The organism is Natronorubrum halophilum (assembly GCF_003670115.1).
Taxonomy (GTDB): Archaea; Halobacteriota; Halobacteria; order Halobacteriales; family Natrialbaceae; genus Natronorubrum; species Natronorubrum halophilum.
In genome coordinates this window covers 1-115,343 of sequence record NZ_QQTY01000006.1, presented here as the reverse complement: position 1 = coordinate 115,343, position 115,343 = coordinate 1, and the positions used below count along the sequence as shown (strand labels likewise).

Sequence of the window (115,343 nt, the reverse complement as noted above, 5' to 3'; positions counted from 1 at the left end):
CGGGCCAGGCGGCGTACTTTCGGTAGCCGCCGTCGACCGTGAAGCCGATCTCTTTGAGGTCGTCACACTGGTAGTAGCGACCGTCCCGGCACGCCCCGCAGGTGCCACAGTAGACGAACCCGTGGAGGGCGACCCGCTGCCCGACCTCGAGATCGTCGACGCCTTCGCCGAGTTCGACGACCTCGCCCGCGACCTCGTGACCGAGGACGACGGGGAAGTCGGTCCAGGGCGGTCCCTCGCCCTCGACGAGGCCGACGTCGCTCCCGCAGATGCCGATCGCGGTGACCCGGACGAGCGCCTCGCCCGGCCCGGGGTCGGGAATCTCGCGATCCTCGGCCCACGCGGTCCCGGTTCCGTCGGTGACGACCGCCCGCTGGACGCCGCCGTCGGGCACCGCTTCGGTGTGCTCTCGGTCGCTCATACGGTCGCGATAATCTCGATTTCGACGCCGATATCGATCGGTAGATCGGCCACTTCGACCGCGCTCCGTGCGGGGAACGGGTCGCTCATGTACTCGGCGTACACCTCGTTCACGTCGGCGTAGTCGTCCATGTCGGTGACGAACACCGTCGCCTTCACGACGTTGTCGAGCGAACTGCCGCCCGCCTCGAGCACCGCGGCGACGTTCTCGAGGGTTCGTTCGGTCTGTTCTTTGATGTCCTCGCCGACGATGTCGCCGGTTTCGGGGTCGACGGGTCCCTGTCCAGAGACGAAGATCCGGTCGCCGTCTCGCACTCCCTGCGAGTACGGTCCGATCGCCGCCGGCGCGTCGTCTGTGTGAATTGGTTCCATGGTCGCAGGTAGACGGATTCGTCTCGGGTCGGTTAATTCTACCGGTGACTTCGATCACACTCGAGTGGCCGACGGTCGAACCGACGGCGGAAGAACCTATATGTGACCGGAGCGAGCGTATCTGCCATGGATCTGCTCGCAATCGTAGCCCATCCGGACGACGCCGAAATCTTCTGCGGTGGAACGCTCGCAAAACACGCCGACCGCGGCGACGACGTCACGATCGCCTACATGACCCGCGGCGAGTTCGGCGGCTTTGACACGACCCAGGCGGAACTCGCCGACACCCGCGAAGCGGAGGCCCGACGCGCGGCGGACGCCCTCGGCGCGTTGGTCACCTTCCTCGAGTTCGAAGACGGCCGGATCACCTACTCGCTCGAGAACCGACTCGCGATCGTCGACACCCTCCGGGAGCACGACCCCGATATTGTCCTCACCCACTACGCGGACGACATGCACCCCGACCACCGGGCTACGTCGCGACTCGTGACCGACGCCTACTACATGTCCTCGTTGCCCCTGCTCGAGACCGAACACCCGCCCGCCGGTCCGTCGAACGTCTACTACTTTGGCAAGCCGACGTCGTCGTTCGACCCAGACGTCGTCGTCGACATTACCGACGTTCAGGAACGGAAGGAGGAGGCCGCCCTCCACCACGAGTCGCAGATCGAGTGGCTCGAGGAACACGGAGGCATCGACGCTGAGTTCAGCGACTTCGTCGAGGGCATGCGCGCCACGGGCCACGCCCTCGGCCGGCAGGCGGGCGCGACCTACGCCGAAGGGTTCACCCGGTTGCACGACGCGTCGGTCGAGCACCTCAAGTGAGGAGCCGTTTTCGCGATCTCTCGACGCCCCGCTGCGGTGAGTCGCTCGATCGAAGTGCCGGTCGACCCTAGTACTCCGCGGTTCGACACTTACGAAGCGTGAACCCGAGCACGGCGAGGAAGCCGACGACGAGCACCAGGTTGATGACCATGATGTGGGACGTTCCGGGTTCGGGCGTCGCGAGGAACAGCGAGAGGCCGATGAAGACGAGCAACACGACGTTGAGTCCGAATAGGATGCCCCAGAGCGGCGCCCCGGCGCAAACGATCTCCCAGAACCGGTTGGACATAGTAGAGACAGAGTGACGGCGGCGACGTAAACCTATCTCTTGAGTCGATCAGTCGCCCGCCGCCTCCGACGACGAACTCGAACTCGAGTCGGCGCCCGACTCCTCGCGACGGTGGGAGTGGCGGAGGCAGGCGGCGACGTGATCGGGGCCGACTTCCTCCGAGACTGGGCGCCGCTGCTCACAGGGCGTCGTGAACAGGTCGCCGAGCTGGGCGACTGCCTCATCGCGTCGCCCTTCGACGAGCGCCCGAATCGCCTCGTCGAGCACCGTCTCGGCCCGTTGCTGGGTGAGGGGACCCTCGAGGCTGAACTCGTGGCGGAGTTTGATCGCGAGTGCCTCGTCGGACACCTCAGCGGCCGCGGACTCCGCATCCGCAGCCCCGTCGGTCGCCGCGACGGTCCGACGGCGAGCCTCGAGATCGATCTTACCGTTTTCGATGCGCTGGCGGAAGTCGAGCACCCGCCCCCACTCGTCCGACTCGAGGTCGAGCCCGTCGGGCTGGATCACCTCGGGACAGCGGGTGTGGAACCGACAGCCGCTCGGCGGGTTGACGGGGTCGGGGACGTCGATCTTGCGGATCGGCATCTCCTCGGATCGACCCATCGTCTGGAAGTCCGGTGTCGCCCACCGTAGCGACTTGGTGTAGGGATGTTGGGGGTTCTGAGCGACCTCCTCTGCGGGACCGATCTCGACCAGTTCGCCGAGGTACATCACGCCGATTCGGCCGCCGACCTTCTCGGTGATGTACCGCGCGTTCGAGAAGTCGTGGGAGATGAACAGGAACGACGTGTCGAACATCTCCTGCAGTTCGTGCATCAGGTCCATCATCTCGATGCGCAAGGAGACGTCGAGCGCGCTGATCGCCTCGTCGGCCAGGATTACATCCGGATTCATCAGAAGCGCGCGGATCAACGCGACGCGTTGCTTCTCGCCGCCCGAGAGCTGGTGGGGGAACCGGTAGGCGTAGTCCTCGGGCGGCGACATGCCGACGCGCTCGAGCAACCCTAACACGCGCGCGGTTCGATCCGCCTTCGAGAGGTGTTTCTCCCACTTCTTGAGCGGCGACTCGAGACTCGCCATCACCTTGCGGTTCGGGTTTAGAGCGCTGCCGGGGTCCTGGTGGATGATCTGGAGCGCCTGCCGGATCTCCCAGAACGGGATCTCGATCTCGCCGTTGCCGGTCTTCGCGTCCTGGACGTTCTGGCCGCGGTACGTTACGCTGCCGCCGGTCGGTTGCTGCAGGCCGATCGCCGTCTTGCCGAGGGTGGTCTTCCCGCAGCCGCTCTCGCCGATCAGCGCGATCACCTCGTTCTCGTGGATGTCGAGTGAGACGCCGTCGACCGCCCGTACGGTATTCGGCTTCGAGAACGGGTTCAGGACGCTCCCCGAGTTGTCTTCGAAGTAGACTTCGACGTCCTCGAGCGAGAGCACGACGTCGTCGCGATCGGTGGCCATCAGTCGCTCACCTCCCGGAGGTCAGGGATGGACAGCGGAATTTCCGCCTCGGCGTCCCGCCAGTGGAAGCACTTGCTCCGATGTTCCGGCCGGATCTGGTGGTAGTCGGGGTCGTCGGTCCGACACTCCGTCGTCGCGAGCGGACAGCGCGGGTGGTACGAACACCCGGTCGGGACGTCGACTGGGTCGGGACTTGAGCCGTCGATCGGTTTCATCTCCTCGACGGGTGTGCTCATGTTCGGCGTCGTGTTGAGCAGCGACCGCGTGTACGGGTGGGCGGCGTTCGCGAGGAGTTCCTGCGTCGGGCCGACCTCGACGAACTCGAAGGCGTACATCACGGCCACGCGGTCGGCGAGTTCGGCGACCAGCGGCAGGTCGTGGGTGATGAAGATCAGCGTGATGTCGTACTTCTCTTTGATCTCCGTCAGCAGCTTGAGGATCGACCGCTGCATCAGCAGGTCGAGCGCGGCGGTCGGTTCGTCCATGACGAGCACCTTCGGCTGCAAGATCATGCTGAGCACGATGAGGGTCCGCTGGCGCATGCCGCCGCTGAGTTCGTGCGGGTAGGCGTCGAGGACGCGGTCGGGGTCGAGGTACAAATCCGTCAGCAACTCCCTGGCCCGTCGCATGCCTTCGGCGGGGTTCGCGCCGTGAGCGTCGAGGGTCTCCTGGAAATGCGTCCTGATCTTCATCGTCGGGTTGAACGAACTCATCGCCCCTTGGAACACCATCGAAATCTCGGCCCAGCGGTACTGCTTCAACTCTTTCGTGCTGAGTTCTAAGATCTCGACCACCTCGCCGGGCGTCGGATAGTAGGCGACCGAGCCGCCGAGCACGCCGGGGTCGACGACGGCGTCGAGCAGTGCGTCGGCGAACATCGATTTGCCCGAGCCGCTCTCCCCGACGACGCCGAGAATTTCGTTTCGTTCGATATCCATGCTGACGTCGTTCAGCACCTTCGATCGGCCGCGTTCCATGTCGAAGGTGACGCTGGCGTTTCGGATGGAGACAATCGGGTCGTCGATCTCGAATTCGGTGTTGGTCGCGCGTGTTGCTGATTGGGGCATCGGTATCTAATGCTGTGGTTCGGACGTCGGTTCGTCGTCGGTGTTCATGTGTCGAGCGCGGATTCGTGGGTTGAAGATACGGTCGAGCCCCTGGCCGAGCAACAACAGTCCCAGCGACAGGGTGACGATGACGACCATCGGTGCGTAGAACCAGTGGAACAGCGACGAGAGGTAGACGCCGCCCTGTCCGTACGCGGCGTTCATCATCACGCCCCAGTTGAAGCCCGTGTTGGGCAGCAAGCCGAGGAAGTAGAGCCCGACGGACATCATGATGACGTTTCGCGCGGTCGTCACAAAGTTGACGACGACTAGCGGCATGACGTTCGGCAGAATGTCCTTCGTCACGATCGCCGGCAGCGAGATGCCCATCGTCCGCGAGGCCTCGACGTAGGACTCCTGGCGGAGCTTCATCACCTCGGATCGAAGCGCGCGGGCGAAGCCGGCCCACGCGTTGACGACGAGGACAACGCCGATCATCCACGCGCTCGAGGGGTCGATGACGGCCGCGAGCACGACGACGAGCGGCAGTCCCGGAATCGTCATCAGCACGTCTGTGACGGCCATCATCGTCTGGTCGACCGAACCACCCTTGTAGCCGGCGGTGACGCCCCAGAAGACCGCCATCACCGTCGAGAAGATGGCGCCGGCGGCCATCATCTCGAGCATCGCCGGGGTCGCGTGGACAAGTTGGCTGAGGATGTCCCGGCCGAGTCCGTCCGTGCCGAGCGGATGAGCCATCGTCTGGAACGGCGCGACGAGCGTGTCGCCGTGTCCCGCGTAGGTCTCCTCGACGAGGAGGACGCCGACGGTCCCGATCAGCAGGAACGACAGCGTGATCAGGAAGCCGACCCTGGCCCGCCAGTCGTCCCAGAGGATGTGCGCCGGCGTGATCACGTACTCGTTGACGAGCGCTCGATAGCGCTCCGAGCGCGTGATCTCGATTTCGGACACCGTTTCGAACGGTGACTGGGCTGGTTCGCGAGCGATGCTGCCGCCGTCGGTCGCCGTGTTCGACTCAGAACGCTTCACTGTCACCACTCTCCGCTCTCGGATCGATGTAGCCGTAGGTCAGGTCCGCGAGGTAGACGCCAACGATCACGCCGGCGGTGATGAAGAGGAACGTCCCCATCATCAAGGGGTAATCGCGGGCGCTTATCGCTCGAAACATGAAGTAGCCGACGCCGGGGTACTGGAAGATCTGCTCCAAGATGATCGAACTCCCGAACAGGGAGCCGATCGAAATCATCATCGAGGTGTACATGGGCAAGATCGCGTTCCGCGCGACGTACCGCAGCGCGATCCGGCGCTGGGACAGCGCCCGGAGTCGCGCGACGCGAAGGTAGTCCTCACCGAGGACCTGAATCGCGTTGCCGCGCATCTGGAGGGCAACGGCACCGAAGCCCGCGAGCACCAGCGAGAGGATCGGGAGCGCGCCGTGGTGAATGACGCTCGCGATGAACGCGAGGTTAAACCCCTCGTCGATCCCCGAGCCATAGTGGCCGCCCGTCGGAAACAGGTCGAGGTTGTATCCCAGGACTGAAACGAGGACAAGACCGACCACGTAGAACGGGATCGACGTGAGCAGAATCGACGCGCCCGACCAGGAGACGTCGAATCGCGTCCCCTCGACGTACGCCATGAACGCGCCGATGCTGATCCCGATCAGGTAGATGAGGATCATCGAGATGATCGAGACGAAGATCGTCCACGGCATCGCGTTGCCGAGGATCTCGGCGACCGGTTCGTGGTACCAGGTCGATCGTCCCAGATCGCCCCGCAGGACGTTCCCAAGGTACGAGAGGTACTGCTGCCAGAGCGGTTCGTCAGGGTTCATCGCCGCGTAGAGTTCCACCTGCCGGGCGACCTCGTCCGGACTCTGGCCGGCCCCCTCGTTCATCTGTCGGATGTAGTCCATCGGGCCGCCCGGCATGAGCCGAACGAGGCCGAAGGAGAGGGTGATGACGGCGACGAACGTCGCGACGGCCATCCCCGTTCGTTTCACGAAGTACTCAATTGCGACCATGTTCAGGCGTTGGCAACCACACGGACTCGTCGAATCGGTCTCGGAGCAACGTGCTCGCTGGTAGACGTGTGTTCACTTGTCCCATAGCGCGTCATACAACTCGAATTCTCGTTCGATTACTTATATCTTCCCCTTCATAGAGCGAATGTCGAACGCTATTTCACGGGTCCGTGTAGGATCATCCAGCAAAAGCAACCGTCCGTCGACACGAGTCGATCGGCTCGAGTCACACGTCGCTGTCGCGCCGCGATCGGACCGAGCGAAGGAACGTCAACTACTCCTTCCGGGAGAGCGCGCCGATTTGTGGCAGCGAGTAGGTGAAGGGCATGAAGCCCGCCGTGGGGTCGTTGCCGTAGTCGTTCGGGTAGTCCCACCGATCGCCCATCATGAACCAGCCGTACACCCCCGCCGAGCCGGGGAGCTTCGGAACGGACTGATTGAACGTCCAGGCGAGCGTCTCGGAGAGCTCCATCAGTTCAGCCTCGTCGGTCGTGTACGTAAGCTGGCTGACCAACTCGACCGGATCGACTTCGATCCGGTCGTCGCTGTCCGGTTCTCCGACCGGCGGTACCTCGACGCCCGGTTCGCCGTAGGGTTCGCTGAGGTAGTACGAGAACGGTTCCTCGTCCTCGTTCTCGCCGTCGTACCGGGTCCACGAGAGGTCCCACCCCGTCATCACGTTCGAGAAACCGATGAACCCGCGCGTGAGTTCGTAGTCGAGACTCGGCAGCGTCTGCCCGAAGAACGTCGTCCCCTCGACGACCGTGACCTCGGACTCGATGCCGAACTGGTTCAAGTTCGACGCCGCGTACTCTATCCCATCGATCTGCCACTGCACGGTCGAGGGCGCCGCCCACCGCGCCTCGAGGAGTTCGCCATTCGGTTTGTACCACCGGTCGTCCTCTTTGGTCAGGCCGGCGTCCTCGAGCAACTCCTCGGCGCGGTCCCAGTCCTCGTCGTAGGTCGTCAGGCTGTCGAGGAAGTCGTCCGACACGTACTCCTCCATGACTGGCGTCATCCCGCCGAACGTCGTGTCGACGACGCCGTACTCGCCGTGGTACTGCTCGCTGATCCCCTCGAAGTTCAGGATGTGTGCGAACGCCTTCCGAACGCGGGCGTCTCGCCACGCGTCGGCGTGCTCGCCGTTGACCCAGTTGAAGACAAACGCGTCGTTCCATCCAGAGACGATCGGGTTGTAGTCCGCGCCATCGGGGTAGTTCGAGGACAGTTCGTCTTCGGACTCGATCTCGAAGCCGTCGCCGCCGTCGATATCGCCGTTCATCGCCGCCTGGTGCAGCGCGGCCCGCTCGCCGAAGAATCTGAATCGCAGTCCGTCGTAGTTGAGTTCGTCAGGGTACGACGACAGGTCGAGATCCCAGTTGTCCTCGAGGTTCCCCTTGATGTCCGCCCACGGGTAGTCGTCGTACTTGACGAAGTGTGCGCCCTGGTTGTCGATGTTCTCGAGTTCGAACGGACCGCAGGCGTAGGGCTCGGGATCGCGGTGGTTGAGTTCGGCGAGTTCGGCCTGTATATCCTCGCGTTCGGATTCCGAGGCGTCAAGGTACCGGTCGACGAGGTCGCCGTAGACTTCTTCGTGAGCGTGTATCGGGTGCTCGCTGAGGACGTACGTCTGGATCGCCACCGGATTGTAGGTGTCGTTGAGCTCGAAAACCGCGGTGTGATCGTCCTCGGCGTACATGTCCTCGATATCGTCGAAGTAGTCGACGACGTTTTCGCGGCCGATATAGCCGACTTGAACCGATCGAACGACGTCTTCCGCCGTGACCGAGTCCCCGTTGTGCCACGTGAGCGAGTCGTGGACGGTCGCGGTCAGTCGGTCCCCGTCGATGGTGTAGTCGGACAGCCCGACCGGATAGAACTCGCCGTGCGTCCGTGACTCGACCGCGGCGTCAGCGTACAGCGCCGCCATCATGCCCCAGTCGGCCTCGAGCGTAATGTTTCGCGGATTGAACTGGACGTCCTCCACCGTGCCGAGGTACGTCGAGACGAATTCGTTTTCGTCCCGGTCGCTGCCGCCGGTACATCCGGCGAGCAAGCCCGCCGTCCCCGCGCCGGTGAGGGCTAGCAGCTGTCGTCGGTTGAGCAAAGCTCGATGTCGAGAGGGGATCCTCCCAGACCCTGCGTTACTTTTTCGCATGGTATCAGTCTACAGGTGCCAATAAGCGATATTAAAAACTTCGGTTTTTATCAGACATGTGTTCTCCGAATTTGCAGATCGAGTGACGAACTTTCAGTTTATACTGATTCTTCGGGACGCACGTTCGAATTCTGGCTCAGTGCTCAGTGACCATACCGCCCCAGCAGCCAGAGGGTTGCGTAGACGACGACGGCGATCGCACCGATGATGACACCCATCGCACCCGTCACGCCCGCTTCGACGCCTTTACCGAGCAAGTCGAGCGCGAGGGCGAGTGCGATGAGCAGGGCGCCGAAGAGGAGTGGACAGACCAGGATCGCGTACTCGGCGACCACCCCCCTCACGGAGGCGACAGTGGAGTTCCGCTCGGCACGGACTGTGGGATGCATACTCGTATCATATATTCGGACCCCCATAATCGTTTTGCCGGTCGACTCGAGACGTCGCCTTTCGCGGGCAACGGACGAGGACCACCGCGTTCGACGTATATTACACAGCGTAGCGATCAGGATACAAACCACAACGTATAGGAGGTTGGATTGGGGAAGTAGAGGCATGATCGCGAGACTAGTAAGCAATCCGCACGCGTTCGTCGCGCGTCAATCGAAGTATCCGGGGATTCAGACCCAGAGCATCATCGCCATCGTCGTTGGCGTCATCTTCGGCCTCCAGCACATCGGCGTCTCCTCCGTCCTCGGTCCCGAGTTCTCCCGCGTGTCCGGCCCGGTTATGGTGTTGACCGGCGTCTCCCTAGCGGTTCCCTTCCTCATCTGGGGGCTCGCGACCGTCGCCATCTACTTCGGCGCTCGAGTCTACGACGGCTACTTTCAGATCGAACTCCTCTTTCGGCTCGTCGGCTGGGGGCTGGCCCCGCTGATCGCGGCCGGCGCCGTCTCGAGCGGCACGCGCCTTTACGCGTTACAAAGTGTGGACGCCCCGCCGGAGCCACACTTCTCCGCATTCCAGTTCGAGTACGAGGCGTACCAGGCCTACGTCGATGCGGTGGCCGGCCACCCGGTCGTCATCGCCGGAACGATCATCGCGGCGCTGTTCGTACTCTGCAGCGGCTACGTCTGGACCCTGGTCGCCACGCACCTGAGCGACCTCACGACGCGCCAGGCAATGACCGTCAGCGCGCTTCCGGTCGTCGTCTGCCTCGGGTGGCTCGTCCTGCCGCTGGTGTAGTCGTCGCTCGCGATCGCACGCACCTCATCCGGTCCCCGTCCTCCGAACCGGCGGCAACGTTTTATTCCGCCTCTCCGATGGGCCTGTCATGGTACGCATTGGGTTGATCGGCAGCGGCTTCATGTCACAGATGCACGTAGACGCCTACGCCGAAATCGACGACGCGACCGTCGCGGCGGTCGCCTCGCCGAACACGGCCGACGAGTTCGTCGAACGCGCGGGCCTCGAGGCGACGACCTACCGCTCGGCGGAGACGATGATGGACGAGGCGAACGTCGACGCAATCGACGTCTGTTCGCCGACGCCAACGCACCGACCGATGGTCGAAGCGGCCGTCGAACGCGGTCTCGACGTATTCTGCGAGAAACCGATCGCCGGATCGCTCGCCGACGCGCGCGCGATCACGGATGTCGTCGCCGAAGCTGACGTGATGTTCATGGTCGGCCACGTCCTCCGGTTCTTTCCGCAGTACGCCCGGATTCGAGACCTCGTTCGAGACGGCGGGATCGGCGACCCCGGCGTCGCCAGAGCGCGCCGGCTCTCGGAATTTCCCGCGTGGGGACACGAGAACTGGTACGCCGACCGCGACAGCAGCGGCGGCGTCCTGCTCGATCTCGCGATCCACGACTTCGACTATCTCCGGTGGGTCGTCGGCGACATCGATCGCGTCTTCGCGCGCCGGACGACGTGGGACCGCGGCGAGCAGGCCCACGCGACGGTCCGATTCGCCGACGGCGCCGTCGGCTACGTCGAGGCGTCGTGGGGGCTCCCGCCGGACCACGGCCTCGAGCACTCGTTCGAACTGGCCGGCGACGACGGCCTCGTCGAGTTCGACGGGGACGAACCGGCCGTCACGACGCGGACGGCGGCGGGGACGGACGCGGAGAGTCCGCTCGCCGCGGACGGCTACCAGCGCCAGCTCGAGGCGTTCCTCGAGAGCCGACGAACGGGTGACTCGCCGCCCGTGACCGCCGAGGACGCGGTCGAGGCGTTGCGAGTCTCGCTGGCGGCGCTCCGATCTGCGGCCGAGGGGCGACCCGTCGAGGTTGAGGAGGTGCGCGCATGAGCGCCGATCCGGTCCGCGTCGGCATGTTGTCGGCCGCACACCTGCACGCGGGCGCCTACGCGTCGGTCCTCCGTTCGCTCGACGGCGCCGAACTCGTCGGCGTGGTGGACGAGTACGACGACCGCGGTCGGGAGTTCGCCGAGACGCACGGGACCGACTTCCTCGACGCCGAGTCGCTGCTCGAGCGCGCCGACGGTGTCGTCGTCTGCTCGACGAACGTCCGCCACCGCAACTGGATCGAGCGAGCGAGCGCCACCGGGGTCGACGTCCTCTCCGAAAAGCCGCTCTCGCCGGCAGCCGAGGACGCTCGAGCCATCGTCGACACATGCCGGGACGCGGACGTCCACCTGGGGGTCGCCATGCCGCTTCGGTTCAGTCTCCCGGCCAGGCGGGCGAAGGCGGCCCTCGAGGACGGGACGATCGGTTCGCTGCGGGCGATCAGCGGCACGAATCGAGGACAGCTGCCCGGCGGCTGGTTCGTCGATCCCGACGCCACGGGCGGCGGGGCCGTGATGGACCATACGGTCCACATCGTCGACCTCGTCCACTGGCTGACCGGCGACCGCGTCGCCGAGGTGTACGCCGAGACGGGCACGCGGTTCCACGACATTTCGGTCGAGGACGTCAACGTGCTCTCGATGACCCTCGAGGACGGGACGCAGTTCTCGCTCGACGGCTCGTGGAGCCGACCCGACGAGTGGGACTTCTGGGGCGACGCGACCGTGAGCCTCGTCGGCACCGATGCAACGGTCGACGTCGACTGCTTCGCGCAGAAACTCACCCACACGGACGACAGTGACGAGAGTGACGGGATCCAGTCGCTGTACTGGGGCAGCGATCCGAACGCTGGACTCGTGGCAGACTTCGTCGAGGCGATCCGCGCCGACCGCGCGCCCGAGACGACCGGCGCCGAGGGCGTCGCCGCCGTCGCCGTCGTCGAGGCGGCCTACGAGTCCGCCGAGCGCGGCGAACCCGTAGACGTGGCGTACTGAAAAAACGCGTTTTTCGCTACCATTCGAGGACGACGCCCATCGCCTCGGTTCGATCGGCGAGCAGGTCGTCGTACAGCCCCGGAGCCGCCGCGTACGACTCACGGTGGCTGACGAGCGAGGCGACCTCGAGGGTACCCTCGGCGACGAGGTTGAAGAACAGTTCGGCGTGTCGGTGCTGCGTCCACGGGTTCGCCGGCGTCGCAACCGACGGGTGCGACGAGTTGTGCGCCCCGACAAGGGTGTAACTCGGCGAGTTGCAGTGGTCATGGAAGTCGAACGCGGTCTCCCCGCGCGGGCTGCTGAGGACGACGAACCGGCCCTGCTCTCGGAGCGACTCGAGTTCGTCGGTGATCACATCTGGGTTGCCGGTCACCTCGAAGACAACGTCGGCTAGCCGATCGCCGGCGGCCACTCGGACGACCGCTGGAACGTCGTCGTCGATCGGGTTCGCAGCCGTGAGTCCCGGCCGCTCGGGCAGGTAGCCGAGCCTCAAGTCCGCGACGTCGGCCGCAACCACGGGTCGGGCGCCGGCGGCGTGACAAAGTTGGGCTGTGAGCTGTCCCAGCAGGCCGAGTCCGTAGACGACCGCGGTCTCGCCCCACACGAGGTCGCTCCGGCGAATGCCGTTCATCACGATCTCGGCAATGGTGAAGAACGTCGCCTCGTCGTCGCTCACGCCATCCGGGATCGGTCGGCATCCCTCGGCGCTCGCAACGACGTATTTCGCGTGCGAGCCGTACGTGGCGACGCGGTCCCCCTCGGCGAGATCGTCGACCGACTCGCCGACGGCCGTGACCGTTCCCACGTTGTTGTAGCCGGGCGTGAACGGGTACTCGATGTGGTCGTCCCAGGCGGACCCCGGCGGGACGTCGCCCGAGAGGATAGTGAGTTCCGTTCCAGTACTCACTAGCGTGCGGTCGGTCCGAATAACGACTTCGTCGGGGTCCGGCTCGGGAACCGGGTGTTCTTCGATCGTTACCGTTTCGACGTCGGTGAAGACGATGGTTGGATTCGTTGTCATAGTGTCCTAGTTCACTCGCTGTACGGCGTACTCGTGGTCAGCGATCGCCTCGCGGACCGCCTCGGCGTGGCCCCGCCGCTGGTCTCGTCGAGGAACGTCAGGAGCGCCTCGCCGACGTCAAGCCGGTCGTCCGATCGCACGTGTTCGACCGTCTGGATGTTGTCCCCGCGACCCGCGATGATCCCCGAAAGTTCCGCCATCTTTCCGGTCCGTCGTCGATGCGCACCTCGAGTCAGATGTGCTGGCTCCGCGCGGTGAGTTCGTAGGTCAGCAGGGTGTCGAGCATCGTCAGGTCGAGGTTGCCCCCGGAGAGCACCGCCACCGCGGTTTCGCCCTCGATATCGACGTGATCGCCGATCAGTCCGCTGCCGATCTCGAGCGCGATCGTCCCTTGGCCCGCGACGATCCCCGGATCGTCGAAGGCGTGGACGAACTCTGCGTCGTCGCCCTCGGCTGAGCGACCGGCTGTCGTCGAGTCGGTCGGCGGCGGCTCGCACGCCCGCCGCGGTGACGAGCGGCTCCGAATCCGTCGTTTCGCCCGAGTCGTCCGATGTCATATCATCGTGTTCTCACGGTCGTTCGCTCGCAGACGGCGACCTGCTCGTGACGGTCGCGGTACGGACGCGATACCTCGCAGTCCGAACCGGTGCGGAGTCGGTGTGCGAACGGTCCACGTGTGGTGATCACGCACGATCCCTATAGCTGTTTTGTCGTTCGGAGTTCGGCACCGTTCCAGGTCGGTGCGGCTCGAGTCCGCCGACGAGTTCGAGCGCACAGTCGCGGAACTCGACGATCGCGTCGGGCGCGATCTTCATCGTTCGAACCTCGTAACCGCCGTTCTCGAGATCGTCGAGCGTCGGCACGTAGCCGACGTAGCCGTTGGCGTAGCCCACTGGGAGGAGCGACGGGACGCGCGCCCGCTCCCTGAGGCGGAGCCCGTGGCGCGCATGCATCTCGCCGGGCATCCCCAGCAGGCCGATAGGACCGATCTCAACGAAGGTGAGTTTCGCCGGGAGGAATCGCGCGTCCCACCGGGCGATCGCCAGCAGCTCTTCTGCGTACTGGCGGTCCCGCCACACGTTCTCGTGACCGACCTCGTCGCCGGCCCGTTCGAGGGTCGTGAGTTGCGCGTCGAGGTCGTCGATCCGCGCCCGGATCGTCTCGAGAGCCGGCGTCCGCTTGACGGGCAGTCGAAGGTCGGTCTCGTCGACGCAGATCGGCGCCCGGCGCAGCGTCGAGGCGTCGCCCGATTCAGCGTCCTCGAGCGCCCGGCACACCGCGTTGCCGATCCGCGAGCCGACGCGGTCCATGCAGTCGTAGACGGCCGACCCCGAGCGGTGCTCGTCCAGACCGGCCGGATTGATGTCCCCGGCCGCGCCGTTGCAAAAGAGGACCGTCGCACCGTCGCGCTCGGCTTCGATCCGCGCTCGCGCGGCGCTGGGCCAGTCGGCCGACAGCAGCGTCTCCTCGGCCGTCGTACACACCGGATGGCACGCGACGTTGTAGACGACGGTCTCAGCCCCCGACTCGGTCTCGACGAGCAGCGCCGTCACCCGTGGATCGATCGGGCCGGCCGGCATGCGAACGTTCCCGCTCACGCCGCCGCCGGCGCGGCGGTTCACCAGCGTCTCGCGCTCCGACGCGTGACCGACGCGGATTCGTGCCGGCTCTACGCGCTCGTACGCGCGATCAAATATGTTGACGATCCCGCGCTCGAGGGACGCGACGACCTCGGAGACGTCCTCGGTCGCTCGCAGCGGCGGGCTGACGTCGAGCGCTCGCGCCGGAACGTAGGGTCCGGCGTGGGTGTGGGTCGCCGCGAGGACGACCGTCTCGAGGTCGACGCCCTCGGCGGCCAGCGAGTCGGTCACCGCCCGCGTGAGTTCCCGGGAGACGTTCAGGACGTCGACCGAGGCGACGCCGACCGTCGTGTGTCCGTCGTCGAGGACGAGCGCCGACGCGAACAGCGGATCGTTGACGCCCGTCGAGCGGCCGTCGCGGGCGCCGTAGCCGCTCATCACGACGGGGTCGTCCGGCGTGACGTCCGCCGTAGCGGTTCCCGCGCGCAGTCGCGCTTCGTGAGGCAGCATTTACACAACCTCCCGTCCGAAATCGGTGGCCAACTCCATGCGACTCACTCTGGTCTGCCCATCGCTTAACTTTATCGTGAGACCGAGTGTTCGCCGACGGTCATCCGTCCATGAGGGACGTTAGCGAAGAACTTATCAGCGGTGAGAGTGAGTTGCGTCCTAATGTCCAGCGGTTCACCGTTAGCCTCGAGTAGTCGATCGACACGTCGATCGCGAGAACTGATCGAACGAGCAGCGAACGTTGTACCGGGGTGTTCCCAGACGAACAGCAAGCGGCCGTCGCAGTTCGTCCAGGGTGTCTCGCCGACCCACATCGAACGCGCACAGGGAAGCCGGCTATGGGATCCGGACGGCAACGAGTACGTCGACTGCAACGCCGCGCTCGGGCCGGTACTGCTCGGACACAACTATCCTGCCGTGACCGAGGCCGTCTCGAGGCAACTCGAGGACGGCACGATGTACACGATGGAGCACCCGTTGCATGTGGAGGTCGCGGAGCTGTTCACCGAGGTCGTCCCCTGCGCCGAGATGGTGAAGTTCGCGAAGAGTGGCAACGACGTGACGGCGCTCGCCGCGAAGGTCGCCCGGGCGCACACCGGCCGCAACGTGATTGCGACTCAGGGCTACCACGGCTGGCCCGACGTCTGGATGGGGGCGAACGAGGACCTCAACCGCGGCATCCCCGACGTCGTCGGCGACTACACCGAGTCGTTCGCGTACAACGACCTCGAGAGCGTCGAGCGGATCTTCGAGGACCACCCCGACGACGTCGCCGCGATCGTGACGACACCAGTGAACCTAGAGGAGTCCGAAGACGGTTTCCTCGAGGACCTCCGCGACCTCGCCGATCGCGAGGGGGCGGTGCTGGTGTTCGACGAGGTGCTGACCGGGTTCCGGTTCGCGATCGGTGGCGCCCAGGAGTACTTCGGCGTCACGCCCGACCTGGCGTGTTTTGCGAAGGCGATGGCCAACGGGTTCCCGATATCAGCGCTGGCCGGCACGCGGGAGGTGATGGAGACCATCGACGACGACGATTTCTTCTACTCGATGACCTACGCCGGCGACGCGGTCTCGCTCGCGGCCGCCAAGGCGACGATCACCGTCCAGCGCGAGGAGGACGTCCACGGACACATCTTCCGGCAGGGGGAGACGCTCATGAACGGCTACAACGAACTCGCCGCCGAACTCGAGCTGGGGGACGTAACCCGAGCGAACGGTTTCCCGCCGCGGTTCGCGATCGACTTCAGCGACGACGTGCGGATCGGGTCGTCGACGGGGGACGACTCCGCGGGGCAACTCCTGCGGAGCCTGTTCATGCAGGAGGCCCACAGACGGGGTGTGCTCTACACCGGCGCCCACATTCCCACCTACAGCCACACCGACGAGGACGTCGAGATCGTGCTGGACGTCTACCACGAGTGTCTCACCGTCGTCCGGGACGCGCTCGAGGCCGGCAAGGTCGAGCAGCGACTCGAGGGCGACCCCGTCGGCGCGACGCTGCGGGAGCGAACCGGTGACGAGGAGTCGAGCGAGTAGATCGGGATCGACATCGGCCCGGCGCAAAACCTATAGGTAGTACCGCGAGTAGCTACAGAAACACACTCATGGGATCCAATCGAGACTGGCAACACGGCCGCGAGACCGAGGGAGACGTGACCGCCGAGTGGCGGGTAGGCACGGCGAAGGCACCGATCACTCCGGATCCCGACGAGTCCCATCGACTCATCGGATTCGGCGCCCGCGAGGGGACGATGGAGGGCGTCGAGCACGACATCTACGCACGCGCCGTCGCGCTCGAGGACCGCACGGGCCGACAACTCGTCGTCCTCTCGTTCGAACTGCTGTTCGTGTTCGAGACCCAGCGCGCCCACCTCGAAGAGGAGTGTGCGAAGCGGTGGGAGCTCGAACCCGAGGCGCTGTTCATCACGCCGAGTCACACCCACTACGGCCCGGACTACGACGTCCACGCCAAGGGGCTCGACAAGGGGATCGACCGCGACGAAGACCTTGTCGCCGCCTACCGCGAGTACGTCGACGGTGTGCTGCTCGAGGTCATCGGCGACGCGCTCGACGACCTCGAGCCCGCATCGCTGTCGCAGTATTCCGCGTCGTGCGCCATCGCGATGAACCGACGGCGGCCGACCGAGGACGGCATCGGCTTCGATCCGCACCCGGACGGGCCAGTCGACCACGACCTGCCGGTGTTGACCGCCGAGACGGCGGACGGTGCGACGAAGGCCGTCCTGTTCGGCTACGCCTGCCACCCGACGGTCGGGATGGCCCACTGTAACGAAGTCAACGGCGACTGGCCGGGGTACGCGATGGCGGAGTTAGAGGAGACATTCGAGGACGCAACGGCCGTGTTCGTCATCGGCTGCGCCGGCGATCAGAAGGCGTACCCGCAGGGAACCCGCGACCTCGTCCACCGCCATGCGCAGACGGCGGTGACGGCGGTCGAACGCGCGCTCGTTACGGAACCACGGCCGGTTCGCGGCCCCCTGAAACTGGTCGCAGACGAAATCCCTCTCGAGATCGAGACGCCGATGAAGGATGGGACGCCTCGAGAGGGGCGGCAGGTCACCGACCACCGCCCGTATCCAATCCAGGCGATTGGGTTCGGCACCGACCTCACGATCCTCTCGCTGTCGGGCGAAGTCGTCGCGGAGTTCGCCCTGCGACTGAAGGAGACGCTGGCGTCGCCCCTCTGGGTGGCGGCGTACGCGAACAACACCGGCTACCTGCCGACGGTTCGGATCCTCGCGGAAGGCGGCTACGAGTCGTGGCAGTCTTTCGAGGAGGGGACATACGCGCCCTCGACCGAGGAGCGCATCCTCTCGAAATCGGTCGCGGTGGCCGAGCGCGCCGGCGCCCGGCAGAGGGACGTGTGACCCGCCGCGTCGACACCCGACGGAGGTGCGCGTGACCGACCTCCGCGGCGCCACCGGCCCCCGAATTTCGACCGACTTCAAGTATCGGGGACTCGAGGCCGCATTCCTCGAGAACGAGCACCTCCGCGTGATGGTCCTGCCGGGAAAGGGTGGGGACATCCTCGAGTTTCGCGATAAGCGAACGGACGTCGACGTCCTCTGGCGGACGCCCCACAACTGGACGCCGCCACGCGAGCGGTACGTCCCGACCGCCTCGAGGGCGACCTGGAACGAACACTACCCCGGCGGCTGGCAGGTCAACCTCCCCGTCGCGGGCGACGGCATGGAAATCGACGGCAGCGCCTACGGTCTCCACGGCGAGAGCGCCCTGCTTCCGTGGGATGCGGCGGTCGTCCGCGACGACGACGAGGCCGTGACGCTCCGACTGACCGTCGAACTCGTGCGCTACCCGTTCGCCGTCGAGCGCGACCTGACGCTCCCGGCCGACGGCCCCCGTCTCGAGATCAGCGAATCGGTCACGAACGTCGGTGAGGTCCCCCTCGAATACGTCTGGCAGCAACACGTTACCCTGGGCGAACCGCTGCTCTCCCCCGCCGCTCGGCTCGACCTCCCCGAGGCGACGGGGATCACGCCGCCGTACGGCGACGCGTTCCCGAACGCCCGCCTCGAGGAGGAGACGCGGTTCGAGTGGCCGAACGCGCCGGGTCGGGACGGCGACGCCGTCGATCTGCGCGAGATTCCGCCGCGGGACGCGACGGTCCACGACCAGTCGTACGCCGTCGACATGGCCGAGGGCTGGTACGCGCTCACCAACCCCGACCTCGACCTCGGGTTCGCGTTGACCTTCCCGCTCGAGCCGTTCGAGTGCCTCTGGTACTGGCAGCCGTTCGGTGGCTACCACGAGTCGCCGTGGTTTAACCGCAACTACAACATCGGTCTCGAACCGACGACCGCCTACCCCAGCGGCAGCTATCCGGACGCACAACGGGAGAACGGGACCATGAAGGTGATCGGGGCCGGCGAAACCGTCGAGGCAGCGTTCACCGCGAGGACTTACTGCGGCCTCGAGCGCGTCACCGGCGTCGGACCCGGCGGGACGGTCGACGGCGAGTAGACTCCGTTACACCGCTACGACAATTCGGACGGGACGACCTCCCGCCCTCGTTCGGCGCTCTCGTAGATCGCATTGACGAGTTCCTGAACGGTGAGTCCCTCCTCGAGCGTGTTTCGGGTTGATTCGCGTTCGCCGCGGGCGACATCGACGGCGTACGACCACTGCTCGACGAACCGTTCGCGCTCCGGCAGGTACAACTCGATGTCGGTGAGCGCCCGGCCGCTCGCCGAGTACGTCGTCGCCTTCGGCAAGCCGTCGGTCGCGTCAATCGTAACGCCCGTGTCAGCGCCGTAGACGCGGATCCCGTCGGTCGCGGTGCCGTTCGCCGCCCACGCGAAGTGGACGTGGATCGTCGCGCCGTCCGCGATCCGGACGAACGCCCGCGCGTAGTCGTCGACGTCGAACGCGCCGCCGTTGACCGGGCCGCCGCCCCACATCGAGAGGTAGGTATAGTCCTCGTCAATCCCGAAGTGGCCGCCGGTCGACGCCGAGACAGACGCGATCTCGGGGAAGTCCAAAATCCGGAGAACGAGGTGGAGGACATGCACCCCGACGTCGATGAGCGCGCCGCCGCCCGCGGCGTTCTTCTGGGTGAACTAGCTTCCGAGCGAGGGATCCCCCGCCGGCGGACGACCTCGGCGTCGGCGACTCGGTGCGCGGCCTCGAGCGTGTGCGCGAGGGGCTTCTCGACGAAGACGTCAACGTCCGCCTCGAGCGCGGCGACGGCGCAGTCGGCGTGCAGCGCGTTCGGCACCGCAACGACGACAAGGACGAGCGCCGCACTCTCGAGCATCGCTCGGAAGTTCTCGTAGGTGTTGGGGACGTCGAACGTCTCGGCGAACGCGTCTCGCGCGTCCGGATCGATATCCGCGACTGCCGCGATCGGTTCCCCCGATCGACTGTAGCGTCTTTGCGTGAACGCGTCCGAGATTCCCGGCGCCGATGGCGCCGATCCGCGTGGAAGACATATCGGCATCATCGCCGCAATCCGGTATAAGCTATCGGATTAGGAGGTCAGTAGTACGGGCTGTAGCTCTCGAGAAATGCCCGTCCGTCGACGGCGTGATCGGCGAGGACGCGACAGTTCGGCGTGATCGGGCGGTCGTGTTCCAGCGTCGCGTCGATCGCCAGCAGGAGTTCCGCCGCATCGAGGACGTACCCGCTCAGGTCGGCGTCCCCGTCGACGACCTCGAGGAACGTCTCGAGGTACAAGCGGTACATGCTGTCCATTTCCGCGCTCGTGGTGCCGACGTCTCGCATTCGCGTTCGATCACCGATGCTGAAAAAGGAGAACTGCATCTCCTCACCCGGGTTGTCAAGTCGGATCGTCGCGTGCGTTCCGTCGTCGAAGGCGACGTCGACCGTCTGTCCCGGATCGTCGGCGCGCGAAACGTAGACCCACCGGTCGCCGACGAGTCGACACAGCGTGTCGACGAGGTGGACGCCGTAATAGAACGAATCGTTGTAGCCGACGCAGTAGAACATCCGATCGTCGGTGCCGTTCCCGGTATCGAACGAGTGCAGCGACGAGTGGTACGGGACCGCCGACCCGCCGAAGAACGGTGTCTCACCGATCGCCGATCGGATCGCGTTCACGTCCTCGAGCCGTCCGGCGATCGGTTTATCGATCAGCGTGGGAACGTCGCTGGCGAGAAACGGAACGGCGAGTTCCCGGTGCGTGTCCCAGTTAACAGTGAGGATCATCACCGCGTCGACGACGCCGATCAGATCCGCCGGGTTGTCGTACCGTGTCGCCTCGTGCTGTTCGCAAAACTCGCGTGCGTACGATTCGCTGCGGACGTCGCCGCCGTCCCAGACCGCAGCCAGATTCGCGCCGGAGTGGTCGCCGATCGCCGCGGCGAATGACTCGGCATGACTCGTATCTAATCCGACGATACCAATATCGGCCATCTATCACTCAATGACGCGTTCGGTTACTTATAGTTTGCCGCAGACGAGGTGTCGGGCGCACGGGTCGAGGTTACTCGCGGCTTCGTGACTGCTCGGCTGAAACGCCTCTCGAGGGACGGTCACTGCTCCCACTCTCGCTCGAGAGGCAGCCCACTGCAACAGTCGTTTAGACATGGTAAACACGTTGCAGTCGCGTGAGCCGCCGAAAATCGATTCGGTCCGTATCGACGGGAGAAGGCTCCAGTAGAGCGAACCCAAAGGGAAGCGAAATCGTCTCCACGTCCCACACGAAACGTATCATCGGGCGAGCACCGAGATGGGCGCCGTGACGACGGATGAGAGACGGCGCGAGGTCCGCAACGTCGAGCGTTCGGGAATCGCGTTTTCGCAGCGTAAACGGAGACCGAGCATCGGGACTAAAATTGCTGCGATAAGAGCCTGAGACGACGGAACACACGCCGCTCGAAGGGGAAATTTCCGACCCGAACCGGATCCTCACCGATGACGAGACCAGCCGAGAAATGCGAAACAGGTAGAAAACGGACTCGAGCGACGGGAAATCGACGTCGAACGACCGACTAGAAGAGTCCGAGCCGGCGACAACCGACGACGCGTTCGCGGCGAGGGATTCGAAGTGCTCGTCAACGTCGCCGTGAACTGTCTGGCGGACGAGAGTCAGCACGCGGCATGCAGTCCACACGCTCAGTCGGGGACGGGAGTGTAACGGCCAAAAGTCGGTCGGATTTACATCAGTATGGCTGTAAACGCTCCCGGCACTACCGCAGGAATCCAAGCGGAACACAGCCTAGTGGAGCGGTAACAGTACTCGAATGGCGTTTACCGACAGTAAACACTAGATCCGTACTGGGTCCGATCGAGCGGACAGATACGGCATACGACTCGAGTTCCGATACGAGTCAACGGGCGTCGGTCGGGCGATCAGCAGGCCTGGACCGACGAACACCGGCTGTTGATCACGCAGTACGTTGATAAACGCGCCCACGACGCTACCGATGAGAAGGGATTCGGTGCGATCAGAGAGTATCGGGATCGGGCGCTCGTCTACGTGCTCTGTTACTCCGGTGTCCGCGGCGGCGAGATATTCGCGAATCCGAAAGGCGAGCGGCGAAACGGTCTTAGATGGGGGAATATCTCCCTCGAGGACCAGTGGATGGCCGTCCTCGCGAAAAAACAGGACTGGTCCGACAGGTCGCTGACGAAATAGTCCATAAATCCCATGTCGCAATATAAAAGAATCGACGATCCCGTCGGCGACGAGTGGCCGGTGCTTCCGACGTTTCACCTGCCCTCGCTCTACAAGACGCACTGTACGGACTACGGGACGAACACGGCTAGGCCACGGGTGAGATCGAGATGCTCGTCGATGATCTCACCGGTCAACTCGAGGTGTTCGACGCACTGCGCGAGTACGAACTGACACCACCGTCGATCAACACGGACGGCGCCGGCGGATTATGCGACGGCTGTGTGAGGACGCTGGGATCGAACTCGACGACAAACACGGCTACCTCGCACCCCACGGCGGCCGACGCGGCGCCGGCGAAGTGATGGTCCGTCAACGCGGGTTTACCGCTGTAGCCCGTCTGTTAGATAACATCGAGGAAGTCGTTCAACAGTCGTACTCACACATCGAAAGCCAAAGAGATGGCTAAAGACGCTGGTGACGCCTTTACAGAACACGATACGTGAGGCAGTTGGCTCCGTGTGACGACGCAATCTGTGGAACATATTTCGACAGACAGTTGGTCTTTCGTTATTTGGTGAACCGTCGGTTTCGCTGATCTCATGGACTTCGTTCCGCCGTACTCTCCTTTTGCGAATGGTTACTCATCTAACCCAGGATACCAAGTCGGGTGGCTAAGACACCCATCTAAGATTGGAATCTAAGTAACAGAGATCTCGCCAGATGAACGTAGAGAGCATATTCCTACCGTATGGTGCATTCGCCATCCAAGATATGAGTCTGAGATTGGAATCTAAGAGACCCCGGCCGCATTCTAACTGCACAGCATGCGAGAAAGTACCTTCTCTAGGTATACGGAATCAGTTGCCTGCAAACCTAACCTAAGAATTTAATCTAAGATTCTTAGATCGCTCTCTTAGACATCTCACTTACCCATCAATCTTAGATAACTTGTTTTGCAAACTTTCATATCTCAGTAACTCATCAGTGACAGTCATGCTATCGTACACAGTTTACAGTGAAGCTGGCGGCGTTGGGAAGACGTCGCTCACTGCAAACCTCGCCGTCGCGCACGCTCGAGCGGGTCTCAATGTCTTGGTCGTTCCACTCGATCCACAAGATGGCGATCTCAGTCGACTCCTTGGCGTCGACGACGACCGGGCCGACGGCGATGCAGATAACCTGGTCCGGCATATAGTTCAGAGTCCACGGGGGGAGTTCGAAGACCTGATTCGGACAGCAGAGGGGGTCGATATCATTCCAGAACATAACATGCTCTCGGATCTCTCGGATTTCCTCGACCGTGAACAAAAACAGGCCGAAACTCTCGGTGACGCATACAATATTTACGCCCAACTGCAGCGCGTCCTTCAGGATGCCGGCGTTGCCGACCATTATGACGTTCTGATCTGTGATCCGCCAGCCACGGAGTCAGACCACCTCTATAACGCGATATATGCGACGCGGAATTTAGTGATCCCTGTCGAGCCGTCGGCGAAAGGGCAGGCCTCGGTCGAAGGTCTCGAGGAACTCGCGACCAATTTCGCTGGCCAGTTGAATATCGACGTCGGTGTGCTCGGCGCCGTTCCGAACGGCGTCAAGAACACGAGTGATCAGAAAGAGATGATCGACGAGATCGCGTTCCCGACACCCGAGGTGATCGGTGACCGGACGTCACTACTCGAAGGTTCGTGGAAGCAACAGTGTTCGGCATTCCGGTACGTCCAGGAACATCGAGATCGACAGCGCGACTACGAGGTCGAGACGCTGGCTCAACTCGACCGAATCGCACGATACCTCGAGGACCAGGGTGGCCTTGAGGCCCCGAACCCGCCAGAACCAGGTGCGCTCAAGGTGGAAGTATGACCGGGTTTAAGAGCGGTGCATCCTCCTCGCCGTACGATAGTGACGATGACACCACCGACGATGAGGACGACACCACGACCAATATCGGTAGTTCCACAGCTGACCAGACTACGACATCAGCACGCACAAACAATCACGAACAGCGTCGAGTTGAGGACGACGAAGAGACCAGCGAGACAGCATCGACCAGCAGTGGGTTGCCGTGGATATATCGCCGCTCGAGTATCACTGACGGGCGTGCGAAAACCGTCCAGCTCCATCTCCAGGAGTCGACTCGAGAGCGTCAGACGGATGCACTCTCAGACGCCGAAAGCGAACTCGGAGAGTCGGTCAAGAAGGCAGATCTTCGTGAAGCCGCCCTCCTCGTCGGGATGGACCACATCGGCGAAGTTGCCGACGTTCTTCGGGAGTGGGGCTACGACTTCGAATAGCACCGTATTCTAACTAGACAGTGCCCGTATTGACTTTATTAAATTAAACGAACAAGTTCTATTTTCGAGAGCGGATCAATCTCAACTCGAGTATCGTCTGCCGTATAGTAGAGCGAGGCAGTCACGTCTCGACCGTCGAACCAATCGTCGAGTGCATGATAGTACGCGCTGAGTTGCGTTTGATACTCCGATTCTGCGTGGCGCCCTCGGTCCGTCTTGTAGTCGATTATCTCGACGCGATCGGGCGTTATGTGGACAAGGTCGACGATTCCGGAGAGTGTCACTCGTTCACCATCGATCTTGAGTGGGAGATATGCTGGTTCTTCGACTGCAACAGTTCCTTCGAGCGAATCGAGTAACGCCTCGACGTTCCGTTCGTCCTCGTTTCGGGGGGAAATCTTCTCACCAAGAGCGTATCGTTCCGCAAAATCGTGAACTGCCGACCCGAAGTCCATGCCCTTACCGTCGGTCGCGCCCTCGTAGACGTCGTCGCTCATCAATGAATGCGGTGAGTATCCGTCGGGGCCGTCCGGTTGTGGGATCGAGACACTGAGCCTGGACTGGACAGTCGTATCAGTACTGTCCATCTCGACCACTGGGTCAAGGGATTCGATCGAAACTGGTAGCTCCTCGAGGAAAGCGTTCTGGTCCGCCCCTGTAGAAAACAGCAAGTGATCTTTGGCTCGAGTGATCGCGACGTAGAGCAGTCTGCGTTCTTCGTCGTACTCCGTCGGTTGACATCGCCGGAGAACGTCGGATCGCCAGTTGTCGTATATGTGTGGCTCGCCGTGGGCCTCTGCGTAGCACTTGCGTTGACGGAGCCCAGTAACTTCCGAGTACGTGAGTATCCCGCTGCGTCCGCCGGACGGTGGGAACTTCCCACTGTTCATATTTCCGAGGATCACGATCGGATACTCGAGACCCTTGACCGAGTGGATCGTCTGTACGGTGATCGCGTCGGCTCCTGCGGCAGCGTTTACTTCCTCGGTGTGTCCTGCATCGATCCCCTGTTCGAGAAAACGGATCAGGTCTCCGAGCGTCATCGTCGTCGCGCTGTGAACTGACTGGATCGTCGTGAGGACGACGTCCGCCGTCGATCCATCGTATCCGTAGCGATCGAACACGCGTCGTGTGATCGCAGTGATGGTCTCGAGTGTCGACAGTTCCGTCCGGAACGTGATCATGTTCTGGGGGTACGCCTCAACGTCGAGGATGTGATCAATCTCGTCGAGCGTATAGCCAGCCCGCTCGAGGACGACTGCCCAGCCCCTGTCCTCGTTGGACTCGAGGACACGTAACCAGGCGAGCAGGAGTTTTGCCTGGTCGGTTCGAAAGAGTTCGATCCCACCCTCGTAGGCCATCGGGAATTCGTACTCTTCGGCGACCGAAAGCAGGTCACGACCGAAGTCGCGCGTCCGGGTCAACACGGCAATATCGTTGTACGTTGGGGAACGAAGCTCACCATCCTCTTCGATCGCATAGGCGTCGTTGTCGACGATCTCCTGCACCTTCGTCAAGATCGCTTCGTGTTCGTCCTCGTGCTGGAACGCCTCGATCTGAGAGTGTTCGTGCCCCGTGTTCGAAGACAGGGAGACGATCCGCTCGAGGATCGACTCTCGATCGACCGATTCACGACTACTTGCCGGTGTGACGAGGGCATGTTCAGCGAAATCGAGAATGTCCTGAGTCGATCGGTAGTTCTGCTCGAGCTCGATCGTAGAGACGGAGTCAGTCGGGAAGGCGACACGGTCGGCATCGTCGTTCAACTCGGCCGTGAAGCGCTCGAGTCGTGACTCGAATTCGGTGATGTTCTCGACGGCGGCGTACTGGAAGGAGTAGATACTCTGTTTCCAGTCGCCGACGACGCAGATGTTGTCCGTTCCGGCGAGCAACAGTGCGAGTTTGAACTGACTCTCGCTCGAGTCCTGAAACTCGTCGATCATCACGTACTCGAATTCCAGAGAACTACGGAGTTCGTCGTCCTCACACAAGAGGACGAACGCAAACAGCTGGAGGAACGAGAAGTTGAGGTAATTCCGACGGAGCGCGAACTCGAGGTACCCGATGTAGACGTCGTGGACGAAGTCGACGAGCTGCTCGCGATCTTCCTCGAAGACGCGCTCGATGACCTCGTCAGGAACTGTCTTCGATCCTCGCTCCCCTCGGAGTTCCGACCGATCGGGTGCCTCCGGCAGGTAACACTTGTCCGAGCCGTACCGGCCTAGCTTCGAGCGTAGTTCCGACTGTTTGCTTCCGCCATTTCGAGGCTGGTTCAACTCGTCGAAGACCTCCCGAAAGGCGTCGAAGTCGCCCTCAAGGTGGCGCTGACAGTCACGGTACCAGCCGTCGGCGGTCGGAAAGACGCCTTTAGATGCGAGGGTGGTGACGAGTCTGAGTAGCTCACTTGGATCCGAAATACAGCTGAACAAATCGTCGTATTCCTCGTGCTCGTCACTGAACTGGCCGATGAACTCCTGAAAGTACTCCCGTTCAATCGTCTCGTTCTCGAGAATCTGTGTCGAGCCGGTGATCGCATCGTCGATTCCGAGGTGAGAGGGGGCGTGAAAGCCATGTTCCTCGAGAATATCGTGACAGAGGCTATGGAACGTCTGGATCGGCGCGTCCTTCAGCGCACGCATACCGTAGTCGCAGTGGGAAACGATACGGTCTTTCATCTCTGTCGCAGCGTTGCGGGTGAACGTAATCAAGAGGACGTCGTCAGGTTCAACGTCGTCCTGTGCGACGATTTCGGCGTAGCGTCGGGTGACCGTGAACGTCTTTCCGGTGCCAGCACCGGCGTCGACGAGGGACAACCCATCGATATTCTCGATCAGTTCGCGTTGTTTCGCGTTGGGTGACGTCATCGATTCGCCCCCCGGACCGCAGCGTCGACCGGTTCGTCGGTGCGGTCACCATTGATTTCACGTTCATCATCGGCAGTCCACTCGTCTGTATTACCAGTCGTCTGCTCGTTACCGCGAATCGTACGGTCGTCAGTCAGAATCAGGTCACGGTGGTCTACATAGCGATAATTCGGTTCTCCTGCCCGGCCGTTAACGGGAAAGCGGGCGTCGCCCCGACGATAACGATTCAGTTCCTCGAGTTGCTCGTCGACGAACCGTTCGAATTCGTCGATATCCTCAGCGAAGTAGCTCTCCGTACGATACCCACAGAGGAATCTGAACGCCTGCACACAACCTTTAGTGACGTACTTGTAGTCACCAACATCTGCAATCAGCTGTTCAGTGAGCGCCTGGCCGAACGATGAATCCGCCATCTCGTCGGCGTCTCGAGTTCGAGGAATCTGGTGTCTATCGAGAACCGTTCGATACACATCGTAGCTGCTCTTGGAGAACGTCTTGTTGCAGGCGTTCGACGCCTCCTCACACAACGCTTCGAAGACGGCTCGCGATTGCACGAATTCGTCGAATGGGATCGGATGATACATAATCGTCGTGAGGCAATCTGCGAGGTTGCCACCGCCCGTAATGACGTCATCGAGCGTCTCGAGGAAGTGGAAGAAGGTGAACTCAAGCTGTTCGTCCGGTTGCTGATGCCGATAGTAGGTGAGATAGAGCAACGCCTGAAAATTCGGCTGATCACTGGGTGGCTCGAGCGCTGCGTGTTTCGTCACCTGCGAGGCAGACTTCTTTCTGCCACTTTTGAAATCGAGTAAGGAGATTGGCGACTGAATCAGGTCGATCTTTCCCTTGACACCGATATCCTCGTCTTCGAACCACCGTTCAGTGACCGGCGAATCGACCGACCGATCGAAATAGTCCTCGAAGAAATTCTGGCCCCAGCCACTCGCAGGCGTAAGGAAGTCCGTCTCCGATGGGGCGTGCGCTTCGAGATACTCGACGATCGTCTCGAGGCCAATACGGTATTCCGTGCGACGGGTGCCGAGATCGACGTCGCGATGGAACGCCTGCGTCTCCTCTAACATGACGCCGGCGATCTCCTCGATGACGTCCTCGTCGACGAAACCCGGATGATTGACGACGAATTCTGCGAAGTCATGGAAGAGGTTCCCCTCGGCGAAGTAATCCTTGTCTGGCCCATCGACGAGTCGTCCAAAGAAATAGTCCCTCGGAGAGTTCGCGTAGGTGTTGAGACTCGACTGGCTGAGCGTCGACACTGTTTTCGTGGAGACGTCAACTGACTCCTTCTCGAATCCCTCGTGCGTCGGTCGAAACGTCCGTGAGTGTCGAATCGACTCGAGATCGCTAAAGCGGTCGAACTCGTCTGCGAGGAGTTCTTCGAAGTACAGACAGGGCGTCACTGGTGATCCGCCGGCGGTATCCTGAACGAGGTAGTACTGCTCGGCTCCGTTCTGGAGCAGCGACTGGAACTGGTCGATATTACGCTCAAACTCGTAGTCACGGTCGACCCAGGGGCGTCGTGGCGAATCGTGTGTCCAGTTCTCGTCGAGGCCGAGATAGAAGACGACCGGTCGATCGACGAACGACGCCGATTTCGCATCTGCGAGCAGAACGCCGTCGTTCTCTCGGTCGATGGGGACGTCGTAAGTCTGGAGGTAGAACGTGAGTCGATCGATGACCACCTCGGTGAGCTGTTCCTCGGCGAGGCCGAGACGCTCGAGTTCCTCACGGAACGCATCCAGTGTGCATGCTGCTCGGTCCTCGTACGCCTCCAAGGCGTCACCGATCGTGAGCGTCGACGCTCGCGTACAGAACTCACAAAGCCACTCGAGTTCCGGGTCGTCAACTTCGAAAAGGCGCTTTTCGTCGTGCTCGACGTCGACTGTCGACCCGAGACAGGTCAGTAACGGTTTTACGGTCCCAATACGGGTATCGGAGCCCGCGACGGTACACCGGAGCAACTGGATGAAGCCACGGTGATCCTGCGCGTCGACGAAATCCGGCCCGCCATAGAACGGGATCTCCGCAGCTTCGAACGCGGACTCGACGAGCGCCGAATACTCGCTACCCGCATCGAGCACGACAGCGACATCCTCGGCGTTTTCCGCTGTAACCGTATCGAGGATCGCGTCGACGATCGCTGCCGGCGAGTCGAAGATTCGAAGCGGGGGTAACTCGAACGACTCGTCGCAAAACCGATCGATGGCGGTGTACTCCTCGGGAAGGATCGATCGCTCGAGATTCGTCAGCTGGGACTCACCGACGACGGCGATTGACTCGTATTCCTCGTGGTCGATACGGTAGTCCGTGAGTTTTCGCGAGGTCGTCTCGAGTGGTGAGATGCAATCGATGACGGCTCGTGTTGCCGGCGTATCGAACGCCTCGTACTCGAGAATCGCATTGGGATTGCCCTGGTGCTCCCAGCACTGCAACACGTTCCCGATCGCATAGGCGGCCTGTTTCCAGCTGAGGTCGGTTTGTTCGATCACCTCGAGAAAAGCCAGCCGATCTTCGGCTGTCTCTCGACGGCGGGCGGCGAGTCGTCGCGGTGTGATCGCGAACGGCCCGAAATGGGAGCGCTCGAGACGGCGGTTGAGCGCGCTCGCGAGTGGTGCATCGGGAACGACGACGAGGTCGCACCTGGAGATCTCCTCGTACAGCCGATCGATCGGTTTCGACCGTTTGATTGACACGAAATATAGGCTCTGTTATATGATAATAAGTTTGTCTGTAAAGGTACTGTGTATATCTGTGAGGCTATTCACAGCAGACAGAATGTCTAGTTAGACCGATTTGAGGATCGAGTAGGTCGTAGAGTTTGTCTGGGACAATGCTCGCAGACGTGCTCAGCGAGATGGGCTATCAGTATAGCAACTGTCCCCGATAATGAGGTGAATTGTCATAGAGGATGGAATTCACGGATACAGTATCGGGAGTGTATCGACAAAATGAGCAGCAGTCTCTGAAGGATAAGAGCAAAACACCCCTGGTAGAATCTATGCTCTATGACCAGTTATGGCGACAAGTACGTCGTAAATGAGACATACCGGAGTTCGATGGACCCAGCGAAAGATGAATTCCAGACGTGGCTGAACGGACCAATTGATACAGGAATAAGAAATTCAGGCGGCATCCGCTCGATTAATAATCCCAACACCAGTGAACGCGAGTTCCTAGTCTTCTACTCTGATTCCAGCACCTCTCAGACTCAAAACCCATGGGAAGACGTCATCAATATGTCTGATGGCATTGCTCACTACTGGGGCGACGCTAAAGCAAGGCATCGTCCTGATCCAGACGCTCCCACGGGTAATAGATGGGTCAAAACAGACTATACTGAAACCTACGCTCAGGGCAAGCGTGCAGACGCTCCACCAGTGTTATTATTTGAACAGCCAGAATCAGGTAAGGTCACCTTCCGTGGAGTGTGCGTAATTACTGATCTCAGAATTGAACGTCACAAAGATGAGGGCGAAACGGCTGTCAACTACTTGATTGAGCTTTCGATCCTAGATACCGATGCTGCCAGTCTGGAATGGATTCATCGAAAGGCCCGGACTGGTGTCGATATCGGCGGGCCTGACGCTTGGAACCAGTGGGTGTCAGATGGACGGATTCAACGGTACTCGATATACAAAGACAGCATCCGCGCAAAGGAGACCCAATACCCAGACGGACACGAGAAAGAACTGCTCAATGATATCCGGAACCGTCTCGACGGTCCGAATAAGGGGGTCCAACTCGAGTATCTTCTCAAATTTCTTCTCGAACAACTCCCCGCATTCACTAATGTAGAGTTGACTCCCCCAAGCGGTGATAGGGGTGTAGATCTCACAGGGAGTATCGATCTCCTTGTAGATACTCATCTGAGTGGAACTGCAACAACGGTAGATTTCAAGGCACAGGCAAAAAACACGGCCAGTAGTATCTCTGGGAAAGAACTCAGCAGACTGGCTTCTAGGATCGATGATGGTGAAATTGGATTGTTTTTTACTACTTCCCACTTCACACACAGCGCACAAAAAGAAAATTCGACAACCTATCCGGTTCGGTTGTTCGCAGCTACTGACTTAGTTGAGTTACTTCTCCAAACTGATCTGGTCGAAAATCACCGTCTCACTGATGAGATTGTAAGTGAAATTAGGAAATTAACTTAAGGCATCTGATGGCTCCTCACGCTTTTCAGACGCGAAAAAACGTTCTCGAGGCAGTCAATAAGTTACCACTAATCTCTTGAGAGGTCTGGTGAATCGCTATAGGGTGTTGGGTTAGACAGTCTTAGTGGCCCTGTACATGAATCTGACTGCTTCGCCAACATGGATTCGCTGAAAGTTGTAGCCAGAATTGTCCAAGAGTATCGCATCGATTCACCGAATCTAGTGCCAAAAGTCACTGTAGTCTAACGATTCACAGAGCCATTTGAGGTGAAACACGCGGCGTGATCGCGTCAGCGGTCGTCATGCCAATCGCGCCTCGGGCAATGTCGCGGACTGGTAGTTGTGACTCTGTGCAACGCTATCGAACAAATATGTGCCGTTTCGCATCGTTTCAGCGATGGTTTGCGACCGTCTATCAAGATAGTTGCGTGATTTAAACACAAAGGTGTAGGTCGCCAAGCTGTCGGTAGAGGGTCACTGTCGAGCAGATGTAACAGATACGGTCGATTCCGCTACTTTGGAAGACACCCCTCATTTTCAATGAAAAACGTTACACCGACGATTCTGGTTTCCGAAAGTCGATGGCTGTGGACACACCCACCCCATCGTGTCCAGTGTCTTTGTGCACCAGTTTGATCGGAAAGCTGTTGGAGTCACTCCAACCCAAGAAATCCATTCACTCACTACTGCATTAGCTATCGTTCGGACTAGTTTGTGGATAGACCTTTTAAACTTTTCTCATGTTTAGAGTTCTTTGGCAGCGGAGTCTCCCTTGCTATTCCGGGAAGACACTGGACATAGTGGGGTGGGGGAGAGGGGGTGAGAAACGCGACACTAGACACACTGGACACACTCGACACGATGGTTTTATGTCGGTTCCCAAATACGCTAAGGCAAGATCACTATGGGCTTGTTCCAGCCTGACACGGATATCTTTCAGGAGCGAGATGTCCTCCGGGAGGATTACCAACCAAAGGAGATTGTCGGTCGCGATGAAGAGCTACAGCAGTATATTTCGGCCCTGCAGCCCGTCATCAACGGCGATCAGCCTGCGAATATCTTTCTCTATGGCAAAGCTGGCGTCGGGAAAACCGCCTGTACGCGCTATCTTCTTCGGGAACTCAAAGACGACGCGGCTGAATTCGATGTCGATCTCACAACTATCCGTACGAACTGCGAGGATCTGAGTACGAGCTATCAGGTCGCGATTCAACTGATCAACGATCTCCGCGACCCAGAGGATCATTTGAAGCCGACCGGATATCCCCGACGACAAGTCAACGAGTGGCTTTGGGAGGAACTCGACGCTATCGGCGGCACCGTCATCATCGTATTCGATGAGGTCGATCACATCGACGATGATTCGATTCTATACCAGATCCCACGCGCTCGAGCAAACGGCAATCTGGAGAAATCGAAGGTCGGAATCATCGGTATCTCAAACGACTTCAAGTTCCGCGAGTCGCTGAGTTCGAAAGTCCAGTCGAGCCTGTGCGAAAAGGAACTCCAGTTCCCTGCCTATAATGCGAATGAACTCCGTGATATCCTTCGCCAACGCGCTGATATCGCGTTTTTCGACGATGTCGTGCCGCATGAAGTCATCGCGAAGTGTGCGGCGTTCGGTGCTAAAGACGCGGGAGACGCCCGACAGAGTCTGGATCTGCTTATGGAAGCAGGGGACGTGGCTGTCGAACAGGACGCCACGCAGGTAACCGTCGACCACGTCGACCAGGCTCGAGAGTCTCTCGAGCGGAGTCGGATCGTCGACGGTGTTGCTGGTCTCACCCAACAGGGACATCTCGTGTTGTACGCCCTCCTAATGTTACACGAAGAGGGTGATACACCGATTCGGGCGCGTGACGTGCAGGATCGATACGAGATTATCTGTGGCCGAGCTGCAGTTGACCCGCTCGTTCCCCGACGGATGCGTGACCATCTCGGCGAGCTCTCGATGTTAGGGATTGCGAGTCGTACAGAGCGGAACAGAGGTGAATCGGGTGGTCGGTATTACGAGTACGCCCTCGACACGAATCCCGATCTCCTGCTCGACGCTCTCGACGAGACAGTGGACATGGTGGGGGTAACTGACGCCGTTCAGCAGCGTCTCGATCAGGAGCTCTGACACCCGAAAGACACTGGACACGATGGGGTGTATTCTGTCGCCTGCTGGTGATTTGGACACTGGACAAACTGGGGTGGTCGTCCGAGTACCGAAATGGCCGCGAAGACACTGGACAAACTGGGGTGTCCTGCGACTCTCGAGCTACCCAAGACACTGGACGTAGTGGGGTGGGGTGCAGTTCGGTTCGCAGATTGTGAGAAGACACTGGACACGATGGGGTGTGGACATTGGATTAGGACTCGAGAAGACGGAAATAGGGACTGTCTATTATGAGATTACTCCGGACATGGCGGTGTTCAGAATTCCCAAATCGAATGCGTCCAGATTTGGAAAGGAGAAACAGCGGACACGGTGGTGTGGGCCCGTGGACTGGCGTCCCGAATTCATATGATGGATTACATCGGATGTGTGATACTCAGTATATTCGAAACGGACGTGGTCTCAATCTGAACAAGAAATAGCGGACAGGGTGGGGCGGATCAACAGACATCTCATTGGCTATTCATCGGTTTTACTCCGGACATGGTGGTGTGAGTTCGTGGACTGTGACATGCGTGTGGATATTACTCCGGACACAGTGGTGTGATCCATGTGATACTGATTCACGAAAAGTCGGACAATGCAGGTTCCTCTTCGAACTCGTCATCAGCGTTGAAATATTGATTGACGGACTCGTGGATGCCAACATTCTCGAGGATATCATCAAGAGCGTTGAGGATGAGACTGGCATTCATATCGAGATTGTACTCTCGGTAAGTTCCCCCTCGCCGACCTTCATTCCGCTCGGTTACAGAGATCAAGCCGAGCATCGCAAGCTCGGAGAGATGATCACGCATCCGACGCGGGACGAGTGGATCCCGACCGGCTCGTTCCACAAATCGGGTGTATCGTGGGCGGACATCTCGAGATCGAACCGGCGTTTCATTCTCCAGATCGAGCGTTAACAGGGCGTACAGCACGAGATGGCCATGCTGGGTGAGCCCATTGATGCCTTCCTCGATCCGTCCGCGCTCGAGATCCCGACGACCACGTTCGACGTGTTTCTCGACCACGATCTCGGTATCGCCGTCGCGAGCGAGGTCACCGGCTTTCATTAACAGATCGATCGACTGGCGAGCATCTCCTGCATCCTTAGCGCCGTATGCTGCACAGAGAGGAATGACAGCGTCGTCGAGAACGCCGTTATAAAAGGCAACATCTGCTCGCTCGGTGAGAATTTGCTGAAGATCACCTGCATCGTACGCGGGGAAATGGATCTCCTGTTCACAGAGCGAGCTTTTCACCTTCGGTGAGAGATCGTCACGAAAAGAGAAGTCGTTAGAGATCCCGATAATTCCAGTTTTCGCCTTGGTAAGATTTTCGTTTGCCCGGGCACGTGGGAGTTGATAGAGAATGGAATCGTCTTTGACGTGGTCAATCTCGTCGAGGACGATGAGAATCGTCCCGCCTACATCGTCGAGTTCCTCCCACAGCATCTCGTAGACGCTTGACCGGGGATATCCGGTTGTACTGATCTGATTTGAATCATCGCGAAGTTCGTTCACGAGTCGCGTAGCGATTTGATACGAAGAAGTAAGCCCGTCACAGTTGAAAAAGACGAGGTCGAAATCGATGTCCTCGTACTGTTTAACATCTTCCTTGAGGTGGGAGAGTAGGTAATTCGTTGCCGCTGTTTTCCCTACACCCGTCTTTCCGTAGAGAAAAATGTTGTTCGGTTGCTCGCCGTTGACCACTGGTTGCAACGCCGTTTGGTAAGCACGGAGCTCATCGTCGCGACCAACGAGTTCCTCCGGTTGGTAATCTTCGCGAAGCGCATCGCGATCCTTATAGATGTCAGTATCCCGTTCAAACATTCCCATGGATGAGTTCCAATTACCTGACCTATTGGTGTCACGTATAATAAAACCACCCCGTCCGGAGTGTCCGCTGTTCCTTTGTTTATAAAAGAATGTCCGTCCACACCCACCCCACCATGTCCGCTGTTCCAACCATCACACCTAGGGTGGGGGCCTCAACACATCAAATAAACTATTGACACAGGAAAAGTTTATGTGTTAGAGGTCTCTACTAGTCCGCAGTGGGTCAAACAGGCGTGAATGAGTGTGGTGTACACCTCATTCACTAGAAACCGCGTTATTCTCAACTCAGATCACGGAAATCGAGTCTGTTCTCCGTTCGTCACGAGTTCCCGTCTCAGCGCGAGTCACGCTTTTTCTCGAGAACAGCGGACAAACTGGGGGGAGAGTGTTCACACCGTCGTGGCAACCGCCTGAGTTCGGCAATCTTCGTCATATCAGTCCCTCCCAGACTTCTCCGTGGTGTTCTGGACTTGTTTCGTGTTTCCAGCTACCGGTTGAACACCCCACCGTGTCCGCTGTTCTGCTGTTCACTTAGTATCGCTGCTCGAGAGCTCCGGACATAGTGGTGTGTCTAATTGCAATAAAATTGCGTGATAGCATCCGAATACACCACCGTTTCCGTAGCTACGCTAACAGTAATTCACCTACTCACACCACAATGTCCGCTGTTCTTCGCTGGTTTTGTCGAATACTCGTCGAGCACAACTCCGGACATGGTGGTGTTGGGCTCGTTTTCAGCTGGCCATTCCCCAAGTCTCATCCACTCACGCAACGACTACAACAGCAGACATTATGGTATTTATATCACGTAATAACGGCTCTCTGTGTCAATTACTCCGGACATGGTGGTGTAGCGTTCATCTTCACTCACCCGAGCTGACTGGACCTTTGTACTTTGATTTGATTTTGTCCCCTTTACGCCACTGCCAGTAGTAGTAGCGGTTGTCGTTGATTTCCTTGATCGTGATCGTCGCTTTTGCGGGGACGTCGTCTGGAAGATCGTCGGGCCGCTCCTCGATGTTGTCCTCATCTGATTTCCCCTTAAGGCGAGTCTCGCGTTCGTTGTATTCAGCCAGCTCTTCGGCAAGGATCTTGACTAATTCGGTCGGGAAGCCTGCCGGCGGAATTAGTCGCTCGTAGGACATGGGCTGTCGCCTCGCGTTAACCAACACGAACCGGCAAGCGATAGCTTTGTTGGTTAAGACAATCTTGAATTGGCCCGTTGCTCCCGTTAGCTGTAACACTACTCGAAACTCATTCATATGCAAGTTCCGTACTATGTTATATCGTGCTATAGCGTATCGAACTCAAGGTGCAGATCAATTGGCTTGGCGACGACCTGTTCGCCACTTTCGCGAACGAGGCCTTGGTTAAACTCGAGGAGCGATACGGGTGACCACGCTAATTTCATCGCGGATCTCTCCCCGTTCAATACGGTTCGAGATCGACTCGGCGCCTATCTCGTCGACACGATCGTTCCAGAACTGTATATAAATAGAGCGATCGTTCAATGCGGGTTGATCATTCGTCATTCTCCAGGACTGCTGCCTCTTCAGGCTCAGGAGGAGATCAATGTGAAGAGGATTTTAGCATATCTGCCTTGATTGGTGCTACGTCCGGAACTCCACTTTTATTCAGGAATTCACCAGGATATGCATCGTACGCGGTACCGATGAGCAATGGCTCTACTTCCGCGAGCGTCGCTGGTGTTCCATACGGTCCAATGTCGTCTTCAACACTCCATGCATGCACCCAGAGGTACGTCTGTTGGGAGAGTGTCTGTGAGTCAGAATCGAAGAGTGCCTGAACCCAGTGTTGTTTTCGTTCATCTTCCCCAGCGAGGGCCATCGACAGCTCTCCAACATGCCAGTAGTTCCCGCCGCCCCATCGTGCAAAGCTTCGCGTCGAATTTCGATCGTACGCGATCTCCGTGAAGTTTGAACTCAGCTCCCTCTTCTTCCCGTATGTTTCGGCCTTACCGATATACCGTGGTACGACGTCGGATGGGGTCGCCTGCTCTGGAGACGTCTCGAGGTGATACATGACATACAACAGGCCATCACAGCCATCCTCGAGGACGCCAGAATCATCGACGCACTTCTTTCCCTCTTGGCGAATACAGGTATCGATCTCGGCAGACCGTTCGAGGATGCCATCATCGTTCACATGGACCTGTAGATCGTCGGTGACATCGAACAATGGAACTGGATCGGATCGTTCTTCGTTTTGGATGTCAGTCAACATGTAGTCCGAAACCCAGTCTCTCCAGCACCCCGTCTTCGTCGTGAAACGCTGCACTGGTTTTGATTTGCCGTCAGCTGACGGTCTAGCGGACAATGGGGCTTCGCTTGCGACCCATTCGGATCCAGCCTTTCCGATTTCGTGAAGAACTCGATTTGGAACGAACTCGCGGTTCGCGAATATCCGCTCGTAGTGGTCCTGTGCATGTACAAGTCCGACGAGTTTGGCCTCGAGTTCCTGTCTATACGTGTCATATCCGTACGGACCGTACTCGAGTTCATCGACGTCAATGATCCAGACATACAGTGGGCTATCTGCGAGTTCGTAGATTGCAGCGATATGGTCGTATTTCGAAAAACTACCCCACTGACCGTCATCCTCCCACTCCGTGATCGGGAGTGCATTCCGGATCTTTCGGGAGTGCTGCCCGATTCGCGAACTGATATCGGCAGATTCGCCGACGTAGATCGGTGTCACGTCGCAGACGTCCGTATCATCTTCATCTAACAGATACACCAGATATAGGTACTCTCCGTCGTTCTTACCCCACTTGTAACTGCTCAGTGCACTGCTCGTCTCGGGTTCGCCCTCTGTGTGTTCGAAAAACGGGACCGGGTCTGAAGTCTCGTCAGAGCGAAGATCCTGTAGGAGCGTGTCCTCGAGCCAAGATTCCCACAGTGCTGCTTTTATCATCCAATACAGAGGCATCATTGCTGGTTAATAAAACACACGAGCATTCGGTTGTAGTGAAACATCCACTACCGAACGTCAACCATTTGACGAGTTCATCGGCCCACCCTAGATCGTGCTGTACATCTCGTCGTGACGGGTTTCGGAATCGTCGAACGACTAGCTCGTCAGAGCTGTCGAGAATGTGTTGTCAGCGCTCGGAAGGGATCGGACGGAGATTCGACGCAAAATCGCTGAGACTCGAGAAACGAACTTGTCCGCCTTCACCGTGCTCGACAAGAATTAACCAACAGAATCGAGAGTAGCGGAGGTTTGTTGGTTAAGATAGAAGCTGTTTATACTGGGTGGGAGAGATAGACGAAGCACGTGACCCACACCCCTCGTCAAGAGTGAAAAACAGCCGAGAGGCTAGGGGAAGGTCCATAAGAGAGAGCCTTGTGTAGACGTGGAACAGGAGTGACTCTCTTCATTGATGATGAACTGGCTCTAACGAACCCCCTCCCCCCTTTTTCGAGTTGTAAACTGCTGACGGAGGGGAGGGGTGAACAGCAGAAGAGACAACAAAACAGTCGATTGTGGCGGATACACTCAATGGAAGGTCTGAGCACCTAAATCTACAAGTTCCAACTAGAAATGCGAAAGCTTATGCTATATATTCACTAACTACAACCGTACTGGAGAATGAGAAAACAAATCATATAGCTGGGCTAGATGATTGGGATTTCAAAGAGTGTACGATCTCCTAATCTCGTTCGTAGTTTCTTTTCCGTGAATAATGGTATTTCAGAGTCTCCTCATCCTCTCTGATAACCTCGACTCTCACTACTCGCTGTTTTGAGTGACCTACACTCAGCGACTTACAACTCGAAAAAGGGGGGAGAGGGTAGTGCGTTCGGATTAGCAAACCGGACCAAGTAGTTATGGTATTTGTAGATTGGTATTACTGTCATTCGTGAACTGCTCCTACGAGCGTCGTCCTTTCGCGACGATTCTGGTGCTTACAACTCGAAAACGGGGAGTGTGGAACGAACCGTTTCAACTAGGTAATCATTCATAACATCCAAACTATACGGAGGTTACTCCTGTGCTTGATTCGACTTACTTGTACTTACAACTCGAAAATGGGGTGGGTGGTGAATTGTACTAGGTATGTTACCGCTCTTCAACGTCTTACAACTCGAAAACGGGGGGTTTGGGTCACGCAGGGATTTCGATGATGAATATCTTTGAGGATCCGTTACAACTCGACAACGGAGGGTGATAGATTCCGAAGACGGTATCTGGCTCACTTTGATAATATGGGGATATAGTTGTTAGATGGCCTGTTTTCGCCCGGTTACAACTCCACAAGGGTCCATATTTTTATACCCAGAGTTCGAGGGGGTTCATAATGGGACGAGAGGGACGTAGAATAGGATCGGATCATCCGGCAGGTGAGAAGGATAACGAACCCTCTTCTGCTGATCCTGAAAATCCTGAGTCAACGGGTGAGGATGCAGAGTCTCCCGATACGTCACAAATGACGTTCGAAAATGAATCGAATCCTACCGATTCATCTCAAGACGCAACAAACGGCGACGATAGTGGCATCTCAATCCGGGATCGGCTACAAACTGAGTCGTCCGGTGGAGTCTTCGCGAACAAAGATCTCGTTCGGTCAGATACTATCATTGACGAGGATCGTATCGTCGGTCGTGATGACCAGCTAGGTCGTGTCGTCGACAATCTAAAACCGGTGCTCCAGAACGAAGGAATTCCTGATATGCTCCTGAGTGGGCCCTCTGGAACTGGGAAGTCGCTTATCATTCATGCAGTCTGTAAACAGATCGTCGAACTATGTGAGTCACAGGGCAAGACCTTCGGGGTCCTCTCTATCAACTGCGAGGGGCCGAAGACAGCAGATCGTGCTGTCTATCGGTTAGTTAAAGCTGCTGCCGAAGACCTCGGTGTTGATCCTGGTGTTCCCCAAACCGGTGTCTCAACGGATCAAAAGCTCGAGCGGTTGTACGAACTAATGCGTGAGCATTACGACGGTGTCATCTTCATCCTTGATGAGATCGACACGCTCGAGGGACCGTACCAGGAGGCAGAATACAATTCTCTCATCTACCAGCTTTCTCGGGCTCGAAAACTCGCTGATTTTGATGGTCCGATCTCGCTTACGACTATCACGAACTATGCCGATTTCATGAAGGATCTCAACAGCCGCGCACAGAGTTCCTACAATCCTGACGACATCTTCTTCGACGATTACGATGCGACACAGCTCCGTAGTATTCTCAAAAATCGGCAGGACGCATTCAAATCGGGATCACTTTCGGATGACGTCATTCCGCTTGTTGCCGCGTTCGGGTCCCAAACACACGGGGATGCGCGGAAAGCGATTGACCTTCTCAGGTGGGCTGGCGAATTAGCTGAGCGGCGTGGTGCTGACACGGTCATCGAGACTGATGTCCGTGAGGCCCAGGAGAAATATACCGAAAATCGAAAACTCCGCCATATTAGTGGAATCTCGACTCAAAAGAAACTCTCCATCTACGCCGTGGCGGCCACTGCCCATTACGCAAGAGAATATCCTGAGTGGATACCCGCTGGACCTGCGTTCAAGACGTACCAATTCATTGCTGACACGATGGATGCAGATCAGTACAGTCGTGAGACTTTCGTAAATCACGTAACCGAGCAGAGTACATACGGTGTGTTGGACTTTGAGCGCCGAGGCAAGGGTCGAGGCAGAGGAGTACATATGTATTTCTCCCTCTCCGAGGATCCGGAAACGATTATGGGGACGATTCGTGAGGATTCCCGGTTCAAAGATCTGGCTCACGAAGAGGCGACTATTAGCGCAGTTGTCCGCGAACGGCTGAAGCAGTTCCGTAGCAAGAACTAATCTCGCACATAATCTCCCCGTATTTACTACTCGAAAACGGGGGGTGGGTGAGCCAAGAGATTCGACGTTCTACTACAGGTGATATGGTTTCTCCTCGCCCCTTCCCATTTACTACTCGAAAACGGGGGGTGGGTGAGCCAAGAGATTCGACGTTCTACTACAGGTGATATGGTTTCTCCTCGCCCCTTCCCATTTACTACTCGAAAACGGGGGGTGTTCACGGCCAGGGGTGATTCGTTACAGCTCGAAAATAGGGTGTGTCTCGTTACTACTCGAAAACGGGGGGTGGGTGAGCCAAGAGAGTCGACGTTCTACTACGGTGATATGGTTTCTCCTCGCCCTTTCCCATTTACTACTCGAAAACGGGGGGTGTGTCCTACGATTTTCTCGTCGTCGGTGCCACTGATGACGAGGACATCGTGGAGAAACGACGGAAATGGGGGAGTGTAAGTCTCCGATTCGTCTCTGTCTACGGTTATTAGAGCGGGAATTCTCCTGTATCCTGCTTCAATGTGACGACCGCATCAGCAACTGTATCGCCTCAGACCGATTCGTATTTGAGCGAAACGCTCTTGCACGTACTACTCGAACAATGAGGTAATGAGTACGTCCGATCACCCGCCAAGCGACCTGGAGTCCGTTCGAGAGCGGCTCAACGTCGTCACCCAGGAGACGCGGTTTGCGCTCCTCCAGGACATCCTTGGGCATCCGTCGGAATTACCGACGCTGAAAGAACTCGACTACGTCAACCCGAGCAAGAGCCAGACGACGATTCGCCAGCACCTTCAGCAGCTCGTCGACGCTGGTATCGTCGAGGAAGTGCTCCTGCCAGAAGATCGCCGCCAGAATGACCTGCCGTACAAGTTCTACGGGATCAGTGAGAGTGGTCGACAGTTCCTCGAGGAGCATAAGCTCCACCGGGCACAAGACACGCTTCGAGAGATCTACGACCACGTGGAGAAAACCGACGTCATCAAACGCTACGAAACCGCGCCGCGACCCGGGCGCTAACAGCCCTTTTTTCACTTCGCAGACGGGGTGTTACCCTGAACAACTGGCAATTTAACTGGAGCGCTTCTTAGTTATTCATCCGGGTTGACCGGGCCTTTGTACTTCGATTTGATCTTGTCCCCTTCACGCCACTGCCAGTAGTAGTAGCGGTTGTCGTTGATTTCCTTGATCGTGATTGTCGCCTTTGCGGGGACGTTGTCTGGTAGGTCGTCTGGTCGTTTCTCTACCTCATCCTGGTCTGCCTCCTCCTCGAGACGAGCCTCGCGTTCCTTGTGTTCGGCTAGCTCTTCGGCGTACGTGGCAACGTCACGGAGGCGCTCCGGAGTGAACTCGTTGAGCGTGGTGACCATCTCCGTTGGGAGGTCCGCCGGTGGGGTTGGTGGCTCGTAGGACATCGGCTGTTCTCGTGTTAACCAACACGGAACGCCACTCCATAGTTTTGTTGGTTAAGACAATGATATCGGTTCCCATCTGCTTTGGAAAAGGCCTCACAAGTGGTCTTCGAGTCAGAGATGGGCAAATTGATCGACGATATCTGATACCGTTCTGATCGCAGCTCTCACCACCACCACGATTTTTCAACCTCTGTTGAGTCAGGGAGCCGATCTCGATCGACGGTGTCGTAGCATTTTACGCATTGAACAACGTCTGCAGTCCGGCCGGTATCTGCCCAATTGTGATCACCACCTTCGTCGCATGGATCGATTGGAGTTCTATTCTTCCGTTGCGAACTTTGATCCTCAATCTCAGCTGAATCGGGGAGGCGCCCTCTTGTGACGGTCATGTAACACCGGTTGCATTGAACTGTGCCGTACTCGTTGTATTTGACCCAGTTGTGTTCGGGAGTATTGTGTAGGATCGAGTCGCACGGCTGGATCTCGACGGTCGTGGTAGTACTCTGGTTGTTGAGTTTCTGCGTAACCGATCCTGGGAGTCTATCCATGTCGACTGAGACACCACATTTCCGACAGCTGCCTTTGTGCTGATCCGCCCAGTGTTCTTTCCAATCATGTTTCCCGTAGTCGCAGTCAGGGATCCCGTGAGGATCCCACCCTCCGTAGCCATGTTGCGCGCCAGTCGTCTCCACGGTGGTTGACGACTGCGTGTTCGTACGTTCAGGGGATCGAGATCAGGCACCTTCGGAACGTCCGGGCGCTCGAGAGGGCCCAAGAAGCCCATGTTGTCGTATAGAAACCGCGTTCGTTCGTGACTGTACGTGCAGTTTATCCGACAGCGAGCGCAGTACTCGAGCTCGTCGAACTCCTTCCAGACGTGATCGCAATCGGGGATCGGATCCTGCCAGAGGAGATTGGTCTCGTCGACGTCCTCGAGGTGTATCCAAGAAAGCATCTAGAGGGGCTGCGCGAGTTACCAGACCTATACCACGGTCAGCCCCACCAACCCCGAGATTCTGCTTTCTAAACACTGTTACTTCCTTTTACCTGGTTGTGGTGTTTGCAGAGTAGCTGGGGGTTCTCGATATCTGTTTCGCCACCTTTAGAATGAGGAAAGATGTGAGCGGCTTCGTAGTCCTCAGACTTTTGCCTCTTTTCCGGGCTTACCTTCGTCGAGGCATTCCTGGCAAAGACCGTTGTCACGTCGACAAATCTTGATTCACTCGGTCTCGTTGAGGCTTCTACGGTCATCTACAACGGTAAGCTCGACTTCTTGTTCCGAATATACTCGAAGAAGGCTTGTCGAACAATCCAATCACGCACTCCGATTTCGCCACCGCTCTATTGACGGTTGTCGGACAACATGATGTCCTGATCGTCATCACTCCGGTCTTTCCAGCGTTCGTGGAACTGGACTACGAACTCGTGGATGGCTTCTTTAGGATCTTCGTCGAGGACGTAGTACTTGCTAAGATAGCAGATCAGCAGCCAGATGGAGATGGAGAAAGACTCAGTTTTGAACTCCTACATCCCGGAGCCATCACCCGCCATTGGATCATCTTTGAAGATGTCATAAAAGACGTTCGTAGTAGAAGATATTTTCTGTTTCGATTCAGTCCTCTACATCAGTTAACTGAGTATATTTTGGAATAGTTTTATGACAGTCAGGTGGCATAGTGATGGTATATGCCAGATGGCTCGGAATCGTTAGAGGAAAGTATTGTAGACAAGTTCATAGATAGTCTTGAATCGTCTGATATAGTTTCAGAGGAAGTTTCAACTGTTATCTCTGGTCTTTCTGATGAGGATGATTTCGGAGGCCGGGATCAAGTCGCAGAACAGGCCTTGGAGGCGGTGAGTGAAGATGAAGATTGAGGAGCTCCAGATCAACAACTTTCGAGGCATCACTGAACTTGAGAAACAACCTAAAGGCGATAATATCGGGTTGATTGGGCCGAACGGTTCTGGAAAGAGCTCTGTGATGGATGCTATCGACTTCCTCTTAACTGGTACTGTACAGAGAATGACCGGGGAGGGAACAGGCGACATCTCAATTGAGGATCACGGACCACACGTCGATAGTGATCCTGAGGACTCTTGGGTCGAGATCACTTTCTCGAACGACTCCGAGAAAATCACCTTGAAGCGTACAGTCGAGGACAACTCGCTGGAGTATGATGGCGAACTCCCGGACTCACTTGAGTTGCTTATTGATGCTGCAGAGAGAGGACAGCATCTGTTGTCCCGAAGTGAGATACTCAACTTTATCGTAGCACGGAAACAGTCACGGTCGGAGCAACTACGCACACTACTGAAGCTAAGCAATATCAAGCAGAAGCGGTTAGAGCTCCAGGGAGCTGCAGATCAACTAGGTACTGAGGCCGACCGGAAAGAAAGAGAATACAGCAGTAGTCAACAACGTCTGTTCAGCCTTTTTGAGGAAGAAGCACAGTCGTTAGAGGAAGTACAGCAGAAGGTAAACCAGATAAGAGAAGACTTGGATGGCGAACCTCTGGACGAACTTGATCCAGATACCGAGTTTCGGAACGAGCTCGAGTCTCCTACTGATCGGGCGAGTGCCAGCCCTATTCAGTCGAAACAAACCAAGGAACTCCTGACTAAAATCGAGGAATGGTTTGAGAACGATGTTGAAGAGTTTCTTGAACTGGAAGCTGAACTCAGAGAGAAAACCGAGGCAGTACGCTCTGACGAGGAGGCACTGCGCGCCTTAGACGTTTTAGAGTTAATCCAGGACGGGAGACAGTTCCTTGACGAGGATGCAGACTGTTGTCCGCTCTGCTTAACCGACTGGGATGCAGAAGAACTCGAAGAATTGTTGGAAGAAAGGGAAGAGAAGGCGGCCGAAGCCAACAAGAAAATGGAGGAGCTGAATGGTATTCAGCAGGAACTCCTTCCACTACTTACGGAGATTCGCACTGCGGTGGATTCCCTAACCAATATCTTAGGACAGCACGATGACTTCGATACAGAAAATCTCGAAGACTTGTTTACAGATCTGGAAGAGTACGAGGAAAACCTGGAAGACAATATCGTTGATGAACTGCCTTACGAGGAATACGAAAGAGAAGAACGGAAACAGGTATTGAAGCCTGAAAACGCCGTTGAGTACATTTCCGAGCTGAAGAGCCGTGCCGAGGATCTTCCTGATCTCGATGCTCTTCAGAATGCTTGGGACGTACTGAACTCTGCCTACGAAAACTACCAAGACGTGATACGGCTGGAGACGGTGTCGGAAGAGTACCGGGAAGCCGCAGACCAGATGGATGAAGTACAGAAGGAATTCATCAACAGCCGTGACAGCGTCCTGAACGAGACCTACGAGGCTATCTCAGAACAGTTTGAAAAATACTATAAGACGATACACGGAGAAGAGGAAGACTTCTCACCAGATATAAGCCCGACCGAAACCGGGCTTGATATTCAAGTTGGGTTCCATGGAAGAGGTAAACATCCACCTCATGCGCTCCACAGCGAAGGTCACCAGGACAGCATGGGTCTCTGCCTCTACCTAGCCCTATGTGATTACCTGGAAGGCGGCGATCTCCCCCTCATAATGCTGGATGACGTTGTTATGTCGGTAGACGCGGAACACAGGCGGCCTCTCGCAAACCTGCTGGAGAAAGAGATCTCCTCGGACTTCCAGATCTTGATGACTACGCACGATGAGCTCTGGTACCGTCACCTGAAAACCGTCGGCGTGCTTTCCCGGCGTAGCACAATCAAGTTCTCCAGCTGGTCTCTTGATGATGGCCCACAGATAATCGGGAAATCCGGCGATGAATGGGACCGTGTTGAGGAACTCATGGATGAAGGTGACGTCCAGGCCGCAGCCTCCCGCCTCAGGCATACTGCCGAGTGGTTCCTCCGTGAAACCTGCCATCAACTAGGAGCTCGTGTCCAGTTCAAGTCCGATTCGCGTTGGACACTAGGCGACTTCTCCGGTCCCGCTATGTCCCGGTTCAAAGAGCTTCTCAAACAAGCAAAACGGGCAGGCAGCTCATGGGGCAACGATATTTCGGACATCAACGATCTCGACGACAAACGAAGCCAGGTCTACACCCAGTTCAACAACGAGATGGGTGCGGTCAACCCGAACGTCCACTTCAACGAGGACGAGTGGGCGACATTCACCATCGCAGAACTCCAGCCTGCCGTAGATGCCTTTAAAGAACTCTACGACCTGTTCTGGTGTAGCAACTGCAACTCCTGCCTATCCGTAGTCGAGGAGGGTTATGAAGAAGTCGCACTGAAGTGCTCATGTGGAGGTAAAGCTCACTGGACTTTAGAAGAAAACTAATTGGGCGAAAACACGATTTTGTATATGGCATTGTCTAGTTGAGCCAGTTTGAGAAGTGAGCAGGCCGTTGAGTTAATTTGGACTAATGCTCGCAGACCTGCTCAGCAAGAGCTACGATGAGGATTTAGAAGAAGCTTGGGAGAACGAACGGACGGCGAACGCCCTAACGGGCGTCGCCGTCCGTCTCCACGCCACCGGTTGTTCGCTTCGAGAGACAACAACGGTTCTCGCTGAATTAGGCGTTGAACGCTCTTATGGAGCGGTTTGGAATGGGGTACGTCGGCTAGCTGACAGCGTTCCTGACCCGTCGTCGGCTTCGCCGACGCGGGTCGCGGTTGACGAGACCGCTGTCAAGATCAACGGCGAATGGTCTTGGTTGTACGCTGCAATAAACCTCGATACAAAGTTGATTCTTGATGCTCAGTTATTCAGCCGCCACGGCACTGATCCGGCAGCTGCGTTCCTGTATAGACTCCGCGAGAAACACGATCTCTCCGAAGCAGTGTTTCTCGTCGATCAATTTAGCTATCGGACTGCCCTTGCTCGGGTAGGACTGAACGGTCGGGTTGACTATACCGATCGAAACCTGATCGAAAAGTGGTTTCACACCTTCAAAATGCGCGTTAACCGTTTCCATAACTCGTGGGTGGGCAGTCGGCGGAGTGCCCGCAAATGGATTGATCAGTTTGTGCATTACTACAACCATCAAAGACCGCATCAATCGCTCGATGGAAAGACGCCAGCTGACGAGGTGCTAAACTAGACAGTGCCGATCGGACTATCACCCTGACAGACATCAGAGACTATTTCGTTAGACTAACATTCCTTATTAATAACATCTGGTTACCTATTTATCATTTCACACGTTACTCTCTACCATGGGAAATCGGCCAAGCGACTGGAGCAGCAGACGGAGTAAAGTCCTGCGCCGGGATAATTATACTTGTCAAAACTGCGGGCGGAAAAGAGGATCGAATGGCGACGCGGAATTGCATGTACACCATAGCGTCCCAGTAAGTAAGGGTGGGAGTCACCAGTTATCCAATCTTATCACCCATTGCAAGGCCTGCCACGATTCGATCCACGGCAACCGGATGGCCCCCACCGCGAGAGCCCCTAGTGGAACGGGCACAACGCATGAACTTTCCGATGAGGAGAAAAAAGTGGCGTCGAAAGCCCTCGTGTGGGGGTTCGTGTTTCTTATGCTCGGATTAGGGATGGGGTGGCCGGGCCTCCTGCTGTTCATCGTGTTGGTCGTTGCCCTCGAAGGCTACGTCTTCCCGAAACTCGGCGCATGGGCGGAGAACGCCACTTCCACGGACCCGGGAATGGAGACGGATACGAAATCCATATCCGCCTCTGATGACGCCAACAAGGATTCCACACTAGTTGCGGAGCAGATGAACACGCGTCACCTCGGCGCAGATCAGACCCCTCGATCATCGTCCTCGAGTGAACCAACATCGGGGCCATCGGACCACAAACAACTCGACTACCATGTGCTCGAGGATAATACGGGCAAGGGAGCCCCGTTCGAATGGTATGGGGACACGGAAGTTACGGTGGAGGAGGTACTCGCGCATATCGACGCGGACCCCGACCTAGACACGCGGGAGTACATCAAACTCGGCGTGGAGAAACACAGGAACACGGGAGCGGCCGTTGATGCCGCTGATATTCGGTGGGTGGCTGAGGAAGCCGAAGAGATGGATCTCGAAGGTGAGCATCCGTTCCCAGACAAGTAGTTGACCGCAGCGAAAAGAGTTTCTCGGTAGCCAATGATCCTTCTGAAGATACGGTACAAGCGAGGTATGTTCTAATCACGTTATGGATAACCACAGGCCATAATTATAGACATAGACAATTCTGAGAATCACATTTCAAATTGAGAAGGGAGAAAACATCAATAGTCTACATATGGGTGGCATGGAGGGTGACAAATCGTATTATATGCCTGAAGACCAGTCGGTGGATAAAGGCATATTTACACTGGTGATTCAACGAGATGGACAATATTTGTGGAAATTTGAAAAAGCGGTTCCATGGAAGGATTCTGAATGGATGAATACAAAAAAGTTCGAACATGAGGACGTCGCCCACATCCTTCCTTGGTCAGATTATCCAGAGTATCAAGCTGATCTCCAGAATATGCTCCTGCTGAGTAAGATCCATCACGCAGCATTCGATCGGGAGCTGTTCACGATCGACGTTGAGTTCCATTTGCAAGTGAACCCCCAGTTGAGACGGACAGCCAACTGTTGCGTGAGACGATTTGTGACCGTGCTGGTGAGCGAATTTCACTACCCGAGAACACGGTTTTTCCAAAGTATCTCAAAGCTCACAATCTGAACTATTGTGGATCCTGCCACTTTTCGATAGCACTCAGTGCAGTTTTTCTGCGCTCGTATTCTTCAATCTGGCTACGCATCTCCTTAATCTCTTGATCAAGCGTTCCACGTGTATGTTCAATACCAGACTCGTTAATAATATAGTTCAGAATGTGTCCCATATCTGTATTGTTGTCCATAGTGCTATCTTCAATCTCCCAGATTTTCGGAAAAGCATCAAGGAAGATTTCACGTAGAATAATGGTGTCTCTGACGGTAATATTCGCACTGCCGCCAGAGTGGACAAGTTTGTTCCGTGTCTGTTTTAGACGGTGATACAAAGTATCGACGTTCTCAATAGAACAAAAATGTCCTGTGCGTTTGAGAACATCTGCACTTTCATCTTCGCTTGGATCAGTATAAGAAATATCCTCGAGCCCGCGCCAGTAAGCAAAATATGAATCACGCGGATTAGTAGCAGACACTGCTGAAAAGAACCCTTGCAAGCCAGATGCGAGTGACTTTTCAGACAGACGAGCATATGATGGTGGGAATTTACGGAAGCCTAAGTCTGAATACGTAGTTTGAAACCTCCCGCCTAAATTAACTGGATTACCAAAACGGTCCGATCTGGAAACACTAGTTACGAGTTTATCACCCTCGCATACCAATATGAATGGAGGATGCTCAACAATCACTTCTTCATCAAGTAAATTTGAGGAAAACAACTGATCGAGAGTCACCTCACTCAACAGGTTAGAATCATAATAAATGGTGTAATTGATCTTTCCTATCATCATCTCGATAGCTTCGATAACATTAGAGACTGCTTCTTTAGAAGATGGGGCTTCAATGCTACATGACCAATACCAATTATCATTGTAAGAAGTAGGATGTAGTTTAGACTCATTCAAAAAGTTCTCTAGTGGTACGGTTCCAATAGAAATATCTCCTATCTCGTTGGATTCGAAAATCTGGTCTACTGTGGAATTATCTACTCGACAAATTTCGGTTCCACCTACTAAAAAACTCTCTTGTTCTGATTTTCGTATATTCAGAGGGAAATATATATTGTACTCTGCCTCATCAATTTGCTCTGATATTTCTGCTAAGCATCTATCAAACATATCGACTATAACCTCATCAGAAACATCAACAAACGGCTGGTCTAAACTGTTTTGTGAGTCTGTCTCTGTATCATCAACCGCATCAGCAAGTTCGGATAGAACAGGTGGTACATCAATTACCTCGGAGGTTTTTTCTCCTTCATCTGATCTACTTTCATTCGGCTTCTTATGTTGTAAACGCTGTATGACGTTCATCAATGCTCGGTGGACCATCCGCTCCCAACGATCCCCTGAATAGTCATCTTCAATATTAACATACTCCGGACAGTCATTGGGATCAATATATTTCGCGGCTATTGCACCGATAAGGATTGGGTAATTCTCAGTTCCCTTCGCGGAGATCTCTCCAAGTCTATCTTCTCCTTCTGTAATTTCAACTGCTTCGTTATCTTGATCGCGAATAATGTCCTTCAATTCGTCGGAGGCCCGAACTATATATTCTTCACGAGACATCTCGATACTCCCCCTTTTGAAGAACATCCAAAATAAGATCATGATAGTCCGAATCCATCACACGTGGACTGCGTACAAATCCAAAGTCATTGAGAACCTGTTTTATGAGATCTTGGTCCTGGAAACCATAAAGGTCAAAGGCTGCTGCATCAATCTCCGCCCGTAATTTCCGTCTGCGTTCCTCCGATTCGGTAGCTGGCTGAATGTTCAATGCCTCCCGTTGAGCCTCAAAAGGAGTGCCAGTCAGGTTTAGGCGGCTAACACGCCTCAAAATTGGTTCAAATAGCAGATGATCTTCTGTCATAAAGGGGACCCTAGTTTCAAACAGAGTGTACTTTGGAACAGAATTGGTAATCTTCTGTCGGAGCAAGTAGTCATATGGAACGCTGTTTAAGAGACCCAAGAGAACTAAACGTTGTTTAATATTTGTTTGATCCCCTTGGTTAGGGTCTATGCTATTTAGCGTGTTTATGTGAAAGTTGTTTGGAGGAAGAAGAGATGCAATCATACTTCGTTCATTTGCTGAGCTTGTGATTCGACGGTAGACAATGCGTGAAGACTCAACTGAAAGTGATACAGGACCGGATGTTTGTTTTCGCTCTCGTAGATACTCTCGTGTCGATATCCCCTGCTCAGCCTCCCGTGGAATAGTCCACAGGTCTGGTTCATCTACAGTAGCCTCTGGTGCAGTTTGATAGATGTACTGATAGATGTTTGATCCTCTGTATATAGGACTACTGTTCTCGAAACGACTTTCTGAAATATATCTACTGTCATTTGTTTGATTAAATTCTCCGGTTGGAAATATGGTCCAACCATCACTCTTCTCATCATCACTAAGAATCGGAGCATCGAGAATTCGATCCAAGGCTTTGAGTTGAACGTCATGTTCGATTTGCGGGAAGGCAAGCGTTTTTGGAGAAAATCTATTGATAAATCCTTTATCAATTTCATGATATTTTTCCATGTCGGTGTAGTTTTCAGGGGTAACAAATCCAGAACCGATATTGATTTTTCCAGTGTCTTCCCTTGCTTGGGAAACAATAATTGCATACTTGAACCTACGGTCAATTTGACCGAATGTGTTTTGATTAGTGAAAGTAGCAATACGATCAATATCCGTAGTACTAAGATATCGGACACGCGCGTGGTGCGAGGCTGAAGTAGTCAACACGGATTCGTCAACCAGTGCTGCGATCGTCCCCCCGTTAGAAACAATATCATGGGCACGATGAAGAAAGAATGCATCTATGACATCTCCAGTGCGTCTCCAACCTTTTGGAGGTGGAAGTTGATACTGACTACCGGAATAGAGGTAGTCACGTGTTGATTTGTCGAGAGAATCGAGTATATTAGAATTGGACCACGGAGAATGGAATAATACGACATCAAACCCACCTTCGTCCATGACACACGGGAATTCAAGTGGCCAGTGGAAAGCATCCTTTTTTGTGAGTTCCTCTTTCACATTGGTCTCTGACTCACTATTTTCCTCAACTCCTCCATACATCTCAAACCTCAGTCTAGGATTAATCGCCTCAACTTGATCTGATATTGTATCAATTATTGTGTTGAGCAGTGCTTGTCTCTCGGCTGATGGTGCACTCCGATAGCTCGCCAGAACCGGTCTGACCTCATTGGCCAACGCATCTGACGAGTCAATTCCTTGTAACAAAGCAGAATATGGTTCTTCTTCGTCTCGAAATGCTGTGAGGGGTAACTGGCCTGACCAGTACGGTGGGTCTGTACTAAATGGTTTTCCAATAATACTATTGCCCTGCTTAATATTATGGCTGACTCTAGGAGGGAGAAACCCGTCTTGGTTGTTGATTGTGCAAAGATATGCTAATTCTAAACGGAAGCGTGTGTAAGCGACTGCCTCGGGATTGATATCGACACCGAATAGATTTTGTGAGATTGAGGTCCAGGCTGTAAGTCCTTGCTGAGTTTGGTTATCTAGTTGTGTAGGATAGTCATAGGCCTCAAATGAGCGAAATACATCAGGAACTGACTCAATGTACTTTCGTAGTTTCACAATCGTGTCCAAAGCGGATAGTAAGAACGTACCACTTCCGGTGGCTGGATCAGCAATGCGGAGTTTTGGAAGTATGTCTTTATATATGATTTCAAGAGTTTCTTGATTTAAAGTACTACAATCCGTTTCAGCTGATTGTTCACTAGTGATAGAATCGATAGATGTGCCAAGAATCTCGGATAAATCTGTATACTTCTCATCCACAGCGACTTGAAGTTGGTCGATGATAGCATCTTCAATAGCCTCATCGGTAGTCGGACATGTCAGACCTGAAGGTGTGTCGTATCCTTCACTCTGTTTCAGGGTGAGGTGGCGTTCTAAAGCAATTCCAATGGTATGAGCTGTTACTTGATCAAGTTGATCCCAGACGGTATCCGAGAGGAGCCAGTCAAATTTATCTAACTGATTTTCAAACGTCTTTACAAGTGTGTGCAGAAGTTCCCTTTGTGCGGATACATCGGGTGTAACATTTAATGAGCGCTGTTCACTTGAAGTTACTGCCGCATAGAGTGGCTGAAGTGTCTCTGGTGTATTTTGCGTCTCATTTCTTGAGAAGAAACTATTCAATTGATTGAGAAACGACTGTCGAAATGACTCAATGGGTTGTACTGGGTGTTCAGTTAGTACTTTTGCTCGGAGTGCAGTAAGCAATAACGAGCTTGCAAAATATTTAGTCTGCTCATCAGAAAAGCTATATATGGCGTTAATTTCCCGTTCGGTTTCTTCATATAAATCTGACACTATATTCGAGAATCGGTCATTGAGATCAGATTTAGATAGCGCATCGGCTGTTGACCGTGATGATTCTGGATCCAGTGCATTAACTCGGTCAAGTGTCTCCCTCAGCTCTGATTTGGAGTCGGTAAGCTCGGTTGGTTCAAACCGATGATACCGAACTGATGAGGCCCCAATTGGTCGTCGAACAAACCCAACTAACCATGCAGCTTCGAGATTTTCGTGAAGCACCAGCGCACAACGCCGCCCTTCTCTGAACTCGATGTCAATCTCTGAAGCGTCATCTACGGTTACTGTTTTGATATCAAACCAAGAAATCTCATCCGGATCTAACCCAAGCTCAAAAAAGGATTGTCTAACCGATCTTGGGGTATTCCATCGCCTAATGTCGGAAGGTGTGAGTTCCTGATTCACAATCCCTTGAACTCCATACGCAAGCAACAGACAGAGGGAATAAATATCTAACCACCTCTACTGGACTTATTGACTGTGCAAATTCCGAGGAATTTCTGTAGGAATATACTCTCTATCTGCCCAATGGTATTCTTTGTGAAGCGTTCTGTGACACGCTGCACTTGATTGAGGGGGAAGATATGTAAAACAGTATTACCACTCGTTCCGATAGAACGTGTCCTGGGTGTTTTACCGGGGAGGCGACGTAAGACTACTTCTGCGGAGAGAGGCGCTAACGACCGGATAAACGGGAAATCTAAGGACGGCAAGACGATGGCAGAAATCGGCGAGAAATTCGACACCTTAGAAGGGCAAAACCCGCTCGTCACCGATGGCGGGGAGCAACACCCGAACGAGCTGGCGGAGAGTACTGGGCGGAGTATCAGCACGGTGTATCGGACACTCGATCGACTACGGGGTGTTATCCGGAACGACAACGCGTGCGTCTCCTTCGCGAGCAAGAAGTTCGAGCAGGACATCACCGCGATTGTCGAGCAAGTCGAGTTCGGGATCGAGGACGCTGCCGATCGCGTCTCGAAGCTCTACAACCTCGAGACAAAGAGCGCGTCATCGAACGCCTGGCAACAGTTCTGTACTTCGTACAGTGCGAGTCTCGTCGGCGTTGCCGATGAGGAGGATACGACGCTACGGATCGATACGATTCTCTCGAAGCTGAAGAGTTCGTCTAACCCGCGTGTCCAGGACATACTCGCTGAGGGCGTCGACGCGTGGCGCTCGATCGGTCGTGACCCGCTCGAACTTCGAGCGGCCAATGTTCAGTGGCGATCCGATCCCGATTCATGGGAGTACGGAAAAGCGAATCCGACCCTCAGATAGCGCCGGCCCAGTGAGTGGCAATACTATCGTACGGGCCTAATTAGCGGTCTGTTTCACCTGAATATCGTCGAACGTGTGCTTCGACTGGAGAGCCGATCGGCACGATAACTCGAGAATTCGACTTGGGTGGGTTATCCGTTCCCGGCCGATGGGACAACCCCCTTAGCGAGTGTGCCTAAGGGCACGTGCTCAAAAAATTACTTACGCCTCCGCAAGCTCGAGTTGATGCAGATGAAATAGGGGTATGGTTCCGAGACTGTATATTGTTTCCAGACAGGCTATAGTAGCCACTCAATGTTACTAAACACTCGAACGCACAGCCGTCGTGCGATCGGTATGTGAATCGTTACAGTTGTTACTATATTCTGAGGGAGTCTAGAACAGTCCCTATACCGTGCTTTGCTAACCTTGTGAGACGATAAGTACAGGCAGAGTATCTAACAAAAACGATGGGAGAGGAATGGACGCAGATTACTTTTTTGTGCAGCAAGGGGTCTATTCTTTGTCGTCTGCTCTAAGCTTCTCCCGACGTTTTGTCACCCAACTATCAACTTCTCGCCATTCACGTTTATTTTCAGCTAACTCTTGGTCCGCCCTCCACTCTCCATGCTCACCCGAATGGTAATCCATTCCTTCATCTGTTTCTACAGCATCTGCATCAGTGAGATGGCGAATAAGAGCAAACACCACCTCAAATTCATCACCACAAACGGGACAAACGAATACTGGACCATCTCTATCTAACTTGTACACACTATCCTCAACGATGCCTAAATTCTCTAGATCATGATGTGGGCCGAGCAATTCAACGATTCGTGCAGTTTGTTGAAAGTCCCGTGTTGCGGCGAATGCCTCCTTTCGAAGTTCCGCTTTTGTCAATCCATCAGGGTTATCAGCCAAAATAATCTGGAGCGCCGTTGCTCGTGGAACCTCAGTAGCATCAGGGAACATGTCTGAGCCGTATTCTTCAACAAAAACCGGGTCCAGTTTCCGTTTCAATAACAACCGATTATACGATTCTAAGGTACTCGCCTTACTCTTCACCTCATCAATAGGGTCGCCATCATGGACTAAGTCGCTCCGATCACTCTGAAACGATCTAATTTTACCTTCCAACTCATTATTCACAATAGAGTGATTCTCACCGAGCGTTTCTCGTATTTCCCGCGCTATTGCTTCTGGAATGGTCTCATCCCGAATGGCTTCTGCAATAAACTGATTGACGCGACTCTTAACATAGTCTGATTCGATCCCGTTACGCATCGCTTCCATAGCCTGCTCTACCGGGTCCTCAACGTTCGGATCAATTTCGTCTGCTGATTTTTCCTGAGCTTTGACTTGAATTTCTAAAGCTAACCAAAATGCCAGAAACCGGTCAGTAGGATGTTCCGATGCCAACCCTCTAGTAAACCATCGGAGTGCCCGCAGTATTTCTGTGTCGATTTCATCGGACTCTTCTAAAACCTCATACAAATCGACAAAGAAATTTTCCCAATCACTTGGAATAACAGTGGCACCAGAGGTCTCGGTGATCCGAACGCGACTATCTGGTCGGTACGTTTTCAGCGGAGTCTCCGCTACCACGCCATGGCCTGTGAGGAAGCTAATTATATGACTAAGTCTCTGCGCCCGCTCATGCATTTCTTTTGTTTTTTCGTCCCGTTCATCTTGTTCTGCTTGGAAATTGGCAATAAATTCAAATCTCTTATCACTTGCCCTCCGGTCTTCGCTTCTACTTCTCGGGGTTTCCCTTACTTTTAGTCCATTAACATTAAATTCAGGCAGGGAAATACTTTCTGTCCGAATAGGTATTCGAACTTCGTATGAGTCTGGCATACTAAATAATAATCACTAATCAAAAATAAAGGGAGTGGCTGGACTATTCCTTTGGAATTTTAAACAGATCTAGTACTGCATGACGACAGAGCAGTGGGTCGGAACAAGCGAAGCCAAGGAATATGTCAATAAATAAATCAAATTTGCGACAACTAATGAGAAATTACATTCACTTATCCGTATATTCGATGTAGAATATTGTACAATCGATACCATGAGAAGGGGTATATGACATCCTTTATTCTAGTTGGAGTGCTTTGCTTGCTGCCTCTATTGGATCAGTATAGAATACGAGTTCGAGTTCATCAAGAATCTCGTCGGGGATCTTGCTGAAGCTGTCCTTATTTTTCGCCGGAAGAAGTACCGTTCCTGCTCCTGCGTCGACTGCTAGTTGGAGTTTGTCGACGAGCGAACTCGCTTCTACGAGTTCTCCCATGAGACTCATGCTCCCGAGCACTACGAGACGCGGACGTACTGGTCGATCAAGTATACTCGAGATGATTCCAACCAGGAATCCAACACTGGTAGCCTTTCCTTCCGAGGCATCAGATGGGTTTAGCACCTGAATTTTGATATCGTGGTCGTCGAGTGACTCCTCACGCGAAAGCTCGCGCATGTTTGCCTTCAGATAGTCATACGCTGTTTCGAACTCCTCTTTCATCTCAGATCCGGGAGTACCCGAGATACTCTTTTTCCCCTTCCCTGGAAGTGCCTGCGTCTCGATCCGGAAAACGGCATTTTGAGACTCAGTGTTCCCAATCGTATAGATAGAACCCGGCTGCTGCGTTCCCTGCGGAATGAGTGTTTCTTCCGCTTCCTCCGGAACGGTGACGAAGATTTCCTCTCGAGTATCCAGATCAATATACGAGAAGTTGACCGCCCGATACTCCATTCCACCCATCCGCTTCAACTGTTCTTTCACTCGTCGCCGCCCTTCCATGGCGAATTCGAGGTATTCCCGGAGCTCTTCTTTTGTATACTCACCGTGCGGATGGAGCATTTTCAGGAATCCTGAAACGGTCTTTCGGACCGCTCGTTCATCTCGCTGGTTCAGGTGATCGCCGAAGGCGAAGTATTCGTTTATCGCGTCACCGTGGGATTCTTTCCGCAACTCGCGCATAAACTCGGAGAAATAATCCACGATGAATCCGAACTGGTCGTCGAAGAATTCCGAGCGCATCTTTGGAATTTCCCAGCCGGGAAGGTAATAGTGGAAGCGATCGATCAGCGCGAGATCTTGCATATCATCAGGGAACGGCTTGAAGAGGTGTGAGCTCTTGAGAACCCCTTCAACATCGAGATCGATGTTCCCGACGTAGACCATCGATGCCCGGGCTGAGAGCTCTTCAGTACCGCGTGAGAAGCTCCCAGACTCCATGTAATCCTTGAGCATCTGGACTGCCTCCGAATCGGAAAATCGCAGTCCACCAACTTCGTCGAAAGCGACGACATCCCATCGACCGACGAGACCTATTTGTCCTGTGTTGAGGTTCAGGAACAACTTTGCGACCGTCGTCTTGCCACCAGAGATGAGGATCGAATGGGGGCTGATCTCGCGATACAGGAAGCTCTTTCCAGTCCCTCGTGGGCCGAGTTCAACGTAATTATAGTTATTCTCACAGAGAGGAAGACAGCGGGTGAGAAAGAGCATCTTCTCTCGGTCGGAGAAGCTGGCTGGATCGTATCCCAGACTGTGCAACAGCAGGTCGCGCCACTCGTCGCGTGTGAACTCTCGACGACGCTCTTTGATCTCCTCGAGATCAAGACTTGATACCTGGATTGGTTTGAATGAGTCAATTCCAAATAGGCTGTGCTCCGATCCAACGTTGTCTGGAAGATACTCGAGGTCGATAACCGCCCACACTCCTCCACCAAGCAGTTTAGGGTGTTTGCTGACGAGATGTTCGTTGATCTCGACGTTGCTAATTTGCAGATTGACGAACGAGCCGACGTACGCGTCTTGCCGTTCGTCAAGCTGGACATTCACCTTATCGATGACGCGGTAGCGGCCACGCTCACGAACCTCCGACTTAATGAACTCCGCTTCGTCGGGTCGGACGTAGTGTTTTTTCAGGATTTCTTTTACTCTCTCGACGCCTTCCTCAATCGCTGACTCACTATCGGTCGCACAGTACTGACCGACGAGGTACTCAAGAACGTACGTCGGGACGTTCGCGCCTGATTTGATATCTTGGACGAGATCTTTCCGGACGACGCGCCCAGAAAAGTGCTCGAGCGCCTTTTGATCGAGTTCACGTTGGGTCATTAGATATCGAATTCGAAGTCTTCCCGCATAACGATGTCATTTTTCGCTTCACCCTTGGACAACGTCTCACGCGTCTCTTCGTCAATCGCCTCGAACAAAATGGTTGCGTCCTCGTCGAGTTCGCCACTTTTCAGACGGAGCGTCGCTTCATTCTCACCCTGGTTGACCTCGATGAGTTTCGGTTCCGCCACCTCTCGACCATCGACTGTTGCCGTGAGTCGCAGTGTTGGCGTCCGGGAGAACGAGAGCTGACTACTACGAGCAGCGATCGTTACGTCGACGATCGTGTTCGTCACGTTGTCAGGGAACGACACGTCGTATTCGATCGGAGCATCTTCGTCCTCGCGTTCAACGGTCGTCACTGTAAGGCAGGGAACTGCCAGCTCCTGCATCGAAATGCCGCCGTGGAAGTAACGCATGTTTCCACCGGCTGCTTTGAAGCAGGCAACGCTTCGCGGGAAGAATAGCCGCAGATCGTCCACTTCGATCCCCAGTTGACTCAACTGGCTCTCGTCGAACTCGATGATCTCCTCACCCGGAATAACCGGAGCATCAGCATCGGCCGCTGCGAATCTTCGCTTCGTGAATGCGACTCCATCGAGCGATTCGACCTTATCCCGGTCGGAGAGTTCTTCGGTGTAGAGGAAGCCATGATCTGCGGTCACAACGAACCGAGTGTACCCCGCAGCGCGGAGGCGTTGGATTACGTCCTCTACGTCGCGAACGTGGTCAGCAGCCTGTGCGAGTGCCTTATCATCGTCGAGACTTTCCCCGAGCTTGTCGATAATACCGGAGTAAACAATTCTCGGTGGTACACCCTCTTCTTTCAGGGATTTCTGAGGTGTACTCAGAACGTCGTCGATATCCGAAACGGTGAACCCGGCATCGTTCAAACACGCTTTTCGATCCCGTTTTGACGAGATTTCGGTTTCATCGACTTCGACGACTAAGTCTTCGTTCGAGTCGAGTTTAAGCGAGAGATCGCCGGGAAGGTGGGTCGCCATCCCGACTTCCGTGATCGACGGAAGTGCAGCCGACGCAAGCGCAGTATGCTGATCGGTTTCGTCGTCGGATTCGAACCGTTCCTCCAGCTCGCGGGCTAGTTCATATCGTAATCCGTCACAGATGATGACTGCCGTTCCATCTTCACGATCAACGTGCGAGTCGAAGAAGTCCGTCTGTGGCGTTCCGAGCACAGGGTCGTCGGCGAGGTGTTCGGCGACTGGACGGTTGAGCGTCCGGAGGAACGACACGTAGTAGTTCGTAATCCGGTCTCGAACGTCGTGCAATCCCTCGACGGGACGACGGTTGTCTTTGACGCTGCGAACGTAGCGACGGTACGCAGCGTCTATCGTCCACCAGTCGTCAGTGTACCGTTCCGCGAGAGCTCTCGGATCGTATCCCTCGGCTTCGATTTCGTCTATTGCGGAGCCTGCATCGTTGAGAACTTCCAACCCGTGGTCGAGAATATCCCAGTACCCAGCGTGTCCCTCATCGTACCAGAACCCGTTCTGTCGCCGTTCGACGACTGACTCGAGCTCAGTTGCAATTGTGGGTAGTTCGTCGAAATCGGCTTGGGAAAGGCGATTCAGACAGAGTTGGACGAGGCCGTCGTCGACCTGTCGGAACGAATTCGACGCCCACTCGAGCGAGTCCGAGCCGACGACCTCTTGGGTGAGATTTCGGTCCTCACTAACCGAAGCGGCGTACTCGAGATAGGTCGCGGTATCGATCTTCTGCCAGTACTCACAGAGTTCGGTTGCTGTTTGGGTCTCGTCGGCAGCGAGACGGTCATACCGGTCAGTGGGAGAGCTGTGCTGGAGTTCGCCGAAGAGTACTTCGGTTGCGATCTCTTCTGCGTCGAGTCCTGCCGAGATGCCGTACGTTTCTTGAAGAAGGTGTTCCCACTCGTGCCCTTGTCCGTGTTCTTCGATCGTATCGCGGTACGTGTCGGGATCCGCGAGGTACTGTACGATGTAGTCGCGAGGGGAATGGTTCGGCGTTTCGAAGAGGACGCAGAAGAACGCTCGACTCAGCTGCGTCTCGTTCTGCCCCCAGTTGGCGTACTCGTCCGGGATTCGATCCTCCTTTCCGACGAGATACTTCGAAGCAGGTCGATCACCGACGGTTGCGCCGGGCCGGAACTGTCGCCCCAGCCGGTGGACGTCCATAAACCACTCCGCCTCATCGCGCCATTTCGGGATGTAGAACAGCCACTCCTCTTCGATGTCGTTGTCCTCTTCCCAGAGTCGGCGTTTCAGTTCGAGGAAACTACCATCGTATCGGGCGACGTTCACTCCTCGATCTTCCATCGTCGCTTCGATGTCGTCAATGACGTTGCCGTACTTTTCGCTCGAATCGTACCAGACCCAGACGGGGTGGCGCTCGAACTTTTCCTCGAGTTCGGTGACGACCTCCGTGAACGTGTCCGACATTAGCGAATCACCGATGTACAGTCGATTTTCCTTCGTTGCATGAATCTCACTTGTCGGTCATAGAGTGACTGCTACTATAATAGTCAGGTAGTTCGATTCAGTGTCCTCGGAAACTTTCGGCCACATGTCGGTATCGTATGGAAGAGCCAGTAGTACCAAGAGCGCTGGCTCGAGAGACTCAATATGGCTCGAGGAGGTCCTCATCTACAGTTTCTTCGTGGATTCACTAAGGACGAACTGCAGGCGATTCCGGAGCGGAGTGGTGTCAGGTGCGGAAAACAGATGTTTCGGTAAATGATCTCTCAATCTCGATACGGGAGTCGATCGATCGGAACATATCGAGTGGGAACATTACGTATACCGACGCGATGGCGGATATTCGTCGCAAGGTATTGATTCCGGGGCCGGAAACGCTGCCACAGAAAATTCGTACGGTGCTTCGAGAAACGCCAGTGTCGACATCGACAGGCGGTGGCGATAACGGTGGAATGTCTGAAAACTGGTTTACAGCGCAGTTGTACGGTGCACTCACAGCGACGATTACTGGACCATACACGGTCAGAACGGAATATCGGCTCGACGTGCACAATCGACCGTCTGCAGATCTGTACGTCGAATCCGACTACAGTGAAGGGGACTACCTCATTGAGATGAAACGAGCACTGCCAAATCTGAAAGCTCAAGACATTAAACGACAACTCGAACGCTATCACAAGGCGATGGAGATGGGACTCGGTCGAAAGAGGGAACGAACCTTCCTCTGTATCGTTGGAGAAGACATGGAGCCGGCGACGTACGGCGAGTCGCGGAAGGCACGACCGCTATCGGAGTACATGGATGTGCTGTCGACGATCGATGAACTTGAGGACGAACTTGAGCGGGTCGAAGTAATTTCGAATACATTCCTGTAGCCGACCACTTCCCGCCTCGTTAAGAGCTGCACTGCTTGTCATGGTGGCGTGTCTTTACACTCCTGTATATGGGTTGAACACGGGAAGTGGCCGATCAGGATCGTCACGCTCTATATTTGCGAGGAAGTGCTGAGTTCTTCGAACCAACTCCTCTTTTTCCTCAAACTCGACTGTATCGATCCCATATGTCGATGGGATTTCGTCGATACTTGCACTACTGAAATCTGCCGTTTTGAAGATTCGGAACCGCTCATGAGGTTTTCGAACCGGTTCCGGATTCCCCCTCCGAAGATGAAATTCCCCGAGAATAGCGCCTACTTCTGACCCGACACCCGTTGTAAGTCCAGCCTTCGTGAATACGAAAACGATGGCATCACTGACTGCTGCGAAGGCAACTGATTGGTCAAGCACGGACATCGACGGTTCATCGTCACCAGCTTCCTGTTCCGTAGGGATTGCAACGTCGGTCGCGAGGAACGCATGAACGCCGAATTCTTCTCGAAATGAGGTACAGATGTCCTCAAGAGCTTGTCTGAAACTTCCGCGTCCATCAGCGGTGACGTGACTCTCGGGGTCAAACAGTGGGTCAGCGATAAACGGATTTTCGAGCTGTTCTCCATCATCATAGACGTACCCCGCGTCGAACGCGGTATATGGGCCCATCACGAACACGAAAAGATCTTGATCGAGACCGGATTCAGGCGGCTGAGGAACGTCCTGTTGAATATGCGTGAACACCGGTTCTCCGTCGAACGTGAACCCATAGTCCCGATCGCCCATTACCAATACTGGTTCTATGAACACCGAATAGGTATCGATTCTTGTTGAATAGTTTTGTTAACTACCGTTAACCTAATCAAGGAGGACTGCGTAGATAGGACTACCATGACAAGGTTCCCAGAGGTGGATATCTTCGATGCGCTGGACAACGGGGACGTAATCGAATACGTAGAGCAGCAACTGTTCGGCGGGAAGATCGATACGTTGGAGCGGCATATCGAACGGAAACAAGCGCTAGCGGAGCCGACGAGATATAGCATCCTCTACTTGCTCTTCGAGTACGGGAAGATCTCGAGGAAGCGCCTCGCTACGGAAACAGGCCGCGACAGCAATGCTTTACAGCACCACTTAGAGGATCTTCTCGAGACGAATCTTATCGCGAAAATACCTGCTCCTGAGGGTGCTGATGGACGTCAAACCTACTATAGAATCACTACGCTCGGAAAGCAAGAGATCGCCAGCGATATCGACCACCTCGTGGGTGGACACGCACATGAGAAGCGTTACAAGTCGCTTGGTGACCCAGAGCTTGTCGATGGGATGATCGGCGATGGTGATAGACGACGAATCCTCGTCGCCACTGATGAGGGAGAAGCAGCGGATCTGCAAAACCGCTGGAGAGATCACCGGTCACAGAGAAATAACTTCCAGCAAGTAGCCGGTCAGGAGTGACCACAGCAGATGAGTACCAACATCGGATTAATATTCGACTTCGATGATACACTTGCTCCTGATTCAACAACGCAACTGCTTCGAGAGTATGGATGTGATCCGCAGGAGTTCTGGTCGGCAGAATTTTCAGCCCGTGTCAAAGAAGGATACGATCCAACAGTCGCCTATCTTTCGTTATTACTCGATAAGGTTGGGGAAGACCGACCATTCGGTGAACTCACAATCGAGGATCTCGAATCAGTCGGAGCAACGTTGAACGAGATGCTCTACCCCGGATTGTCTGGTCTTTTCGGCGACATTCGTGCGATCGTAGACGAATATACCGATGTCTCGGTCAATTTCTATATTGTCTCGGAGGGACTCGAGCCGATAATCAAGGGAACCGAAATCGCTGATCATTGTGAGGCAATATATGGATCTCGATTGGATATAGACGCTGAAGGTGTCGTTAATCGTATTCAACGACCAATATCGTTTACTGATAAAACCCGGTATCTCTACGAGATCAATAAAGGAATCTCTCCCGAGTCTGCCCAGGAAAACCCATACAGAGTAAACACGCAGACGGATCCGGAGGATCGTCGAATTCCATTCGAGAATATGATTTATATTGGTGACGGAATCACGGATATTCCGTGTTTTTCCCTGATCAAAGACCGAGGCGGTCGAGTCTTTGGGGTTATTAACAGTGATGACGGGTCGGCAAAGCAACGAGCAATCAGAGAAATTGGATCGCCAAGACGAGCTGGTAATCTGAATCGTCCGTCGTATGGCGAAGGTGGGCGATTGGGTTCGTTGCTTCGATTGACTATTGAGGGAATCTGTACCGATAGAGCGATCGATCGGCTCGAGGCGCTGTGATGATTTTCAAACACGAATTTCTGCGTCACTGAACAGAAGGGAACTGGTTGACAGACTACTCTCAGTTACAGTTTATCGAGTTCGGTCTGCAGTAGATCGTACTCATCGACCTGCTGGATGTTCTCCCAAATCCCGGCCTCGAAGTCCGGCTCGAAGCCCTCGTCGATCAGTTCGTCGAGTCGCTTACCGAAGTCTCTCACGTCATCGAGTTGTTCCTGAACCTCCTCCAGTTCGGAGTTGAGTTCAGGTTTCCGATTGTCACTCGCGCCCTCAAGTTGGCTCTCGATGCTTTCGAGTCGGTTCTCGAGGGTCTCGATCTTGGCGTCGACGTACTGACCGCGGAGTTTTGGGAGTGTTTCGGCGTCCATGGCGTGATAGTAGAGGAAGCAACTGAACGCACCGTCGTCGCTCTCGAGGTGCCAGTAGATAGGGATGCGTTGACCGCGCCGACGGTACTTCTTTGTGTGGTGGTAGCGGAAGAAGTTCTCGCGGAGCCAGTCGGTCATGTTCTTGTTGAGTAACTCCTCGATTTTGGCTTCTTTCTCGTAAACATCGTCGAAAGTGGCTTCGATGCACTTACGGATGCGATCGGTTACGTTATTGTCAAACTGATCGTCAAAGACAAGGATACCGTCTTCGATCGTTGTGATTTGCTCGAGGTTGTCCCATCGGCTAAACAGGACACCGACGTAGTAAGAGAGGAGTCGGCCACATACTTCTTTTAGATTTTCCCTTACATATAGGTCGTTTTCATACCGTAATTTCGCGACAGATACCGGCGACAACTCAACCTCTTTTGACAATCCAAATATACCTCCGGTCCCATCGTTAATTAATCCACTTATCTGATCGACCGATTCATCATCCGGCCTCGACTTTATTATATCGATACCTTCATGCTCTGAATAATCAGTATGTTCTTGGTATATTGGCAACTCATAATAATTCATTCCAAATTGGTCATGTGCGTCATTAATTGTCTTTTCACTTGCATCCATGCTCTCCCATATCATTGAATCAGCCTTTCCTTCGCCATTTCTAACATTTGCCTCAAGTAATTCCTCAGATTGGAGGACATTTCCAAATCCACCGGAAGAAATATTCGAAACAAATTCTTCAGGATCAAACTCCGGTGACACTTCTGATAATGAGCCTAGCTTTTTACGTAGTCGAATCTGGCTCTTACAAATGTTAGTCAGTTTCCTCTCTTTTGTTTCCGAGAACTGGATAATTGGTAATGTACCACCATCTCCTTTCAAGAAGTGTAAGCCAGGGGACAAACTATCTGCTGTATGACGGATTAGAGTTGAATTGAGATAAGTGATAAGCCAATATATATTTTCTTTCTCATGTGGAAATACACCAATTGTATTTTTGCCAAAAATGGTATCACCTGGAAGATATCTGGCACAGAACTTATCACTAAACACTCGATAATTTAGCCCCTCTGTGAAATACCAATCTTCATTTCTAGGCTTTCCATCAAGAGCTTCTTTGACAGCCTCGCCATCGTTATCCCAAAGGACTTTGTTGACTATTGGCTCATAGTAGGATTCACCATCACCGTTTGTAACTAACCTCACCCAGTCAAGATCCGTTTGTGGATCTATTTCCCAAAACCGTCTTATGAACCGGTCATCATTTCCTTGAGTGTCCAACCAAGTTTTTATATCCGCCATGTCCGAAAGAGATTCTTCTGATGTGAATAATGACAATATGTCATCTCCAAGATGATACACAAAGGGTGTTCTGTCAATTTCAGCAAATGCTGATTGGTCAATTACATAAGAGTCTGGATGGGACTGTGACTCCCGGATACCACTAGTTATCTCTCTCAAAGCTGATGGCTTGTCATTAGCATTTACTAAACGATAAAACCGTGATGGACGGACTGGTGTACTTTCGTTTAGAGGTGATATTGTGAATGATACATTTAGTCCTCGGTATTCACCAGATCCCTTAGCCCTACTCCGGATATGTGCTGCGTCGATTATATTTGAGTTCTCGATGAGACTTGGTCGTAAACCCCGGAAAGAATATTGGTGCATGAACGCTTCCATTGTAATAAGAGATGCATACCCATTTTCGCTGATGAAATCTCTGCAACGTTCGATGAATGCTGCATAGAGATCTTGTTTTCCTTTATAATTTGATTCTACATACGACTTCAAATCATCACCCATTTTACCCCGGCCTAAATATGGTGGGTTCGTAATTGCAACATCATAGTCTTGTAAAAACAGGTCTAATAATTGAACGCTTTTTCTGACTTCCCCGGCAAACATCTCTTCAATGGGGTTGTCATGCTCGAGAGATTCCTCGGCTAATCTAGTTACCTGATTGAGTAGTCCTTCTTTTACCTGATCCCATGACTGCTCCTCACCAGAGAATGAAACTACAGATGATTGCTTTGCCAAATTACCACCGTTCGTGAATTGTGTTTGGCCTGTCGTGCCGACATCTTCGAATTCTTCTTCAATAATATCCTCTATTCTTTCTTCAATACGAACTAGACTTCCCCACTCTCGAATATGCTCAAAATCATCCCAGAGCTGGTCCAGTACTCGCTTTTCTATTTCTAAGTTAGTATTCTCTAATACATTTTTCTTCTTCTCACCATTTACTAATACTGCATTAGCAGAAACTATATTTACACCTTCAATTGAAACATTTGGTGAGTAGCCCTTTGCCTTCACGTACAGGGCTAATGCAGCAATCTGGGCGGCCCCTTCATCGATATCAATACCGTAGAGATTATTCTTAAGGATCTCTCGGGGAATATACTTTTCCGGAACATCTCCTTGTTCGAGATACATCTCATACAACACGTCAAATGCATAGAGCAACATATGCCCACTACCACAGGCCGGATCTAGCACCTTGATCTCGCGCACGTCTTTCGGTTCGCGATCGATCAACGACTCCTCGAGCGGTGCGAGGTAGAAGCACTTGTCCTCATCGTCGATATTCGTCTCATTGCCGCGCATCTCAAGCCACAGCCGTCCTAGCGAGTTATCAACCATCCACTCGACAATATAGCGGGGCGTGAACAGTTGCGTCTTCGTTGCGATGTCCGTGTCTTGGACCTTATAATTGTCTTCGTCAATCCGATCATCGATTTCTTTGCGCTCGTTCTCACCGAAGTACTGGTATACCCAGCCCATCGCTTCGTCCGACGCCCAGATATTATCACCCAGATCATCGAATTCTTCAAGGACCTCCCGTCGCACCGCGAAGTCTGGCTCAAGTGCCGTGTAGTCAGATTCATCGAACAGAACCTGGATCTCTGACCTGATCTCTTGGTAGATTAGATCCAGTGCGACTCCTAGACCGCCGTCTGGAGTATCGGTCAATTCCCCCGCAATTTCGTCGACAGTGTAGTGCATATACGAGCGATTGCCGTACTCCGCTCGAGTCCGAAGTGTTTCCGTCACTAGTTCTCGCGCTTCGATCGTCTTTAGCCCGACGAGCCGGTTGAGATACTCCTTCGTTGCTTCTCGAACATAGTTTCGGTATGCCCGCCCGTAGAGTCCATCCGTCGCCTCGAGTTCACGCTCGAGCGCTGCATCGATCTCCTTTCGTGTCGCGATATCCTCGACGGACAGATGAGAGAGCGAACTCACCGGGACTCGCTCGTCATCGTAGATCCCGTAGCGCTCGAGTTGGCGTTCAAACTCTTCCTCGAGCGTCTTACGAGCCTGCAGAATGGTGCTTCGAATGCCCGATCGATCGTCCGCGCTGAGACCGTTGTGTCGAGTTTTTGCTGACATATGTAGAGTCCGTGAATTCGAGGGAACGGGGGGCTGCCCTCTTCCAGTATACTACTTCCCACAAACAGCAGCCGTATCAATCTAGTGGGTTCGAGAAACTGACTCTGGAACAGACATCATATTCCGAATAGCTACTGATCAGTGAAGTACCGGATTACGTTAGCTGGTCGAATATGTCGTTAATCATACTTTGAAAGAGACTCAGTTTTCACTAAGAGTGCTATCGAACGATTCGTATAGGATACATGTAGAGAAGGTAGGTCACCAATGTGGCGATGGACTGATACGGCCGGTACAACCAAAAGGATACTAATGGAGGATATTTCACAGCCATCGAGTAGCTCATACTCTGCTGGAGACAAGGTGAAAATATACCTCGGTTCTGGCGACTCCGATGTCCAGTATCATGGTATGATCTGTGAGATTGTGGGAGTTCACAAGGACGACCTTGATGTAGAAACTGGTCGAATTACAGACTCATACTCGTACATCCTTCGAGATGTAGAAACAAACGAAGAGCTTCCAATAGCATTCCATCACCACGATTTAATGCCAGTTGAAAGTCCTCCGTAGACGGGATCTGCAAAGTGACCGTAGAGAAGTTAGTGAATCAGGTTCTCTAAGTCAGACGCTACTCGAAGTGTATCTCGACATCACCCTCTTCGTCAAGTAACTCCAGCACTTCGGTCCGAAGCCGATCGACGGGCGCATCGAGTTCCTCTTCCTCCGTCACGATAACACCGCCGAAGAACTCCTCGAGGTTGACGCGATAGTGCGTGACATCCTCGTCCTCCGGCCGAAGCTCGTCGATGCGATCGCGCGACTGTTTCCGATACGAATCGACGGTCTGGAGATACTCAGTCAGCTGTTTCAGGCTTGGATTGAGGTTCAGATGCGAACGCCCATCGATATCCACAGAGATCGACGAACTCCCCATCCGATTGGTGAGCGGCTCAACGGCCGTCTCGAGATCATCGGCATCGAGATCGGTTCCTTGTGCCCGCACGTCGTCCGCGGCCCGCGAATACAGCTCGTATCGCTGCTTGTAGAGGTCCTCGTACGTTCGGGCGTATGTGTTCGCAACCGTTCGGTAGTCGGTCTCGATGTTCGACCAGTTCTCGATTACCGCTCTCGAGTCGATTTCCCCTTCGAGCTGACGTGCTGCCTCGTTTACGTCGTCACTGATCTCGACGAACGAGGATGTCTCCGCGAGGTCTTTGAACTCCTCCCACTCGTTTTCAAGGAATTCACGGTAGATCGCATACTTATCGAGCTTGCCCGATCGATCGAATTCGACGACCTTCTTCACCGTTCCGACCAAGTCCTCGAGTTCGTCCTCGTGCTCGAGGAAGGCGTTGATCTTTGCCGCCGACGTACCTTTGTCTCGAATCGCTGTGAGTAACGTGACGAGCCGCTTGGGTTCGTCCCGCAGCGGGAAGAACGCGTCGTCGAGATTTGTCTGTCGCTCCTTACACGTCTCGATCCATTCGCTTGCAGCCTCCGAGATCCCCTGAGCAACCTCCTGATCGGTCTGCTTGACTTTCTTATCGAAGAGGATATCGAGCAGTTGCTTTGCCTCGTTTCGGGTTTCTGGATCGACCGTTTCACGCTCTTTGAAAGAAGCCTCGCGGAACTTCGATATCTGAGTGAATACATCTTGAGCGCCGTCGTCGACGTAGCTGTCGAAGGTTTGCTCCTTGTAGATCGCCATAATCGATCCGTTTCTGAACAACACGGCCGCCGCCAGCCGGACAACATCGCGGCTCCAACCGTACGGTGGCTCGGAGAAGTGCTCGATCAACGCCTTTCCGGTAGGAACGTCACCGGCCTTCTCCCGCGAGTCGATCTCGTCGGCGACCTCAGTCGCGATCCGCGCCTCAGGATTTAGTTCGCCATCGAGAACGACGTTCAACTCTTTGAATACGGCCGGATTCGATCGGCCTTCGAGATCTTCGAACAGCTTCTCGATGTTTCGGTTACTGACACTCCCGAGGCCATCTTCGAGCTTGGTGAAAACGCGCTCAACGGCGTCTCGAGCCGGGTCTTGGATGATTCGATCGAGACGCGTTCCCGACTCTTCCAGTTCTGTCTCGTTCCCGTGGTAAATCAGCGTTCCAGTCTGGAAAGCGATCTCGATGTCCCGCTGGACACTACGTCGCATTCGACCAAGGTCCTCTTTCTTTTGATCGAGTGCTTCCTGCTCTTCAGTACTGAGTTGCTGACCCTGTTTTTCCGTCGCAATTTGTTCGATCTGCTTGATCCGTTTGATTCGGCTCTTGATATCGTTTGCATCGCTATCGTCAGCGATCCAGTAGATTGTATCCTCTTGATCGAAGCTCTGGGTCTTCAGCGTCCGTGGGTTAATTTCTTCGAACTGCTGGTGAACCGGTGAGTAGGCGTGAAGGTGGATATGGCCGCTACCGGAGAGCTGTTCGCCGTCTACTTCGACTGAAACCGGGAACGGCTGTTCTCGGTATCGGACTGTATCAGCACTGTCCAAGGCTTCACGAACGAATTCCTTTGAGCGGCCCCGGACTCTCCCTTCGTTAACCTTTACAGACGCGATTTCGTCCTCGAGTTTACGTTCCGATTCCTGCAGGAACCGGTATCCTTCCTCGCCACGACCAACGTATCCTTCTTCGACCAACTGCTCTAATACCTCTTCAACGTCGCTCTCGAAGGCGCTCATATCCCTTATTTCGTAGTACAGGGTAGTCGCGATGTTTGAAGCGGTGTTGGGGATCCAGTCGAGACGCTGCAAGAGGTATAGTGATTTCAGTACTCGGCGTGCCAGTTCGTTATCGACATCCTGTGGAGACGCATCGGCGATCGTCCGCTGGTCGTCGTCGTCGATGTCCTCAACGATTTCCTCGTATACGAGATCGAGTGTCGCGAGTGCCCCCAGCTCACGATTACGAAGGTTGTGCGGTTCGTTGAAGACGCTCTGCGTAACGTCGATGAGTGTCCGTTCGCGGCCGGTCAGCCGGTCGTCGGATCCTCGACCACGAAGGGCTGCGAAGATCTGGGGCAGTATTTCGAGCTGGTAGGGAAGAAACGGATAGCACTCGACGAACGACTCATCGTCGATCGTCTCCATCTGACGGGATGAGTTGAGTTTGTATCTGGCACTCAGTCGCCCCTCATTATCGCCGTACAGCGTCTTGATCGATGGGATTGCATCTCCCTTCTTTTGCAAGATACGGTCACGAACGACGTCGTCGAGGTTATCCGAGATGAGGTCCGTTTGGTGCGGGAACCGGTCGCCGACTTTCGACTCTTCGAGGTTCTTCGCAAGTACCCCAGGAACGAGTTCCTCGAGTTTCTCTTGAGAGGTTACTCCGAGCCAGAGCTTCCCCATCCCCTTTTCTCCGAATTTTTCGGCAATACTCTGGAGTTCAAGGAGTAACTGCTCGTCGTCACCGATGAACTGCGAGATCTCGTCCAGAAAGACGAAGAATCGAACGTCTTGATCCGTTTCGGCCTCTTTCTGCTCGACGTAGTCGAGAATTCGTTCCGCGAGCGAGGCAGGAGTGATCTCCGGCTCGTCCTTGACGTTCTCTATCGCGTTCTTCGCGTCCTGCTCGTCGAAATTGGGAACGGCATCGACGAGCCCCTGTTCGATTTTTGGCTCGATGAACGCAGCGCTCTGCTGAATCTCCTCCCAGTTTCGTCCGTCGTTGGCTTCGACTGCCTCTTTGAACGCTTCGTATCGTCCTTCCTTTTCGAGGTCCTCTTCCAGACGTGCGACCCATGGGAGTTCCGCGTAGCCTTGCTTGCGATTGAATTCGCGGTTGATCACGTCGGTGATCGAATCCTCGCCGGCTCGGCTCGTTCGCGAGCCGATCTGGAACATCAGCACCTCCGAATCGAACGTTCGGCTGACGGCGTCGACGGTCGCTTTCAGGGTTTCATCTTGCGCTCGAGGCTTGAACGCCTCTGCGGCGGATCGACCGTCGGGGAGCGTCTTATCCTCCAGAATGTAACCGAGAATCTTCATGAAATGGCTCTTTCCTGAGCCGAAGAACCCGGAAATCCAGACCCCCGTTTCGTCGGTCGGATTGTGCTCTGTATCTCGAATCGCCTCCAGAATCTTCAGGTAGTGCTGCTCGAGAGACCCGGTTAGTACGTACTCGTCGAGTTCCTGTTTTACCGTCTCTGTGTCGTCTTGTTCAACCTTAACGACGCGGTTGATGTGCCGGTCTATCGACCGATAGAAGATCTCGTCAATCGTTGTTATCGTGTTTGAACTCATATTAGATCACCCGAGCGCGGTAGTATGTCCCCTCTGTTTTGTCGAGGAATTTTAAACTCTTGTCTTCTTTGACTGCGGGATAGAAGACGACGAACGGTGTTTCAATTTCGTTTTCTAACTGCATGAGAATCGAAGAGATGCCAGCGAAGGGATACAAGACCCCAGTTCTGTACACTACCGCAGTATCGACATCGGCGATACGGTCCTTGATCGTTTCCGCAATCAGTCCTTGTTCGTCGGTTCGTCCACCGAGGAGGACGGAAGAGAGCCCTTGACGCAACTCTCCTTCGTTGGCCTGCTCTTTCTCGATGACAGCATCGAGAATGTGTTCTTCCTCGAGGAGAGTAAAGACGAGGTCGCGCATGTCGATCCATTCCACTGACTGTCCTCGGTTGCGCAGTTTTTTGACGTACGCTTCTACCGTGTCATCGACCGAGAATTCGTCTTTTGGATCGTATGTGAACACAATAAACGGAACGCCAGTGCGTCGGCCGATACGCTCTCGGTTGTCTATTGTCAACGACTCAAGCTCCTCCATTCGGGATTGTATCTTACTAGAAGTCATCGATGGCCTCGTAAACGTCGTCGAAAACCGGTTCGATTCGTTCGGTACTACCTCGCTTTTCGTATCGGATGTACCGGGGGCTAATCCCTTGCAACCTCCGTCGCACCTCGTCTTCGTCGAAGAGGAACAACCGCCAATCAGGATGTGACACGAGTTCCTCTACCGTCTCAGCGTCGTCTTCGCAGAGCTGGTAGCAGACGTACGCTATCGCTTCGTCAGGAACATAGAAGACTTCAAACTCTTTTTCTTGGGTTCCCTTCAGTAGTCCAAAGTTCTTCAAAGCGCTCAGATACTTCGTACTCGCTTCCTCGAGGGTACTCTGGGACCATTCCTGTATCTCAGGATGGTCCTCTCCCAGTACAGTGATGTACTCACGTATTTCTGGGGCTTGGATAAGGAGAGAGCCACTCGTGTATTTCCCGTACAGGAAGTCGACTGTTAATCGATGAATCAACTCATTCTGCGAAAATTCGTAGTAGAGGATCCACTCTTTAATCGTCTCATCTACTTCGGATGCCAGTACGCGCATCAGCGGTGTTTCAGCATACTCGTCTTCATAAGGGATATACCGACGAGCGATCTCGCGAAATACGTCCCTTCGATACTTGTTGGTATCTTTGTTTAGAATATTATCACCGATGACTCGTTCTTTGGTTTCCTCGAAAGACTGCAGCTCAACATACTCCTCGAGAACGCGTTTCGTCTCCTCGATATACGTCGTATTGTGGGCTATCCAAGAGTCGTACTCGACGTCTTCCGAATCTGGTTGAGTCATCATCGATCGATGTTGTAGTAGGGTACTCGAAGGTCGTTGTGAGTAGATTGCCCGTATGCTACTACACACTGTCGCGCGACTTCACGAAGTGTACGCCGCGACTTGAGGTCAGATTTGTCGGTAATCTCCCCGATCTGCATCACTGTATCTGTCGTATCTATGGCGGGCTCGGTATCATCGACGAGATCATCTGCCCATCCCGTCTCATCAAAGGTAATTGAAAGCGATTCAAGCGTCTCAAACGGAACGTCCTCCTTCTCGATGTTCTCAAGTTCAGCATCGATCTGTGACTCCGCAGTCGGCCCGAGATAGAAGAGAGAGACCGTGTTGTCGGATACCCGGTCCTGTTCTACTTTCTTACCGATACGTTGTGCAAGGTCAATTCGCGCTTTGACTGCGGTTTTGGGAGTTACTTCTTCGAGCCGATCCCGTCCCGTTTCGGTGAAAACGAGGGATTCCCACCACTCGTTGTTTCGCTCTTCGCCGAGTCTCTCAACAAGCAGTCGATACGAGACAACCTCCCGTGCTAACGCATCTTCCACCCCTAGTGATTCCAACTCCTCTTGGACAGTTTCGAGTGTGCCCTCGAGCGATCCACTTGACATACTGTGTCGATTGGCGACCGCCCCTATAGTATTCACGTCTTTTCAATACATGGTGTTTCCACGGACACGAAGACGGTTTAGCCGACAAAAGAGACGATAGAGCACTTCATCGAGTCAGCTACCGGGCTCATTAGCTAGCCCAACTTCTCTGAGCGCTTGCTCTAGTTTGTCATTTGTAGTGCCAGTATTCGATGATTCTGTGCCAGTATCGCGGTCAGTTGTGTCCTCGAGGCCAGCGGCGGACAGTGCAGCGTTGAGGGTTCCGAATATTTCCTCATACTCGTCTGGGTGGTTGTCACCGACTGAGTAGAGCAGCCTTCTATCGACGTTAGACCAGTTTTCGTCGAGGTGCTTCAATTCGGCAATCAATTCGCCCCGTCGGTCATGGTCGGTGTCTTTCTGCGAGGGCTTTTCATGATTAGTCTGCGTAGCACCTTCCTGTTCTTCTCCTTTGACATTTGCTGTGGACAGTGCCGCTTCCCGACTAGATTCGATAAGTTGTTCGGCCTCTGCAGTAGCTCGAATACGAACCGTTTCGTCGCGATAGAAATACTCATCAAGGGCCGAAGAAAGATAGCGATGGACTTCCTTACCAGAGTTGAGATCCCACCGAGATGCTAGTTCTCCATTACTCGTTGGTTGCATCGCAACAATATCGCTGAGCCGCGTAAGATCCCTTGGAGGAAGCTCGTGTTCGGTATCCTCCACCAGATCGTCATCAGGTTCGGTGGAAAGAGGGCTGGGGAGGTCTGGAGATACTCTTGATTCCGTATCCCAGTCAAAAAACGCGTCACGGGTATCTGCATATTCGACAAACGAGCGAAGAATGTTATCAGGCTGGGTCTTTGCACCGATGCGGTCGACATTACCTACAACTACGAGTTTCGACTTCGGCCGTGTTGCCGCCACGTTGAATCGGTTCTGGTCCCCAGCGAACTTTAGACTCCCTGGATCAGTTCCGACGACGCTGTAGATGATAACGTCTCGCTCGCGGCCTTGGAAGCCATCGACTGTCTCGACGTCGACGGCATACTCTGTCTCGAGTTCATCGCGGATTACGTTGCGCTGGCCACGATACGGTGTGATGATACCGATCTGGTCGGTGTCGAGACCATAATCTTGGACGAGTCGGGCAACCAGCCGGACACAGACGTCGGCTTCCTGTCTGTTGAACGGACTTCCGTAGCGTTTGCGCCAGCCCTGTTCCTTGTTGGTAGCAACCATCGCCAGTGGTTCGTCTAAAATCTCATCCACGAACATCCCGTCCGATCGCAGGTGAGATGGTGTTTTGATCGTTCTACCATTGGTATCTGCCAGCTCGATATTCGAGTCGTAGACTCGGTCACGCGCAAACCCAATGATTGGAGCAATGGATCGGTAGTGTGTTCGGAGCCAGGCGTCCTCACCAAAGCGGTCGCGAAGAAGATTGAAGATACTCGATCCTACTGGAGGACGTCCGGAGTCAGTATTAACGCTCTTCAGAACTGGTAGCAGCTGCTTGTGATCACCAACGACGACCCACTTTTTCGCAGTTGTCATTGCCAGCAGTCCCATCGGGGTACTAATTTGGCTCGCCTCGTCGATAATGACCGTATCAAATTCGACCTGTGCAAGCCCACCGAGTTGGGAACGGATCAAAGTCGCTCCGGTGATATCGGCTTGTCTCACGGATGTGGCCTCTGCCTCATCCCACAATTCTCGCAACTCTCGCTGGAGGGTAGTCAGCTCTTCACGCTCTGTTGCAATTTCTGCGTCTATCTCGGCTTCCCTATTGGAGTCACGTAGCCGATGGTCGACCTCCCGGCTGAGGAACTGCTTATGTTCCTCTAAACCACCAATTCGATCTTGGTGCGTACTAATCTCCGATTTGAGTTCATCAACCCGGTTAAGTAACCCACTCACTGATGCCGACTCGCTATCGACTACTTTTTCCAACATCAACTCCTTAGCCTTTGTTGATACCTTCTCAGGACGGCCAACCCGAACGACCTTGTGTAGATTGTTTCCGGCCAGTTTCTCGATGACATTGTCGACCGCAATATTCGTATGTGACGTTACTAAGACGCGTTCTCCCTTGTTGGCAAGTTCGTGTGCTGCGTTCGCGATCACCTCGGTTTTGCCAGTTCCAGGTGGACCAACGACGGTATATAGATCCCCCGGACTCATACCGAGGATGTGATTGACAACCTCGCGCTGCGAGTCATTGAGCGGAAAACTGTCAGTGCCAACACTCTCTAACCGTGTATTCTGCTCTGGAGTGATCTGCGGTGGTGAATCGCGGTGCAGTGTCTCAAGCAAGCGCATCGAGTTCTGCACGAGGCGTTCGTGATCTGGTGATGATGTAGTGAGGCCTTGAAAGTCACGTCGCGCCTCGAGCAGCCACGATTGTTGTAGAATCGTAGTGATATGTGATTCTGCACTCCACAACTCAACCGACATCCCCTCTGCGAGAGGGAGTGATCCCATCTCACCGTAATCGACATGCACTTCGCTCTCAGTGGTGTTGATTACTCTTCCTAGGAGGAGCCGCTGATCATTTATCGTATAACCAACCTGACTTCCATCTTCGATCCAATCCGGGGGACGATGCGCTGTTCCAACAATAACGAACTTCGAACTGGGGTTGTGCTCAGTAATCTCACCAGAGAGTCGCTGATTGTAGCGATCTTGTCGCTCTCTTTTCGCCTCGTCATGAACGATCTGCGGCCACCCACCAAGGAGTGTCCCGCAGTTAGAACAGTACAACAGCGGTGCAGACTCAAACGGATTTCCGCAATGATCACAATAGAGACTTTCCTCGCTTTTATTTGAGACAGCGCGCTTTAGGGCATCTTGAATCAACACATCGTTATTCTCAAAGAACCTGGTTGCAGTCGCTACTGGACCCTTGATCTCAGACACGCTAGAGAGTGTGTCGAGCCGTTCCCTGATCTGGGCTGGAATTGCCTTCCCGAGAGAACGACTATTAGGGTCAAACATGCGCTGTGCGCCAACTAACGCATAGTGAACGATTGCTGCGACAGCAGCATCAGCTCCAAGTTGTCTATCGAACGCAGTGATGCCAGCCTGTGGACAGTCTTTGATCCAATCCTGAATTCGTCTAGCAGACGTAGGGAATTCGAATTCTAACTGCGGTGCTGCACGCGAGACGATGTATGGAGCATCAATCAGTAGATCAACCAACCGAACTATACCGGGTTCTATACCCAACTCATGGCCACATTGTGCATGAACATACCACTCAGACATTCGATAGAAACTTGATTGATTTGCCAATATATTAATCTTCTTATGGCACAGTTTAGTTGGCACTGTCTAGTTCAGCATCTCGTCGGCTGGCGTTCGTCCATCCAGCGATTGGTGTGATCTCTGATGGTTGTAGTAATGCACAAACTGTTCAATTTACTTGCGTACGCTTTGATCGACTGCCCACCCACGAGTTGGGGAAACGGTCGAGACGCATTTGAAGGTGTGAAACCACTTTTCGATGAGGTTTCGGTTAGTATAGTCTACCCAACCGTTCAACCCTAACCGAGCAAGGGAAGTCCGATAGCTAAACTGATCGACGAGAAACACGGTATTGGAGAGACCATGTTTCTCGCGGAGTCTAGGCAGAAACGCAGCCGCCGGATCAGTGCCATATCGTCCGAACAACTGGACGTCTTCAAAGATCTGTGCCTCGAGAACCGTGTCGAGACGATTCTTCCGAACTGCTGGCGGCGCTTGATGGGGGAGGCAACTAACGAAGCGAGGAACTGCTGTCGATTTGAGTCGGTCTATCGAAACCGCTCTGGTATCCAGTCCGTTGCGAATCTCTCAGTTGTCAGATCAGCAGCCGAGAGATGCGTGATGCGTCCATCGAGTGGGGCCACCGCGTTCGACTTAACGCCGTCGGTGATGAGTAGACCCCGAACGTCGACTTCCTGGCCGGTGAGATAGCTATCCTGCTGGGCGAACTCGATGTACTCCAGCAGTTCCTCAAGGCCGCTCGTGAACGTCTGTGGGCTGTCACTGTATTTTATCTCACCGAGGGTGACCGCTACTAGCCTCTCTCGTCGAGGGGAGTCATACACTTCGAAGACGATATCGGGCCTTCCACTGAACAGCGAATGCTGCGTGTCGTTCCCGAGGAAAGCATCGACCAGCTCCTCGTGACGACGCTGGATGTGCTGGATGCGTTCAACGTAGTTCTCCTCAACCCCCTCCAGCTCCGAGAGTGGGACGTGAAAGGAGAGTCTCCCACTCCGGTCGTGGTAGACATCGACTGTATGGCGGTTATCCTCTAATGTCGCGAGCTGCTTTGACCCGGACTCAATCGGATGCAGTCGGAACCCCTGAGCGCTGAAGCCCCTGAGGAGCCGGAAGATGCAGAACAGTTCGAACAGCTGCGGTAGTCGCTCCGGGACGACGAGTGTGTCCGATAGCAACTCGGAGATGTCATCGTCATCATAGGCACTGGCCAGCAATCTGCGGTATCGATCGTAGTAGGTGTAAGCATCGGTGTAGAGCGACTGGCGGGCTGTCCGGGCAGTGTTGAGCATCCGCTGGTTAATGTTGATATCGTCTCCATCACGGATGCGATTGAGATGGACATTCCGGGCGTAGATACGGTCGAACATAGTGATGCGCTCGGTCGGCCAGACATCCGTCCGCCACTCATAGTCGATATTTGAAAGGTCGTCCTGTACTGTCGAGTGGATAACCCAGAGCAGTTTCTTCAGGACTAGATTCTCAGGGATATCGTACTCGGTATACGGCGTCTTGCAGGCAAACTGAGTTCGGTCGCCCGGAGCCTCGGAATACCGAAGCCTAGTTGTCGCCTGCCAGTCAATGCCGCCTCGCACCTCGCCGCGCGTGACCTCTCGCTCCCGCTGATTGGCGGTCTTGATTCGGCGGAGCCGCCCTTGGAGGGCTTCAACGAACTCGACGATATCATCACTGAGGCAGAAGTGGATGCGCTTGAGTCGATCGAGATTCTCGATTCCCAGCCCTGAAATATCGAGCGCCCGGGTGACCGACCGTTCGTTGATGGTCCCATTCCGGAGGTAGGTAATTAGCTCCTCCTGAACAGCGTCTGTCAGGGCCGCTCGACTGAGCTTACTCATCGCTACGTGGCGGGAGGTCGAAGAAGTCCTCCGCCTTTCTCTCGAGCCGCTCTCTCTCGAGGGTTAGGTCGACCGGGTTGTCCTCGGTCGGAACGTCCTTATCCGTGAGCGCGTCGACGAGACTCCGTTGCTCCTGAGGTGCCATCCCCTCGAGCTGTGGGAAGACTTGCGCGATGACCGCGTCCGTTAGGGCTGGCCCCGGATCCTCAAGCGTCGCTGGGCCGGCCGCTGCGAGATACCCGAGGATGTCCCGGACGATGGATGGGCCGATGGTCTGGTGATTATTGACTTTGTGCCAGACCACAGCCAACTGTTCGTAGCTTGCTTCTAGCGGTTCCCGTAGGCTCTCGTCCTCGGCAATCCATTCCGTTGCGTAGTTCTCGTCGAACTCGGGGTCAAGCAGTGAGACCCGGACCTCCCCATCTTCGGCCAGCGGTGGGACACCGACGTGTATGAAGTTGAACCGACGCATGAACGCATAGGAGAGCTCATAGAGCGAGGTCTTGTCGTAGGTGTTCATCGTCGCAAGCAGCCGCCACGACGGCGTCACAGGGAACGTATCCGGGTCAGTGATAACTGATTCCAGACGGGCTTCATTCTCCGCGTCGCTGGCATCCAGCGAGGCAATCTCGATGGGCGACTTTCGCTCGTAGGGGAGCTGGACCGAATCACCTGAGAGTACTGAGAATAGCTGGCCGAAGGCCTTGTCGATATCTGAGCGGTTGATCTCGTCGATGACAAGCCATTCGTTGCGGATGGCGCCGTCCTTCCGGAAACAGTCCAGAAAGATACGTGGCTGGAAGACGAGTTCGTCGCCTTCAGCTGATCGGTTCGGGACATAGCCACCGATGGTGTCGAAGGTTGTCCATTCGGCGGTGGCAGTGGTGAAGCGGTGGCCGTCGACGAAATCGCCGTACTCGTCGACGACGTGTTCGCAGATGTGCTTGGCCAGCTTGGTCTTCCCCGTCCCGGGCGGCCCGGTGAAGATGATGTGCTGTCCAGAATTCAGTGAGGCCTTGATTTGGCGCTCGAGTTCCGTCTTAGATTCGAAGTAGAGGCCATTTGGGAAGTCAATAGCTATCGTGGGGGGCGAGAGGCGGTCTCGAAGCTCCTCGATTCGCATGTCGATATCGCTAGCCGACCGAGTCGCCTTGAATTGCGTTTCCGACAGCGGGAACAAGGCACCCCGTGCATTGTTCCGGAGTACCCGAGAGTCTGTTAGTTCCTCGATTTCGGTAACGGTTTCCCAGGAGATGGGCGCCAGTGAGTTTTCGTAGCGGAGCGTGAGCCCCTCGACTGGCTCGTCGCGGAATTCCGGCTCCTCCTTATGGAGGCCTTCGACCACGACACCTTCGCCGACTATCTGCTGTACCGGCGAGGAATGGTAGAACAACACCCGGTCCCCGGACCGGGCGGTTTCATATGATTCGAAGAGGCGCCGTTTTCGTCCGGCCTCGTTGTAGGCCGTATAGAATATCTCCTCCCCAGGCTTCACGGCTTCGAGGTCCCAGAGGTCCTGATTGGCGGTGGCCCAGTAGTACTTGCGCTCACGCCCCCGAGCCAGCTCTAGGATAGTCTCGTACTCCTGCTCACCGAGTTCAGTGATGACGTAGCTGTTGTCCGACTCCAGCACCGGGCTTTCCTCAAGTTCGGGCACCGACTGCAAGCGACTCCAGTCAACTCCGTCTAACGCCTCATCCCAGGTGAGAGTGATTCCCTCGACGGGCTCGTCTCCATCGTCGGGCACCTCCTCGTGCAGCCCTTCCGCGACGTGACCCCGTCCGACAATGGCCTGAGCGGGAGCGTTCCGATAAATCAGAATCTCGTCGCCTGGTCGGGCCCGTTCGTAGACCGATTGGTTCCGGCGTTGCGTTCCAGCGTTGGTATTCGTCGTGTAGAACGCCTCCCCGCCGTCATGATACCAGCCCTCGGTCGCGGAATTGACCCAGAAGTAGTGGGTCTTGATTCCTCGGTCAAGGATAGTCTGGTAATCGGAGTCCGAGATTTCGATGATTGAGTGCTGTAGAGAAAACGATGTGTCGAGTTCGCCTCGGATGTCGTTCACAGCGACTGGGTGCATCTCCTCATAGTCCTCGATGGACGCGAAACAGTGGACCTCATCGTCGCGTTCCTCGCGCTCGATGTCCGTGACTCGGGCCGTCGCGTAGAGGTCGCCATCTTCGAGATAGACTACACGAGCCATTTCGGCCTCCCAGAGGAGTCGTGTTCCCGGATTGCCAAGTTTGAAATGATACTGGGCAGTCAGGTCATCTTCCCATTTGTCATCTCCCGTCTGAAGAATGAAGTAGCCGCCTACAGACCGTTCTGCAGTCTGGCAGTCGTCAGGTAGGGTTGCTACTGGTGGATCGACCAACGTCTCCTCGAGGGCGCCTAATGCCGGAATCAGGCCCGGATCACGCTCAGCTAACTGCCAGCGGATGCCCTCGAACGCCTCGGTTCCGATGAGCGTCTTCCGTGTAGAAAGCTCAGTCTCGAGTTCCCAATTGCCGACGTTTCGGTCGAGCCCTGAATCGGGAATCACCTCCCAATCTACCGGCCAGGCGTGAACATGTCCGGTATCCGGACCCTCGATCCGTTCGTCGATGACCTCTGGGCAGTAGTGGTATCCACCACGCTGGGTCACACCGATACCGAGAAGATCGGCCCCGTCCTTCGCGATGACGAGCTGACCAGGCTGCATCTCCTTGCCGAACCGCCGAAGGTAGTCATCTACCTCCTCTCCATCCCACTGCTCGGCTGCAGTCTCGATTTCTGCTGCCGAAAGTTCGTCGAGCGGGCCTGTATCCCAACCGATAGAACATAAACCCAGCTCCTGCCACACGGGCCAGAGCCGTTCCGGCTCGGATTTCTCGACATCAGATCGCCCCGCATTAATTTGCCAAACCTTCCGGTTGCCAAAGTCCTTGGGGAGGGGCGAATCTTCCGGGCTAACCTCCGCCCGTAGCCAGTAGCAAAAGTAATCCAGTTGCCGGAGATGGGCGTCGAATCCAAACTCCTCGCGAACCGTGTGGAATTGTGCGACACTGTCGAGATAGTCTTCTGCACTGGCCGAGAGCTGGATGTCGAAACAGGCATCGAACACCTTCACAGTCTGCTGATTGACAATAGGAAACCGCGTCGGGCGGAGCAGACAGAGGAGCGCCGTGAGGGTTGCCCCGCCGACATTATCTAAGTCGAGATCGAGGAGTCGTTCCACGGCCGAATCAACCGCCTCCGCATCAGCGTTTTCATCGACGAGTGTCCCGAAGATATCGAGTAGCGTGTCCGCTGGAGTTCCCTCGACGGAGGCATCGTAGGGAATACCACCGACGATTCCAGTGTCGTCCGACACCAGCTCCGCTGCGCGTTCCAACTCTTCCCGAGCGCCATCAGTTTCGAAGTACTGCGCTCGGGTGGCCTCCCCACCGATAGCCGAGGATATCAAAGTAGTCGATTTGAGTGCCGTCAGCTCTGCATCCCCGAATACGCCCGCCGATTGGTACGCCTCCAGAAGGGCTCGGACAGCCTCTGCGGTCCGGTCGAAGGTTTCCTTGACGTTCTCCCACTCAACTGTTTGTCGATACCGCTTAACACTGAACTTCGTGTAGTACCATTGATCAGCATCGATATCCAAAGTAGTGTCCACATATTGGGTTGCCATCTACTTCCGGTCGCGAAGGGCAGGCGGGAAAACTTTCCGGATAAACTAGCCTTGTTACCCTCGGTGTTCGACGGCAACGTTAGCTGCCTCCGAAACACCGGGCCGGGTAAGCAGTCACACCTGTTTCAAAAGCATCGTCGCCTCACCGATTCGTCCCCGATAGAGGTCGACACAGATTTGATAGGGGGTCACTCTGAAGAATAAATATAGCTGTAGAAGAGATCACTTGTCGCCTTGATGAAATGCGTCGGCAACTGGCACTGTCTAGTTAAGCGCTTCTGGTGTAGAACGGCGTTTCAGCTCCTGTCGCAGCAGTACCGTATGATCTATAATCATCACTTCTTCTGAGACGTTTGCTGAAGCAGTCGAAGGTTCGCTGCTCGTGGAACAGGATCTCGTTATATCAGATCACAGATGGTGGTTTTACAACCGATCCTGTCATTTTGTCATCGTTCTCTCTTGCGGTTTTCCTTATCTAGACAGTGCCCCGATACCGATCATCTATTTTTTGAGGAAGACCTTATTGGCGCTTAGCTCCTCAATGTGTTGTACCGTTCGTCCGTTGCCCTTTGAATATCGTCGAGTGTTCTGTCAATTCCTGGCACAGTGTTTAGTGGCTGGTAGTCTTCGATGTTGAGCTGGTTGCAGTAGTAGGTTTGGTACCGTTCCTCGGTTTCTCCAGCGATCAGTAGACCTGGTTCTTCTTCGACGTAGCTGTACTGGAATATACGGTTGAAGGCTTTGTCGACGATCTCAGGGTCGCCTTTGTGCTTGACCCGGGCGATTGTATCGCTCCAAGGGATACCGGTTGGATCGTGGTGGTGGTCGATGACTGCGATCTCGATCAGTGCTTGGCAGAGAGAAATGGCATAGTCTTCAGCAGGTGATTTGGATGTCTGGACGCAGATGTTTTTCCAACTGTCTTTGAGGTCTCCAACCTTAATCGGGCTCTGATCTTCCTGTTCACTGTATCGGAGGAATGTTTCTGTGGTGCTGAACAGTGCTTGTCTCAGTTTGAAGACCGCCATAATCCTTTCTCTGCCCGGCGTATTGTCTGGCACGTGTTCGTACTGCCACTCCATATCCACCTTAGAGAGTTCCTCGCCGTAGTGGTCCAGAAGGGCTTTGTGGCTGTTCTCCATATGGCTGTAGAGACGCATCATGGAGTGGTGGTACCGGAGTACATTGCTGACTTTCCAGATCTGACGTGAAACGTTTTGATCGATGGAGGATGCGATGTTCCGAACAGCTCCGGGTTCCGGTCTTTCTGAGGCATCGACTAGCAACTGGCCGAGCTGTTTCCAGGCGTTGCTGTTCGATATGTAGCTGCCTGTGTCGACCGGTGCATCCCGGAGGACGTCTGAAAGCCCGAACTGCGCGTCACGAGTCACGGTATCGGTGGAGAGGTCCAGTCCTTTCTTCCCGAGTTTGTACTGGAGTTCTATGGCGTCGCTGACGATCCGGTTCTCTTCTTTTTCTTCCGCATGTAAGGCAATTCCGTGGAGATGTTCTTTGAAAACCGGTTTGAACAACTGGATAGCTACCTTCCGATCATCTGAAAACACGTCTTCCTCGTCTAACTCTTTTAGAACGTCTTCAACGAGTTCCCCGTACTCTTGCACCGCTTTTCCGGCAGTTACGTGTTCTCCGTCGGAGAGAGCATTCATGGTCAGGTTGTATAACGGGTGCATCGGGTGGGCGGTCTCCGAACCGTTTTCGACTGATCTTTTGACCTGGTCAAGGTACTTCTCAGAGGTCATATCCGATACGAAGGCATCGATAGCTCCATCAGGTGTGCTTTGCTTGATTGCGGTCCTGACGAAGATGAGTAATGTGACTGCTGTAGCAAGTCCTAGACCGGATACCGCCCCTACACCGGCAGCATGGATCTGTGACATATCACTGGGAACGGTGTAGAGTAGTCCAAGGTCGACGGCTATGGATAGAACGAATAGTGTGAACGTGTAGACGAAGATCGGGGAGTCGGTAAAGAGCGAGATCATCCTCGGCGAGTACCGTGTAGCGATTAACTGTACGCCGATCACCGTTACAGAGAATACGATAGCAAGTATACCTGCTTGAGCGCCAGCCAACGTACTCAAGAACATGCGGGTGTTCTCCGTCGAACCGGTGAAACCGGTTGCATACATCAAAATAAAGCCGGTTAACGGAAGAAAGAACGTAGTCAGTATGATCTTTGTAGGTATTCCATCCCCAAACTGCTTGAAACTCGATGTTGACAGATTCATAGCTTACCGGCTGCCTCGACAACCCTCCATCTCTGAAAGATCTGTACTTACTGATTCTCCCCAGGTTTTAAGCCAGTTCCGGAGGCCAGTTCATGGCAGCGCTTCTCGATAAAAAAGGTTTAGAAGAGGAGGAGAAGCAACGGAGCATCAATCCACTACTTGTTTTAGACTGAATCGATAATGTGGGGTGTTTCTCCCAGCTCTGCATTTTCTGCTTTGTTGAATAGCTGCTGAATGGTAGTCAGAGTGGCTCACAGAGCTTTTCTATGTTGATGATGGCGAACATGAGAACAATTTCACGGAACTGGCGATACCAGCCCAGCGCTCGCATGGCATCGCCGAGCAAGCGCTTCGTTGTTGAGTACGAGATTTCGCCCATCCAGCGCTGAGAGTAGCCATTGAGCTGCTCGGTCAACCGCATCGACTGCTCGTTCACGGCCGCTAGCTCCTCCTGTGTGAGTTCTGTTCGAGGATCCGGCCGCTCCGGGTCTGCCATCGGGTCCACACTTGCTGCCCGCTTCTGGAAGCGGTCACGCCGCTCTGCGCTCTGTTTTGCAGCGATCTCTCGCGCTCGTTTCGCTCGTCCCTGCTGCTGACCGAACTCGGCCTGGGCACTGATGCGTTCGAGTTCTTCCTCTCGAGCCCGAATCCGCTCTTCTTGGGCCAAGGTCGCGCCGTAGATCCGATTATCGTTCGTATCGACGATTCCGTCAGGGTGGTTCGCATCCACCTTCGCCTGGATTTCCATTTCAACCGTTGCCTGGAACGTTGGCGTCTCGTCGACGACGTCCTCGTGCTCGTCTCGAGCCTGCTCCTGTTCGTATGCCTGTTCATCCACCGAAACGACCTTACTGACTGAATTCTTACTAGACATTGGAGTTAGCACAGCTCCGAAGGCGCTCACTCGGCGTCTTCTTCCGACACCACGACTCTCCAGCCGTGGCTGTCCACAACGACCAACTCAACCATCGCGCGCTCTCGCTCGCGCCTTCGCTCGCGTCCCTGTGGGGCGCGAGCGAGAGCGCCTATAGAGAAGACCCAACCAGCACCGCGCATCGATCCGCCCGGAGCGAGCGGCCAGCACACAAGCCGGTTTCGCGTCCGTCGAGCGAGCGACCACTGGAGCGAGGGAGACGCAACCGAAAGCGCGCTTGGTGCTGGCGCCGAAACCAGATGCCCGGCAGGAACCGCACCCACTGGAGCGGAAGCCCGCCCGGAATGGTCGGTCGCGAGCGAAGCGAACGGCGAAGCCGTGAGCGACGCGGAGGGCGGCAGCGGCGAGCGGGGCGCGCCGTTATGTACTACTAGTTATCCGGCTACAGCGCTTGGCAAAGCAGCCACCGTCCTGGCGGACTCAGAAAGGGCGAGGCCGTCCCTCGACCCCGCAAGCACCGCAGGTACGAGGAGTGCAGCGTGGGTTGCGGGACGTCGAGCGGCCGAAGGCTTTCACCGCTCGTTATCGAGTGCGGTCGCCACCACCTGACCCGCCGCCGAGACGTCTGAAAAATGAGCTGCCACGCTCGCTTTAGTACGCGAGTTGGGCGACAGTCGTCCCGACTGCCGTCTGCACCGTCGCCGTGTCACCGTCGTCGTTCCAGATCTCGGTCCCGTAGCCCATGTAGCGGTCGTCGGCGTCGTTGGTTCCACTACCAGTGTGGACGTACACCGAGTCACTGGCGCCGAGCGTAAACCCCGCAAACGTGTGGCTATAACCCGCTTCATCGGAGAGTGTGAACCCGTCGAGGTCGATCGAACTACTGCCGGTGTTGGTGATCTTCACACGTTCGTCGTTGAGGGAACTCGCTTCTGCGTTGACCCAATCGATAGTGAGCGCACTTGCGTCCCCACCCGACGACCCGTCGTCATCGTTCGGCGTCCGACACGACCAGGCGTTTCGCTCGGCGGACTGAGCCGTCGATTCGGCGCTGTAGAACGAATCGCTCTGGGAGAACGTACTGTCGTAGACCCGGGCGTGGCCCCGCTCCACGAGATCGTAGTTGAAGTTCGAACCGTCGACCTGTACGTACGCGAGCAGACGGCCGTAGTCACCGCGTCGGTCCGCCTGGCTGTCGAACTGCAGTGTGACCGTTTGGCCAGCGAGTTGGTCAGTCGCGTACGCACTCGCGTTCTCACCCGCGGGTTGCAGGCACTCACGGCCCGCCTGCGTGTCCGGCACGCCCTCGAATTCACCGGGCGAGACCGATCCGTACGTTTCTGGTGTATCGACACCCAGTAGGCGAACGGTATCGGTCGAGCCATTCTGGTATTCGATGTCGATTGTGTCGCCGTCGACGACGTTCGTCACCGTCACTGTCGTCGACTCGCTGATCGAGGTCGTCGTCTCGACTGACGGTGCCGTGACCGCCCCTGCCGAGGCCGTCATTCCAGTTGCAACGAGCGCTACGACCATGACTGCTGTCAGGAGTTTCTGTCGAATCACATTCACTGACCCGACTGCAATCGTAATTAACTTGTATAATGTCTATATTTACTAATATATACAAATATTTCAGATTATTTCTAAGTAGAAACAAGACCGCACTCACCGACGGGCCGACCTACCACGCGCCGACGGTCGTCCAACTCGTGTGGCGACCTCTGGCATCAGGACTGTAATGGAGTGAAAGAGTATCTTGATGCCGGTGAGATAGGTGATTAGACTTAGTATCGTCGCACCACTTTTGATTATTACAGCACGATATATAATGGTGATATACCTTCGGAGTACCAACTCTTTGGTTGGCTTGGGATCATGGTCCTTACACAGTTCGACGCCTTTATCTCGCTGCCATCCTCTGTGATCACTGTACTGGTCACAGTTGGTCTCGGAGCTACGGTGCTTTTCATCCACGACTTCGTTTTTCTTTTGAAATAACTGAGTATACTAGCAGGTGTCATAGACTACTATACGGGGAATTACGGCATTCATCCGAGTGTGCGAAAACTGGACAACACGGTCGACTGACTCAGTTGTGGCTTCGGTCGAGTGCGTCTCGTGACATCGGAACGTTTTCGAGGTCTAGCGCTCACGCTTGACTGCATATTCCGCGATGCCAACTGATAGAGAAAATAGCATTAGGCCGATCCCTGTTATACCGACAGCGATAGAAACATCCAACAGTAACGAAATCGTGAACGCGCCGACACCTCCGACAGTGGCTCCACGGATTCGGGAGGAAAAATCCGTCTTTTTCATTTGAAGGTTTCGGGACCACTCAGACGTGTGGTTCAGTACGAACGCGGTCGTCGTCGTGTAAAGCGGAAATACCGCCAAAAATAGCAAATATTCAGTTCCTGAGAGCCACACTGTGAATGCGGTCACGCTCAGTCCGACTACGATCGAGACGACATAGCGGGCGACGCGATGCATGAGTTGAATTACAGTATCCGCCGGAAATATTCGACGGAATCGACACGAAACTGCTAGAAACACACAACGAGATCAGGAGGTACAGCAGCGCCTCTCCGGTCAGGAGTGCTATTTGATGCTCTCACTTCCGCAGATGGAGAGCCACGTTTATCGGTGCGGGGGTGTCGACCCGAACATGCAAGTCACCTTTCTCGGAACCGCAGCGCGATGCCTTTACTTGTGTCCGGCCCGGACTGCGGGTCCGTGTCCAGCAGAACTGTCGTCGAGAACGCGCGACGCGGTGTGGCGTGCGACAGCGCAGAATCAAGCGCTGAAACGGGGATACCCGCTGGCGTCGAGACCAGATTCACTTTAGCCCGGAACGGTGAGCGAACCGCAATCCGGAATGGTCGGTCGTGAGCGAAGCGGAGGGCGGCACGCGACGAGCGGGGCGGGCCGTAAACGTAGAGCAATCAACCGTCTCAACTAACTCCCGAGCGAACCACGTGGGTGGAATCAAAAGGGGCTGACGCGCTGAGCGAATGCTTCGCGTTCGCGATGCTCGGAAGGCGCACACGCCTTCCGTTGCTCGGGAAACCCCGACGACGTCCTCGCGAACCTGTGAGCGAGGGGTCAGTGGGATGCGTACATCTCACGGAGCAAGTACCGCAACTTCGTGAGGAACGCAGCGAGATCTTCAGGAGTGAAACGAGCGAAGGGCAGCGAGACGCGTACGCCTTGCCAGGCGAAGGACTCGAGCGTACAGGGGCTTTCTCCCTGTTGTTGAAAGCGGTGATTGCAAGCCACTCATTGAGATCTACTCCATCACAGTTATTTCGGCAACCCATCCACACACTACAGCTGCTAACTGACTACCGGGTTTCCTGCCAGCTTCAGATGATGTTCGTAGCGGCGTACAACGGTGCAACGCGTATCGGTCATGGAACTTCCACGGCTTCAGCGTTACGTACAGCAAAGATGTTGAACAGGAATCATATCTTAGAAGGCGTCACGGCTGGACCGTGGCAGTATCACTACGCAGGAATTTTCACTCGTTCTCAAGGGCATCGAGGATGCATGCAGAGGCGATCACCGCCTCTTTCGGAACACCGCTGGCGTCGTCGATGCTGACCGTATAGGCGTCCCGCAGAGAGAACTTCCCCTCGATATCGCCAACATGGTCGCCATCAGCATCAAATATTTCGTACTTGTTGGGAAAGAGATTCGCAGCAGAGACAAGGTGTCGAAGCGCCGAGAGAAGCTTGCTCTTCGATTGAATAGTCGCCAGTGTCGCCCCCGTATCGGGGTCTCGAATCGCCCAATTCTCCACGAACAGCGAGTAATCCTCGTCGAGAACAACGATCTCCTGGTCGGTGCCTGCATCCGTGATGGTATAGTTTCCCGCGACGTCCATGATGCCGCCGGCCTTTACGGTGAACGCGTCCTCGCCATCGCCGGTCACGAACGGAAACTCCTCTTTCAGTTTGAACATTTTTTGCTTCCCTTGCAGGACGACATTGCCGGCGCTATCACGGACGGTGTACTTGTTCCTAATTGCGGACTGCTTGACCTCGTACCGGTCATCGGTGAGATCCACCGTGGAGATGTCGTAGGTATTCGTCCCTGGGTCAGATGGGAAAGACTCGGTCATCGGTAATAGACAAATCATGTCTAGAGTAAAAACCTTCTGCACGCTCTGATATCCTTTCAGTAGCTGATAAGACAGTTCTTTACTCAGATTGGGATAGAAAAACTACGGCAAAAATGCATCGAGAACCTAATAAACGAGACTCGTTCTGATCTGTGTATACTCTGTACTTACCGATTCGGGGGGCGAAGCAGTGATCCAGACCACTTCTGATCTCAATTTAGTCGACGTACTGGGATACCCACTCACGACGCTCCTCGATTGCGTGCTCTCCCTCGTCTGTAATCGCGTAATAGTTCGTTCGTCTGTCGAGTTGCCCTTTCTCGACAAGCTCCTTGTTGACGACCGTATCGAGATTTGGATACAGCCGACCGTGATTAATTTCTGAACTATAGTACTGCTCGATCTCGTCTTTGACATCCTGTCCGGATGGCTGATCAGCGCCCGCGATCACGTATAGGAGATCCCGTTGGAATCCTGTGAGGTCGTCCATGGCGCAGCCATTCAAGCAAGATGATGTTTGTTATTATATACGTACATGGGTGTACGCTGATCCAACTAGTCGATTCTTTATATTACTAGCTGACCCTCTTTCCATTCACGACATCCTGAGACGCTGTTCGTACTGGAACAACACTCGAGGGCTCCGACTCAGAATGCACGCCCAACGGTCGCAGTCGTCTCACTCCGAAATCTCTTCTCGGTGTCGGTAGATCGTGTCGACGCCGCCGGCGGATCTCGGCATGGATCTCTCCCAGCATTGCCAAATCCTCGATCACCGCGAGGTCGTCGGTAATCTCGTCGATGGGCGCAGCTCACTCGACGGCGGCCTCGTCGCCCGCGATCGTGTCGATCGACTCGACGCGAAACTGCCGCACTTTGTGCCACCCGCAGTCCCAACAATCCCGTGTGATCTCTATACGCTTGTCTTCATCGGCTGCAAGGAGCACGTCGGGAAGCGACAGTCTTGGTATCAGGGCTCTTCAAGCAACGAGCGAGCTCGTTGCACGTAGCTGTTCGCGCCCCAGCTACGGGCGTCACTGATCTCATCGAGGAGCAGTCGAGCATCGGCAGCTGCTAGTTGTTCAGTTCGAACGAGAACCGAGAGCAGCGTCGGTGTCGTGACGAGCCGGGTATCAGCGAGTGAGGCGTGGATCAAGCCAAGTTGGTTGAACTCGTCACAGAGGAAGAGCGCAGCATCGAGATCGTTCGCGAGGGTGACAGCCGCGTTTTCACCGTCATCGAGTGGAAACTCGGCATCGAGGTCGACTGGCTGTGTCGTGAATGAATCCGTTCGGTCGAGCACGGCGGACGCGGCGTGCCCATGGACGTCATCGTACGAGGCAATCTCTCGGAGTTCCTCGATAACCGCCATTGGGACGACGACCTCGTACCGGGATAGACAGCGTGCGAGTGGATCGGGATCGTCGTCAGTAACGATCCCGAGACTCACGAGGGCGGAGGCGTCTGCGACAAGCCACGACATTATGCGTCGGCGACCTCATCGATGAAGTCCTCGTCCAGCTGCTGTTTCAACACTCGGAGGTTTGCCGCCTCTTCGGCGCCGACGAGCGCTTTGAGTTGCTCGAAGGTAATTTCATCGTCGTAATAGGCGGCGGCAATCTCCTGGACGAGTGCGTCGTCGTGAGCGGCGTCTTGGAGGTATTCCCGAAGCGCGGTTACGAGGACGTCTGTCCGGTCTTCCCCGAGGACTGCAGCCAGTGCGTCAGCCCGGTCGATGAGCCGATTGGGGGCCCGAAACTGCACGCGCTTCTTATCGGTGCTCATGATGTGTACAATGTGAGCCAACGCACTTAGTCGTTTTCGTGTGTACGATGTGAGCCTCACTCGGTCCCAATCGATTACTCACCGAGCTCGTGCTATTCTCCTCCAACGCGGTGCTCACCGAAGTCTCGCGTCCAGTACGTCGGGAGAGGCCTCGATCGTGGCGTGTCGGTGTCAGCGGGGCGCCGGTCCGTTTCTTGGATCTCTGCTCGTTATGTCGACCCCAGTCTGGTCCTCGGTCTAGTTGGGTGTCCTCAAGGACACGTCCACAGTCTGGACAGTTAATTGTAGTCGTCTGAACGCCTTTGTCAAACGCAGTCGTGTAGATATTTCTCGTTGCCATCGGTAACTCCAAAGAGGACAACTGATCAGCCCCTTCACCGCTACTGGGGCGATAAACAGCGCCGTTTGGTTACGTAGGTGAATCTCTTGGCAGTGATATCCAGACTCTATGCTTAGTTTTTCAACGCTGTCTTCTCGAGGATAATCGTTACAAATATGGCACACTCAATCGGTGTCGAGTGGACAGCGCACGCTTGCCTGGCTGATCAGGTTGGCGTGCGCATTCGATCACTGTTCAAAAACTCCATATCAGAAGAACGCGTGATGTTCACCTAGAGTTCTTCGAAGAACTCCGTTCAATTCAATCTCAATCTAACAGTGCCTCCGATAGAGAATAGTCAAGTTAGTCCCATTATATATACACGGTAGAGTTCTCCATGGTAGCGGATTATGATACCTGGATCATTGGGTACCCTATCAACCCCCTCTGTTGCGTCCACGAAGCGTCTACTCTCCCGCTCATCAATTTTTATAGAAGACTTGTTCGCTGTCTCATTTGCTTCAGCGAGTGCCTGTTGAAGTCCGGTCAACTCATTAAAAGGATCAGAAGCGGCATCAACGATAGATATGTCCTTTGTTATACTTCTTTCTTCAATAGGGACAACGACTATCCAGTTATCCAATTCGGTATCTGTCGATGTAGTGTTTGAATCACTCATGATTGGTCTACCTCAGGAACTACAACCCGAAATAATGATTAGTAATATGAATATAAGCGCTTGAGCATATGTCTTATAACTCTTTAGCCCCATTGAGATTAAATAAAGCATCATAAGAATATAATACGACAAGCTATTTAAGCTTTTGTCTCTGGTAAATTGCATGAGTACGTAGACTTTGACCGTTAGAACTAGGAAGTTGAAGCGGGAGGCTCCTATTTTTCTGTGTTAAAGATCTCCTGCTTCACTGGGAAAGTGGTGACATTGGCTAAAATTGTGTTGGTGGCCAAGGCGAATCCGCCGCCCCGCAGGGTGGCAGCGGATTCGCCGACTACGCCGTCGTTTCGCTGCATTGCTTGCGGATTTACTTGGAGAAATCCCACTGCGAAGCGCTTGATCACCTGAGCAAGATGCCACAAATACTGGCGGAGATCGGTCTTGAGAAGGCCGATTTCACTGACCACCTGACGCTAGTGAAGGCGTTTGACAGGATCAAGATCGCGGTCTGGTGAGTGCTGCTGCGTCGATAGGCGCAGCAGCACGAGCCGTCTGGCCATGCAGCGATAGACATGACGTTTTTCGACCGCGAAAACACCAGCAAACACTACTGCCAACGGACGAATTACCGTGCAGATGCTCAAAATAACTGCTTATCGATACAGAGTCACAAGCTGTCCTTGACGTTCACTATACGACCGAGAAATATCACGACACCCGACTCGACTGTGCAACTTGCCCGCCGCAACGCAGTCAAGTTGCACTGCCGAGCTACTGACAAAGGCTATGATTGGCAGCGATTACGCGATAAGTTAAGGGAAGAACACGTGAGATCGCTAATCAACCATCATAAGTTCTGTCCCATCGATCATGCGCATAACACACGGATCGATGCCGTGAGATTGTTCTATGTTTCACCACGGCCAAGTTCTTGTAACTTCACTATTCATGCGCAAAATTTAGTTATTTCATGACGAGCCTTTGATCACTTCAAATCCAAGTTCATCTTGCAGATGTTCTATCGAATTTCCACCACTGTATCGGAATCCACCGCTGTATATGTCATTGCCCCACGATTGTACACCAACAATGGATACTATACCGTCATCGTAGGGCTCTTCATACTGCGTGCCACCTGAGTCACCTGTATCACAGTTGGCGGTGTTGCGAAACGCATAATTTGATGGATAGATTTTATCCACATATCCATTAGTTCGACCTGATGTTCGACCTTGGAGATTGACGGTAGCAGAACTATCCCCTTCTAAGTTATAACGTACATGGTCCCATGTCGTAATGCCACCAATAACTTTATTTCCCCCTCCTGCTAATTCATATGACACATCTTTATTGTCCAACCGAATAGTTGCACCATCTAACTGGACATCGCCATCGCTTGATTCAAATTCAATATCGTCACCATAACCAATTTGATGTTTATCATTCCAATTATCTGCTGGTTGCATGGCATCATCACTACCGCCCGTTTCAGCAAAGCAATGGCCTGCTGTAATCATCACATATTCGTCATGTCGGGTACTATAAGCAGGAGTAGCTAATGAGCAGGCTGGTGCTGATCCTGGGTAACCTTTAACCTCAAATTGACACCCCCCAACGAGCGGCCGGTACTGATCGTCGTAGTATGCTGTTTCATGTCTTACCTCTTCTGTCACATGTACCGGCATTGTAATGGTCTCTGTGGAAATATCTAGGTTCTTGCCAACAGTCGCAGATGATTTTCCAGAAAATTGAGACTCGAGTTCCTTTAAACTAATATTTGGCTTAATATTTATTTCTTCTCCGTCAGGATTCGTTCGGACAATCGTTGTATGAACGAGTTCAACCTCTTTCTGGTTGTCGATCGTTGTGATTGCTGGCCGTATCATTCCTCCTTGATGATTTTTATTAAGCTTCGTTTGAAGTTTCTCAGCCACTTTACATGCTGCCTCCACTTGTGTCCATTCTTGGCGAGAGATCGTGTTAAAAACTGCTTTTTTTCCACTTGGTATTTTGGAACTATCATCTATACTCTTTGCTTCGTAGTGTGAAATATATGGCACATCTTCTTTTGGGTTTTTGGTGACGTTAGCCAAAACTCCTTGACTGAGCGCTGGAATTGCAGCCCCAGAAACTCCAAGCCCTGCCAGAGTGTTCATGTAACGGCGACGCCCCATCTTTTCTAGTTCATCATTGTCAACCATAATGTCTTCATATCTAATTTATACTGCTAGGTATTATAACTTTCTATTGAAAATATTTTCACATTATCGGATTTGCCCTAAATAGTTGGCTTTGGTGAATCACCATACGGCGGTTGATTTGTCTATGTTGCGGCACGCTTGATATTGTGAACGACACGTTTCAAGACGAGTTCACGAAATTTCGGTACCAGCTTCGCGCATGCACGGCATCGCCGAGAGTGCGTTTAACCGACGAGAAGACTGTCTCACATATCGACCTTTGACGGTAGATAGGGCCATCGACCCGCACGTTATGCGCGTGGTCAATAGGCCGGAAGGTGTGAGCTTAATTAGCGGTTTTATATCCTCTTTCCGTAATTTCTCGCATAATCGCACCCAATCATAGCCTTTGTCGGCTACGAGGCTGTGCAGGTTGTCTGTGTTGCGGCAAGCGACCTGCCAGCTGGGTTGTGTATGATGCGTTTTCTCGGTCGTACAGTAAACGTCGAGAACAGCTTAAGATTCTGTATCAACAAGCGCCGTCGGCGGGTCTGGAACGCTGTCAACCAGCTAATGTACCCAGTGCCAGATTGCTTGGTGAGGGCGGTTAATACCGAGTGAATCAAGAGTCGCTTGTGTCTCTCGAAGCGAACAGCCTAACGGGTGTCGTCGTAGGTCTAGTCCCAGAAGAACGCACTTCGTAGTACTTCTACGAAATCGAACTTCCCTGCGTACTTGGGTGAGAAAGTAGATACTCCCGTTGTAAGTCTCGCCATTGATGGTGAACGTGAAGTACCTGTCTGGTCGAATGGTGGTTCAGTAGGTTGATATATTGATACTATTCGATAGCACGAGAAACGTCTTATAAAATAGTATGCATCTTGACGGAACTCTGAGTGAAGGACATCCGATAAGCACAGAGCCTCTACTGAACAATCCAAAGGTTAATCATTTAGTGAGGATATGATTGTAGAACTTTGAATTACCGACGGTAATTGGCGTCCTCCGGCGACAAATAACAATACTCCGCCGAAGACTGTAAGATACCAGCCAAGTCCCGGAACGAATGTGGTGTTAAATCCGGTAAGCGACGAGCCAGATAGATAAAACACACAAAACAACACAGTTCCTACACCCGTTAGAAGCGTGACTATGGACTGTAACCGTTTCCGTGAACTGACTCTACTGAGGAGGACAAGCCCGACTAAGCCGAGTAAGGCAAAGTCGAATGCCTCAAATCCTGTGTTCATTCCGGGGAGGAGGACTGTCGGTATCTCAGCGTCTGGGGGAAGATTCGGGTTAGTTTTCAACCACGGGAGGTACGTCCCGACTGAAACGGTCATTATACCTCCACCGACCAGAATTCTGTCACGGAGCGATGGGTTGGTCATGGTTTCTCTTAAATGGGGATGACTAAAATCTTTGTGTATGCTCAAACTCGAATTTGACCGATACACACCTACTGAACAAATTTCGCTGAGTATCTTATCTGGGATATGCGACGCTTCGTCAGTCGGACGAAGCCCTTCAAAGTCAGAATCTTGGTCAGTGATCAGCGGATGGGTGGACCATGTTATCTCATTTTTTGATGCAGGTTCGGTGGAGAATATCTGGAAATAGGATTACTTAGAAGCTATTGGTGGCAGAGTCCTGTTTCTTGATCTTCACGGTTGCTAGCGCAATGGATGCGCGCTGGCAGATTGCCATCAACAGCGAAAACCTGTAGTACCTCTCGTTTCCATCTTCGAATACAGTATTTTTCTGCCCACTAATCACAATGAGAGTACTGGAATCAGTTACAAATGATCCACATCTCGAGCAGCCGATTGCTGATATAGGTCACGCAATACATTGTCGGACCTAGTTGGTTATTGTCATCATTGAACTCCTCGAGGGATGAGGAGTCGATAAACTCAATGGAGAGCGTTAGAACAAGCCTCAATTGTCGTCTCCGACGAACCGCCGTGCACGGCCCCAGATCGAGTTGCCGTCATCGGCACTTGGCTCATCCATCTCGGGGCTCGAAGACTGATCACGACACTCGAGTGTCTCTTGACAGTCACTGAGAGCCTCCCGAAGCGCTTCGTTAGTCGCCTCGAGTTCGGCGATACGTTCGTCTTTCTCCTCGAGTGTTGCCTCGAGATCGTCGACGAGGTCAGTCAACAGTCGGTTTTTCTCGACCAAATACGCATAATTTTGCGTTGGTTCGTCATGACTGCCAGCGGTCGACGACTCGCTCTGTCTGGAACTCGCTTCACTCGAGTCCTCTCGAGCGTCCGGATCGTAAAACTCGGAGGTGTTCGCAATCGCTCGTTCGATGGTTTTCTCGCCGTACGTCGACCCATCGGCGTAGTGGACTTCGTCCCATTTGTCGCGGAGAAGCCCTGATTGGCGGAAGAGTCGGTCTACTCGAGTGTGGTCGCCGCCAGTCCAGAACGCCAGCAGACAGCACAGCGCCATATCGGCTTCCGACTGGCTCTCGTACCCAGCCATGTTCCCGTTCCAGAGCCGCTCAAACTTCTCACCGTTCGACGCATTCTGGGCTTTCTCGAGCAATTCTTTGTCCTCGAGGTCAACATCACCTGCTGTGTCCGTCGAAGCCTGATCGTCAGTCACGCCACGGTACCCTGACTCGGACGTTCCATCGCTCTCACTATCTTGGACATATTCACGATGAATCGCCTCGAGTGCATCCTGTCGACGAGCAACGTGACCGGGCATCTCCTCGAGGCTGTCACCAGTCACGGTGAAAAACCGGGCAGTATCATACAGTTCGATACTTCCACGTCGATTCCGTCCGTCCGGGAGTTCACCCTCGATGAGCACATGAAACCCAGTTCCCGAGGGCGAAATCTCCGTATAGGAATCGAGGCGCTCAATAATGTCCTGTGCTGCATCTTCGGCGTCCCTAGTCTCTGGATTTCGGCAGTCATCGAGATCTACACCAACGATGGGATCATCGTCAGTAAACACGAACCCGACGCCATCCGCATCTCCCGAATCGGCGTACTCGAGCGCCGTCTCGATCGACGCCCATGTATCCGGATCCGTCGAAGACGCAAATTCACCACTTCCCGGTGTCACCGGGATCTTCGTTGGTTTCCCATCTCGAGACTCTTCTCGCCAGCAGACCCACTGGTCACGCTCACGTAATTGCTCGGGGAGCACCGAGATCGTGCTTTCAGACACCACTGATCCGCCTCCTACTGCGCGTCCATTTGGTCGCATACCACTCATCAGTATGCTGATAAACGTGCCATAGGCTGGTAGACTGTTCGTGACCCTGTCCAACGGATGCAACCCGTTGTATACTAGTTGGTTTTGCTGGTGAATTTACCCTGAACATCGCCTCCGTACTGCGGTTTTGCCCTGAACATTTTCCAATTCCTTGACCTGAACGGAGAATTTGCCCTGAACAAATTCGACTATACGGCCGATAATGGCAGATATACCGGTTGACAATTGTATTTCGGAATTTGGGCTGTGGAGGCGAGATTTTCACCGGCTCAAGTGTCTGAATTAAATCCATCTTTCTGACAGTAAATCTCACTCAAGGAATTCTGATCCATCACTGGTCAGATTGATACCGGTGTAGACAGTCACCAGATCGTCGCCGTCTCTGGCCCGATTATCCTCATAGTCGACGACGTTCGAAAGCTTCCGACCGAACCAGCTCGCGTTTGTCCCATCAATATCGTGCTTGTCGGTCCAACTCGAGTATGCCTGAAACAGTGTTGCCTTCGGTACCTGTGCTTCCTCAGCCTCCCTGATGTACATCGCTGCAAACGCTTCGATACCATCACTATCTGGGTCAATCTCCACTGACTCCTCTACCGACGAATCCGCTCCTACTGATGGGAACGATCCCGATGCTTGGGGAAGTTTATCTGAAGAAGTATCCGTCCATAACTCTCCAGCGTCCAATGATTCAGGCAACTCATGTGTCTCGCCTTGTTGGAAGAGTACAGGAACCCCATCTGTGGGATGGATCAGGATTAGATAGCTATCACGCGAACAATCCGGATCTGGCAGGTCGACAGTGGGACGGAACGGCCGTTTGATCGGCGTCCACTCCTCCTCAAAGTCGTCTCTCGAGTCGTAGACCTGGTTTTCTCCAGCCTCGTAAACAGTATACTGGCCGGTTTCTCGGTCATGGCTATAGTACGCTGGCACACTGTCTTTCGAGAGTGGTCCCTCATCTGGAACGCGGGCAAACTCTGTTTCACCGTCTGAAAGAACGATTTCACCGTTCTTTCGTGTCCAAACAGTTCGGTTCGTCTCAGACGTCTTGGGCCGAACGGCAGTGACACCACCGTGAGCGGTCGCACCACCTCCGAAAGTCAGGACCTCATCACGATTGTAGAACTGTTCGGTACCATCGGCCCGCTCTTGCAGCGGTGGCGAGAGGATATTCTCAACTCGAGTCGCCCACTCTGTCTCGGAGTCACCAGGACGGACGACGAATATCGGAATCCGATCCGCTTCGTGGGCTCGCTTGAGATTCTGCAAGACTTTCACGGGTCGGTCCGGCGTCGTCGTCTCAGCCTCGATGTTGAATACGGCGTCGTGATCGGGGTGGGTTGCAATTGCGTCGGGCTGCTCGCTTCCATCCTGCTCAAGAATTTCGACACTGAATCCACGTTTGGTGAGTGCTGTTTCCGTCTCGAAGAGGACTGCATCGTGACTTGAGCCACCAGCTGATCGAACAGTACCCGTCTCGGGCTTGACCAGCGTTTCTCCATCATCAGTGAGCCGAACCACGATGTCGTCGTTCTGCAGCGTAACCTCGAGCAACCGGGATTCCTCACGAATGTCAGGCAAGTCTTCGGGTGCAACGTCGATCTCAGGCTCAGTATTCTCGAGACGGGCCGCGAGTTCCTCGTCGACGATAGTGACATCGACCCAGCCATTTTCTGTCCGCACATCTTCCCGGATTTGGATTGCACGAACGGCTTTCGCCATCGTTTCCTCGAGAATCTGCTTGGGGTTCGCTGCCTCGTTCGAATCACTATAGATGAGATCCTGCAGAATTTCAGCATCCGTCAGCGGATCAGTCCCATACCGCTCGAGACTCTGTTCGATGATTCGATCGACAGCATCCGTCCCTCTGAGAGGCGGGTATGGCGGAAACGTCCGGATCAAGACCGGTTCAGAGTAGCGCCCTCCAGACAGTGGGATCCGCGTCCAAACTTTGAACTGGTCGGTGGTAATAAGATCTTCGGCCGTGTAGTCGCGGAAGCGTTTCATCAACAACTCGGCATCGTCGCTGTCGTTGACCGAGAACGTGAGAAGATTATCACAGTTGTTCTGCATTGCTTTCAGCGTGTCCTCGTCAAACTGGGAGGGATACTGCGAGGCCAGGGTCACCGACAACCGCATCGACCGAGCACGGGCTAGCATCGACTCGATATCGAGATTGTCGCTCGCGATATCGTCAAACTCGTCACAGAGAACAAAGTAGGGTTCTGGATCGGTATCGAGTTCGTACGACCGCCGCTGAATCGCACTCCACAAATTCCGCATCACGCCGAGGGTGACCATCTTCTTGATATCCGTGTTCTCAACGGGCGTTCGGACGATGACGATCCGATCGTTATCGATGATATCACGGAAGTTAATCGTACTCTCGCGATGAGCGATAATCCGGCGAATCACCGAGTTCTCAACCCAGGACTTGATCCGTTTCAGAAGTGGTCGAATCGTCTCCTCTTCCATGTTCGCGATCTCGAGACAGAACTCACGGATATAGGGATCCTCGACATCGAGTGCGAAGTCTTCGCGACGGTCGGCGTTGAGCAGGATGAAGTACATATCGATGACCGAAAACGGCTGCTCTGATTTCATCATCGCCCGAGCCATCGACTCGGTGATCGCCTCCATGTTGATGCCCCAATAGTCGGACGTATCGAAGACTGCTTTCAGGTTCTCGACCCGGTTTTCGATCTCGTTCTCGAGTTCCTCAGTCGTCTCGCATTCTGGTACTTCAAGAAAATTCATCCCGACCGTGTCCTCATGGGTGGTCGACCCGGGCTCGATCCAGATCACGTCCTCAAGGCGATGTTTAGGGAGCATTCGGAGGAGTTCACGGGAGTCTCGCCCTTTCGGATCGAAGTACGTGAAGCCGTAGCCCGAATACGCCCACTGCACCATCATATTCAGGAGCTGAGTCGTCTTTCCGTAGCCGGTCGTCCCTGCGATCCAGTTGTGCCGAAACAGTGAGTCAAACCGGAGCGGGGCCTCACGAAATCCAGTCTGAGGATCTTCCGTGTAGCCGACCCAGAGTGGGGCCGGGGCATTGTACATCCCAGCTTCGAACATCTCTCGAACGAACGGGCCTGCGACCGTGCCTTCGCTGGCTGTTTCCGTGAGGATCGGCTTGCCACCGATGCGAGTCGTATTTTGATCGACGATCTGGTATTGCTCGCTGTCGGAGTTTGGTTGCTGATCAGGAGACGACTCAGAAACAGCGTTCTTGGTTTCTGTCTGGTCGTCACTACCTGTGGAGGGGATATCTTCACCGGATGCATCATCTACTGGTTCGTGCTGACTATCACTACTCGAAGACTCCTCACCGGATCCGAAGAACCGATCAAACACCATCGAATCCCTCCTGCTCTCGAGTAGAGCCGTCAAAGGTGACTGCCGTCTTATCCGGCACAGCTGGTGTCTGCCCATCAACCGGCGATTCGTCAGATGGGTGTTGAGACCCATCCGACGGGAGCCGATCGCCACGTTGGGTGTATCGCCAATCGATCTTCGGTGTCTCAATCTCAGCATTAGGGATGTGTGCGACACCGGCGAGTTCGTCGACGGTCATGATCATGCGGCGGTCGATCCACTCGCGATCGCGCATACGATAGAGGAACCGTCGTAGTCGCTCGGCTCGTTTTCGCTCTTTGCGATGCCAGACTGGGTTATCGTCCAGCCCTTGCTCCGTGATCGCGTTGTAGTACTTCCTGAACATCCCTGCAACCCCGCGGGCTCGAGCCTCGGCTTCGTCCTGTTCACTCGAGGCAGCAAGAACGCGGATGTTGACGTGGAACGCCTGTTGCCCGCGTTGCTGTTCGATCGTTTTCGCTGCTTGCTTGTCCTTCTCGCTTGCCGGTCGGGTCCGAGGGTTGAGCCATCCCACAGAGGTTCCTTGCCGGAGTGCGTGTGCGAGTTCGTCGACGCTATTGTGCTTGAACCGATCACCCTCGGTCCACGATTGCTTCGCGGGTCGAAAGACGACCTGTGTGACGACTGTACTCTCGTCGAGCGAGAGCATCTCGCTGGTGATTTCGCCGTAGGGGTCCGTCTCGAAGCCTTCGCTGTTGTGATGGCGGATCGGGTAGTAGGGAATCTTCTCCATCTCGAGCCACGCACCAGCGACGTACTGGTCAGAATCAATAACTGGGAACGCATGGCCTTCCTCGACAGGGAAAATTTCGCTGTTGGCGTAGTTGTTCCCGACCCGACGGCGGAACTTGTCTGCGGCTGCCTCGGTAGCAGCATGCATATAGAACTTGATCTTCCCCTCATCGAACCAGACCTCGAACGAGTGGTGATCGCTCGTGTTCTTCCCACGGAAATTCGTCGTCACATCGTGGACCGATTGAAGGACACCTGCCCCATCCACGACACCGTTGTTCTCCTTGTAGGGGCGGATTCGAAGGAGTAGTCCCGGCGTGTCTGCTTGCTGCTGGACGAACGAGTCCTGCTCTTCGAACTCGAGTTGCGTCGCCTCGTACTGTGGCGATGAACCGAGCATCTTCGTGAAACGATTGAGCGTAGTCATGGTCTTAGCTGTCATATTCGGGTCCAATTGTTCGCTGTTCAGTTCTACCGTCAGTCTGGATCGGTGCCTCTTCGGATTCTGTATCCGATTCGAGAGCCTGTTCAACGACAGCATCGAGGACCTCCGCTTTCGTGAGATCCTCTTCAAGGAGTTGGCTCGCTGTCTCTGCTGTGAGATTGAGACGGGTCGCAAGAGCGTTCTTCTGTGCCTCAGTTTCGACGAACTCTTCGAAGGCGAGCAGTTCCGCCGGCTCGTCGCTAATTGCCTGCTGGATGAAGGCCTGGTCCTCTGGCTCGTAGTCGATAACCCGCTTCTCGAAGTCGTCTGCGACCACGTGCAAGGGATAGGTGCCGTGCTCCTCGACGCGAACGAGTGATTGACTGTAGCCGAGATCTTCTTTCCCAGCGTCAGCACCTCTGACATACTGGCGCTGCTCTTTGGTCAAGCCAATTTTCTCGGCCGTCCGATCGTCGAGTTCGGGCAGTTTGTGGAAGACTTTGATCGGGCACATCCCAATGATCTTCTCGGCCTGTTCGGTCTCGTAGAACTCCTGAGCGGTCTGAGAGAGCAATACCATGCGAAGGCCGGCGTGGCGTTGGTGGCGGAACGCCGTCTCGAGGAAGTCGAGATTGGCCTGATCCTCGAAGAGGTAGTGGGCTTCGTCGATCGCGAGTTCGACATTCCGTTGGGTGTTCTTGGCTTGCTGGTAGATCGTCGACAGCAGCAGTTGCATCAGGAACGTCTGGCGGTCGATCCCCGAGGCACTGCCTTCGATCTGGCTCAGATCGATGTAGACGACCTTGTTGTCTCCCTCGAGGATATCGATCTCTGAGCGATGAGAGAGGTTTTCGTAGGAGCCACCCTCACGAAAGGGTTGGAAGGCAATCGCGAGTTCGTCAGCATACTGTGCAGCACGCTCGCGAGCGGATTCGGATTCTGCGATATTGTGCTCGTCCGGATTCTCGGCGATATCACAGAGGATTCGGTGGACGTCCTGCATCGTCGGCGAGTTCTCCGACGTATGCGTCGAGACGTTGTCCTCGACGATCCCAGCCTGTCGATAGGCTTCGTCGATCACATACGAGAGGACACCCGTCTCGGCTCCGAGTTCGATATCGCGCGCTTCGAGGAAGTTCTCGAGGACAGCGTAGACCTCGTCTTTTTTCGCCGAGAGGGGAGAGATCCCATCGCTGGACTCAAGCACGTGTTGGGGCGTCTGACGGATCTCGAGCGGGTTCAGTTTCGTATCACCACCGACAGTGATCGTCTTTGCGTTCAAAGCATCGGCGATCCCTCGAAAGCCACCAACGGGATCGATAAGAACGAGCATTGTATCGTTGCGGCGTTTCATCATCCGCAGGTGGCGCATGATCCCACCGAACGTCTTCCCGGCACCGGGCATCCCGACCACGAGTTCGCTATGCCCGGTCTCGAGCTCCCACGGGTTGATACGAATCGGAGAGCCGTTATGGCCGTGATAGCCGTATTCAATCCCGTCGTCCATCATCTGGTAGTTCGACGAGAAGGGGAACATCGCGCCAATGGCTTGGTTGGTCAGCGTCGACATTCGATCGCGACCAAGTTCGTTCCGTCCGAGTGGTGAGACTGTAGCGAGACCTCGTTCTTGCCATCGGCTCGCGACTTTGAGCGTACAATTGGCTGGTGCATCTTTAATAATCGAGCGTAGCCGAGTCGTCTGATTCTCGAGTTCTTGCTGGCTCTCGGCTGCGAGTCGAATGAACACACCACCCCGGTAGAACGAGGCTTTGTTCGCTCGAACGAGCGAGCGCATGTACTTCGCCTGGTCGATGTCTTCTTGCAGATCTTCGGCTTTGAGGCTGTTCGAGTCGTGCTGGTTGATCTTCAAGTCCGAGATCCAATCTGCCATCATATCCTGCGCTGACTGGCTATCGAACGGATCGAGGTGGATACTGAGATCCGTCTGTAGATCGGTCTCGAGCAAGAGCCGCTCGAGGAGTCCATCCGACGGTTCTTCGGGGAACTGCTCGATCCAAAACGTGCGAACGAACGTCTCGTCATTGATCACGGCGTAGGTTGTTTCCCAATCGATCGTCGACGGCGCAATAACCGACTGGTGCATCGTCGACGTGTCTGGAAGACGATTCTCCGAAGAGACTGATGAGGCGTCGTCTTCTTCATCGAGATCCTCGAGAGAGTACTCCCAGTCCTCAGATTCGTCACCACTGTCGTCCATCGCACCGACGACATCCTCGGGATCTGGCGTGGCTGGAACACCGTCACTAATCCCATGAGAAATAACTGGAAACGTCCCAATCGCACTCGTCATATCAGCATAGTCTTGCGACTGGCACGTCCAGTACTCCTTCGTGACTCGAGCGAGGTCATACGCGTCGACGGGGCTGATCGAACACCGATAGAGCGACGACCCACCACGTCGGAGTTGCGCGAGTCGCGATTCTAGCTTCTCTTCTTTGAGTTGGTCACGTCTGGACTCACTCACCCCCTCAGACTGAAAGCGACCGAAGAGCCGCCCAAGTGCTGGTACATCTGCAAGGTAAGCTAGAACGCTGTCACCGGTTTCGTCGAACTGCTCGATGTCGCTGTCGGTCACCGCCGTGATGAGATAGTACTCACGGATTGTGGTCGTCTCAGAGTCCAGATCTCCGTTTTCGTTAGTATTAGCTGCGACGTACTCTTCGAGAAGGCGTTTCAGGACTGGCCGCGAGCGAACGTCAGCATCGCCAAGCCGATTTTGATGTTCGCGAACGACGTCGTCGTGATCAACTTCGCGGCTGGTGATGTAGATCTTCGCGGGAAAATCGACAGTCGAATTCACGAACTCCGAGAGTGACTGGACAGCCTTCGCCCAGGCGTCATCATCCTCGAGGGCCATATTCGCCGGCTCGACTTTCATGGCTCCGACAAGTGCACCGTCAGTTCGTTCGATCGCGTGTGGGTACACTCGATTGAGGCGGGTCAGATAGCGAACTTCGCTGTTGTCCTCCCCGCCATGTGTGTACTCCTTGTTTTTGATCGCCCACCCGAATCGAGCGACGAGCCACTCGGTGAGCCAGAGGTAATCGGGCTTGACCTTGTGAAGCAAGAAGAGGAGAATCGTGCACATACATCCGAATCCGAGGATCGGGATCGTGAGCGCGGATGGAACGAACGTCGCTGCGATGACGGTGACGAACGCGACTGTGAGAAACAGCATAAGTTCGCCAATCGTGTAGCCCTGGAAGAACGCTGTCGTGCCGCCCAGCGATTGGTGAATCTTTCGTGCATTGTATTCGCTATCGGCTGTGTTCGAACTCATATCGATCACCACCTCGAGACCTTTTCTTTGGTGTTTCTGAGCCCTTGCTTAGCTTTGGCCGATGTTTTCCGTGTAGCGCGTTTGGCGTCATCTTTGGCTTTGTCGCGTATTCGTCCTGAATCCGATTTCCGCAGTGTGTTGTACTGACTGGCGTGCGCCCTCGTCGCGTTCGCTGATTTACCGAGTTTGTACGCTTTCGAGTTACTACTCCCGAGTTTCGTCTGACCGCTTTTCGTTACCGGGCCGAATTTTCCGTTTGCGTAGCCACGATGAACGTTTCGAGCGCCGCGTACGGCACTCCCAGACGCGGCTTTTGCTTTACTGGCACCAGCAGCAGCCGATGCCGGATTTGTGGCGGTAACGCTCTTCTGAGCGATCGTTCGAACGGCGGGGCTACTCCAGTAGACGGTCATGATCATCGCAATAACCGCTGCGGGAATCAGCGTCAATCCAATGAGTAGCGAAAAAAGTTCATTTTGGCCGAGTGTCTCAATACCACCGACTTCCCACCCAATCCGGAAGAGAAGCGCCGCTGGAACTCCAGCAAGGATGAGGCCAGGATAAATCCCTGCTACTCGACGGGCCATGTTCGCAGCTGGTGTGAATGGCCAGGCTTCAAGCGCCCAGATAACCCCCAGAAGCGGCATAGTGACCGTTAGCACGAATATTCCGATCCATCGGAGAGCAACGACGAATCCAGCAACAACTAAGAAGAAATTTGAGATGACAACCATCGCGAGGATTACAAACGTCCCTCCAAGAGTCGCTTGAATAAGTCCGCCAAGACCTGCGGACATATCTTCTATTGGAGCGATCGTTGTCCCAATTGCGTCGACAAATTGCAACGGGATCGAAACTAACGGGAACCAAACGAACGTTCCCATGAACACGATTCCGAGACGTCTCATGAGTCGCTTCCGACGATACGCACTCATCGACCCTGCGCGGAGCCCGATGAACGAGAACGAAATAATCACCATCATAATCGCCAAGGGCATAATATACGCCAGATACACATCCTGATACAAACTTGCCCATGGCTCTCCACTTGGAGTTCCAACAACGATATACTGAGAGTTAGATTCCGGCGCCGGAACACCGACGATGGGCTCCAAGAGCGCTCCGTAGATATCGTTTACTAGCCCAAGAATTGCGTCGGTGAGCCTCTCAATAACGTTTTCAATCGCATTTTCAACTTCGTTTTGGAGCCATGCCATCTAATCGTCACCTCCATCAGATAGCGATTCACCTGGGCCCTCCTCAACGATAGTAAGATCACACGATTGTTCCCCACCATACTCGATTTGCTGTGTGTAGGATGGATCTGATCCTACTTGGACGACAGCTGTCACTGTCATCGGTTCTGTCCCTAACTCGCTACAGTCCAGTGAACCTCCTGCACCACTTGTCTGATAGATTTGACCAAATGAATAGGCAGTCGTCTCTCCGGGCGGCAAGCGTATCTCATGGTGATACGAGACTGTATCGTCTCTACCTAACTTGGCGGCCGGTGCGCCTTTCCACTGAAGTTCTGTAAGTAAGGAGGGAATCGTCCCCACGTTCTCTATAACAACTGCCGCGTATTCATCCCAGACTGGTGAATTCTTCTCCCAGTCCATATCTGGATTCTCTGCCGCCCAGAGCACGTCGGTGATTGTGCACTCTGCATCGAGCGTGATCGTCGTCGAGTCAACCGGTTCATCGGCTTCACGATTCTCGAGGGCGACGAGTTCATACTCACCAGTGTCGATATCGTCTTCAAACCTGCCGAGGATATCGAATGAGGCTTCGGTGTCGTCATCCTCGAGACGGGCTTGATCGAATAACTCGCCATCTGGATCGACGAGGTTGATGAATTTGGCCGAACTCTCTCCAGTCACTTCGACCTCGAGATTCTCGTCGTTCATCTCGACGTTCGCGAAGATATCGCTGTCTTCGGTGTCGAGTCCAGAGCCATCCGCCGAACTATTATTTGAAGGACTTGAGGGAGAATCCGACGTACAACCTGCGAGGACGGCGGTACTGAGTCCGATGGTGGCAAGGACTGATCGGCGAGCGATACGACTCTTGTGAGTTGGATTGTTATCTGTCATCGGTATCTGTAAGTCCAAGAAACGTGCCGTCTGTCAGGCAGTCAAACCCGTAGACAGCCAAGGAAACTGGCAGGAACCAGAGCAGCGTCACGAGCGCTAACTCGACGAGTTGAGCAAACTTCGGATACTTCGGTGGGATCTTTGCCCGATCCTCTGCAGTAGCGTACATCGTCTCCGCACGCCACCAATCCTCGGCAACGTACGTTCCATCGACCAAGAGCGATGGTCGCTCCTCAAGTTGGAGGCGGGCCATCCCACTGGCGTTGAGGGGAGCCGACTGGTTGCCGACTTCCACGCGCCCAGTCGTCACCGGTTCTCCAGTCGCGTTTTCCGTAACTACTGCTTCGACGACCGCTCCCGAGGAATTGACCTCGAGAACGGTCAGGTTGAGATTCGTTTCGCGAACGGTCCCTTCGTTCTCGAGCGAGACTGATTGTGACTGGCCACGAACGATTCCGTGAACGGTCACTGTGTCGAACGAATCTGCTGCGAGGGATTCCGATTGCAGTGCAACGGACGACGTATTTACGTACTGATCGACAGGCGTAACGTCGATGTCGTCACCGAGGGATGGGGCCTCATGTTCACTCCCCCAGGTTGCTTCGATCTCGAGTGGTGGTTCGACAGTATCGGCCGCGCCACCCGCCACGTCTGGTTCCGCCTGCATTGGTACCGCGTAGAGTTGCGCCGGACGAACGGTGGAATTCGCTCGAGTCGCGCCTGATTCGGTGCGTGAGACCATCGTGTGCCAGCCGTCTGCGCCTGCGGAATAGAAGCGCCAATTCCCGCGAACCTGTGTGTTGTCGTCGATATCGATCCCTGACCAGACGGTACCCGGGTGAACGACAGCACCGGTGCGGTTGTCATCGGCTTCGAACGCCATCTGGTTTCCATCGGCGGTGTCGACTCGATTGACGGTAGTGTTGACCGAGTCAGTTACTGTGAGCTGTTCGGAAGGGTGGTTGATTTCTGTCTCCCACGAACCCTCACAGGAGTCCGTGCTCTGATTATACTCGTCACACGTCCGCTCCTTCTGACGAAGTTGAGCGGAGATCTCTGCTTCAACTGCTAGCGTTGGGTCGCCTGACAGACTGCTGTACTCGAGGGACGACCGATGGCTTGCGTTGGAATCGAGTTTCAGACCATCTGCCTCGAGGGTGACACTCTCGAGATCGGTCTCCTCGAGCGACCATTCGTCCCGTACTGGTCCGCTCTCACTGTCGTCTGGCACTTCGACTCGGTAATCGGATATCGCGAGAACCTCACCCTCCGGCGCGATATACGTCGTTGACTCGTTCCCCGACTGGAGAACCGTCGACGGATTGACTGCAAAGATGCTACTGTATGCGTCTTTGATGAAGCGTCTATTCTCAAGGGCTGCTGCCTCGGGGTGGATCGATGTCTCTTCATCACCAGCGGCGTAGTCGTCGAAGTCACCGCTATTCCAGCGTTCGACATCCTCGATTGGGTCGTCGAACAAGTAGTCCGTCGATCGCGAGAGGTGCTGTGAGAACTCCGCAGGCGAGGACGCATTCTCTGTTAGGTCATCACTCGAGAGGTTCGCCTGATCTGTATCTTCCGACCACAACAGCTGAAATCGCGACTCGTTGACACCATAATCAGGGCCGTCCACGGGGAGCGCTGTACTCGAATTCGTCTCTGGTGAGGCAGATGCTGTAGTGTTCATCAGCCCAATGGCGAGACTACTCGTAACGAGGAGGACGACAACGATCACCGGCCGGAGCATGGTCATCGACAATATGGTGTGGGAGGTCGTGTTCGGATGTGTTAGGATCTAGAACGGCTTGACACAACTGGAGAAGTTGAATCCCATCTGGCTTCCGACGTTGTCGATGAGTTCGGGCGAGATAAGGGCGAGGACGATGATTCCGAACCCAATACCCGACATAACCAGCCGCTCTTTGGCGGTATTCTTCTTCTCGGGATTTCCTCCGGCACGCATGTACGAGAGGCCTGCCCGGCAAACGTAGAAGCCCGTTGCAGGGAGCCCGAGTCCGGCAATCGCACCGAAGACAATGGTGATCCCGGTTTCGACGCCAGTCCCACAGTAGACATCACCCACATCCGACTGGGCAGTCGCTGAGCCAGTCATAATGACGAGGAATGCCATCCACATGGCGATCGAGAGTACCTTCGGTGACATTCGGACAAACAGGGATCGGAATTGCTCCGAGAACGTGGAGTGCTCATCAGGACGTTCGGTAGACTGTTCGGCGGAATCGTGATGGGGGCTATTACTCATATGGGGCAATTTCTGGGTGTAGTGCGTGAAGCCGTGGCTGGTCGTCCTCGTCGTTGGACAGCGATTCAATCAGGCCCTCGAGATCGTACTTTGTACCATGAATCACATCGGTAACCAGTACGTCCCAGTCCTGAGGGGTGCTCTTGCAACTGGTCAATCGTGTAATCAGTGTGTCTCGGACAGATCTGGAGACAATGGTGTTGCTACTCCACCTGAGTAACACTGCGTTGGCAGATATGACCAGAATTCGTGTGTGAACAGTATTGCGCAGCATTATTCTCTGATCTAATGTCAGCACTGAATACTCATTATTGGTATTACATAATAATTACTATTATGGGTGGTGGTTGATGATTTATCATCTACTGAGAGTTATCTATCGAGATTGGCTATTAGAGAGGTTAAAACATAAATTAATTAACTTAAAATGGTTAAGATACCAGTATAAACCCGCTGAAACGGCCCTTTCTGCTGGAAGACCGGACACAATTGGGTTGACGACTCGTTCGTGGGGTCCGGAAAAGAGTGCTCTCGCTGCGGTGCATTCGATGATGTCGATCACGAATTTTATCAGTGAGCAGCACTCTTCGCGATCGGCTAATCAGTGGTGCAATTGCTGTGTTAGTCACCGCTATCGGATACTACGACATAGTAGGCGTATCTTCCTGGGATCTACTCGCGTTCGTACCGAACAGCTTGCTCCTTGTGCTGGTACTGTTCGCTGCAGTGGTTATGGTACAAGGATGGTGTGGCTTTCACCCACTGATTCACGCCCGAAGCGATATTTCACGGAATAGAGACGCTTTACACGGCCGGCTGTGGTGACCGGCCAAGCGTGGACGATGGGAACCATGGTCCCCGCTCACTTTCGCCGGTGGATTCACGATTCCAGAGTCCCGACTGTTGCCTATGTTCTATCCCCGAACCCAACGGTTTCGCGGTCGCTCCCCACCCGGTCGCCCCGAGTGGACGGTCTCGACAGTCGCCCGACGCTCGAGTAATCACTCGGAAACGACGTCGTGCGCTGTCACCGGGCCGACGTCGCGCTCGACGAGTCGCACTATTTCGTGACGCTCACTCGAGAGACGCCCGGTCGGTTCCAACCCGAGGTTTTCGAACACCTGTCGTCGCCGATGGCGCACATGATCTCATCTGGGAAGTCGACAGAGGAGATTTCTACGCACCTGAGGTGCGTCCACTGAAGGAAGTCGAACCGACGCTTGATGAGATTGATGACGAACCTGAGAACGGTCCCACGTTTACCGATGCCAAAATCTCTCGGACGACCCATCTCGCACGCGATCACACCTTCGAATTGTTCGACTCTGGCCGCGCACAGAACGCGACCTACGAGGACACTCGCTTTCTCGAGTTTCAGGCGTTTCTCGGGATGGCTGGTTGTGGAACTTCGCAGGGTGCAACCCGGTTCCAGTTCCGTCGTGGGACCGAATATGGTCCTCATGGCGACACACACCTTCGGACAGTCAAAAAATTTGACCCCGAAGACCTGATATCCGGGTTTCAAGAAGCGACTGACCGGCTGCTATCGGTCATCCAGTCGGAAGTCACGTTCCGTCGCCCCGTTACGGTAGCCATCGATATCACGACGCTCCAGTATTACGGCGACGTCGAGGGAATGGGGATGGTTAGTGGAACAAAAGACAGTGACAAACGAGCGTTCAAATTTGCGACGCTCTCGATTGTCGGGTGGAATATCCCGCTTGTATTGGCTGTCGAACCCGTCCGGGAGAGCTCGGCATGGGACGAAAACCCACCAAATCGAATTCACAGTGTAGTCCGACGACTTGTTCGACGCGCGCAGGAGCTCGTTCCGATAGAAATGATCTTGTGCGATTCCGAGTTTGACGCGAAGCCGGTCTACCAGACGTTGTCGAATCTCGACGTGAACTATCTCATTCCGAAGCGAACGTACAGCTCCGAGCGGGCGGCTATCGAGAAAATGAACGATGATTGGCAGAACGTAGCCGTGGAATCTGCGACCGTTCATACTAAACGGGGATCGCACGCGATGCAATTTCTGTACGTCCCATCGACGAAAGGAGAGGGTACAGCAGTCTTTGCGACGAATCTCTCAATCGGGCCAGACGAGGCCGAGACGTTTTGTCGCCGGTACAACCGTCGCTGGCAGATCGAGAACGAGTACAAGTCGATCAAGAACGACTTCCTTGCGAAGACTTCTTCTAAGGATTACCGCGTGCGGCTCTTTTTTTTTTCGTCTTCGCAGTGTTACTCCACAACGTCTGGCGGCTCACCGATTTCTTGTTGAAGACGGGTGTCGGATGTGAGATAGACTACGCACCGATTCTCACAGCCGGTGAGTGTGTCGAATTGGTTTGCTCAGCGCAGATACCGCCGGATTAACTTTTACCCAACTCGGGCCGCCCGTCGTGAGTGGCGACACTCTACGAGACGTCGAATTCTGACGCGTTTTCGCTCACTTGCTGAGATCAATCCGAGAAGTATAGCTGAGACCTCACTAACGTGGCCCATTCGAGCCACGATTGGCCCGGAAAACACGAGAAAATAGCCTATCCTCCGAAACTGTGTGAAAAAGGATTTCATCACGCAAGCGAACTGGTTGGTCTGGCACCGACTGACGTGGGATAACGATACGAAAGTCGCCGGGCGCGTGCTCGGCAGCGAGTACCGCGAGCGCGTCGCCGATCTCAACGATGGGGAAGCGTTCGTGCAAACCGACTGGGGAGCAGACCGCGTTGACCGCGTGCAATTCCGACGGAAGCGCACGTTCGACGCGGGTGCGACGCCCGGACTCGAGGATTTCGACCGCCCGGAACTAAAATCCGTCGGCGAGAATCTGGTTTCCGAACTCGAGGAAATCAGCGCCCAAGAACAGCGCCGACAGGACCGGGTGGCACAACTCGAGGCGGAACTCGAAGACCGTGAAAACCGAATTGACGAACTGGAGCAGAAGCTCGAGAGCCAAGACGATATCGCGGCGGCGGCCACCCAAATGGCCGATGCCCTGTCGAACCACGGGGCCGACACGGAGGCTGATACGTCCGCGCCCGTGTCTGAGGTCATCGAGGAAAAGAATCGCTTAGAACGCGACCTCGAAGCCCGCGAGGACCGAATCGCTGATCTCGAACGCGAGGTAGAATCACTCCGCGAGGAACTCGCCGACCGGCCGACGCTCGAGGACTTCGAGACCGCACGGGAGGCGACCGAACGACTCGCGGATGCGTTCGGCGTCGGAACCGACGGCGAATCGGGGAAGTGGAAGCGCAAGTTCGAGGCCGCACAAGAACGAATCGATGAACTGGAGGCCACGCAGCCGACGGTCGATGTCCCCGACGACTACGAATCGTTTGTCGACGACGAGTACGTGCAAGAGGTGATCGACGAAGCGAAAGACGAAGGCTCGCCGCGGTATGTGCGAGCGGTCGTCGCCAGTATCCTCCGCCGCGGTGGTCCGGTCCCGCGCGAGGAAATCGCCCGCGATATCGATATCAAGTCGGACACGAACATCGAGAAGGGAATTAAGCCGTTGGCCGATCGCGGGATAGTGACGACCGACGGCACCGGGCCGGGGAAAACGATCGACTTCGACCTCGAGAACGTCCAAGTGATTCACGAGCAACAGGCTCGGAAAGAGCGGACGGAAGAATTGATGGACCAGTTCTGACGGGTCCACCCGAGACGGCGAGATAATTGGTGATTCACCGATCGGGGTGCGAGGATCGTGTTCTCGTGTGGTTCGCAACTGAGCGAACCATGAACCTCGAACCAATCGACCCGAAAACCGCAGTTGAATTGTACCTCGCCGAGCGCGAGGCCGAAGCGGCCGAATCGACGATCCGCTCGCACGGAGCACGACTGAGCCACTTCGTCCGCTGGTGCGGCGAGCGCGACATCGACAACCTAAACGACCTCACGGGGCGGAAGCTCCACGAGTACCGTCTCTGCCGACGGAACGACGGCGACCTGAAGAAGACGACTCTGAAGACGCAGATGGACACCCTCCGGGTATTTGTCCGGTTCCTCGGCACGATCGACGGCGTCGATCAGGACTTGCACGAGAAGGTCCGATCGCCCGATCTCCGCCCGGGCGAGGGCGTCCGCGAGGTGATGCTCGACCAAGAGCAGGCTGAGGCGGTTCTGGACCACCTCGAGCGGTACGAGTACGCGTCACTTCCGCACGTGACGCTCGCGTTCCTTTGGCACACGATGATTCGGATGGGAGCCGCGCGCTCGCTCGACGTCGAGGATATCCTCCGAGAGTGGGGACAGGATTTTTGAGAGGCTCAATCAGCTATAAGTC

The 115,343-nt window shown here is 54.8% G+C and carries 77 protein-coding genes and 9 pseudogenes (1 of these 86 running past the window's edge); 29 read left to right on the top strand and 57 right to left on the bottom strand.

Annotated elements, in window-relative coordinates; translation table 11 throughout:
* Positions 1 to 421, bottom strand: the start of a protein-coding gene (locus DWB23_RS21635; RefSeq protein ID WP_121744857.1) for a zinc-dependent alcohol dehydrogenase. The gene continues 644 nt to the left of window position 1, outside the view; only the first 421 of its 1,065 coding nucleotides appear in the window; its start codon is at positions 419 to 421; the stop codon falls past the left edge of the window.
* Positions 418 to 792, bottom strand: a complete 375-nt coding sequence (locus DWB23_RS21630) for a RidA family protein (protein WP_121744856.1) — start codon at positions 790 to 792, stop codon at positions 418 to 420. Before DWB23_RS21630 ends, DWB23_RS21635 begins: the two co-directional genes overlap by 4 nt.
* 126 nt (positions 793 to 918) lie before the next feature.
* Between DWB23_RS21630 and DWB23_RS21625 the strand changes: the two genes are divergently transcribed.
* Entirely contained in the window at positions 919 to 1,617 is a 699-nt protein-coding gene (locus DWB23_RS21625) for a PIG-L deacetylase family protein (RefSeq protein ID WP_121744855.1), read from the top strand.
* 67 nt (positions 1,618 to 1,684) lie between these two features.
* Here DWB23_RS21625 and DWB23_RS21620 read toward each other — a convergent pair whose 3' ends face one another.
* The 7 genes from DWB23_RS21620 to DWB23_RS23275 form a co-directional block, all read right to left on the bottom strand.
* Positions 1,685 to 1,906 carry a hypothetical protein gene (locus DWB23_RS21620; protein ID WP_121744854.1) on the bottom strand — a complete coding sequence of 74 codons (222 nt, stop codon included), beginning with the start codon at positions 1,904 to 1,906 and terminating at the stop codon, positions 1,685 to 1,687.
* 48 nt (positions 1,907 to 1,954) lie between these two features.
* A complete protein-coding gene (locus tag DWB23_RS23930; protein ID WP_338067839.1) occupies positions 1,955 to 3,361 on the bottom strand; it encodes an ABC transporter ATP-binding protein in 1,407 nt (468 codons plus the stop codon).
* Positions 3,361 to 4,428, bottom strand: coding sequence for an oligopeptide/dipeptide ABC transporter ATP-binding protein (locus DWB23_RS23925; RefSeq protein ID WP_121744853.1), 1,068 nt, complete (start codon positions 4,426 to 4,428; stop codon positions 3,361 to 3,363). The genes DWB23_RS23930 and DWB23_RS23925 overlap by 1 nt, the downstream gene beginning before the upstream one ends.
* A 6-nt stretch (positions 4,429 to 4,434) precedes the next feature.
* A complete protein-coding gene (locus DWB23_RS21600) occupies positions 4,435 to 5,457 on the bottom strand; it encodes an ABC transporter permease (protein ID WP_121744852.1) in 1,023 nt (340 codons plus the stop codon).
* Complete coding sequence (locus DWB23_RS21595) at positions 5,444 to 6,442, bottom strand: ABC transporter permease (RefSeq protein ID WP_394341767.1); 999 nt, start codon at positions 6,440 to 6,442, stop codon at positions 5,444 to 5,446. Before DWB23_RS21595 ends, DWB23_RS21600 begins: the two co-directional genes overlap by 14 nt.
* Positions 6,443 to 6,725: 283 nt before the next feature.
* Positions 6,726 to 8,558, bottom strand: a complete 1,833-nt coding sequence (locus DWB23_RS21590; protein WP_162989911.1) for an ABC transporter substrate-binding protein — start codon at positions 8,556 to 8,558, stop codon at positions 6,726 to 6,728.
* Positions 8,559 to 8,752: 194 nt separating this feature from the next.
* Positions 8,753 to 8,998: a hypothetical protein gene (locus tag DWB23_RS23275; protein ID WP_162989910.1), complete on the bottom strand. Its 246-nt coding sequence runs from the start codon at positions 8,996 to 8,998 to the stop codon at positions 8,753 to 8,755.
* A 166-nt stretch (positions 8,999 to 9,164) separates the two neighbouring features.
* On the opposite strand from DWB23_RS23275, the gene DWB23_RS23270 reads away from it, so the two are divergent.
* From DWB23_RS23270 to DWB23_RS21575, 3 genes are all read left to right on the top strand, one after another.
* Complete coding sequence (locus DWB23_RS23270) at positions 9,165 to 9,794, top strand: YIP1 family protein (RefSeq protein WP_162989909.1); 630 nt, start codon at positions 9,165 to 9,167, stop codon at positions 9,792 to 9,794.
* Positions 9,795 to 9,882: 88 nt separating this feature from the next.
* On the top strand, positions 9,883 to 10,860 hold the full coding sequence (locus DWB23_RS21580; RefSeq protein WP_121744848.1) for a Gfo/Idh/MocA family protein: 978 nt from the start codon (positions 9,883 to 9,885) through the stop codon (positions 10,858 to 10,860).
* Positions 10,857 to 11,852 (top strand): Gfo/Idh/MocA family protein, encoded by a 996-nt coding sequence (locus DWB23_RS21575; protein ID WP_121744847.1) that lies wholly within the window; start codon positions 10,857 to 10,859, stop codon positions 11,850 to 11,852. The genes DWB23_RS21580 and DWB23_RS21575 overlap by 4 nt, the downstream gene beginning before the upstream one ends.
* Before the next feature lie 16 nt (positions 11,853 to 11,868).
* Here DWB23_RS21575 and DWB23_RS21570 read toward each other — a convergent pair whose 3' ends face one another.
* From DWB23_RS21570 to DWB23_RS21560, 3 genes are all read right to left on the bottom strand, one after another.
* On the bottom strand, positions 11,869 to 12,873 hold the full coding sequence (locus tag DWB23_RS21570) for a zinc-dependent alcohol dehydrogenase (RefSeq protein ID WP_121744846.1): 1,005 nt from the start codon (positions 12,871 to 12,873) through the stop codon (positions 11,869 to 11,871).
* Positions 12,874 to 12,884: 11 nt separating this feature from the next.
* Positions 12,885 to 13,073 (bottom strand): ACT domain-containing protein, encoded by a 189-nt coding sequence (locus DWB23_RS21565; protein WP_121744845.1) that lies wholly within the window; start codon positions 13,071 to 13,073, stop codon positions 12,885 to 12,887.
* A gap of 483 nt (positions 13,074 to 13,556) precedes the next feature.
* Entirely contained in the window at positions 13,557 to 14,963 is a 1,407-nt protein-coding gene (locus DWB23_RS21560; RefSeq protein ID WP_121744844.1) for a neutral/alkaline non-lysosomal ceramidase N-terminal domain-containing protein, read from the bottom strand.
* A 162-nt stretch (positions 14,964 to 15,125) separates the two neighbouring features.
* On the opposite strand from DWB23_RS21560, the gene DWB23_RS21555 reads away from it, so the two are divergent.
* The 3 genes from DWB23_RS21555 (at position 15,126) to DWB23_RS21545 (ending at position 18,965) form a co-directional block, all read left to right on the top strand.
* A complete protein-coding gene (locus DWB23_RS21555; protein WP_121744843.1) occupies positions 15,126 to 16,499 on the top strand; it encodes an aminotransferase class III-fold pyridoxal phosphate-dependent enzyme in 1,374 nt (457 codons plus the stop codon).
* A 68-nt stretch (positions 16,500 to 16,567) separates the two neighbouring features.
* Entirely contained in the window at positions 16,568 to 17,851 is a 1,284-nt protein-coding gene (locus DWB23_RS21550; RefSeq protein WP_121744842.1) for a neutral/alkaline non-lysosomal ceramidase N-terminal domain-containing protein, read from the top strand.
* 31 nt (positions 17,852 to 17,882) lie between these two features.
* Positions 17,883 to 18,965 (top strand): aldose 1-epimerase, encoded by a 1,083-nt coding sequence (locus DWB23_RS21545; protein WP_238717545.1) that lies wholly within the window; start codon positions 17,883 to 17,885, stop codon positions 18,963 to 18,965.
* Positions 18,966 to 18,979: 14 nt separating this feature from the next.
* On the opposite strand, the pseudogene DWB23_RS23625 reads toward DWB23_RS21545, so the two are convergent.
* The 3 genes and pseudogenes from DWB23_RS23625 to DWB23_RS21535 form a co-directional block, all read right to left on the bottom strand.
* A pseudogene (locus tag DWB23_RS23625) lies at positions 18,980 to 19,543 on the bottom strand (Gfo/Idh/MocA family protein); the annotation flags it as partial.
* 68 nt (positions 19,544 to 19,611) lie between these two features.
* Positions 19,612 to 19,941: pseudogene (locus tag DWB23_RS24075) on the bottom strand (Gfo/Idh/MocA family oxidoreductase); the annotation flags it as partial.
* Between the two features lie 38 nt (positions 19,942 to 19,979).
* Positions 19,980 to 20,876 carry a Gfo/Idh/MocA family oxidoreductase gene (locus tag DWB23_RS21535; RefSeq protein WP_121744841.1) on the bottom strand — a complete coding sequence of 299 codons (897 nt, stop codon included), beginning with the start codon at positions 20,874 to 20,876 and terminating at the stop codon, positions 19,980 to 19,982.
* 919 nt (positions 20,877 to 21,795) lie between these two features.
* Between DWB23_RS21535 and DWB23_RS21525 the strand changes: the two are divergent.
* From DWB23_RS21525 to DWB23_RS21515, 3 genes and pseudogenes are all read left to right on the top strand, one after another.
* Positions 21,796 to 22,586 (top strand): annotated as a pseudogene (locus tag DWB23_RS21525) (tyrosine-type recombinase/integrase); the annotation flags it as partial.
* A 490-nt stretch (positions 22,587 to 23,076) separates the two neighbouring features.
* Positions 23,077 to 23,946, top strand: coding sequence for a ParA family protein (locus DWB23_RS21520; protein WP_121744839.1), 870 nt, complete (start codon positions 23,077 to 23,079; stop codon positions 23,944 to 23,946).
* Positions 23,943 to 24,377 (top strand): hypothetical protein, encoded by a 435-nt coding sequence (locus DWB23_RS21515; RefSeq protein WP_121744838.1) that lies wholly within the window; start codon positions 23,943 to 23,945, stop codon positions 24,375 to 24,377. The genes DWB23_RS21520 and DWB23_RS21515 overlap by 4 nt, the downstream gene beginning before the upstream one ends.
* A gap of 38 nt (positions 24,378 to 24,415) precedes the next feature.
* Here DWB23_RS21515 and DWB23_RS21510 read toward each other — a convergent pair whose 3' ends face one another.
* Together DWB23_RS21510 and DWB23_RS21505 are read right to left on the bottom strand one after the other, a co-directional pair.
* On the bottom strand, positions 24,416 to 27,241 hold the full coding sequence (locus DWB23_RS21510; protein ID WP_121744837.1) for a UvrD-helicase domain-containing protein: 2,826 nt from the start codon (positions 27,239 to 27,241) through the stop codon (positions 24,416 to 24,418).
* A complete protein-coding gene (locus DWB23_RS21505) occupies positions 27,238 to 29,952 on the bottom strand; it encodes a PD-(D/E)XK nuclease family protein (RefSeq protein ID WP_121744836.1) in 2,715 nt (904 codons plus the stop codon). The genes DWB23_RS21510 and DWB23_RS21505 overlap by 4 nt, the downstream gene beginning before the upstream one ends.
* A gap of 312 nt (positions 29,953 to 30,264) precedes the next feature.
* Here DWB23_RS21505 and DWB23_RS21500 point away from each other — a divergent pair, with 312 nt between their 5' ends.
* A complete protein-coding gene (locus DWB23_RS21500; protein WP_121744835.1) occupies positions 30,265 to 31,416 on the top strand; it encodes a restriction endonuclease in 1,152 nt (383 codons plus the stop codon).
* A gap of 904 nt (positions 31,417 to 32,320) precedes the next feature.
* Positions 32,321 to 33,538: an orc1/cdc6 family replication initiation protein gene (locus tag DWB23_RS21495; protein ID WP_121744834.1), complete on the top strand. Its 1,218-nt coding sequence runs from the start codon at positions 32,321 to 32,323 to the stop codon at positions 33,536 to 33,538.
* Positions 33,539 to 34,140: 602 nt separating this feature from the next.
* On the opposite strand, the gene DWB23_RS21490 is transcribed toward DWB23_RS21495, so the two are convergent.
* The 3 genes from DWB23_RS21490 to DWB23_RS21480 all read right to left on the bottom strand — a co-directional run bounded on the left by DWB23_RS21490 (position 34,141) and on the right by DWB23_RS21480 (position 38,331).
* Entirely contained in the window at positions 34,141 to 35,397 is a 1,257-nt protein-coding gene (locus DWB23_RS21490) for an orc1/cdc6 family replication initiation protein (protein ID WP_121744833.1), read from the bottom strand.
* Positions 35,398 to 36,260: 863 nt separating this feature from the next.
* Positions 36,261 to 36,542, bottom strand: a complete 282-nt coding sequence (locus DWB23_RS21485; RefSeq protein ID WP_121744925.1) for a hypothetical protein — start codon at positions 36,540 to 36,542, stop codon at positions 36,261 to 36,263.
* A 424-nt stretch (positions 36,543 to 36,966) separates the two neighbouring features.
* A complete protein-coding gene (locus tag DWB23_RS21480; RefSeq protein WP_121744924.1) occupies positions 36,967 to 38,331 on the bottom strand; it encodes a GIY-YIG nuclease family protein in 1,365 nt (454 codons plus the stop codon).
* A 1,387-nt stretch (positions 38,332 to 39,718) separates the two neighbouring features.
* Between DWB23_RS21480 and DWB23_RS21470 the strand changes: the two genes are divergently transcribed.
* Positions 39,719 to 41,218 (top strand): Cdc6/Cdc18 family protein, encoded by a 1,500-nt coding sequence (locus DWB23_RS21470; protein ID WP_238717543.1) that lies wholly within the window; start codon positions 39,719 to 39,721, stop codon positions 41,216 to 41,218.
* A gap of 600 nt (positions 41,219 to 41,818) precedes the next feature.
* Complete coding sequence (locus DWB23_RS21465; protein ID WP_121744831.1) at positions 41,819 to 42,229, top strand: helix-turn-helix domain-containing protein; 411 nt, start codon at positions 41,819 to 41,821, stop codon at positions 42,227 to 42,229.
* 71 nt (positions 42,230 to 42,300) lie between these two features.
* On the opposite strand, the gene DWB23_RS21460 is transcribed toward DWB23_RS21465, so the two are convergent.
* Positions 42,301 to 42,624 carry a hypothetical protein gene (locus DWB23_RS21460; protein ID WP_121744830.1) on the bottom strand — a complete coding sequence of 108 codons (324 nt, stop codon included), beginning with the start codon at positions 42,622 to 42,624 and terminating at the stop codon, positions 42,301 to 42,303.
* Between the two features lie 1,023 nt (positions 42,625 to 43,647).
* On the bottom strand, positions 43,648 to 43,875 hold the full coding sequence (locus tag DWB23_RS21450; protein ID WP_121744829.1) for an HNH endonuclease: 228 nt from the start codon (positions 43,873 to 43,875) through the stop codon (positions 43,648 to 43,650).
* A 435-nt stretch (positions 43,876 to 44,310) separates the two neighbouring features.
* On the opposite strand from DWB23_RS21450, the gene DWB23_RS23265 reads away from it, so the two are divergent.
* The 6 genes and pseudogenes from DWB23_RS23265 to DWB23_RS21425 all read left to right on the top strand — a co-directional run bounded on the left by DWB23_RS23265 (position 44,311) and on the right by DWB23_RS21425 (position 49,291).
* Positions 44,311 to 44,499, top strand: a complete 189-nt coding sequence (locus tag DWB23_RS23265) for a hypothetical protein (RefSeq protein WP_162989908.1) — start codon at positions 44,311 to 44,313, stop codon at positions 44,497 to 44,499.
* Positions 44,489 to 46,942, top strand: a complete 2,454-nt coding sequence (locus DWB23_RS21440) for an AAA family ATPase (RefSeq protein WP_121744827.1) — start codon at positions 44,489 to 44,491, stop codon at positions 46,940 to 46,942. The genes DWB23_RS23265 and DWB23_RS21440 overlap by 11 nt, the downstream gene beginning before the upstream one ends.
* Before the next feature lie 85 nt (positions 46,943 to 47,027).
* Positions 47,028 to 47,705, top strand: a complete 678-nt coding sequence (locus DWB23_RS21435) for an IS6 family transposase (RefSeq protein WP_121744826.1) — start codon at positions 47,028 to 47,030, stop codon at positions 47,703 to 47,705.
* Positions 47,706 to 47,820: 115 nt separating this feature from the next.
* Positions 47,821 to 48,015 (top strand): annotated as a pseudogene (locus tag DWB23_RS23620) (HNH endonuclease); the annotation flags it as partial.
* Positions 48,016 to 48,105: 90 nt separating this feature from the next.
* Entirely contained in the window at positions 48,106 to 48,687 is a 582-nt protein-coding gene (locus DWB23_RS21430) for a hypothetical protein (protein WP_238717551.1), read from the top strand.
* Between the two features lie 205 nt (positions 48,688 to 48,892).
* The gene (locus DWB23_RS21425; protein WP_238717542.1) at positions 48,893 to 49,291 is read left to right on the top strand and encodes an HNH endonuclease signature motif containing protein; all 399 of its coding nucleotides are present in this window, start codon (positions 48,893 to 48,895) and stop codon (positions 49,289 to 49,291) included.
* A 1-nt stretch (position 49,292) separates the two neighbouring features.
* Here the strand turns inward: DWB23_RS21425 and DWB23_RS23260 are convergent, their stop codons facing one another.
* Positions 49,293 to 50,849 carry a hypothetical protein gene (locus tag DWB23_RS23260; protein WP_162989907.1) on the bottom strand — a complete coding sequence of 519 codons (1,557 nt, stop codon included), beginning with the start codon at positions 50,847 to 50,849 and terminating at the stop codon, positions 49,293 to 49,295.
* On the bottom strand, positions 50,839 to 54,033 hold the full coding sequence (locus DWB23_RS23255; RefSeq protein ID WP_162989906.1) for an Eco57I restriction-modification methylase domain-containing protein: 3,195 nt from the start codon (positions 54,031 to 54,033) through the stop codon (positions 50,839 to 50,841). Before DWB23_RS23255 ends, DWB23_RS23260 begins: the two co-directional genes overlap by 11 nt.
* Before the next feature lie 165 nt (positions 54,034 to 54,198).
* Here DWB23_RS23255 and DWB23_RS21410 point away from each other — a divergent pair, with 165 nt between their 5' ends.
* On the top strand, positions 54,199 to 54,909 hold the full coding sequence (locus DWB23_RS21410; protein WP_162989905.1) for a hypothetical protein: 711 nt from the start codon (positions 54,199 to 54,201) through the stop codon (positions 54,907 to 54,909).
* A 495-nt stretch (positions 54,910 to 55,404) separates the two neighbouring features.
* On the opposite strand, the gene DWB23_RS21405 is transcribed toward DWB23_RS21410, so the two are convergent.
* The 3 genes from DWB23_RS21405 to DWB23_RS21395 all read right to left on the bottom strand — a co-directional run bounded on the left by DWB23_RS21405 (position 55,405) and on the right by DWB23_RS21395 (position 61,446).
* On the bottom strand, positions 55,405 to 56,745 hold the full coding sequence (locus tag DWB23_RS21405) for a hypothetical protein (RefSeq protein ID WP_162989904.1): 1,341 nt from the start codon (positions 56,743 to 56,745) through the stop codon (positions 55,405 to 55,407).
* Positions 56,746 to 56,983: 238 nt separating this feature from the next.
* Positions 56,984 to 59,011 carry a protease Lon-related BREX system protein BrxL gene (gene brxL, locus DWB23_RS21400; RefSeq protein ID WP_121744820.1) on the bottom strand — a complete coding sequence of 676 codons (2,028 nt, stop codon included), beginning with the start codon at positions 59,009 to 59,011 and terminating at the stop codon, positions 56,984 to 56,986.
* A complete protein-coding gene (locus tag DWB23_RS21395) occupies positions 59,011 to 61,446 on the bottom strand; it encodes a PglZ domain-containing protein (RefSeq protein WP_121744819.1) in 2,436 nt (811 codons plus the stop codon). The genes brxL and DWB23_RS21395 overlap by 1 nt, the downstream gene beginning before the upstream one ends.
* A gap of 269 nt (positions 61,447 to 61,715) precedes the next feature.
* Between DWB23_RS21395 and DWB23_RS21390 the strand changes: the two genes are divergently transcribed.
* Entirely contained in the window at positions 61,716 to 62,357 is a 642-nt protein-coding gene (locus DWB23_RS21390) for a hypothetical protein (RefSeq protein WP_162989903.1), read from the top strand.
* Positions 62,358 to 62,411: 54 nt separating this feature from the next.
* On the opposite strand, the gene DWB23_RS21385 is transcribed toward DWB23_RS21390, so the two are convergent.
* Positions 62,412 to 63,137 carry a DUF7509 family protein gene (locus DWB23_RS21385; protein WP_121744817.1) on the bottom strand — a complete coding sequence of 242 codons (726 nt, stop codon included), beginning with the start codon at positions 63,135 to 63,137 and terminating at the stop codon, positions 62,412 to 62,414.
* Between the two features lie 105 nt (positions 63,138 to 63,242).
* Here DWB23_RS21385 and DWB23_RS21380 point away from each other — a divergent pair, with 105 nt between their 5' ends.
* Together DWB23_RS21380 and DWB23_RS21375 are read left to right on the top strand one after the other, a co-directional pair.
* Positions 63,243 to 63,809 (top strand): winged helix-turn-helix domain-containing protein, encoded by a 567-nt coding sequence (locus tag DWB23_RS21380; RefSeq protein WP_162989902.1) that lies wholly within the window; start codon positions 63,243 to 63,245, stop codon positions 63,807 to 63,809.
* 9 nt (positions 63,810 to 63,818) lie between these two features.
* Positions 63,819 to 64,670, top strand: coding sequence for a haloacid dehalogenase-like hydrolase (locus DWB23_RS21375; protein WP_121744815.1), 852 nt, complete (start codon positions 63,819 to 63,821; stop codon positions 64,668 to 64,670).
* A gap of 65 nt (positions 64,671 to 64,735) precedes the next feature.
* On the opposite strand, the gene pglX is transcribed toward DWB23_RS21375, so the two are convergent.
* Positions 64,736 to 68,440 (bottom strand): BREX-1 system adenine-specific DNA-methyltransferase PglX, encoded by a 3,705-nt coding sequence (gene pglX / locus DWB23_RS21370; RefSeq protein ID WP_121744814.1) that lies wholly within the window; start codon positions 68,438 to 68,440, stop codon positions 64,736 to 64,738.
* A gap of 312 nt (positions 68,441 to 68,752) precedes the next feature.
* Here pglX and DWB23_RS21365 point away from each other — a divergent pair, with 312 nt between their 5' ends.
* Entirely contained in the window at positions 68,753 to 69,013 is a 261-nt protein-coding gene (locus DWB23_RS21365; RefSeq protein ID WP_121744923.1) for a hypothetical protein, read from the top strand.
* A 58-nt stretch (positions 69,014 to 69,071) separates the two neighbouring features.
* Here the strand turns inward: DWB23_RS21365 and brxC are convergent, their stop codons facing one another.
* The 16 genes and pseudogenes from brxC to DWB23_RS23250 all read right to left on the bottom strand — a co-directional run bounded on the left by brxC (position 69,072) and on the right by DWB23_RS23250 (position 93,435).
* Positions 69,072 to 72,692 carry a BREX system P-loop protein BrxC gene (gene brxC, locus DWB23_RS21360; RefSeq protein WP_121744813.1) on the bottom strand — a complete coding sequence of 1,207 codons (3,621 nt, stop codon included), beginning with the start codon at positions 72,690 to 72,692 and terminating at the stop codon, positions 69,072 to 69,074.
* A 1-nt stretch (position 72,693) separates the two neighbouring features.
* Entirely contained in the window at positions 72,694 to 73,230 is a 537-nt protein-coding gene (locus DWB23_RS21355) for a BREX protein BrxB domain-containing protein (RefSeq protein WP_238717541.1), read from the bottom strand.
* A gap of 16 nt (positions 73,231 to 73,246) precedes the next feature.
* Positions 73,247 to 74,035, bottom strand: a complete 789-nt coding sequence (locus DWB23_RS21350) for a BrxA family protein (RefSeq protein WP_121744811.1) — start codon at positions 74,033 to 74,035, stop codon at positions 73,247 to 73,249.
* On the bottom strand, positions 74,032 to 74,637 hold the full coding sequence (locus DWB23_RS21345) for a BrxE family protein (protein ID WP_121744810.1): 606 nt from the start codon (positions 74,635 to 74,637) through the stop codon (positions 74,032 to 74,034). Before DWB23_RS21345 ends, DWB23_RS21350 begins: the two co-directional genes overlap by 4 nt.
* A 114-nt stretch (positions 74,638 to 74,751) precedes the next feature.
* Positions 74,752 to 77,949: a DUF5797 family protein gene (locus DWB23_RS21340; RefSeq protein ID WP_162989901.1), complete on the bottom strand. Its 3,198-nt coding sequence runs from the start codon at positions 77,947 to 77,949 to the stop codon at positions 74,752 to 74,754.
* Between the two features lie 3 nt (positions 77,950 to 77,952).
* Positions 77,953 to 78,300 (bottom strand): annotated as a pseudogene (locus DWB23_RS21335) (integrase core domain-containing protein); the annotation flags it as partial.
* 113 nt (positions 78,301 to 78,413) lie between these two features.
* On the bottom strand, positions 78,414 to 79,742 hold the full coding sequence (locus DWB23_RS21330; protein ID WP_121744808.1) for a hypothetical protein: 1,329 nt from the start codon (positions 79,740 to 79,742) through the stop codon (positions 78,414 to 78,416).
* Positions 79,735 to 83,403 carry an EVE domain-containing protein gene (locus DWB23_RS21325; protein ID WP_121744807.1) on the bottom strand — a complete coding sequence of 1,223 codons (3,669 nt, stop codon included), beginning with the start codon at positions 83,401 to 83,403 and terminating at the stop codon, positions 79,735 to 79,737. The genes DWB23_RS21330 and DWB23_RS21325 overlap by 8 nt, the downstream gene beginning before the upstream one ends.
* Positions 83,404 to 83,933: 530 nt before the next feature.
* Complete coding sequence (locus tag DWB23_RS21320) at positions 83,934 to 85,652, bottom strand: DUF2254 family protein (protein ID WP_238717540.1); 1,719 nt, start codon at positions 85,650 to 85,652, stop codon at positions 83,934 to 83,936.
* A 241-nt stretch (positions 85,653 to 85,893) separates the two neighbouring features.
* The gene (locus tag DWB23_RS24070; protein WP_394341766.1) at positions 85,894 to 86,526 is read right to left on the bottom strand and encodes a hypothetical protein; all 633 of its coding nucleotides are present in this window, start codon (positions 86,524 to 86,526) and stop codon (positions 85,894 to 85,896) included.
* Positions 86,527 to 87,177: 651 nt separating this feature from the next.
* Positions 87,178 to 88,092, bottom strand: a complete 915-nt coding sequence (locus tag DWB23_RS21310) for a thermonuclease family protein (protein ID WP_238717539.1) — start codon at positions 88,090 to 88,092, stop codon at positions 87,178 to 87,180.
* A gap of 1,957 nt (positions 88,093 to 90,049) precedes the next feature.
* Positions 90,050 to 90,652 (bottom strand): LURP-one-related/scramblase family protein, encoded by a 603-nt coding sequence (locus DWB23_RS21300; protein ID WP_121744921.1) that lies wholly within the window; start codon positions 90,650 to 90,652, stop codon positions 90,050 to 90,052.
* A gap of 217 nt (positions 90,653 to 90,869) precedes the next feature.
* A complete protein-coding gene (locus DWB23_RS21295; protein WP_121744804.1) occupies positions 90,870 to 91,142 on the bottom strand; it encodes a PadR family transcriptional regulator in 273 nt (90 codons plus the stop codon).
* Positions 91,143 to 91,622: 480 nt separating this feature from the next.
* Positions 91,623 to 92,135: a PIN domain-containing protein gene (locus DWB23_RS21290; protein WP_121744803.1), complete on the bottom strand. Its 513-nt coding sequence runs from the start codon at positions 92,133 to 92,135 to the stop codon at positions 91,623 to 91,625.
* A complete protein-coding gene (locus DWB23_RS21285) occupies positions 92,135 to 92,437 on the bottom strand; it encodes a hypothetical protein (protein WP_121744802.1) in 303 nt (100 codons plus the stop codon). The genes DWB23_RS21290 and DWB23_RS21285 overlap by 1 nt, the downstream gene beginning before the upstream one ends.
* A gap of 677 nt (positions 92,438 to 93,114) precedes the next feature.
* The gene (locus tag DWB23_RS23250; protein ID WP_162989900.1) at positions 93,115 to 93,435 is read right to left on the bottom strand and encodes a hypothetical protein; all 321 of its coding nucleotides are present in this window, start codon (positions 93,433 to 93,435) and stop codon (positions 93,115 to 93,117) included.
* A 225-nt stretch (positions 93,436 to 93,660) separates the two neighbouring features.
* Between DWB23_RS23250 and DWB23_RS21275 the strand changes: the two are divergent.
* Positions 93,661 to 94,334 (top strand): annotated as a pseudogene (locus DWB23_RS21275) (IS5 family transposase); the annotation flags it as partial.
* 66 nt (positions 94,335 to 94,400) lie between these two features.
* Here DWB23_RS21275 and DWB23_RS23245 read toward each other — a convergent pair.
* The 12 genes and pseudogenes from DWB23_RS23245 to DWB23_RS21220 form a co-directional block, all read right to left on the bottom strand.
* Entirely contained in the window at positions 94,401 to 95,633 is a 1,233-nt protein-coding gene (locus tag DWB23_RS23245) for a chymotrypsin family serine protease (RefSeq protein WP_162989899.1), read from the bottom strand.
* A 122-nt stretch (positions 95,634 to 95,755) separates the two neighbouring features.
* Positions 95,756 to 96,155, bottom strand: a pseudogene (locus tag DWB23_RS21270) (transposase); the annotation flags it as partial.
* A gap of 30 nt (positions 96,156 to 96,185) precedes the next feature.
* Positions 96,186 to 96,278, bottom strand: a pseudogene (locus DWB23_RS21265) (IS6 family transposase); the annotation flags it as partial.
* 278 nt (positions 96,279 to 96,556) lie between these two features.
* On the bottom strand, positions 96,557 to 97,003 hold the full coding sequence (locus DWB23_RS23240) for a hypothetical protein (protein WP_162989898.1): 447 nt from the start codon (positions 97,001 to 97,003) through the stop codon (positions 96,557 to 96,559).
* A gap of 547 nt (positions 97,004 to 97,550) precedes the next feature.
* Positions 97,551 to 98,840 carry a phage NrS-1 polymerase family protein gene (locus DWB23_RS21260; protein ID WP_455429445.1) on the bottom strand — a complete coding sequence of 430 codons (1,290 nt, stop codon included), beginning with the start codon at positions 98,838 to 98,840 and terminating at the stop codon, positions 97,551 to 97,553.
* 318 nt (positions 98,841 to 99,158) lie between these two features.
* Positions 99,159 to 102,212 carry a TraM recognition domain-containing protein gene (locus DWB23_RS21250; RefSeq protein WP_121744800.1) on the bottom strand — a complete coding sequence of 1,018 codons (3,054 nt, stop codon included), beginning with the start codon at positions 102,210 to 102,212 and terminating at the stop codon, positions 99,159 to 99,161.
* Positions 102,202 to 103,389, bottom strand: a complete 1,188-nt coding sequence (locus DWB23_RS21245; RefSeq protein ID WP_121744919.1) for a hypothetical protein — start codon at positions 103,387 to 103,389, stop codon at positions 102,202 to 102,204. The genes DWB23_RS21250 and DWB23_RS21245 overlap by 11 nt, the downstream gene beginning before the upstream one ends.
* A gap of 4 nt (positions 103,390 to 103,393) precedes the next feature.
* A complete protein-coding gene (locus tag DWB23_RS21240) occupies positions 103,394 to 106,687 on the bottom strand; it encodes a VirB4 family type IV secretion system protein (RefSeq protein WP_121744799.1) in 3,294 nt (1,097 codons plus the stop codon).
* Positions 106,688 to 106,692: 5 nt separating this feature from the next.
* Positions 106,693 to 107,904: a hypothetical protein gene (locus tag DWB23_RS21235; RefSeq protein WP_121744798.1), complete on the bottom strand. Its 1,212-nt coding sequence runs from the start codon at positions 107,902 to 107,904 to the stop codon at positions 106,693 to 106,695.
* A complete protein-coding gene (locus DWB23_RS21230; RefSeq protein WP_121744797.1) occupies positions 107,905 to 108,594 on the bottom strand; it encodes a hypothetical protein in 690 nt (229 codons plus the stop codon).
* 175 nt (positions 108,595 to 108,769) lie between these two features.
* Positions 108,770 to 110,527 (bottom strand): hypothetical protein, encoded by a 1,758-nt coding sequence (locus DWB23_RS21225; protein ID WP_394341765.1) that lies wholly within the window; start codon positions 110,525 to 110,527, stop codon positions 108,770 to 108,772.
* 48 nt (positions 110,528 to 110,575) lie between these two features.
* Positions 110,576 to 110,944 carry a pilin gene (locus DWB23_RS21220; RefSeq protein WP_275086331.1) on the bottom strand — a complete coding sequence of 123 codons (369 nt, stop codon included), beginning with the start codon at positions 110,942 to 110,944 and terminating at the stop codon, positions 110,576 to 110,578.
* 1,369 nt (positions 110,945 to 112,313) lie between these two features.
* Between DWB23_RS21220 and DWB23_RS21210 the strand changes: the two are divergent.
* The 3 genes and pseudogenes from DWB23_RS21210 to DWB23_RS21200 form a co-directional block, all read left to right on the top strand.
* A pseudogene (locus tag DWB23_RS21210) lies at positions 112,314 to 113,425 on the top strand (transposase); the annotation flags it as partial.
* Positions 113,426 to 113,609: 184 nt separating this feature from the next.
* A complete protein-coding gene (locus DWB23_RS21205; RefSeq protein WP_238717536.1) occupies positions 113,610 to 114,707 on the top strand; it encodes a hypothetical protein in 1,098 nt (365 codons plus the stop codon).
* A gap of 89 nt (positions 114,708 to 114,796) precedes the next feature.
* Entirely contained in the window at positions 114,797 to 115,321 is a 525-nt protein-coding gene (locus DWB23_RS21200) for a site-specific integrase (RefSeq protein WP_121744795.1), read from the top strand.
* Positions 115,322 to 115,343: the final 22 nt, after the last annotated feature.

Bases quoted from the DNA above. Each gene is read 5' to 3' on its own strand.
- DWB23_RS21630 (WP_121744856.1), bottom strand. From the start codon at position 792: ATGGAACCAATTCACACAGACGACGCGCCGGCGGCGATCGGACCGTAC.
- DWB23_RS21625 (WP_121744855.1), top strand. From the start codon at position 919: ATGGATCTGCTCGCAATCGTAGCCCATCCGGACGACGCCGAAATCTTC.
- DWB23_RS21620 (WP_121744854.1), bottom strand. From the start codon at position 1,906: ATGTCCAACCGGTTCTGGGAGATCGTTTGCGCCGGGGCGCCGCTCTGG.
- DWB23_RS23930 (WP_338067839.1), bottom strand. From the start codon at position 3,361: ATGGCCACCGATCGCGACGACGTCGTGCTCTCGCTCGAGGACGTCGAA.
- DWB23_RS23925 (WP_121744853.1), bottom strand. From the start codon at position 4,428: ATGCCCCAATCAGCAACACGCGCGACCAACACCGAATTCGAGATCGAC.
- DWB23_RS23275 (WP_162989910.1), bottom strand. From the start codon at position 8,998: ATGCATCCCACAGTCCGTGCCGAGCGGAACTCCACTGTCGCCTCCGTG.
- DWB23_RS23270 (WP_162989909.1), top strand. From the start codon at position 9,165: ATGATCGCGAGACTAGTAAGCAATCCGCACGCGTTCGTCGCGCGTCAA.
- DWB23_RS21580 (WP_121744848.1), top strand. From the start codon at position 9,883: ATGGTACGCATTGGGTTGATCGGCAGCGGCTTCATGTCACAGATGCAC.
- DWB23_RS21575 (WP_121744847.1), top strand. From the start codon at position 10,857: ATGAGCGCCGATCCGGTCCGCGTCGGCATGTTGTCGGCCGCACACCTG.
- DWB23_RS21570 (WP_121744846.1), bottom strand. From the start codon at position 12,873: ATGACAACGAATCCAACCATCGTCTTCACCGACGTCGAAACGGTAACG.
- DWB23_RS21565 (WP_121744845.1), bottom strand. From the start codon at position 13,073: ATGGCGGAACTTTCGGGGATCATCGCGGGTCGCGGGGACAACATCCAG.
- DWB23_RS21560 (WP_121744844.1), bottom strand. From the start codon at position 14,963: ATGCTGCCTCACGAAGCGCGACTGCGCGCGGGAACCGCTACGGCGGAC.
- DWB23_RS21555 (WP_121744843.1), top strand. From the start codon at position 15,126: ATGTCCAGCGGTTCACCGTTAGCCTCGAGTAGTCGATCGACACGTCGA.
- DWB23_RS21550 (WP_121744842.1), top strand. From the start codon at position 16,568: ATGGGATCCAATCGAGACTGGCAACACGGCCGCGAGACCGAGGGAGAC.
- DWB23_RS21535 (WP_121744841.1), bottom strand. From the start codon at position 20,876: ATGGCCGATATTGGTATCGTCGGATTAGATACGAGTCATGCCGAGTCA.
- DWB23_RS21520 (WP_121744839.1), top strand. From the start codon at position 23,077: ATGCTATCGTACACAGTTTACAGTGAAGCTGGCGGCGTTGGGAAGACG.
- DWB23_RS21515 (WP_121744838.1), top strand. From the start codon at position 23,943: ATGACCGGGTTTAAGAGCGGTGCATCCTCCTCGCCGTACGATAGTGAC.
- DWB23_RS21510 (WP_121744837.1), bottom strand. From the start codon at position 27,241: ATGACGTCACCCAACGCGAAACAACGCGAACTGATCGAGAATATCGAT.
- DWB23_RS21500 (WP_121744835.1), top strand. From the start codon at position 30,265: ATGACCAGTTATGGCGACAAGTACGTCGTAAATGAGACATACCGGAGT.
- DWB23_RS21495 (WP_121744834.1), top strand. From the start codon at position 32,321: ATGGGCTTGTTCCAGCCTGACACGGATATCTTTCAGGAGCGAGATGTC.
- DWB23_RS21490 (WP_121744833.1), bottom strand. From the start codon at position 35,397: ATGGGAATGTTTGAACGGGATACTGACATCTATAAGGATCGCGATGCG.
- DWB23_RS21485 (WP_121744925.1), bottom strand. From the start codon at position 36,542: ATGTCCTACGAGCGACTAATTCCGCCGGCAGGCTTCCCGACCGAATTA.
- DWB23_RS21480 (WP_121744924.1), bottom strand. From the start codon at position 38,331: ATGATAAAAGCAGCACTGTGGGAATCTTGGCTCGAGGACACGCTCCTA.
- DWB23_RS21470 (WP_238717543.1), top strand. From the start codon at position 39,719: ATGGGACGAGAGGGACGTAGAATAGGATCGGATCATCCGGCAGGTGAG.
- DWB23_RS21465 (WP_121744831.1), top strand. From the start codon at position 41,819: ATGAGTACGTCCGATCACCCGCCAAGCGACCTGGAGTCCGTTCGAGAG.
- DWB23_RS21460 (WP_121744830.1), bottom strand. From the start codon at position 42,624: ATGTCCTACGAGCCACCAACCCCACCGGCGGACCTCCCAACGGAGATG.
- DWB23_RS21450 (WP_121744829.1), bottom strand. From the start codon at position 43,875: ATGACCGTAGAAGCCTCAACGAGACCGAGTGAATCAAGATTTGTCGAC.
- DWB23_RS23265 (WP_162989908.1), top strand. From the start codon at position 44,311: ATGCCAGATGGCTCGGAATCGTTAGAGGAAAGTATTGTAGACAAGTTC.
- DWB23_RS21440 (WP_121744827.1), top strand. From the start codon at position 44,489: ATGAAGATTGAGGAGCTCCAGATCAACAACTTTCGAGGCATCACTGAA.
- DWB23_RS21435 (WP_121744826.1), top strand. From the start codon at position 47,028: ATGCTCGCAGACCTGCTCAGCAAGAGCTACGATGAGGATTTAGAAGAA.
- DWB23_RS21425 (WP_238717542.1), top strand. From the start codon at position 48,893: ATGCCTGAAGACCAGTCGGTGGATAAAGGCATATTTACACTGGTGATT.
- DWB23_RS23260 (WP_162989907.1), bottom strand. From the start codon at position 50,849: ATGTCTCGTGAAGAATATATAGTTCGGGCCTCCGACGAATTGAAGGAC.
- DWB23_RS21405 (WP_162989904.1), bottom strand. From the start codon at position 56,745: ATGCCAGACTCATACGAAGTTCGAATACCTATTCGGACAGAAAGTATT.
- brxL (WP_121744820.1), bottom strand. From the start codon at position 59,011: ATGACCCAACGTGAACTCGATCAAAAGGCGCTCGAGCACTTTTCTGGG.
- DWB23_RS21395 (WP_121744819.1), bottom strand. From the start codon at position 61,446: ATGTCGGACACGTTCACGGAGGTCGTCACCGAACTCGAGGAAAAGTTC.
- DWB23_RS21385 (WP_121744817.1), bottom strand. From the start codon at position 63,137: ATGGGCGATCGGGACTATGGGTTCACGTTCGACGGAGAACCGGTGTTC.
- DWB23_RS21380 (WP_162989902.1), top strand. From the start codon at position 63,243: ATGACAAGGTTCCCAGAGGTGGATATCTTCGATGCGCTGGACAACGGG.
- DWB23_RS21375 (WP_121744815.1), top strand. From the start codon at position 63,819: ATGAGTACCAACATCGGATTAATATTCGACTTCGATGATACACTTGCT.
- pglX (WP_121744814.1), bottom strand. From the start codon at position 68,440: ATGTCAGCAAAAACTCGACACAACGGTCTCAGCGCGGACGATCGATCG.
- DWB23_RS21365 (WP_121744923.1), top strand. From the start codon at position 68,753: ATGGAGGATATTTCACAGCCATCGAGTAGCTCATACTCTGCTGGAGAC.
- brxC (WP_121744813.1), bottom strand. From the start codon at position 72,692: ATGAGTTCAAACACGATAACAACGATTGACGAGATCTTCTATCGGTCG.
- DWB23_RS21355 (WP_238717541.1), bottom strand. From the start codon at position 73,230: ATGGAGGAGCTTGAGTCGTTGACAATAGACAACCGAGAGCGTATCGGC.
- DWB23_RS21350 (WP_121744811.1), bottom strand. From the start codon at position 74,035: ATGATGACTCAACCAGATTCGGAAGACGTCGAGTACGACTCTTGGATA.
- DWB23_RS21345 (WP_121744810.1), bottom strand. From the start codon at position 74,637: ATGTCAAGTGGATCGCTCGAGGGCACACTCGAAACTGTCCAAGAGGAG.
- DWB23_RS21330 (WP_121744808.1), bottom strand. From the start codon at position 79,742: ATGAGTAAGCTCAGTCGAGCGGCCCTGACAGACGCTGTTCAGGAGGAG.
- DWB23_RS21325 (WP_121744807.1), bottom strand. From the start codon at position 83,403: ATGGCAACCCAATATGTGGACACTACTTTGGATATCGATGCTGATCAA.
- DWB23_RS21320 (WP_238717540.1), bottom strand. From the start codon at position 85,652: ATGAATCTGTCAACATCGAGTTTCAAGCAGTTTGGGGATGGAATACCT.
- DWB23_RS24070 (WP_394341766.1), bottom strand. From the start codon at position 86,526: ATGTCTAGTAAGAATTCAGTCAGTAAGGTCGTTTCGGTGGATGAACAG.
- DWB23_RS21300 (WP_121744921.1), bottom strand. From the start codon at position 90,652: ATGACCGAGTCTTTCCCATCTGACCCAGGGACGAATACCTACGACATC.
- DWB23_RS21295 (WP_121744804.1), bottom strand. From the start codon at position 91,142: ATGGACGACCTCACAGGATTCCAACGGGATCTCCTATACGTGATCGCG.
- DWB23_RS21290 (WP_121744803.1), bottom strand. From the start codon at position 92,135: ATGTCGTGGCTTGTCGCAGACGCCTCCGCCCTCGTGAGTCTCGGGATC.
- DWB23_RS21285 (WP_121744802.1), bottom strand. From the start codon at position 92,437: ATGAGCACCGATAAGAAGCGCGTGCAGTTTCGGGCCCCCAATCGGCTC.
- DWB23_RS23250 (WP_162989900.1), bottom strand. From the start codon at position 93,435: ATGAGTGATTCAAACACTACATCGACAGATACCGAATTGGATAACTGG.
- DWB23_RS23245 (WP_162989899.1), bottom strand. From the start codon at position 95,633: ATGGTTGACAATGATGAACTAGAAAAGATGGGGCGTCGCCGTTACATG.
- DWB23_RS23240 (WP_162989898.1), bottom strand. From the start codon at position 97,003: ATGACCAACCCATCGCTCCGTGACAGAATTCTGGTCGGTGGAGGTATA.
- DWB23_RS21260 (WP_455429445.1), bottom strand. From the start codon at position 98,840: ATGCGACCAAATGGACGCGCAGTAGGAGGCGGATCAGTGGTGTCTGAA.
- DWB23_RS21250 (WP_121744800.1), bottom strand. From the start codon at position 102,212: ATGGTGTTTGATCGGTTCTTCGGATCCGGTGAGGAGTCTTCGAGTAGT.
- DWB23_RS21245 (WP_121744919.1), bottom strand. From the start codon at position 103,389: ATGACTACGCTCAATCGTTTCACGAAGATGCTCGGTTCATCGCCACAG.
- DWB23_RS21240 (WP_121744799.1), bottom strand. From the start codon at position 106,687: ATGAGTTCGAACACAGCCGATAGCGAATACAATGCACGAAAGATTCAC.
- DWB23_RS21235 (WP_121744798.1), bottom strand. From the start codon at position 107,904: ATGGCATGGCTCCAAAACGAAGTTGAAAATGCGATTGAAAACGTTATT.
- DWB23_RS21230 (WP_121744797.1), bottom strand. From the start codon at position 108,594: ATGAACGACGAGAATCTCGAGGTCGAAGTGACTGGAGAGAGTTCGGCC.
- DWB23_RS21225 (WP_394341765.1), bottom strand. From the start codon at position 110,527: ATGCTCCGGCCGGTGATCGTTGTCGTCCTCCTCGTTACGAGTAGTCTC.
- DWB23_RS21220 (WP_275086331.1), bottom strand. From the start codon at position 110,944: ATGTCACCGAAGGTACTCTCGATCGCCATGTGGATGGCATTCCTCGTC.
- DWB23_RS21200 (WP_121744795.1), top strand. From the start codon at position 114,797: ATGAACCTCGAACCAATCGACCCGAAAACCGCAGTTGAATTGTACCTC.